Origin of the sequence: Enterobacter vonholyi, from assembly GCF_040834095.1 — a bacterium.
Taxonomy (GTDB): Bacteria; Pseudomonadota; Gammaproteobacteria; order Enterobacterales; family Enterobacteriaceae; genus Enterobacter; species Enterobacter vonholyi.
The window spans coordinates 4,341,957-4,457,299 of record NZ_CP162152.1; the positions used below are offsets into that span (position 1 = coordinate 4,341,957).

Consider the following 115,343-nt stretch of genomic DNA (forward strand, 5'->3'; position numbering starts at 1 on the left):
CATCTCGTTCGCCGCTTCCAGACGCTGAACCATCTGCTCGTTAAGCTCTTCACCATTTTCAAAGAAATGGTCCACAGAACCTTCTTCACAGCCGGCAGGCACCAGTGATTCGACGCGTACGGAATCCGGTTCGATGTCGTAACCAGCTTCACGCGCCAGGATTACCAGCTTACGCATCACGTCTTTACCGGAAAGGTCAACGCGCGGATCGGGTTCCGTTAAGCCCTGCTGCCACGCCTGATCCACCAGGTCGGTGAACGGTACGGTGCCGTCAAACTGCAGGAACAGCCAGGAGAGCGTGCCGGAGAAGATACCGCTCAGCGCCAGAATGCTGTCGCCGCTTTCAATCAGGTCACGCACGGTGTGGTTAACCGGCAGGCCCGCGCCCACGGTGGCGTTATACAGCCAGTGACGGCCAGTTTTTTCAAACGCGTCGTGGATCTGACGGTATTTATCGGTGCTGCTCGCCCCCGCCAGCTTGTTGGCGCTGATGACGTGGAAACCGTGGCTGGCGAAATCAAGGTACTGATCGGCAAGCTGTTCGCTGGCGGTAACGTCCAGCACCACCAGATCGTCATACGGGTGCGCGCGCATCCACAGGAACAGCGACTCTTCATCCTGCTCAACCGCTTCATCGTTAAAGAAGGCAAGCGCGCGGCTGGCGTCCAGCCCTTCGTAGTTCAGCAGGCTGCGGCGACTGTCTACCACGCCCGCAAGAATAAATTCAAACCCGGTACGCGCCGAGAGCGTCACCTGTTCGCGGGCAAACAGCTCAAGCCAGCGGGAACCGATATTACCTTTCCCGAACAGCACCAGGCCGATGCGTTTTTCCGCGCGGAACAGGGAGGTATGCAGACCCTGAATCAGGCTTTCGGTTGGCCCTTTGCGCAGAACGGCAACCAGGCTGATGCCCTCTTCCGACTGCCAGGTGAACTCCACCGGCTGCCCTTTCAGCTGCTGCCAGAAGCGGTGGCAGTGCAGCGGGTTACGGGTGACGCCCGCGCCCACCATCGCCACCAGCGCCAGCCCCTGACGCAGGCGAAGTTCGCCCGGCAGGCCTGCTTCATCCAGAATTTTCAGCGCGCTGTCCGCCACTTCTGCGGTATAGCAGAACTGCAGCAGCTGGCGGTCATTGTGAACACCCACGGCCAGCGGACGCACCTGAGCACGTTTCAGGATCGTGTCGATCTCTTTATGCGCCAGCTTGAAGTCCTGCCCCGCAGGCACCTGGAACTCAATCAGGCAGATGTCGTCATGGCTGGTGACAATACGAGCCCCGGTACCGGACGCCAGCACGCGCTCAATGCGCGTGGAGCCTTGATCCGGGGTGTAACTGCAGCGCAGCTGGAGGTCGATATCGCTGCCGGAAACCGGCTGCAGCGTGCGCGCGTGCAGTACCGGCGCAGCCAGACGCGCCAGTTCACTGGCTTCATCCAGGCGCAGCAGCGGCAGCAGGCAGGCATCCTTAACTTTACGCGGGTCCGCGCTGTAAACACCGGCCACGTCGCTCCAGATGGTGACGCGGGACACGCCCGCCAGGGCACCAATCTGCGTTGCCGAGTAGTCCGATCCGTTACGGCCCAGCAGCACGGTTTCGCCCGCGTTGCTGCGGCTGATAAAGCCGGTGACGACAATACGTTTGCCCGGGTGCTGCACCAGCAGCTGTTGCAGCAGCGGGTAGGACAACCCTTCATCCACCTGCGGCTGCGCGGCGCGTTCGGCGCGCAGGAAATCACGCGCGTCGAGCCAGGCCGCTTCCACGCCCAGGTGTTGCAGCACGGCGGCCATGAGGCGTGCGGACCACACTTCACCGTGGCCCACCACTTCGGCATACACCGCATCGGTAATACCGCTGTCCAGCATGGCAGCCAGACGCTCAAGGTCATGGGTGAAGGCGCCGATCAGCCCGTCCGCCACGTCCGCAGGCAGCAGGCCGGCAATCAGCTCGCTCTGGTAACGACGTAAGGACTGTTGCACCTGATGCGCAGAAAGGCGATCGGTCTGGCTCAGTTTCAGCCAGCTAATCAACTGGTTGGTGGTGCTGCCCGCTGCCGAGACAACCATCATGTCACCCGGCTGTGAATATTCCGTCATGATCCCTGCAACGCGCAGGTAACATTTCACATCAGCAAGACTACTACCACCAAACTTGTGCAGCTGACGACCCTTCGCCCCTGCCTGCGCTATCACACTCATGATTACCCCTTGGCTGCGATCCGGAAGCCATTTTCCAGATCGGCAATTAAATCTTCAGAATCTTCAATGCCGGTTGAGATACGCAGCAGCGTCTCAGAAATCCCGGCGGCGGCACGTGCTTCCGGTGCCATACCTGCGTGCGTCATGGTTGCGGCGTGGGAGATCAAGCTTTCAACCCCACCTAAGGATTCCGCCAGCGTAAACAATGACAGCCCGCTCAGGAAGCGACGCAGCGTTTGCTCGTCACCATCCAGTTCAAAACTTAACATCGCGCCAAACCCTTTCTGCTGGCGCGCGGCAATCTCATGCCCCTGATTTTCCGGCAGCGACGGGTGATAAAGCTTTTTCACCAGCGGCTGGGTTTTCAGGAAATCGACAATCGCCTGGGCATTGCGCTGCGCCACGTCCATGCGCGGCGAAAGCGTGCGGATGCCGCGCAACAGCAGATAGCTGTCGAAGGCGCCCGCGGTGACGCCAATGTTATTGGCCCACCATGCCAGTTCGGTGACAACATCCGGATCTTTGGCAATTACCACGCCTGCCACTACGTCAGAATGGCCGTTCAGATATTTAGTGCATGAATGCAATACCAGATCGGCACCCAGTGCGAGTGGGTTCTGAAGGGCCGGACTGAGGAACGTATTATCCACTACACTTATCGCTCCCGCATCCCTTGCGAGCTGACAAATTTTCGCAATATCGACAACGCGCAACAATGGATTGCTTGGACTTTCCACCAGAACCAGCTTTGGTTTCTCTGCCAGAGCCTGTTTCAGCGCCTGTTCGTCGTTTTGATCGACAAACAGCACGCGATAGCAGCCGCGTTTTGCCAGGCTATCAAACAGGCGATAGCTGCCGCCGTAGCAATCGTGTGGGGCAACCAGCAGATCGCCCGGTTTCAGGAACACGGTGGTCACCAGGTGAATGGCGGACATCCCGGTATTGGTTAATACTGCCCCTGCGCCCCCTTCCAGTTCCGCAAGCGCGCGCTGGGTCACGTCACGCGTAGGGTTGCCACGACGCGAGTAGTCATGCGCGCGGGGTTCATTAAATCCGGTGAAGTTGTAGGTACTGGAAAGATGAATCGGCGGGACAACGCAGCCGTACTGCTCGTCATCATTTAATCCGCTACGCACTGCAATAGTGGCCTGTTTACGCGTCATGGTGAGGGCTTCCTGGCGAATGAGGTGAAAAGTCAGGCACCAGAGTAAACATTGAAAGTATGGACGTCAATACATCTGGACATCTAAACTTCTTTGCGTATAGATTGAGCAATGCGCAAATAGCCGTTAAAATTATATGCTTTAGTGCACGCTGCAGCGGCAATATCCGTGCCACGGTATCGTCTCTACGGTAAACTAGACAAGATTGCGGTTCAAAACGGGTGGTTACAGGTTTTGCACCTTTAGATAAATGACTGAGAGGATTAAAGGTATCTCATGGCTGAATGGAGCGGCGAATATATCAGCCCATACGCTGAGCACGGTAAGAAGAGTGAGCAAGTAAAGAAAATTACGGTTTCCATTCCTCTGAAGGTGTTGAAGATCCTCACCGATGAACGTACGCGTCGTCAGGTGAACAACCTGCGCCACGCGACCAACAGCGAACTGCTGTGCGAAGCGTTTCTGCATGCGTTTACCGGTCAACCGTTGCCGAACGATGAAGATCTGCGCAAAGAGCGTAGTGATGAAATCCCGGAAGAGGCGAAGGTGATCATGCGTGAACTGGGTATTGACCCGGAGACGTGGGAATACTGAGAAGCGGATACAAAAAAGGCACCTTGCGGTGCCTTTTTTTCGGGAAACTTATTTAGCGCCCGGGATGCTGAAACGCTTGTTGAAGCGGTCAACACGGCCACCGGTTGCAACGTCACGCTGCTTACCAGTGTAGAACGGGTGGCATTTGCCGCACACGTCCAGGTTCAGATCGTGACCCACGGTAGAGCGGATCTGGATAGAGTTACCGCAAGAACAGTTTGCAGTAATCATTTCGTATTTCGGGTGAATATCTTTTTTCATGGGAGAACCTCAGTTAAGGCCGCGTCGCTCTTCCAGCCCTAACGCCAGACACCACGCGATGTTGATTGTAAGTTCTTTGGCGTAAAGTACACCAAAGGCGGCGAATCATACAGAATTTGACCAACGTATGCAAACTGATCCGCACGCCGCTTTTACTAATGTGTATACTAACGCGCCACTTTTCAAGTCAGGAAGATTCGATGCCCGTCGCTCACGTTGCCCTGCCCGTTCCGCTTCCCCGCACCTTTGACTATCTGCTGCCCGACAGCATGAGCGCCAAAGCGGGCTGCCGCGTGACCGTGCCGTTTGGCAAACAGCAGCGCGTGGGGATCGTCGTCTGCGTCAGCGATAAAAGCGAGCTACCGCTTAATGAGCTGAAATCAGTCGTTGAGGTGCTGGACAGCGAGCCGGTTTACTCCACCAGCATATGGCGACTGCTGCTGTGGGCAGCGGATTATTATCATCACCCGATCGGCGACGTCCTGTTCCACGCTCTGCCAATTATGCTGCGTCAGGGCAAGAGCGCCAGCCATGCGCCAATGTGGTACTGGTTTGCCACGGAGGAAGGCCAGGCCGTCGACATCAACAATCTGAAGCGCTCGCAGAAGCAGCAGCAGGCGCTGGCGGCGCTGCGTCAGGGGAAAATCTGGCGGCATCAGGTCGACGAGCTTGAGGTCAGCGAAACGGCGCTACAGGCATTAAGAAAGAAAGGGCTAAGCGAACTGGCCAGCGAAGCGCCTGCTCTGAACGACTGGCGGGAGAGTTTCTCCGTTTCAGGGGATCGCCTGCGTCTGAATACCGAACAGGCCACCGCTGTAGGCGCGATTCATAGCGCCTCCGATCGTTTCTCTGCCTGGCTGCTGGCGGGGGTCACCGGTTCCGGCAAGACCGAAGTCTACCTGAGCGTGCTGGAAAACGTGCTCGCTCAGGGGAAACAGGCGCTGGTGATGGTGCCGGAAATTGGCCTGACGCCGCAAACCATCGCCCGATTTCGCGAACGCTTTAACGCGCCGGTTGAGGTGCTGCACTCCGGCCTGAACGACAGCGAACGCCTCAGCGCCTGGCTGAAAGCGAAAAACGGCGAAGCGGCGATTGTGATCGGCACCCGTTCATCGCTGTTTACGCCGTTTAAAAATCTTGGCGTTATCGTGATCGACGAAGAGCACGACAGCTCCTATAAACAGCAGGAAGGCTGGCGCTACCATGCCCGCGATCTGGCGGTCTATCGCGCGCACAGCGAGCAAATTCCCATTATTCTCGGTTCCGCCACGCCGGCGCTCGAAACGCTGCACAACGTGCGCCAGCGTAAATACCACATGCTTCGCCTGACGCGTCGGGCGGGGAATGCCCGTCCGGCCATTCAGCACGTGCTGGATCTGAAAGGTCAGCAGGTTCAGGCGGGGCTAGCGCCCGCGCTGATTACCCGCATGCGCCAGCATTTGCAGGCGGGGAATCAGGTCATTTTGTTTCTGAACCGCCGCGGATTCGCCCCTGCCCTGCTGTGCCACGACTGCGGCTGGATTGCCGAATGCCCGCGCTGCGACCACTACTATACCTTCCATCAGGCCCAGCGGCATTTGCGCTGCCACCACTGCGACAGCCAGCGTCCGGTGCCGCGCCAGTGTCCGTCATGTGGTTCAACGCATATTGTGCCGGTCGGTCTGGGAACGGAACAGCTTGAACAGGCGCTTGGTCCCTTCTTCCCGGCCGTGCCGATTTCGCGTATCGACCGGGACACCACCAGCCGCAAAGGCGCGCTCGAACAGCAGCTGGCGGAAGTGCATCGCGGTGGCGCGCGCATCCTGATTGGTACCCAGATGCTGGCTAAAGGTCACCATTTTCCGGACGTGACGCTGGTCGCCCTGCTGGACGTGGACGGCGCGCTGTTCTCGGCAGATTTTCGTTCAGCCGAGCGCTTCGCCCAGCTTTATACCCAGGTAGCCGGACGTGCAGGACGCGCCGGTAAACAGGGCGAAGTGGTGTTGCAAACGCACCACCCGGAGCACCCGCTGCTGCAAACCTTGCTGCACAAAGGCTATGACGCCTTTGCCGAGCAAGCGCTGGCCGAGCGCCAGACTATGCAGCTACCGCCGTGGACCAGTCACGTCATCATCCGCGCGGAAGATCATAACAACCAGCAGGCGCCACTTTTCCTGCAGCAGCTGAGAAACCTTCTGCAGGCCAGCCCGCTGGTGGATAATCAGCTGTGGATTTTGGGCCCGGTGCCCGCCCTCGCGCCAAAACGCGGTGGCCGTTTCCGATGGCAGATTTTGCTCCAGCACCCTTCGCGTATTCGTCTTCAGCATATCGTCAGCGGCGCGCTGGTGCTGATTAACACCCTGCCCGAAGCGCGAAAAGTGAAGTGGGTGCTGGACGTCGACCCCATCGAAGGCTGAAGATGGATCGAAAAATTTAACTCTCCTCACATTTTTTATGAAAATTCTGTAACCGATTCCATTAACAATCTGTAAAAATGGTGATGTCAGAAGTTCGGTGTTCAGGCGAGGAGAAGACGTTGAAGTCCAGGAAAGAGGTTGCACCGGCGACCATGAAAGACGTTGCCCAGAAAGCACAAGTCTCTACGGCAACGGTATCCCGCGCATTAATGAACCCGGATAAAGTCTCCCAGGCGACCCGTAACCGGGTGGAGCAGGCTGCGCTGGAAGTGGGCTATTTCCCACAGGCGATGGGGCGTAACGTTAAACGCAACGAGTCGCGCACCATTCTGGTGATTGTGCCGGACATCTGTGACCCCTTTTTCAGCGAGATTATCCGCGGTATTGAAGTCACCGCGGCGGAACAAGGTTACCTGGTGCTGATTGGTGACTGTGCTCATCAGAATCAGCAGGAAAAAACCTTCATCGACCTCATTATCACCAAGCAGATCGACGGCATGCTTTTGCTTGGCTCTCGTCTGCCGTTTGATGCCAGCATTGAAGAGCAGCGTAATTTACCGCCGATGGTCATGGCCAACGAGTTTGCGCCAGAGCTGGAGCTGCCGACGGTCCATATCGATAACCTCACCGCCGCGTTCAACGCCGTAAATTATCTCCAGGAGCTGGGGCATAAGCGTATTGGCTGCATCGCCGGACCGGAAGAGATGCCGCTGTGTCACTACCGTCTGCAGGGCTATGTTCAGGCGCTGCGCCGTACCGGCGTTACCGTCGATCCGCACTACATTGCGCGCGGCGATTTTACCTTCGCTGCAGGTGGACAGGCGCTGGAGAAACTTCTGGACCTGCCTGAGCCGCCAACCGCCGTATTTTGTCACAGCGACGTGATGGCGCTGGGCGCATTATCGTATGCCAAACGCCGCGGTCTTCGCATACCGAAAGATTTATCGATCATCGGTTTCGATAATATTTCGCTTTCGGAATTTTGCGATCCGCCGCTCTCAACGGTCGCTCAGCCGCGCTACCAAATCGGCCGCGAAGCGATGCTTCTTCTGCTGGATCAGCTTCACGGTCAAACAGTTAGCAGCGGCTCGCGGTTGCTGGACTGTGAACTGATCGTCCGCGGCACTACCCAGGCATTGACTTAAAGTAAACGTCTTTCGGATACCCTTATCTGGTCAAAGCCCCGCCGCTTAAGTAACATGGCGGACTGACGAACGAATAAATACAGCGAAACGATAGTGGCACAACGAGATTATGTACGTCGCGGCCAGCCGGCACCTTCGCGACGCAAAAAGAGTAGCTCAAGGAAAAAGCAACGTAACCTGCCTGCTGTCTCGCCAGCAATGGTCGCTATTGCTGCGGCTGTAGTCGTCGCCTTTATTGGTGGCCTGTACTTTATCACGCACCATAAAAAAGAAGAGTCTGAGGCGCTTCAGGCAAGCAAAGTGGCCGGAAATGGCCTTCCTCCGAAGCCTGAAGAGCGCTGGCGCTATATCAAAGAGCTGGAAAGCCGTCAGCCTGGGGTACGTGCGCCAACTGAACCTTCTGCGGGTGGTGAAGTGCAGAATGCGAATCAGCTAACGGATGAACAGCGTCAGCTGCTGGCACAAATGCAGGCCGATATGCGCCAGCAACCTACGCAGCTGAACGAAGTGCCGTGGAATGAGCAGACCCCGGCACAGCGCCAGCAAACGCTGCAGCGACGTCAGGCGCAACAGCAGATCCAGCAGCAGCAACAGCAGCAGCAGTGGGCACAAACCCAGCCGGTGCAGCAGCCTAAGGCACAGCCGCGGGTAACGGAACAGCCGTATCAGCAGCCGACGCGTACGGTGCAGTCTCAGCCTGTCCAGCAGCAGCCGAAAACTCAGCCGCAGAAACAGGCGGCTCAGCCTTATCAGGATCTGCTTCAGACGCCAGCGCATACCACCGCGCAGCAGCCGAAAACTCAGCAGGCTGCGCCGGTGACCAAAGAGACCGAAGCGCCGAAGCAGACGGCTGAGAAAAAAGACGAACGCCGCTGGATGGTGCAGTGCGGTTCGTTCAAAGGCGCGGAGCAGGCGGAAACGGTGCGTGCGCAGCTGGCCTTCGAAGGGTTTGATTCGCGTATTACCACCAATAACGGCTGGAATCGCGTGGTGATTGGGCCGGTGAAAGGCAAAGAAAATGCCGATGGCACCATTTCGCGTTTGAAAATCGCCGGTCACACAAACTGCATTCGACTCGCCTCCGGGGGTTGAAACCCCCAAAATCCCCCCCATCTATCATTTAATTCAGCCCTGAGCACAGGCTCAGGGCTTCTGTTTCCCGATTCTGTAACCAGGGGGTCTGCTCGTGACAACAATAGTAAGTGTACGCCGTAACGGCCATGTGGTAATCGCCGGTGATGGCCAGGCCACGCTGGGTAATACCGTCATGAAAGGCAACGTGAAGAAAGTACGCCGTCTCTACAACGACAAAGTGATCGCCGGTTTTGCAGGCGGCACGGCGGATGCCTTCACGCTGTTTGAACTGTTTGAACGCAAACTGGAAATGCACCAGGGTCATCTGGTGAAAGCTGCCGTTGAGCTGGCAAAAGACTGGCGTACCGACCGCATGCTGCGCAAGCTCGAAGCGCTGCTGGCCGTGGCCGATGAAACCGCTTCGCTTATCATCACCGGTAACGGTGACGTGATTCAGCCGGAAAATGACCTGATTGCCATCGGCTCTGGCGGCCCGTATGCCCAGGCTGCAGCCCGCGCGCTGTTGGAAAATACCGACATGAACGCGCGTGATATCGCGGTGAAGGCGTTGGATATTGCAGGTGATATCTGCATCTATACCAACCACAATCACACCATCGAAGAATTGACCTCCAAAGCGTAAGGATCTCCCATGTCTGAAATGACCCCACGCGAAATTGTCAGCGAACTGAACAAACACATTATCGGCCAGGATAACGCCAAGCGCTCCGTGGCTATCGCTCTGCGTAACCGCTGGCGTCGTATGCAGCTTGACGAAGAGCTGCGCCACGAAGTCACACCGAAAAATATTCTGATGATCGGCCCGACCGGGGTCGGTAAAACCGAAATCGCCCGTCGACTGGCGAAGCTGGCCAACGCGCCGTTCATCAAAGTTGAAGCCACCAAGTTCACCGAAGTGGGCTACGTGGGTAAAGAAGTGGACTCCATCATCCGCGATCTGACCGACTCGGCGATCAAGATGGTGCGCGTCCAGGCGATCGAGAAAAACCGCTATCGCGCGGAAGAGATGGCCGAAGAGCGCATTCTCGACGTGCTGATCCCACCGGCAAAAAACAACTGGGGCCAGGCAGAACAGCAGGCAGAACCGTCTGCTGCACGTCAGGCGTTCCGCAAAAAACTGCGCGAAGGCCAGCTGGATGACAAAGAGATTGAGATCGATCTCGCTGCCGCGCCAATGGGTGTGGAAATCATGGCACCTCCGGGCATGGAAGAGATGACCAGTCAGCTCCAGTCCATGTTCCAGAACCTGGGCGGACAGAAGCAGAAAGCGCGTAAGCTGAAAATTAAAGACGCGATGAAGCTGCTGATTGAAGAAGAAGCGGCGAAGCTGGTGAACCCGGAAGAGCTGAAGCAGGACGCTATCGACGCGGTTGAGCAGCACGGTATCGTGTTTATCGACGAAATCGACAAAATTTGTAAGCGCGGTGGCAACAGCTCCGGCCCGGACGTGTCCCGCGAAGGCGTTCAGCGCGATCTGCTGCCGCTGGTTGAAGGCTGCACCGTCTCCACCAAGCACGGCATGGTGAAAACGGACCACATCCTGTTTATCGCATCAGGTGCCTTCCAGGTTGCCAGCCCGTCGGATCTGATCCCGGAGCTGCAGGGCCGTCTGCCTATCCGCGTTGAGCTGCAGGCGCTGACCACCGAAGATTTCGAACGTATCCTGACCGAGCCAAACGCCTCTGCTACCGTACAGTACAAAGCGCTGATGGCGACCGAAGGCGTGAACCTCGAATTCACCGAAGACGGTATCAAACGTATTGCCCAGGCTGCATGGCAGGTGAACGAAACCACCGAAAACATCGGTGCGCGTCGCCTGCATACCGTGCTGGAACGCCTGGTTGAAGATATCTCTTACGACGCGAGCGACCTTAACGGCCAAACCGTTACCATTGACTCAGAATATGTGAGTAAACATCTGGATGCGTTAGTGGCAGATGAAGATCTGAGCCGTTTTATCCTATAATCGCGGTTACTGGATTCTCATCACGTTTAATGGGGGCTAATGCCCCCATTTTTATTGGCTAAATACTTATGACTGACATCAGCCGTACGCAGGCGTGGCTCGAAAGTCTGCGCCCAAAAACACTTCCTCTGGCCTTTGCCGCGATTATCGTCGGCACCGCCCTTGCCTGGTGGCAGGGTTATTTTGATCCGCTGGTCGCCGCGCTGGCACTGATTACCGCCGGCCTGCTGCAAATTCTCTCCAATCTCGCCAACGACTACGGCGACGCGGTAAAAGGCAGCGACAAGCCGGACCGCATAGGGCCACTGCGCGGAATGCAGAAAGGGGTGATTACCCAGGCGCAGATGAAACGCGCGCTGATTATCACCGTGGTGCTGATCTGCGTATCCGGCCTGGCGCTGGTGACGGTGGCGTCTAAGACCACCAGCGATTTTATTGGCTTCCTGGTGCTGGGTTTACTGGCCATTATCGCGGCCATCACCTACACCGTCGGCACGCGTCCTTACGGTTATATTGGACTCGGGGATATCTCCGTACTGGTGTTCTTCGGCTGGCTGAGCGTGATGGGAAGCTGGTACCTGCAGGCGCATACGGTGATCCCTGCCCTGTTCCTGCCTGCGACCGCTTGCGGTCTGCTGGCGACAGCTGTGCTCAACATCAACAACCTGCGCGACATCGACAGCGATCGCGAGAACGGCAAAAATACCCTGGCAGTTCGTCTGGGGCCGGTTAATGCCCGCCGCTATCATGCCTGCCTGCTCATTGGCGCGCTGGTTTGCCTGGCGCTGTTTAACCTGATTTCCTTGCAAAGCCTGTGGGGCTGGCTGTTTGTGCTTGCCGCGCCGCTGCTAATTAAGCAGGCCCGCTTTGTGATGCGTGAACTCAGCCCGTCCGCCATGCCGCCGATGCTGGAGCGCACGGTAAAAGGTGCGCTGCTGACTAACCTGTTGTTCGTCATCGGGATTGTGTTAAGCCAGACGCTGCGTTAGCTGACAAATATCAATTAACAATTGATGATTTTGCCAACAACGCATTTCGCACGATATACTGAACACATTCGCAGCAACTGAGCGTTAAACCTATGAAATACGATACCTCCGAGCTTTGTGACATCTACCAGGAAGATGTCAACGTCGTTGAACCGCTGTTCTCCAACTTTGGTGGGCGGTCATCATTTGGCGGTCAAATCGTCACGGTGAAATGTTTCGAGGACAACGGGTTGCTGTACGATCTGCTCGAACAGAACGGCCGCGGCCGCGTTCTTGTGGTCGACGGCGGCGGTTCCGTGCGCCGGGCATTAATTGATGCTGAACTGGCCGGCATTGCCGTCCAGAACGAGTGGGAAGGCCTTGTGGTATACGGTTCCGTGCGCCAGGTGGACGATCTGGAAGACCTGGATATCGGGATTCAGGCCATCGCGGCCATACCGGTAGGGGCGGCGGGTGACGGCATCGGCGAAAGCGACGTGCGCGTCAATTTCGGGGGCGTGACCTTCTTCTCCGGGGATCATCTCTACGCCGATAATACCGGCATTATCCTTTCCGAAGATCCGCTGGATATCGAGTAATAAAACCGTAAGCGTGGACCATAAAAAAACCGCCAACAGCAATGTGGCGGTTTTTTTGTCCCTCGGGATTCGCGGTCCGTTGGGGAGTTTTGCAACCTTTAACCAGGATTTTTATCTTACCCTGGTTCAAATCTCAGGTAACCCCATCGACCCTTTATAAATTCCTAATTTCCTTTGAAAACCTTAACTACGCTACTGTTGCTCATTATGATGCATCGTCCCTTTCCGCCATCTCGCACATGGGCATCGGTCCAGGGAAAGGTGAATTAGCAACCGTAAAGCAACCTTTAACCGGGCTTGTGTCCACCGACTTATCACCGGTGGTGAACGGTGGAGCGGTTAGCTGCAGGGACCGCACAATGAAACGCTATTTATGTATCGCGTTCATTGTCGCCAGCGTACTCGTTGTAAAGAGTGATGAACCGAATGTGTTCGTTACTTTTGCTATGACAGCGCAGGACAAGTAGCGTTAAGGCCGCCTCTGGCGGCCTTTTTTATGGTTGGATGTCAGTTAGCGAGAACCATAAAAAAGCCGGGTAGCGGCTTCGCCTTACCCGGCCTGTGCAGTTCATCCCAGTGGGAATCAGACTTCTTCCATACGTCCCAGCAGCGCCTGCAGGCGATCCTGCCAGCCGTTCTGCTGTTCGCGCAGCTGGTTGTTTTCGCGCTCCAGTTCTTCGCGGCCGTGCTGCGCGTTCTGAACTTCCTGCGCCAGGCTGTTGTTTTTCTCTTTCAGCTCTTCAATTTCCATCTGCAGCAGGGTGATGGTGTCAATCGCCTGCTGTACTTTCGATTCCAGTTTCTCAAACACTTCTAAAGACATGATGCTACCTCTCCTGAATTGCAAGGCGACGCTTTAACATAAACGCGCACGACATATACCGTCGATTGTATGGAGCGCGGCGCTCTGTGTCCAGCGACACACCGCGCAGATCGCGGTTTGCAACACTTTTAGGTCTGGTCCTGGTGTGTTCGCGTCATATACCCCTAAATTGTTAACTGATTCGTTAATGAAATGATTCAGCTCACATTCCTGCACTGATCCTGTACTGCTGCAAAAATGTGCTTTATGGCGCGAAAACGCTCATTTTATTGACGCAGACCACACATTTTGATTTCGATATTTCTCGTTTTTGCTCGTTAACGATAAATTAACACTATGTCTACAGGGCATCGTGGCTGTCACGGGCGGCCATGCTAACAATAAACATCAATTTCTTCAGGATTCCGATTATGAGTCAGACATCAACCTTAAAAGGCCAGTGCATTGCCGAGTTCCTTGGTACCGGGTTGTTGATATTCTTCGGAGTGGGCTGTGTCGCTGCACTGAAAGTGGCGGGTGCCAGTTTTGGTCAGTGGGAAATCAGTATCATCTGGGGTCTGGGCGTGGCGATGGCCATCTACCTGACTGCAGGGGTTTCTGGTGCACATCTTAACCCGGCGGTGACAATCGCACTGTGGCTGTTCGCGTGCTTTGACGGACGCAAAGTTGTTCCTTTCATTCTTTCTCAATTTGCCGGCGCATTTTGCGCAGCGGCGTTAGTTTACGGGCTTTATTACAATCTTTTCATCGACTTCGAACAGACGCATCATATGGTACGCGGCAGCGTCGAAAGTCTGGATCTGGCAGGCATCTTCTCAACCTACCCTAACCCGCACATCAATTTTGTGCAGGCGTTCGCAGTTGAAATGGTGATTACCGCTATTCTGATGGGCGTTATTCTGGCGCTGACCGACGACGGAAACGGCATTCCGCGCGGCCCGCTGGCACCCCTGCTGATTGGTTTGCTGATTGCGGTAATTGGCGCATCCATGGGCCCGCTGACCGGCTTCGCGATGAACCCGGCACGTGATATCGGACCAAAAGCGTTCGCCTTTATCGCAGGCTGGGGCGACGTAGCCTTCACAGGTGGCAAAGACATTCCTTACTTCCTGGTACCGCTGTTTGCGCCGGTTGTCGGGGCTGCGCTGGGTGCGTTTAGCTACCGCAAATTAATTGGTCGCCACTTACCGTGCGACACCTGTGTGGAAGAGGAGAAGGAAACGACTTCTACCGCACAACAAAAAGCTTCGCTGTAATCTGACTACGGGACACATACCATGACCGAAAAAAAATATATCGTTGCGCTCGACCAGGGCACTACCAGCTCCCGCGCTGTCGTAATGGATCATGACGCGAACATCGTCAGCGTGTCACAGCGCGAATTTGAGCAAATTTATCCTCGCCCAGGCTGGGTAGAACACGACCCGATGGAGATTTGGGCGTCACAAAGCTCCACGCTGGTCGAAGTGCTGGCGAAAGCCGATATCAGTTCCGACGAGATTGCCGCGATTGGTATCACCAACCAGCGTGAAACAACGATCGTCTGGGAACGCGAAACCGGTAAGCCGATTTACAACGCCATCGTCTGGCAGTGCCGCCGTACCTCTGAAATCTGCGAACAGCTGAAGCGCGACGGTATGGAAGAGTACGTGCGCAGCGCCACCGGCCTGGTGGTTGACCCGTACTTCTCCGGCACCAAAGTGAAATGGATCCTCGACCACGTGGAAGGTTCACGCGAGCGTGCTAAACGCGGCGAGCTGCTGTTCGGTACCGTTGACACCTGGCTTATCTGGAAGATGACCCAGGGACGCGTCCACGTCACCGATTACACCAACGCCTCGCGTACCATGCTGTTCAACATCAACACCCTGGAGTGGGATGACAAGATGCTGGACGCGCTGGATATCCCACGCGCGATGCTGCCTGAAGTGCGCAAGTCTTCTGAGGTTTACGGCCAGACCAACATCGGCGGTAAAGGTGGCACCCGTATTCCTATCGCCGGTATCGCCGGTGACCAGCAGGCGGCGCTGTTCGGCCAGCTGTGCGTCAAGGAAGGGATGGCGAAGAATACCTACGGCACCGGCTGCTTTATGCTGATGAACACCGGTGAGAAAGCGGTGAAATCAGAAAACGGTCTGCTGACCACCATCGCCTGCGGCCCGCGCGGCGAAGTGAACTATGCCCTGGAAGGTGCTGTGTTCATGGCCGGTGCGTCTATCCAGTGGCTGCGTGACGAGATGAAGCTGATCAGCGATGCATTCGACTCCGAGTACTTCGCCACCAAAGTGAAAGACACCAACGGCGTGTACGTGGTGCCTGCATTCACCGGTCTGGGCGCACCCTACTGGGATCCGTATGCACGCGGCGCGATTTTCGGACTGACGCGTGGCGTGAACTCTAACCACATTATTCGCGCCACTCTGGAATCCATCGCCTACCAGACCCGCGACGTGCTGGAAGCGATGCAGGCGGACTCCGGCATTCGTCTGCACGCCCTGCGCGTGGACGGCGGTGCGGTAGCGAATAACTTCCTGATGCAGTTCCAGTCCGACATTCTGGGCACCCGCGTTGAGCGCCCTGAAGTGCGTGAAGTGACGGCGCTGGGTGCGGCGTACCTTGCCGGTCTGGCGGTAGGCTTCTGGCAGAACCTGGACGAGCTGCAGGAAAAAGCGGTTATCGAACGCGAGTTCCGCCCGGGCATCGAAACCACCGAGCGTAACTTCCGCTACAGCGGCTGGAAGAAAGCGGTGAAACGCGCCCTGGCGTGGGAAGAACACGAGGAGTAAGACAAACTTACCCCTCACCCTAACCCTCTCCCCAAAGGGGAGAGGGGACTTAAAACTCCCCTCCCCACTCTGTGATAAACTTCGTGCAATTCCTTTTGATTGCACGAGTACCTCATGAAACGTGAACTTGCTATCGAGTTTTCCCGCGTCACCGAAGCGGCCGCCCTTGCAGGCTATAAGTGGCTGGGTCGTGGCGATAAAAATACCGCAGACGGTGCAGCCGTCCATGCCATGCGCATTGTACTTAACCAGGTCAACATCGACGGCACCATCGTGATCGGCGAAGGCGAGATCGACGAAGCGCCAATGCTCTATATTGGTGAAAAAGTCGGTACCGGCAAAGGCGATGCCGTGGATATTGCCGTCGACCCGATCGAAGGTACCCGCATGACCGCAATGGGTCAGGCCAACGCCCTGGCGGTGCTGGCCGTGGGCGATAAGGGATGCTTCCTTAACGCGCCGGATATGTACATGGAAAAGCTGATTGTCGGCCCTGGCGCGAAAGGCGCAATCGACCTTAGCCTGCCGCTGGAAGAGAACCTGCACAACGTCGCCAAAGCCCTGGGCAAACCTCTTAGCGAACTCACCGTGACGATTCTGGCGAAACCGCGCCACGACGCCACCATCGCGCAGATGCAAAAGCTCGGCGTGCGCGTGTTTGCCATTCCGGACGGTGACGTTGCCGCCTCGATCCTGACCTGCATGCCGGACAGCGAAGTAGACGTGCTGTACGGCATCGGCGGCGCGCCGGAAGGTGTGGTCTCTGCGGCAGTGATCCGCGCGCTCGATGGCGATATGCAGGCCCGTCTGCTGCCCCGCCACGAGGTGAAAGGCGACAGCGAAGAGAACCGCCGTATCGGAGAAAACGAGCTGGCGCGCTGCGAAGCGATGGGCATCGAGGCCAATAAAGTGCTTGAGCTGGACGAGATGGCCCGTAGCGATAACGTGGTCTTCTCGGCGACCGGCATCACCAAAGGCGATCTGCTGGACGGCATCACCCGCAAGGGCAATATGGCGACCACCGAAACGCTGCTGATCCGCGGTAAATCACGCACCATTCGTCGTATCCAGTCTATCCACTATCTCGACCGCAAAGACCCGGACGTACAGACGCACATTCTGTAAAACCGTTTGATCGATAGAGCTTTCCGGCCCTGACGGGCTGGAAATTGTCACCACAAGTACGGAAGATAGAACAGAGAAACAGCACAGGAGAAGATCATGGCGGACTGGGTAACAGGTAAAGTCACAAAGGTACAGTTCTGGACCGATGCGCTATTTAGTCTCACCGTACATGCTCCCGTTCACCCGTTTAAAGCCGGGCAATTTGCAAAGCTGGGACTGGATGTCGACGGCGAGCGCGTGCAGCGCGCCTACTCTTACGTTAACGCGCCTGATAACCCGGATCTCGAATTCTATCTGGTCACCGTTCCTGACGGTAAGCTCAGCCCGCGCCTTGCCGCCCTTAAGCCCGGCGACGACGTGCAAATTGTGAGTGAAGCGGCAGGCTTCTTTGTACTCGAAGAGATCCCGAATTGTGACACGCTCTGGATGCTGGCAACCGGTACGGCCATCGGCCCTTATCTCTCTATTTTGCAGTACGGCAAAGATCTGGAGCGCTTTAAAAACATCGTGCTGGTGCACGCTGCGCGCTACGCCGCGGACCTGAGCTACCTGCCACAGATGCAGGCGCTGGAGCAGCGGTACGGCGGAAAGTTAAAGATTCAGACGGTGGTCAGCCGCGAAACCGTAGCAGGAACGCTTACCGGTCGCGTGCCGGCGTTAATTGAGAGTGGAGCCCTGGAAGAGGCGGTGGGTTTGCCGCTGAACGCTGAAACCAGCCACGTCATGCTGTGTGGCAACCCGCAGATGGTACGGGACACGCAGCAGCTTCTGAAGGATACCCGGCAGATGACGAAACATCTTCGCCGCCGGCCGGGCCATATGACCGCTGAACACTACTGGTGATCAGCGGTATTTCACCTCAACGGTATCTTTACCGTATTTGTTTTCGCTCTGGGTGCCGATAAACGCACCCAGATCGACAATCATCATCACGAAGATGACCGAAGGCAGCAGCCTGCCCACAACCCACGGCAGGATGGACGGAAGCATCGCCCAGTTCCCCGCCACCAGCATCCACGCCAGAATAATCAGAAATGCCCACGCGCCGGAACGACCGCGATCGTGCAGGCGTTTAACAACAACAGCCGCCGTTGGCCATAGCAGGCAGACCAGCGCGAAGGCCGCCGTTTGCGTGCTCAGCCATGCGTTGTAAGCAACGAAAAACAGAAGCAGCATGGCGACAACCCACGTCACCATCCAGATCCAGAAATCACGGCGTCCAATACGCCCTTTGAATGAAAACAACCACTGCTGTATGGTCATGTAAGGTTCCTTATTATCGTATAGCGCGCATTTTACCCTGGAGTTGTGACCTTTTGACAAGCCGACCAGATATCGTTTTAATCATGAGCACTTACGGCCAGGGACAATGTTGATGAAAAGTTCGGCACATTCTCTTTTCCTGTGTTTAGCGGTGCTCAGCGCGGGTTTTCCCCTGCACGCCGCCGAAACCACTGCCCCGAGCACAGCGCCGTATCTGCTGGCGGGCGCCCCGTCGTTCGATCAGTCCATCAGCCAGTTTCGTGAAGCCTTCAATCAGGCCAACCCCACGCTGCCGCTGGATGAGTTTCGCGCCATTGATGGCTCCCGCGATACCCCCACACTGACCCGTGCGGCAAGCAAGATTAATGAGAATTTGTATGCCTCGACGGCGCTGGAGCGCGGAACGTTAAAAATCAAAAGCATGCAAATCACCTGGCTGCCGATACAGGGGCCAGAGCAGAAAGCCGCTAAGGCGAAGGCGCTGGAGTATATGAGCGCGGTCCTGCAGGCGTTTACCCCGGCACTGACGAAAAAGCAAAGCCAGCAAAAGCTGCAAAAACTCCTCGCTGCCGGTAAAAACAAGCGTTACTACGCCAATACCGAAGGCGCGATCCGCTATGTTGTGGCGGACAACGGCGAAAAAGGACTGACCTTCGCTGTTGAACCGATTAAGCTGGCACTATCTGACACTCTCGGCGGGGCGAATTAATGACAAAAAGCAAAGCCTTTCGAGGGAAAATCTCTATACTGATTCACAGACCATGCTGCCCGACAGGGTGGCCATATTCCTTAATTCGCTTATTTAGCGTGGAGAATTGAAATGCGACATCCTTTAGTGATGGGTAACTGGAAGCTGAACGGCAGCCGCCACATGGTAAACGAACTGGTTGCGAACCTGCGTAAAGAGCTGACTGGCGTGACCGGCTGCGCGGTTGCGATCGCTCCGCCGGATATGTATCTGGATCTGGCTAAACACGCCGCTGATGGCAGCCACATCATTCTGGGCGCGCAGAACGTTGACGTTAACCTGTCTGGCGCGTTCACCGGTGAAACCTCCGCTGAAATGCTGAAAGATATCGGCGCGAAATACATCATCATCGGCCACTCCGAGCGTCGCACCTATCACAAAGAATCCGATGAGTTCATCGCGAAGAAATTCGCCGTGCTGAAAGAGCAGGGCCTGATTCCGGTTCTGTGCATCGGTGAAACCGAAGCGGAAAACGAAGCGGGCAAAACCGAAGAAGTGTGCGCACGTCAGATCGACGCAGTGCTGAAAACCCAGGGCGCGGCAGCGTTCGAAGGCGCGGTTATCGCTTACGAGCCAGTCTGGGCGATCGGTACCGGCAAATCAGCAACCCCTGCACAGGCTCAGGCTGTTCACAAATTCATTCGTGACCACATTGCGAAAGCTGACGCCAAAGTCGCTGAGCAAGTGATTATCCAGTACGGCGGTTCCGTTAACGCTTCCAACGCTGCTGAGCTGTTCACCCAGCCAGACATCGATGGCGCGCTGGTTGGCGGTGCATCCCTGAAAGCGGACGCTTTCGCGGTGATCGTTAAAGCGGCAGAAGCGGCTAAACAGGCGTAATTGCCTTTGTGGCGGGTGGCGCTTCGCTAACCCGCCCTGCGGTTCTGTAGGCCCGGTAAGCGTCAGCGCCACCGGGCTTTTTTACAGCCGTCCCAGCAGGCTAAACCACAGATAATCCAGCGGCAGCAGCACCAGATACGTTGCAATAGCCAGCGCCAGACAAAGCACCATCCCCGCCCTGGCAGGCACCTTTCCTAACCCCATCGCCACCACAATCGGAGACGCCTGATAGGGCAGCAGCGGCGTGGAATAGCCCAGCACCTGAATCATAATCACCGACAGCAGCGGGAAACCGGTCGCGTCCGAAAAACTCTGCGCCAGAGTGGTATACAGCGCCGGAACGCCGTTGGCGGTCATAATGAAGTTGAGTGCGGTGGTAATACCGGTCAGCGCCAGGAAACTGGTGAACGGTCGGCCTGCATCCAGCGGCATAATGCGGAGCAACGCCTCGCCCACCGCCGTTCCGATACCGGTTTGCGTCACGACGATCGCCAGCCCCAGAATACCGGCAACGTAGATACAGGTGCGCATATTCACCCCCGCAGAAAACTCTTCCCCGGTAATGAAACCAATGCGCGGCAGCATAACGATGATCGACGCCGCCAGCCCCGTCCACGCGGGCCCCACGCCGTGCCAGCTCTCCGTAACCCACATCCCCAGCACCACCGCCAGCAGCCAGGCAAGACGCTTTTCGTCCCGCCCCATAGGCTCAGACGGCGCCTGTTCTTTCGGCGATTTTGGGCTGCCGGGAAATAGCCAGCAGATGAGGCCAATCAGAATCAGGCCTTTGAGAATGCCCAGCACCGGCGTGTGCAGCAGCAGATAAGGAACATAGTTCAGATGGATGCCGTACGAGCCTTCCGCCGCACCGCTCATCACCAGGTTAGGGACGTTAGCAGGCAGAATCGTCGCCGAAAGCTGGAAAGTCCCAAACCCTACCGCCAGCGCCAGACCAAACCACGCTCGGGAGCCGTCTGCGATACCGGCGCGTTTCGCCATCGCGGCGACAATCGGCATCAGTAGCGCAATACGTCCCATATTCGACGGCATCACAAACGCCAGCGCGTAGCTCAGCAGCACCACGCTCGCCACCATCAACACCCAGGAGTCGGTGAGCCTTGCCGACAGCGCCCTGGCGGCCCTGTCTGCCAGTCCGGTTTTACGGATCGCCACGCCGAGCACGAATCCGCTGAAGACCAGCCAGAAAGCAGACGAGGCAAAACCGCCAAAGATGACCTCCGGCGGGGCGATCTTCGCAGTCATTGCCGCCGTGAAGAACAGCAGCGCGGTGATGAATTCCGGCAATAGCGACGTCGCCCACAGCACGATGGTGACGCCAACGATCAGTGAGGGCAGCAGCAGAGGATACGTTGACCAGAGCGACATACCTGTCTCCTGTAGTATTTTTGAGCAAGTCTACGGTGACAGGCATCCGGAGTAAACGCGATTTATGGTGGGGTTACTTCAGGATAGCGCATTGATGATCCTGCAGTTCCTCCGCAGACGCGCGGTTAAGCGTGAGCAGGTTACGCTCGGTCGCCAGCAACACAAACGAACCATCAAACTGCTGCGCCATCGCCAGTGCGAAACGCCCCATATGGTCGCGCGCTTCCGGCAGCTCTTCTGCCAGCATCATAAACGGGCTGCGCTGGACCAGTTCATTCTCCGTCACCCGACGAGCAAGATACTCATGTCCTTCCAGTCCCCCGGGAAGAGGCAGCCACTGGGTGCTGATTTCTCCCTGTGCCGCGTTGAGCTTCTCGCGCACGTCCGGGCGAAGGCAGGAGATATGAATATGAAAGTGGTTCTGCGTGCGCCCTGTCGGGGAGTTAATCGTCAGCGAAATGGCGCTGTCAGGCACCTCGGCTCCACGCTTCAGGCTCATAAAGCTGCGCGACTGCCACGCCAGCCAGAAAAAGTTCGGCGTATGCGCTTCGGTCAACAGCGGGCTCTCGGTGCCGTTGATGCGATATGTCGGCATCAGCAGGTATTGCAGCGGCCCGTTGCGGTCTTTAAATATCACATAGCCTGCATCCGTTTTCACCTGCGCACAGGGTGCCGGGTTACGATTCTGGATCTGATTCGGCACACACTGGTCGAGAACGATATGTCTTAACGCATTCGGATTACCCGCCTTCATCCAGTACACGCCGCCAGCGGCAAGGGCGATGACAATGAGGATCAATAAGATAATTTTTTTCACAACGCGTTCCCTGTTTTCGATTGAGGCAAAAGAGTAACGCAAAATGATGACCAAATAAAAAACCCGGCGGATTTCTCACGCCGGGTCACCGTGTCACAGGCTACTGGTTAGCGCTGGCTGATTTGGTCGAAGGTACCGCCATTAGAGAAGTGCTCTTTCTGCGCTTTCGTCCAGCCGCCGAACTCGTCATCGATGGTGAAGAGTTTCAGTTTAGGGAATATGCTTTCGTATTTCTTCGCAACAGCGGGATCGCGTGGACGATAGAAGTTTTTCGCCGCAATTTCCTGGCCTTCTGGCGAATAGAGATACTTCAGGTAAGCTTCCGCCACCGCTTTGGTATCTTTCTTCTCAACCACTTTATCGACCACAGAAACGGTCGGCTCAGCCAGAATCGATTCGCTCGGGGTCACGATCTCGAATTTGTCTTTACCCAGTTCGTTGGTCGCCAGCAGTGCTTCGTTTTCCCATGCAATCAGCACGTCGCCAATCCCGCGCTCGACGAAGGTGTTGGTGGCACCACGCGCGCCGGAGTCCAGCACCTCAACGTTTTTATACAGCGCCTTCACGAACTCCTGCGCTTTGGCCTGGTCGCCGTTGTTGTGATGCAGCGCGTAACCCCATGCGCCCAGGTAGTTCCAGCGAGCGCCGCCGGAGCTTTTCGGGTTCGGGGTAATCACAGAAACGCCCGGTTTGATCAGGTCGTTCCAGTCTTTAATTTGTTTCGGGTTTCCTTTGCGCACCAGGAAGACGATGGTCGAGGTGTAGGGTGCGGAGTTATCCGGCAGGCGTTTGATCCAGTTTTTGTCAATGCGGCCACGCTCGGCGATCGCGTCGACATCGTAGGCCAGCGCCAGGGTCACCACGTCGGCTTCAATACCGTTTATCACGGACGTCGCCTGCTTGCCGGAGCCGCCATGCGACTGACGAACCACCACGTTGTCGCCGGTTTCCTGTTTCCAGTGTGCCGCAAACGCTTTGTTGTATTGCTCGTACAGTTCACGCGTCGGGTCATATGACACGTTCAGTAACTGGATATCCTTAGCCAGAACGCTGGTCGATGCCAGCAATAATGTTAAACCCACGCCCCATTTATTCATCGCCCAGCTCTCTTGTGTAGTGTTTTGATGAATGCAGCGTGCCAGAAAGCGAATCGAGGATTAAAGAATAAAAAAAGATTGGCTATAACGTAGTGGAATAATGGCCCTCTTCGCGAAAGAAGAGGGCCAAGAGAATCAGTACAGCTTTTTCGCGCAGTCCAGCCAGTCACCTTTGAACGGACGCTTCATGTTTTCAATGGCGTCGATGATGTCGTGGTGAACCAGTTTTTCGTTCTGAATACCGACGCAGCGGCCGCCGTGGCCCTGCAGCAGCAGATCGATCGCGTACGCGCCCATACGGGACGCCAGAATACGGTCGTAAGGACCTGGGGAACCGCCACGCTGGATGTGGCCCAGTACGGTCGCGCGGGTTTCGCGTTTGGTTTCGGCTTCGATGTACTTCGCCAGCTCGTCAACGTCGCAGATGTGCTCGGTGATAGCCACGATCGCGTGTTTTTTACCCTTCGCGATGCCCGCTTTGATTTCAGCCACCAGATCTTCACGACTAAATTCGACTTCTGGCACGACGATAAATTCGCAACCGCCCGCAATGGCAGCCGCCAGCGTCAGGTCGCCACAGTAACGGCCCATCACTTCAACGATAGAGATACGCTGGTGAGAAGACGAGGTGTCACGCAGGCGGTCAATCGCTTCAACAACGGTACCGAGTGCAGTAAAGAAGCCGATAGTGTAGTCAGTGCCTTTGATGTCGTTGTCGATGGTGCCAGGTAGACCGATGCACGGGAAACCCATTTCGGTCAGACGTTTTGCACCCATGTAGGAACCGTCACCACCGATAACCACCAGGGCGTCCAGACCACGTTTCTTCATGTTTTCGATAGCCACTTCACGAACGTGTTCGTCGCGGAATTCCGGGAAGCGCGCAGAACCGAGGAAAGTACCGCCACGGTTGATCATGTCAGACACGCTGTAGCGGTCGAGCTGAACCATACGATCTTCATACAGGCCCAGATAACCGTCATAAACGCCAAAAACTTCCAGGCCTTCCGTCAGCGCTGCACGGACAACACCACGAATTGCCGCGTTCATGCCCGGCGCATCACCGCCGCTTGTCAACACACCGATTTTCTTAATCATGACTACCTCTGAACTTAGGAATGCAAAATTGAAATCTGTTGCCGGAAGAAACTTATCGACCAACGAATACTGCAAATAGTATATCAATCCCTTCCAGCTGAATTGATTCAGGTCAGACCAAACGGCGGTAATTTATACACAAAATGCTGGCCTGGCTCACTTTTTTACAACGAATTACGAAAGCCCAACATGACCGGGTACAACCGAGCAGGGATCCTGGTGAATGATGACGTCTGAACCAGGAAAACGCTGCAAAATCGCCTGCTCGACCTGCTCAGCAATAACGTGAGCCTGTACCAGTGGCAGGTTGTCTTCCATTTCAATATGAATCTGTATAAAGCGGGTCGGCCCTGACTGCCGCGTTCGAAGATCGTGTGCACCGCTGACGCCGGGCCAGGAGGTCACGATAGAAAAAATTTCATTACGTTCTGAGTCCGGGAGGGCGCGGTCAAGCAGTGATTGCACCGCTTCATACCCCATCCGCAGAGCGCTATATAAAATATAGATACCAATCCCTAACGCAAACAACGCATCGGCGCGATGCCAGCCATACCAGGCCAGACCGAGCGCAATAAGAATAGCCCCATTCATCATAACATCAGATTGATAATGAAGCATATCCGCCCGTACAGCCTGACTTTGCGTTTTGCGAACTACCCAGCGCTGGAACGTTACCAGAACGAGTGTGCATATAAGCGCGACTATCGTCACAACGACGCCCACGCCGGGATCGTTCATCGGTGTTGGCGAGACGAGATGCTGAATGCCGGTTAAAAACAGGAACAGCGCAGAGCCGGAAATGAACATACTTTGCGCCAGCGCGGCCAGCGACTCCGCTTTGCCGTGCCCAAACGTGTGCTCTTCGTCCGCTGGCTGCAGCGAGTAACGCACCACCAGCAGGTTGGTCAACGAGGCGGCAATATCCATCAGCGAGTCCACCAGCGCCGCCAGAATACTGACCGAGCCGGTATACCACCACGCAAAGATTTTAATCAGTAACAGGCTGGAGGCCATGACGGTCGCCGCAATGGCGGCCCGGCTGACCAGTCTTCCATAGGATTGATTCATAAACGCTCCTGTCATGTTATGCCGCTAGTATAACGGAAGCATTGGGAGTCAAAGGATGAATAAACGGTTAACAAAAGAAATGACGAGCAAAAGACCTGTCGCAGATGAAGAGAAATAGATTATGCAGGATTACAATCATACTATTGATATAAATGGTTTTTATAACGAGATATTCGACCGTGACGTTCATCAATAAGAAAGCCCCGTTTAAAAGGGGCTTTCCTGATTTGAAACCTGAAAATGCTAAGTCAGCACTTAACCATATTTTCTGGCAAAGTCGTCTTCAGAGGTGCACAGATAGATAATAAACTCAATGAAGGCAATGACTGACGGTATGAAGGTCCAGCAAAAGATGAGGTAAAGGAATCCCTGGCCAATCTTACCTAAGTAAAATTTATGTGCGCCCAGGCCTCCTAAGAAGAAAGCGAGCAATGCTGCGGTAAGCTTATTTTTACTTCCTGCTGCAACCTGGCTTGCGCCACAATGCGGACAGGCCTTAGCGGTACTGTGCAACTCCTTGCCACATCCTCGGCAAAAAACCATTCCTGACATGATATCCCCTTTTGTTTCTTATCAGTAGCTTGCATATTTTACAAACAATTCAGAAAAATACTATTTTAAAAAAGAATATATCGTCGGATTGAAAATAATGAGCCCTTGATTTAGGGGGGGTAGAAGAAGGAATAAAAAAAACCCCCACATCATGTGGGGGAAGACAGGGATGGTGTCTATGGCAAGGAAAACAGGGTTTACTGGTTACTACGGGTACTGCTATTGCTACTGAAAAACGTCGTTTCTGAGCTTCGCTGCATCCGTGCAACCTCTCGCAGCTGGTCCATTCTCTGCTGATGTTTGGTGTTCAAAACCGCTTGCTGCTCGGGCGTTAGCAGATGGAACATCTGGTTGCGGACCTTCGCCATCTCTACCTGGCGGGCAACCTGTTCCTGTGCCATTTTTTCGGCCTGAGCGCGTACAGCGCTTTCGTCAAAATTTTCTGCGGTGACAAGGCGATGCATTGTCTCCATTTCGCTAACATTAACAGGGGGCTGGTCGTGTCTTGCCCTCTGCATCAGATCTCGCATCTGTTGACGCTGATGTTCGGTTAAACTTATGCCGTCAAACATATGGCTTTGGCTGCTGTTCTGCGTTGCGCCCTCTTGTAAGGGACTGTTATCGCTGATGATAGCTTCAGCAGCCTGGCTAAACGCACTGAACGCCAGCGTTGAGGCCATGACGGCAGCGGTAACTTTGCGCATCACTTGCTCCCAAAAATCTTTCGTGTCGCGATTCAACGAGAGACAGTCTACGATTCAGGCTGCAAACATGCGTCAGGGGGTGTAAAACAACGTAAAGTCATGGATTAGACAGCCTTGATGTCGTAATTTCTGCCTCGGAGGTATTTAAACAATGAATAAAATCCTGTTAGTTGATGATGACCGAGAGCTCACATCCCTTTTAAAGGAGTTGCTCGACATGGAAGGTTTCAACGTCTTGGTTGCCCATGATGGCGAGCAGGCGCTGAGTCTCCTTGACGACAGCATCGATTTACTTTTGCTCGACGTGATGATGCCGAAGAAAAACGGTATTGATACGTTGAAAGAACTTCGCCAGACACACCAGACTCCCGTAATCATGCTGACCGCACGCGGCAGCGAACTTGATCGCGTACTCGGCCTTGAGCTGGGCGCGGATGACTATTTACCAAAGCCGTTTAACGACCGTGAACTGGTTGCCCGTATTCGCGCTATCCTGCGTCGTTCCCACTGGAGCGAACAGCAGCAAAATACCGACAACAGCTCACCTACACTAGAAGTCGACTCCCTGAGCCTCAACCCGGGCCGTCAGGAAGCGAGCTTTGATGGCCAGACGCTGGAACTGACCGGCACGGAGTTCACCCTGCTATATCTGCTGGCGCAGCACCTCGGCCAGGTGGTTTCGCGTGAACATCTAAGCCAGGAGGTGCTGGGCAAACGCCTCACCCCGTTTGACCGCGCCATCGACATGCACATCTCTAACCTGCGCCGTAAGCTGCCGGAGCGTAAAGACGGTCACCCATGGTTTAAAACCCTGCGTGGTCGCGGTTATCTGATGGTTTCCGCTTCATGATAGGAAGCTTAACCGCCCGCATCTTCGCCATCTTCTGGCTGACGCTGGCACTGGTTTTAATGCTCGTACTGATGTTGCCAAAACTTGACTCACGCCAGATGACGGAGCTTCTCGACAGCGAGCAACGTCAGGGCGTGATGATCGAGCAGCACGTGGAAGCCGAGCTGGCAAACGATCCGCCAAACGATTTAATGTGGTGGCGCAGGCTGTTTCGCGCTATCGACAAGTGGGCGCCGCCCGGACAACGCCTGCTGCTGGTGACCAGCGAAGGCCGCGTGATTGGGGCCGATCGCAATGAAATGCAGATTATCCGCAACTTCATTGGCCAGGCGGATAACGCCGATCATCCCCAGAAGAAGAAATATGGGCGCGTAGAGATGGTGGGGCCTTTCTCCGTTAGGGACGGAGAGGATAATTATCAGCTCTACCTGATTCGCCCCGCGAGCAGCTCCCAGTCCGACTTCATCAACCTGCTGTTTGACCGCCCTCTCCTGCTGCTGATTGTTACTATGCTGGTCAGCTCGCCGCTGCTGTTATGGCTGGCGTGGAGCCTGGCAAAACCGGCGCGTAAGCTGAAGAATGCCGCCGATGAGGTGGCACAGGGTAACCTGCGACAACACCCTGAACTGGAAGCCGGACCGCAGGAGTTCCTTGCCGCCGGGACCAGTTTTAACCAGATGGTGAGCGCTCTCGATCGCATGATGACCGCACAGCAGCGCCTGCTGTCGGATATCTCGCACGAGCTGCGTACCCCGCTTACGCGCTTACAGCTTGGCACCGCGCTGCTGCGCCGCCGCAGCGGTGAGAGCAAAGAGCTGGAGCGTATCGAAACCGAAGCTCACCGCCTGGACAGCATGATCAACGATCTGCTGGTCATGTCCCGCAATCAGCAGAAAAACGCGCTGGTTAGCGAAACGGTGAAAGCGAATCACCTCTGGCACGAGGTGCTGGACAACGCGGCATTCGAAGCAGAGCAGATGGGCAAATCCTTCACCGTCAACTTCCCGCCGGGCCCGTGGCCGCTCTACGGTAACCCCAACGCGCTGGAAAGCGCGCTGGAGAATATCGTGCGTAACGCCCTGCGCTACTCGCATACTAAGATTGAGGTGGCGTTCTCGGTGGATAAAGACGGGATCACCGTCATTGTCGACGACGACGGTCCTGGCGTCAGCCCGGAAGATCGCGAGCAAATTTTCCGTCCGTTCTATCGTACCGATGAGGCGCGCGACCGGGAATCCGGCGGCACGGGGCTGGGTCTGGCTATTGTGGAAACCGCCATGCAACAGCACCGCGGCTGGGTGAAAGCCGATGACAGTCCGCTGGGTGGACTACGATTAACGCTGTGGCTACCGTTGTATAAGCGTTCTTAGTTTTCCCCTCATCGTACCCCTCTCCCCATAGGGGAGAGGTGACTGCTTAGTGAGGTTTTTTCACCCTCGCCCCTTTGGGGAGAGGGCCGGGGTGAGGGGCAGTTATTTCCCCCACAATCTCCGCGAATTATCTTCGATCTTGCTGCTTAAACGCCGCTTCTGCATCGTTCTCGTCCAGCTGGTCGATAGCCCCGCCGCCGACAGCAGGCGGTGATACTGTTCGTCGTCAAACGGCATATGCCAGGCAATGGCGCAGGCGTCATAAACAGACACATCGCTCAGGCGCGACGCCAGTTCAAGCGGGGCGTCCGCTGAAATCTGCCCAGCCAGCACCACGCGATACAGCCAGCCGGTTTTACCCGCTTTTTGCAGCTGGGCCGACATATTCTGAATACCGAAATGGTAGTTGAGCTTGAAGCACGGCGAGCGTGGCTGCGTCACCTGAATCAGGGCATCGCCCCAGCGGTAGATATCACCGATAAACACGTTCTTTTCGGTGAGCCCTTCGGTGGAGAGATTCTCGCCAAACGCGGGAGCAACGAAGAGATCCGCCTGCTCCGGGAACTCTGCCTTCCAGTGCTGATAGTGCTCGCGCGGGTAGTGGCACAGCGCGCGCTCCGGCCCGCCGTGGATCTTCTTTTCGGCCTGCTCGTCGCCCGCAAGCCCGAGGTCGGTCAACGTGAGCTCACCGTCGACCTGAATTTTGGCGATGGCACTCGGGCGGCTGTCGTCGTACTCCCTTACCTTGCCTGTAAATACATTCACCGGATAATGCATCGCTGCTCCTTTTATGCCCTAAATAATTCGAGTTGCAGGAAGGCGGCAAGAGAGTGAATCCCCAGGAGCTTACTCAGGTAAGTGACTGGGGTGAGCGAACGCAGCCAACGCACCTGCAACTTGAAGTATGACGGGTATACAGATACAAAAAAAAGCGAGTCATAAGACTCGCTTCTCACAGGCGTCAATGCAACCTTATTTTTTAGCGGCGAAACGCGCTGCTGCTTCGTCCCAGTTCACCACGTCCCAGAACGCTTTGATGTAGTCCGGGCGACGGTTCTGGAATTTCAGGTAGTAAGCGTGTTCCCACACGTCCAGGCCCAGGATTGGGAAGCCGGATGCGCCAGAGATTGCTTCACCCATCAGCGGGGAGTCCTGGTTAGCAGTAGACACTACCGCCAGCTTGTCGCCTTTTAGAACCAGCCACGCCCAGCCAGAGCCGAAACGGGTTGCAGCGGCTTTTTCGAATTCCGCTTTGAAGTTGTCAACGGAACCGAAGTCGCGCTCGATAGCCGCTTTCAGGTCGCCCTGCAGGGTGGTACCGGTCTTCAGGCCTTTCCAGAACAGGCTGTGGTTAGCGTGGCCGCCAGCGTTGTTACGCAGAACGGTTTTCTTGTCCGCTGGCAGCTGGTCCAGCTTGGTGATCAGCTCTTCAGCAGACAGGTTAGCGAACTCTGGCAGGCTTTCCAGCGCGGCGTTCGCGTTGTTCACATAGGTCTGGTGGTGTTTAGTGTGATGGATTTCCATCGTCTGCTTGTCGAAATGCGGTTCCAGTGCGTCGTAGGCATACGGCAGGGATGGCAGTGTATAACTCATAATCCTCTCCATTATTGTCGGGCGGCACAGCTGTTAATGCCGCGTAAGCAGTTGGTTCATTATAGTTAATTAAATGATATTGAAAATGATTATCAATGCCGTAGTTTTTATAAGGTTATTCGTTTTTTGACCAACGCCGGAATAGTGCGTGGGTTCAGAGCGTTAATGGACTTCCAGCGCCTTATTGCCTGCCGCAATCTCCTCCCTGCTGCTGAGCGTAAACGCCGACACCACCGTAATCGCCAGCACGAAACAGCCCAGCATCAGGTATGTCTCCTGGAAACCGATCCGGTCATACATATTTCCGGCAAACGCGGAAAGGAAGATCGCTGCCGACTGTTTGGCAAACTGGAAGCCAATCAGATAGATAGTGGCCGAGAGTCGCGTATCAAACACCCCGGTGATGTACTTGAATGCCCCCACCAGCAGGAACGGGACCTCCAGCGCGTGCAGCATCTTCAGGGCAATTACTTCTACGGCGGTGGTGGCAAACGACGAGCCGATAATGCGCGTCGCCATAATCACCCCGGCGATGAGCAGCGTGTTTTTCGCGCCGATGCGGTTAATGATCCACGGTGAACAAAACATGATGATCGCGTTGCAGATTTCCCCGGCAGTGGTCGCAAAACCAAAGGCGCGAGTGCCCTCCTGCGGCGTGGCGAAGAACGTTTTGAAGAAGGTAGCAAACTGCTGGTCAAAGACGTCATAGACGCAGGCCACGCCAATCACGTACAGAATAAACATCCACATCCTACGCTGACGGAACAGGCTAAAGACCGTTTTCGCGGTGATCTGCGGCTGGTTGGCACCCAGCGCATTCATCACCTGCGCCGTCTGGTTGGGTTTTGGCTTCGCGACCACCAGCAGCAGCATCAACAGCAGCGCCGCCGCCGAACCCATCCAGAATACATACGACGGATCGATGCCGAACAGGATCCCGCCCGTGGAGGCGCATAGCCCCCAGCCGAGGCAGCCAAACATGCGCGCCTTACCGTACTCAAAGAAACTGTTACGGCTCACGCGTTCAATGTAGGCCTCAATGGCTCCTGAGCCCGCCGAAAAGACAAAGCCGATATAAATGCCGCCGCTCAGCGCGCCCAGCCAGATGTTGGCTTTGAGTAACGGCGCAAAGACGTAGAGGAAGAAAGGGGCAAACAGGAACAGCAGCACGGAGATGATCCACAGCAGGTGTTTTTTTAGCCCCAGTTTATCCGAGATCACCCCAAGCACCGGCTGGAAGGCAATGGCCGAGAGTGAGATGCAGGAAAAGACGATGCCGGTATGGGTTTTGTTCAGGCCGATGATATCCGACAGCCAGATCGGCAGGAACGGAAAGCAGGTGGCCATGATGAAGAAGTAGAGAAAGAAGAACAGCCCGAAAATCCAGAAGTTAGGGTTGTCTTTGTGGGTACAGGGTGTTGTGTTCATTATTTTTATCCTCAACGGAGGGCCGGCAGCCCGGCCCGTCACCTTTACACGCGTTCAACGCCAATCAGAACGGCGGTTTCCGGATCCAGAATCGGCAGCGCAATGCCCGCCTGCATCAGCCACTCGCCGCTCGCCGTTTGCGGTGTTTCCATCCATGCCGGCAGCTTGCGCATGGTATGTCCCCCCTCACCGGTGATGTGAATATCAGGGTGATCGAGCAGCGAAATACGATACTGCGCGCAGGGCTCAAGCCCCGGCATGCGCAGCGGCATCATCAACGTGTAGTCCGGCATGGCGAGCTGGCTGACGATAAACAGCCCCTGCGTTTTATCTTCGCTCACAATACCCTGTGCCAGCGTACTGGCATCCGGCATATCCACGCGCCATTGTGTGCCCTGATGAATAACCTCGCGCCACTGCCTGTACAGCGCGGCGTAACGGCGATAGCCTTCGCGCTCCTTCTCATCGACGGTGAGGGGATCAAGTTCCAGCCCCATATGGCCAAACAGCGCCGTTAGACCGCGAAATTCAATGCTGTGCTGGCGGAAGGTGGCGTGACATTTATGATGACCGATATGCGCCCCCATCACCTCCGGCGGAAAGAAATAGCTCATGCCGCGCTGGATGGTGTTGCGCTCCAGCGCATCGTTGTTGTCCGAGGCCCAGAAGCGGTGGCAGCGCGTCAGCACCTCATAGTCAATGCGCCCCCCGCCGGATGAGCAGGATTCAAATTCGATGTGCGGAAAACGTTCACCCAGCACGTCCAGCAGGCGATAAAACTGGCGGGTTTGCGCGTCAGCGGCGGCCTTCCCGTCGTGACCCGGCTGTACCAGCTCACGGTTCATGTCCCACTTCACGTAGTCGACTTCATGTTCACCCAGAAGCCAGCTCATGCGTTCCACAAGATAATCAAATGCTTCCGGAATACTCAGATTGAGCACCAGCTGGTGCCGCCCGGTATGTTGTTTGTAGCCCGGCAGCGCCAGCACCCAGTCGGGATGTGCGCGGTACAGATCGGAATCCGGGTTGATCATCTCCGGCTCAACCCAGATGCCAAACTCCATGCCGAGCCGTTTGACGTGGTCGATCACCGGCGTCAGGCCGTTCGGGTATTTTTTCTCATCCAGGTACCAGTCGCCCAGCGCGGCATGGTCGTCGTTACGACCTTTGAACCAGCCGTCGTCAATGATGAAGCGCTCCACACCCAACGTCGCCGCCTCGTCGGTCATGCGCATGATGTAGTCCGGATCGTGGTTGAAGTAGATCCCTTCCCAGGTATTGAGGTGCACCGGGCGCGGTTTGTTTTCCGGGAAGCGGATAACGTTGTTGCGCAGGTAGCGATGAAACGGCTGGCTCATGCCGTTCAGGCCATGCGTGGAATAGCTGGCATACAGGCGCGGCGTCCAGAGCGTATCGCCCTCCTCAACCGCCATTTCGCCCGGCAGGTAGAGCGCTTCGGCCTGCAGATAGCGGCGACCATCGGTTTTCGCTTCCGCGCGCAGGCGGTGGTTGCCGCTCCAGCCCAGATGCACGCCCCAGACGTCACCCTGCATTTCGCTAAACGACGGCGTACCGGCAATCAGCGCCGGGAAGTGCTCGTGGGAGGTTTTACCCCGACGGTTTTCAATCACGAAGCTGTCGTGTTCAAGCTTTACGCGGTGCGGCTGAAATTCCCTGATCCAGCGTCCGTGGAAGGCCATCACCTCCTGCGCGCGTTCGGCCACCGGCAGCGTGACGGCGAAACGGTCCACCTGCCAGGGGATCGCTTTCAGGTTCGTTAAACCGTGACGAACCACCAGCACACCGCTGGCATCCAGCGCCAGTTCACTGGTCAGACGCAGGCCCGCATGTTCATCTTCCGCCGTCACCGTCAGGGTTTGTCCTGACTGCTGTACGTCTGTGGTGGTGAACATGGGTGAACCGTCCAGCCCCTGCCGATGCCCCTCAATGCCGGGAGCACCAAACAGACCGTGCCCCAGCTCGGCCATCAGCGTGACCGGGGAGTCGACGTCAAGCCTGCCGTTAGCAACAGGGCGCGCGAGCATAGCAACATCCTGTGGCGAAAAGTGCTGAAGGTGCGGCCCCCAGTAGAGAATTTCGGCGAACGGGTACGTTTTGATCACCACGTCTACCGTGTTGCTTTCAAGTCGTAAAACGGAATCTTGCATCAGACATCTCCTGTCATCGGGATGATCTGAGTGTTGACCCGAAACGTTTCGGATACAAACCAAAACGTTTCGGTTTTGTGATCGGCTTTAGAAAATGGAGAGATTCAGGCCGTCTGGCCGGGAGAGAATTCGGGCTGCCAAAGCACCTGAAGCCGTTCAATATCGTCGCCGTTAATCAGCTGACGCACCATATCGGCAATCTGTTTCCCGACGCCCTGGCGGGTGGACTGGATCACTGCCGCCACGTCGGCATCGACGATACTGTCCTGCGGGAGCCCGTCATAAACAACCAGCGCAACGGCGCTCTCGCCGGTCAGACGGCCCAGCTCTGCCAGCGCCATCGCCGCGCCGTCACCGTGAGTGTTGCAGTCGGTAATGATGGCCGTGGGCGGCTGCGACAGCGAGAGAAGCTCTTTCGTGGTGACATAACCCACGCGGCGCGAAGGGGGCATGGCGCGCAGCCATTCGCTGGAAAGCCCGGCTTCCCGCAACGCGTCCAGATAGCCCTGACGACGCTGGGTGATGAATGCCTGATTGTTGCTTTCGCCCAGTAGGGCAATGCGCTGATGGCCTTTTCCGATTAGCCAGCGTGTAGCATTGTACGTACCGGCATAGTTGTCGAAGTCGAACCACGCGTACGGCTGCGGTAGCTGGCTGCGACCAAGCGCCAGAAAGGGAAATCCGGCGGCCTGCAGCTGCTCAAGTCGCGGATCGCGATCCAACGTGTGGGCCACAATCAGCGCATCCACGCGGCGGCTTTGCACCATGCGCATATAGCTGTGCTTATCCGCCAGATCGTCGTCGGCGATAAGCAATAAGTCGATCTCATGTCGCGCCAGTTCGTGGCTAATTTCGCCGACCATGTCCATAAATACGCTGTTATTGAGCGGAACAGGATGGACCGGGAACACCAGCCCAACGGCATCAATTTTGCCCATCTTCAGGCGGCGGGCGAAGGTATTAGGCCGATAGCCGCGTCGCTGGGCTTCCGCTTCTACGCGAGCGCGCGTCTCGGCGGAGACGTCGTCATATCCGTTGAGGGCGCGGCTGACGGTGGTGACTGACAGCCCCAGTTCTTTGGCAATGGCTTTAAGCGACATGAGTTTCCGTATCTCTGTTAGTTTTGTTCCGCCACCAGCAGCGCGTAAGTGTCTGGCTCCAGGGCCTTGAAGATGTGCGGCTGGTCGGCGGGATAACAAATGTAATCCCCTGCGCCGAGCTCTTCCGCCGCGTCGAGCAGGCCGACCAGCGCCCGGCCCTGCGTCACAATAATATGTTCAACAGAGCCCGGCGGATGCGGCTGAGAAATACGATCTGCGCCCGGTTGGGTCATCAGAAGATAGACATCGCGGCGCGCGCCGGGAGGGCATGCCGCCAGTAAAATGGCTTCATAATTAGCCTGTCCGGCGACCACTTTCGTACCTTCACCACGGCGGATCACCTGCGTGGTCGGCAACTGCGGCTCAAGCAGACGGGCGAAAGGAATATCCAGCGCCACGCAGAGCGACCACAGCGTTTCCAGGCTAGGGTTACCGTTGCCGGACTCCAGCTGGGAAAGCGTGGATTTAGCGATCCCGGCACGGCGGGCAATTTCCGCCAGCGAAAGTCCGGTGCGCAGACGTTCCCGCACCAGACTTTTAGCGATCAGGCTGATTGGCTGCGTCATATAACGGCCTCTTGTTCTATAAAACGAACGAATCGTTCGCCTTGAAAATCAGTTTCGTTGCGTTCATTATAATGGATACACGTTCGATATGGCTAAAAATGTATGAAGCAACATCTCTCTTGTCTGAAAGGCGACACCATAAAAGCAATCATCCTGGTCTGCCTCGCGGTGGGCGTGGTGGGAATGTCCTACGGCTCGCTGGCGATGGCCTACGGTTTCCCGGTCTGGGTGCCGTTTGTGCTCTCCATCACCGTACTCGCGGGCGCGTCAGAGTTTATGTTTATCGGCATTGTAGCAAGCGGCGGTAACCCGCTGGCGGCTGCAGCCGCGGGTTTGCTGGTCAACGCGCGCCACGTGCCGTTTGGCGTGACGGTGCGAGAACTGGTCGGTAAGCGCGGTCTGAGCCTGTTGGGCTGCCACATCATGAACGACGAAAGCGTGGTGTTTGGCCTGTCGCAAAAAACCGCCGAGCAGCGTAAAGCCGCCTACTGGCTGTGCGGTTTAGGCGTCGCCATCGTCTGGCCGCTTGGCGCGCTGCTGGGTGCCATGGTCGGCAAACTGCTGCCGGACCCGGAAACCATAGGCCTGGATGCGGTATTCCCGGCGATACTGCTGGCATTAGTGGTTCCCGCATTTAAAAACCGTACCACGCTGATACGCGCCTGCAGCGGTGCCGTTCTGTCGCTGGCCGCCGTGCCGTTTGCCCCGGTAGGTCTGCCGGTACTGCTCTCTTTACTCGGTCTTGCCGCGAGGAAAAAATAATGGAAAACATGACGTTCTTTATTCTCGGCATCGCCATTTTGTCTGCGGGAACTTATCTGATGCGCCTCGGCGGGGCAAAACTGGGCAGCAGGCTGGCATTGTCAGAGCGTTCACAGGCGCTGCTGTCAGATGCGGCAACGGTATTGCTGTTTTCCGTGGCGCTGGCGACCACGTTTTATGAAGGTGACCACTTTGCCGGCATGGCGCGCGTGCTGGGCGTGGCGTTTGCAGTGTTTTTGGCCTGGCGGAAGATGCCGTTAATTGTGGTGATCGTAGCGGCGGCAGTGGTAACCGCGCTGCTGCGCGTGGCGGGCATAAACTAAAAAAGCGCCCCTGGGGCGCTCTTTCGACGGTGTGACAGCTTATTTAGTCAGTTCAGCGGTCATGTGTACGCGGTTACCTGAGAACGCCTGGGTAATTTTGTACGATGACGCGCCGGCTTCCTGAGCCTGAGCCGCGATTTTAGCTTCTGCGCCATCAATGGTAGAGGCGGTTGCGGTTACGGTCTGTGCAGCGAAAGAACCGAAAGAAGTAGCCAGAGCGATTACAGCGACAAAAGTTTTGATGCTTTTCATGATATACACCCTTTCATTAAGTTGTTTTGGTAAGGCACCGTGCCTTGATGAGATAAATACTAGACCTCATCATGAACAACTAAAAGCGGAAGGATTTGCTATTATCATTCAAAATTACTGATCAACTATCAATCGTTGTGGATGGGTATAAATCGTCGCCCTTCCCGGCTTGCAGAAGCCCACCAGCGTCAGGTTGCAGCGCTCCGCCACCTCCACCGCCAGCGTTGTTGCGGCTGAGACCGCAAACAGAATTTCCACACCGCACATGGCGGACTTTTGCACCATCTCGTAGCTGGCCCGGCTGGAAACGAGCGCTGCCCCCAGCTTCCAGACCTCACTTTCACGTGCCCGGCGACCGAGCAGCTTGTCCAGCGCCACGTGGCGGCCAACGTCCTCATGTCCCCCGGCAATATCCCCCGACGGCAGCACCCACGCCGCCGCGTGCGTACAGCCGCTCAGCTGGCCGATGGGCTGTACATCGTTGAGATGCTCAAGCGCATGGTCGAGGTGCGCCAGATTAAAGGTCTGAGTAAACGGCAATGGAGCAACGGGTTTACCAATATCATTGAGCTGCTCAACACCACACACGCCACAGCCGGTACGCCCGGCCAGCGCGCGACGGCGCTCCTTGAGTCCCATAAAGCGGCGGCTGGAGAGTTCGATCTGCACTTCAAGACCGTTGCAGGCCTGCACCACGTCCATACCGTAGATCTCCTGCGGATGCTCGATGATGCCTTCCGAGAGGGAAAAACCGATGGCGAACAGCTCAAGATCTTTCGGAGACGCCATCATCACCACATGCGAGATGCCGTTGTAAACGAGCGCAACGGGTACTTCTTCCGCCAGAAAATCGGGTATGGCATCGGTTATGTGGGGCGGTCGGTGTACCGACAGTTCCACAATGCCGGCAGGCAGGGGTGACGAGTGGAGAACACGGTTTTGTTTAGACACAGCGGTATTCCTGAACAACCACGGAGGTGAGCGTGCTATTGCAGCATAAACCACAGGCTGTACGCATAGTATGGATCAACTTTTCGACATCCATTCTCCTACTCATTTAGCAGGGGTGCAACCTGCCACCGGCTACACCGCATTAACATGCCGAGCCGTTAATGTGATCAATGTCACACTTTATAATCAACATGGTGATAATACGTTCACTTTGTATTAACGCCATTAGAACAGCGGTACCGACAATGTGGTATTCTGATGATATCCCTCGTGGAATTGAGGGATTAACGCAAATTTTTCTCCTTTGCGGTCAATTCTCAACCGCGAAGTCAAAACTACATATGTAAGCAATGTCGAAACAAGGAGTGACCCATGCAGGTCAGCAGAAGGCAGTTCTTTAAGATCTGCGCTGGCGGTATGGCAGGCACCACGGCAGCGGCACTGGGCTTTGCGCCCGGCGTAGCGCTGGCGGAAACGCGGCAGTATAAACTGCTGCGCACCCGTGAAACCCGTAATACCTGTACGTACTGCTCTGTCGGTTGCGGGCTGTTAATGTATAGCCTCGGCGACGGTGCTAAAAACGCCAAAGCGTCTATTTTCCATATCGAAGGCGACCCGGATCATCCGGTTAACCGCGGCGCATTGTGCCCGAAAGGGGCCGGTCTGGTGGACTTTATCCACTCCGAAAGCCGTCTCAAATTCCCTGAATATCGTGCGCCTGGATCCGACAAATGGCAGCAAATCAGCTGGGAAGAGGCGTTTGACCGCATCGCAAAACACATTAAAGAAGACCGCGATGCCAACTTTGTTGAGAAGAATGCGGACGGCGTCACGGTCAACCGCTGGCTCTCCACCGGGATGCTGTGTGCCTCCGCTTCAAGCAACGAAACCGGTTATTTAACCCAGAAATTTACGCGCGCACTCGGTATGCTCGCGGTCGACAACCAGGCGCGTGTCTGACACGGACCAACGGTAGCAAGTCTTGCTCCAACATTTGGTCGCGGTGCGATGACCAACCACTGGGTCGACATCAAGAACGCCAACCTCATTGTGGTGATGGGCGGTAACGCCGCTGAAGCGCACCCTGTCGGGTTCCGCTGGGCGATGGAAGCCAAAATCCACAACGGTGCGAAACTGATTGTGATCGATCCCCGCTTTACGCGTACTGCGTCAGTGGCGGATTTCTACACCCCTATTCGTTCAGGTACTGACATCACTTTCCTGTCAGGCGTATTGCTGTACCTGATGACCAACGAAAAATATAACCGCGAATACACCGAAGCCTATACCAACGCCAGCCTGATCGTGCGTGAGGATTACCACTTCGAAGATGGCCTGTTCAGCGGTTACGACGCCGAAAAACGCAAATACGACAAAACCAGCTGGAACTACGAGCTGGATGAAAAAGGCTTTGCGAAGCGCGACACCACCCTGCAGCACCCGCGCTGCGTGTGGAACCTGCTGAAAGAGCACGTTTCCCGCTACACGCCTGAGGTTGTCGAAAACATCTGCGGTACGCCGAAGGCGGACTTCCTGAAGGTGTGCGAGCTTATCGCCGAAACCAGCGCGAAGGACAAAACCGCGTCGTTCCTGTACGCCCTCGGCTGGACGCAACACTCCATCGGTGCGCAGAACATCCGTACCATGGCGATGGTTCAGCTCCTGCTCGGCAACATGGGTATGGCTGGCGGCGGCGTGAACGCCCTGCGCGGTCACTCCAACATTCAGGGTCTGACTGACCTCGGCCTGCTGTCTCAAAGCCTGCCGGGTTACATGAACCTGCCAAGCGAGAAACAGACCGACCTGCAAACCTACCTGACGGCCAGCACGCCTAAACCGCTGCTTGAAGGCCAGGTGAACTACTGGGGCAACTATCCGAAGTTCTTCGTCTCGATGATGAAAGCGTTCTTCGGTGATAAAGCGACGGCTGAAAACAGCTGGGGCTTTGACTGGCTGCCGAAGTGGGACAAAGGTTATGACGTTCTGCAGTATTTCGAGATGATGCACCAGGGCAAAGTGAACGGCTATTTGTGCCAGGGCTTTAACCCGGTGGCCTCGTTCCCTAACAAGAACAAGGTTGTTGAGTCGCTGTCGAAACTGAAGTTCCTGGTGACGATTGACCCGCTCAATACCGAGACCTCGACCTTCTGGCAGAATCACGGCGAATCGAACGACGTCGATCCGTCGAAGATTCAGACCGAAGTGTTCCGTCTGCCGTCAACCTGCTTCGCGGAAGAGAACGGGTCGATCGTTAACTCCGGACGCTGGCTGCAGTGGCACTGGAAAGGTGCGGACGCCCCGGGCATCGCCATGAACGACGGCGAGATCCTGGCCGGCATCTTCTTACGCCTGCGTAAGATGTATGCGGAAGAAGGCGGCGCGAACCCGGAACCCGTGCTGAACATGACCTGGAACTACTCGACGCCGGAAAATCCTGCGCCAGAAGAAGTGGCGATGGAGAGCAACGGTAAGGCGCTGGCGGACGTTATTGACACGGCCACCGGCACCGTACTGGCGAAGAAAGGCGATCAGCTCAGCACCTTCGCGCACCTGCGCGATGACGGTACCACCTCCAGCGGCTGCTGGATCTTTGCCGGTAGCTGGACGCCGAAAGGCAACCAGATGGCAAACCGCGATAACGCCGACCCGTCGGGCCTTGGCAATACGCTGGGCTGGGCATGGGCGTGGCCGCTCAACCGCCGCATCCTCTATAACCGCGCATCCGCTGACCCGCAGGGTAACCCGTGGGATCCGAAGCGTCAGCTTCTGAAGTGGGACGGTGCGAAATGGGGCGGCGTGGATATTCCGGACTACAGCACTGCCGCACCAGGCAGCGACGTCGGGCCGTTTATCATGCAGCCTGAAGGGATGGGGCGTCTGTTTGCTATCGATAAGATGGCGGAAGGTCCGTTCCCGGAACACTACGAGCCGTTTGAGACGCCGCTGGGCACCAACCCGCTGCACCCGAACGTGGTCTCAAACCCGGCAGCCCGTATCTTCAAAGGCGACTTTGAAGCGCTGGGTAAAAAGGACAAGTTCCCGTACGTGGGCACCACCTACCGTCTGACCGAGCACTTCCACTACTGGACCAAGCACGCGCTGCTTAACGCGATCGCACAGCCGGAACAGTTTGTGGAGATCGGCGAGAAGCTGGCGAACAAGCTCGGCATTGCCCATGGCGATACCGTGAAGGTCTCCTCTAACCGTGGCTACATTAAAGCCAAGGCGGTGGTGACTAAGCGTATTCGCACGCTGAACGTTCACGGTCAGCAGGTGGATACCATCGGTATTCCGATTCACTGGGGCTATGAGGGCGTGGCGAAGAAAGGGTTTATTGCGAACACCCTGACGCCGTTCGTCGGTGATGCGAACACGCAGACGCCGGAGTTTAAGGCCTTCCTCGTGAACGTGGAAAAGGTGTAACGGAGACGACTTATGGCTTATCAATCTCAAGACATTATCCGTCGTTCCGCGACTAATGGTTTCACGCCCGCGCCTCAGGCGCGGGACCACCAGCAGGAAGTGGCGAAGCTTATCGACGTGACCACCTGTATCGGCTGTAAAGCCTGTCAGGTGGCCTGCTCTGAGTGGAACGATCTGCGTGACGAAGTGGGTCACAACGTCGGGGTGTACGACAACCCGGCGGACCTGACCGCCAAGTCCTGGACGGTGATGCGTTTCTCGGAAGTTGAGCAGAACGACAAACTGGAATGGCTTATTCGCAAAGACGGCTGTATGCACTGTGCGGATCCGGGCTGCCTGAAGGCATGTCCGTCAGAAGGGGCTATCATTCAGTATGCCAACGGCATCGTCGACTTCCAGTCCGAACAGTGCATCGGCTGCGGCTACTGCATCGCGGGCTGTCCGTTCGACGTACCGCGCCTGAACCCGGAAGACAACCGCGTCTACAAATGCACCCTGTGCGTTGACCGCGTAACCGTCGGCCAGGAGCCTGCGTGCGTGAAGACCTGCCCAACCGGCGCTATCCACTTTGGCTCCAAAGAGGATATGAAAACGCTGGCGGCAGAGCGCGTGGGAGAGCTGAAAACCCGTGGTTACGACAACGCGGGCCTGTACGATCCGGCCGGGGTTGGCGGTACGCACGTGATGTACGTGCTGCACCACGCCGACAAGCCGAATCTGTATCACGGTCTGCCGGAGAACCCGGAAATCAGCGCCACCGTGAAGTTCTGGAAAGGCATCTGGAAACCGCTGGCAGCGGTCGGTTTTGCTGCCACCTTCGCAGCGAGCATCTTCCACTACGTCGGCGTCGGTCCGAACCGCGCGGAAGAGGAAGACGACAACCTGCATGAAGAGAAAGACGAGGTGCGCAAATGAGAAAACGTGACACCATCGTGCGCTACACCGCGCCGGAACGCATCAACCACTGGGTCACCGCCTTCTGCTTCATGCTGGCGGCGATAAGCGGGCTGGGGTTCTTCTTCCCGTCCTTCAACTGGCTGATGCAGATCATGGGGACTCCACAGCTGGCGCGCATCCTGCACCCGTTTGTGGGCGTCATTATGTTCGCGTCGTTCATCATCATGTTTTTCCGCTACTGGCACCATAACCTAATCAATCGGGATGATATCTTTTGGGCGAAGAATATTCGTAAGATCGTCGTCAACGAGGAAGTGGGTGACACCGGGCGTTATAACTTCGGCCAGAAATGCGTATTCTGGGCGGCGATTATCTTCCTGGTCCTGTTGCTGGTGAGCGGCGTGATCATCTGGCGTCCGTACTTTGCGCCTGCTTTCTCAATCCCGGTGATCCGATTCGCGCTGATGCTGCATTCATTTGCCGCAGTGGCGTTAATTGTGGTTATCATGGTGCATATCTACGCCGCCCTTTGGGTGAAAGGCACCATTACCGCGATGGTGGAAGGCTGGGTAACCAGTACGTGGGCGAAGAAACATCACCCGCGCTGGTACCGTGAAGTCCGCCAGAAACAGGAAAAGTCATCTGAATGAGTATTCGCATAATCCCGCAAGATGAGCTGGGGTCGAGCGAGAAACGCACGGCGGATTATATTCCGCCGTTGTTATTCCCCAGACTCAAGAACCTCTACAACCGCCGCGCAGAGCGTCTGCGCGAGCTGGCAGAGAACAACCCGCTGGGCGATTTTCTGCGTTTTGCCGCGCTGGTCGCCCATGCGCAGGAAGTGGTGCTGTACGACCACCCGCTGCAAATGGATCTGACCGCGCGTATCAAAGAAGCCAACGCGCAGGGCAAGCCGCCGCTGGACATTCACGTCCTGCCGCGCGACAAGCACTGGCAAAAGCTGCTGCATTCGCTGATTGCCGAGCTGAAGCCGGAGATGAGCGGTACCGCGCTGGCGGTCATTGAGAATCTGGAAAAAGCCTCTGACCTGGAGCTGGAAGAGATGGCGAGCGCGCTGTTTGCCTCCGACTTCGCTCTGGTGAGCAGCGATAAAGCGCCGTTTATCTGGGCTGCGCTGTCGCTTTACTGGGCGCAAATGGCGAGCCTGATCCCCGGCAAAGCTCGCGCCGAATACGGCGAGGCGCGCCAGTTCTGCCCGGTCTGCGGCTCTATGCCGGTATCGAGCATGGTGCAAATCGGCACCACTCAGGGGCTGCGCTACCTGCACTGCAACCTGTGTGAAACCGAGTGGCACGTGGTTCGCATCAAGTGCAGCAACTGCGAGCAGACCCGCGATCTGAACTACTGGTCGCTGGAAAATGAAGAAGCGGCAGTGAAAGCCGAAAGCTGCGGCGACTGTGGCACTTACCTGAAGATTCTGTATCAGGAAAAAGACCCGAAAGTCGAAGCGGTGGCCGACGATCTTGCCTCGCTGATTCTGGACGCGAAGATGGAGCAGGAGGGATTCGCCCGCAGCTCGATCAACCCGTTCCTGTTCCCGGGTGAAGGGGAATAACTCCCTGTTACAGTGCCGGGCGGCGCGTGCTTGCCCGGCCTGCAGTTCGACAGCATTACCCGCCGTCTTTCATGTCAGATGCTCTCCATTCTCGTTGAGAGACGCGTTATCGCCTTTGCGAGCCGCTTTCCAGGTTGTTGCCCTCAACACTATTCTTGTTTTCTTTTGAATCAAACCAGGCTATAAAACTGTTCATCCATACAGTAAAAGGGATTATTCATGGCGCTGGAAAAGGGTATTGCACAGCTGGTTCAGGGATTTATCGCTGCAGGGCGGCCCTCGTTACGTCGCCAGAGCATTGAGGTGCGACGAGCAGGCTATATTGCCAGCACAGGGCTTGCCGGGGAGACCGAAACGCGCGTTCAGGTAGAGACGTTTGTTCTTGAGGGTCTTACCATTCGGGTATTTTCACCTCTCAATGCGCCTGAAATATTGCCTGCTGCCATTTACTATCATGGTGGATGTTTCATCAGCGGCGGCTTTGATACCCATGACAACCAACTCCGCCAGTTAGCCTGCTACGGCAATTGCCGGGTGATCGCGATTCAGTACAGGCTGGCCCCGGAGCATATTTTCCCCGCAGCACATGACGATGCGGAAAAAGGTGCAGATCTGGTCTGGCAATATGCGGACAAACTGGGCGTGGATAAAAACCGGATCACTCTTTGCGGAGACAGCGCAGGAGGCCATCTTGCGCTGGTAACGTCATTGCGGCTCAACGCGAAAGGACGATGGAAACCCGCACAGCTCATTCTTATCTATCCCATGCTCGACGCCACCGCCAGTTTTGAAAGCTATGCCCTCAATGGCACGGATTACATTATCACCCGCGATACCCTGCTCAGCGGGTATGAAATGTACCTCGCCGACATCGACCGCCAGCATCCCGAAGCGAGCCCGCTGTGGCGCGATGATTTTTACGGACTTCCGCCAGTGCACATCATTACCGCAGAGTACGATCCGCTATGCGATGAGGGAGAAATGTTATATCAGCATTTGACTGAGCAGGGTGTGAAGTGTACCGCTCAGCGCTGGCTGGGCGTCATCCATGGCTTCTTTCAGCTTGGCGGCGTTAGCCAGTCTGCGCGAGACGTTATGCGGGATATCGCCGGGCGGATTCAGCACGCCCGGATAACGTGAACAGAAGATTACTCCTCCTCGTTCCCACCCTCTTCATACGCGCCAAAAGGCTTCGCCGGAAGAACAATGTAGGTGCCTTCAAACACCGCGCCCGGTGTTTTATCGCCAAATAGTTCAACCTGCATTTGTACGCGAGCCTTGCGGCCGCGTGCCAGGCGATCCAGATCGCCGCCCAGCGATCCCAGATCGGCCACCGCGCTCGGTTTACCGCTGATCGGTGCGCTATAGCGAATATGAGCATCAGCAAGAATGATGGTGCCACCCAGATGGCGCTCGCGCAGCATCAGCCAGATAAGTCCCCAGCCGGTGAGCGTGGCCAGTGAGAACAGACTTCCGGCAAAGAGGGTGTGGTGGGGGTTCTGATTGCCAGTTTCCGGCATGGTGGTAATAAATTTTTGTCCGGTGTACTGCTGAATGCGCACGCCCATTTTTTCGCTGAGCGGAATGTGCTGATACCAGGCCTGCTGCAGCTGTCCGCACCAGTCGGCGCGATGCAGAATATCGTCCAGCGTAGCAATCGGTTTGATCATCAAAAAATGACGAATCGGCGTGGTTTGCGGGGTCGTGATCTCCCCCTGATTCACAAAACCGAGTTTAGCGAAGAATTCCACGGCATCTTCGCGGGCGCTACAGGTAACGCGCTTAACGCCTTCCTGACGGGCGACGGATTCCAGGGTCATCGCCATTAGCGTCCCCAGACCTTTGTCCTGCACGGAGGGATGAACGGCCATAAAGCGAATAGACGCTTCGTTGTCGGCGTTGATATACAGACGCCCCACGGCGACGAGATTACCCTCTTCATCAACCACCATCTGGTGATGCGCCATAGCGTCCCAGGCGTCGCGTTCAGATCCTTTCGGCTGATGCAGTGGCTTGCGTAGCATTTCCCAGCGGAACTGGTAATAAGCTTCTAACTCTTCTTCCGTTTGCGGTACTCGAAGGTGATACATAGCTGTACTCTCTCTTGTTACCCGCGGCCACGCCGCCAGTTGGCTCATACCTGGAGCCAGAATGTGACGGGGCCATCGTTCACCAGCGAAACCTGCATATCTGCAGCGAATCGTCCGGTTTGCGTATTCATTTCCTGCTGGCGACAACGCTCAACAAAGTACTCGTAAAGTGCTTCTGCACGATCCGGCGCGGCGCCTTTAGAGAAACTCGGGCGCATGCCGCGCTCGGTATCCGCTGCCAGCGTAAACTGGGAAACCACCAGCACGCTGCCGCCCGCCTGCTGGACGTTCAGGTTCATTTTACCTTCGGCATCGCTGAAAATACGGTAGCCCAGCACGCGCTCACACAAGCGGTTGGCTTTTTGTTCGTCGTCATCCTTTTCGACACCTAACAACACCAAAAGTCCTGGGCCAATTTCACCCGTCACCTCTCCCTCCACGGTGACGCTGGCACGGGTTACGCGTTGTATCAATGCAATCATGGTTGGTCTGCTTCTTGTTGTTTTTCAGCTGCTGCTGCTTTTTTAAGTTCGCGGTATACACCGAGAGTGACAGTTATTTCAGCCCCAAGCAAGACGATACACCAGGTCCAGTAGACCCAGACAAACAAAATGGGGATCACCGCCAGCACGCCGTAAATCAGCTGATAGGACGGGAACATGGTGATGTAGAGGGCAAACCCTTTTTTGCCCAGCTCAAAGAGCAACGCCGCCACCAGCGCCCCCACGACCGCATCGCGGTTAGGCACGCGCGTGGTTGGTACGACGCTATAGAGCAGCCAGAACGAGAGCCACGACAGGATCAATGGAAAAATGCGAAGCCCATTATCAATAACGCCGTTTAAATCACTCGCCCAGCGCAGGGAAAGAAGGTAAGAACTGATTGCCAGGCTCGCCCCGGCCAGCAACGGCCCCAGCGTGAGAATCATCCAGTACACGGCAAAGGAATAGACCTTTGGTCGTGCCTTTTTACTCCGCCAGATGGTGTTCAGCGCGTTATCAATGGCGTACATCAACAACAGCGCAGTGACGATAAGACCGCATGCCCCCACAGCCGTCATCTTGCTGGAGTTGGCGACAAACTGCTCAATGTAGTTCTGGATAACATCCCCGGTTGCCGGAATGAAATTCGCGAAGACAAAATGACGAAGCTGCACGCTGACGTCCGCAAACATCGGAAAGGCGGAAAACAGGGCAAAGATAACCGCCACCAGCGGCACTAACGAGAGCAATGACACGTAGGCGAGGTTACCCGCCAGCGTGGTCATATTGTCCTCATCAATCCGGTGCCAGAGCAGTTTCAGCCAGGCCCGCAGCGGGCGAGTATGGTGCGTGGCTTTTTGATGAACGGTTTTTAGCATAGCTGCTTCGCAAAGTAGTCAGGTATCGTCTCTTTTCCGGTCACCAGAATTGACGTAATACCCAACTGGTTAGCTCCCTCTATATTATCGGCGTTGTCGTCGAAAAAGACCGCATCGGCCGCGGTGAATCCTTCTGACTGCAGAACAGCCTGATAAATTCGCGCTTCAGGCTTACGCATGCCCATCTCCTGCGAGAGATAGATTTTATCAGCCGCCGCCTTAACTTCAGGGTATTCTTCAGGCCAGAACGTGGTATGCAGGCGGTTGGTATTTGATAGCACAACGACACGATGCCCCTGCTCGCGCAGTTTGTGCATGATGTCGATCACTTCAGGCCGGATGGCGACAAATACCGCCTGCCAACCGTGGGAAAACTGTTCATAGCTTAACGAAAGCCCCATCTCCTGACAGAAACGATCAGCGAATGCTTCATCGCTAATCTCACCGCGCTCATGCTGGTGGAAGGTCTCGCCCATCGCGAAATTCTGCTTTAAGGTCGCCAGCGGCACGCGGCTAAAATCGCTCCATGCGCCCAACACGCGATTAAAATCGATATCGACGATGACGTTTCCTAAATCAAAGATATAAAGCATGTTTATCTCCTGCTCGCCGTGGAGAGGTAACTGTAGCGGGAAAGATAAAGTTTGGCTATGCATGAGATTCAGCTTAGAGGGAGCAGTATGAAGAACAAAAATTTAGCCAGGAAGATGATATTGGCTTACGGGCGATAGGCAGGGATGAGTTTTATTTAAGTTCGATTTTGCGAAGATATACGTTTTAGTTCATTCTGCAAAAAATTATAGAAAAACGCTTCCGTAATATTTTTTCTCATCACCATATTCCCCCATTTTTGCCATGGCAATCCCATTTCGCGCGGCTTTGCTCGAAATCGCAACAAGTTCACCTTACTTAAATTTACATTTAGATACAAATACTCTATTTATCTTCTTTTTTATAATGATAAGTTTACATTACTTTACACATGGAGCTACACTTTCGTGAAGATTAAAAAGGGATACGTCCTCAGTGCCGTTTTAATAGCTTTACTCTGCGCTTTCGCTATTTATTCATACAATGCCTACCGATTTAAAAAAGCCAGCAGAGATATTTTATATCAACTCTCTAGCCAACTGATTGTGAAGCAAGGGCTTGAACCAAAACTTTCACCCCACCTCGTTTTTGATACGTTATATATCGACGGAAACATATCCAAAGATGATGACAAAATCATTGTGGGGCTTATCAGAAAAAACCTTATCCCTGTCAGAACGATATCCATAAACAGTGGTGGCGGCGATGTCGAAACTGCAATAAAAATAGCACAAGTTATTCATGATAAAGAAATTAACATTGAGGTCAGGCGATTATGCCTTTCTTCCTGTGCTAACTATCTTTTCCCAGCGGCAAAAAACAAAATCATCAACTATGGTTCCATTATTGGTTTCCATGGGTCGCCTAATTCTGATGACAATAAGTTAACAACTACGGTTAACGGAGAAATCAATACAGACACAACGATAACAGATCGCATTTTCTCAGAAATAAGAAAAACGGATAAAGCATTCTACAAAGATATAAATGTGTCATGGATGATGCCACTTTGCGGGCAAAAAGAAAATATTGGTGATCCAGACACAGGTCTGTCGACGTACAGCGAAAAGGATTTTACGCGTTTTGGCGTAAAAAACATTTCATTCACGGATGGTGAAATGGTATGGAAAAAGTCTATGGATATTATGGGTATACCTTTTGCTCACTATTGCAAGGAAAATTAATAATGCGTGAACTCAATGAAAGTGAATTATGTAACGTCAGCGGTGCAGGAATGTGGGGTTCTATCGGTAGTGCGATTGGTGGGATGTTCGGTGGTGGTAGCGCTGGTTGTAATGGCAGCTATTCTCACACCAGCACCACTAACAAAGATGGTTCTCACTCTGAAAGCACATCCTTTAGCGGTGGTTGCTCGGTTAACGTTGGTGGTAAAAGCGGTGGTTCATCAAAAGGTAATGGTGGTTCGAAAAGTGGCGGTGGCCGCCAGGGTAATGATCACGGTAGACATTAATTCCTGAACCATTATAACTCATAGCCGCTGATATTTGGCGGCTATTTCCACCCCGCAAGAGGCCAGAAATGTTTCGCAAGGAAGCTATTGAATATCAGAGTACACGGTGGGAAGGGAAAGCTGTTCTTCTGCCGGGCATCCCTTTTGCTCTTATCATATTGCTCAGCATTTTTTTTATTGCTTCCATTTCTATTTTTATTACCAAAGGTTCCTACACCCGTCGCGTCATCGTTCACGGTGAAATAACCACTTTCCCTGGCGCAGTGAATATCTCTGCATCAATGCAGGGTACAGTCGTGCAGAGTTTTGTTAATGAAGGCGATCGCGTAAAAAAAGGTGATGCTCTCTTTCTCATTCATTCGGGTGTATCGACGCAATCAGGCCTGGTTGATGAGAATAAAAAAAAGGAGATCGCGCTACAGATAAAGAGTATCAGCGTAATGATGGCAAATTTGAACTCTTCGAAAAACCGTACGCTCAACGCGCTGACGACTCAAAAAGATCATTATCAGTCCAGTTTTAATACCTCATCTGGGCTACTGGTGCAGGCTGAGCGGGAACTGCATCAGATTGAGAAGAACGTTAACGATTACCGTGGTTATCAGGAAAAAGGTCTGGTCACCAAAGACCAGATGAGTAGCCAAAACGCACTACTCTACCAACAGCAGAGCAATGTTTCTGACCTGGTCGCCAGAAAATCACAGGACCAGGTTCAGATTGATGCGCTCAATCAGCAAATCCAGTCCCAGAGCGCTGATTATGACCAACAGATTTACCAGCTTGAGCAACAAATATACGAACTGCAAAAAGAAAAGTTAAATACAGAAGCGGAAGGTAATTATGTCATCGTGGCAACAGCCGATGGCTTAATCGACTCCATCAATACGGCGCAAGGTAAGATGATCGGCGCAGGCGATGTACTGGCGCGAGTTCAGCAGAATATCCATTCACCATGCTATCTCGAAACCTGGGTTCCGGATGAAGTTCTTCCTTATCTGGCGATTGGCCAGCGCGTTAATGTTAGTTACGACGCCTTTCCTTATGAAAAATTTGGTCAGTTCAGGGCATCAATATCAGCAATATCCAGGCTTCCGGCATCGAAGCCAGAACTCCTGTCAAAGCAGACCATCGCACATGAATTCTATGACGATAAAAAGTCCTGGTACAAAATCATGATCAAACCTGACCTACAGTCTGTGCAAGTTCATGGAAAACAACTCTCACTGAGCCAGGGAGCCAAAGCGCAGATTTCTCTTTTCCTTGAAAAGAGACATATCTATGAGTGGTTATTATCGCCATTTTACGAAATGAAAATGAGCGTAACGGACGCAGGTAATGAATAATCTTTATACACTTGAGACGCTGCTGCGCAAGTTGGATCTGAAAATATTTAAACGCATCCCAGTTGTCTTTCAAACCGAAGCGTCCGAATGTGGCCTGGCCTGTCTTTCAATGATATGCAGTTTTTATGGCAAGCAGGTGGATCTACTGCAACTCCGGCAACAATTCAATTTGTCATCACGTGGGGTCAACCTCAATGCGATAAAAGCAATTGCCAGTGAACTGGAGATGTCGTCACGCGCATTGTCCGTGGACCTTCAGGAATTACATGACGTGCGTAAGCCCTGCATATTGCATTGGGATTTTAACCATTTTGTCGTACTGATTAAGGTCGATAAGAACAGCGCGGTGATCCACGACCCTGCGTTTGGACGACGGGTGATTAGCATGCCCGAATTATCCCAACATTTTACTGGTGTTGTGCTTGAGGTATGGCCGGGAACCACTTTCTCAGTTCAAAAGAAGCAAAACAGGTTAAAAGCGACCACGTTATTAAAGAATATCAATGGACTGATAACTTCACTGACGAAGGTATTTTTCTTATCGCTGGTGATTGAGTTGATCAGCCTGCTAATGCCAGTGGGGACACAATTAGTCACGGATAATGTGATTGCATCCGGAGATTACGGTTTACTTAATATCATCTGTCTTGGGTTGTTTATTCTGATTCTGTTACGTTTGACGGTCAGTGTCATACGCTCCTGGACCACGCTGATACTGGGAACACTCATCGACGTCCAGTGGAGTTTTAGCCTCTTTTCTCACCTTATTAAGCTACCGACCACCTATTTTGAAAGACGCAAACTGGGGGACATTCAGTCTCGTTTCCACTCGCTTGATGTTATACGGGCCACTTTTACCACAGGTTTGACTGGTAGCATTATTGATACGCTAATGCTCATGGGTTTGCTGGTAATGATGTTTTTATACAACCTGCAGCTCAGCATGATAGTGGTCTCTTTTACCGCAATATACACCTTCATTAGGTTTGCTACCTATCGATACTATCGCCAGCTATCCGAAGAAGAGTTAATCAAGGAAGCACGCCTTAATTCTTATTTTATGGAAACCCTGTACGGTATCGCGACGATTAAAGTTCAGGGGATGACTGACCTGAGAATCAATAACTGGTTTAATCTTTTTTCAGATAAGGTCAATACAGGCATTCGTTTGACGCGAATGGATCTCTTCTTTGGTGGCGTCGTCTCTTTTATCGCCGCCTGCGACCAAATTGTTATCCTGTGGGTTAGCGGCAGGCTGATGATGGATAGTCATTTAACCATCGGTATGTTTATTGCATTTAACACCTTCAGGAGTCAGTTCTATGACCGAATAAATGCCCTGATCAACTTTATCATTCAGCTGAAGATCATCAATTTACACAATGAACGCGTTGCCGATATTGCGCTGCACGAAGCATCTTCTATAACGGCCACCAGCCCGCTGCGTTTACCACACGGAGCCTTAACGCTCGAAACTCAGGATCTGACTTACCGTTATGATAACCATGCGGACCCTATCTTCAGCAAACTGAATCTGACCATTCATGCCGGGGAGAGTATTGCTATTACGGGCGTATCGGGTTCAGGTAAAAGCACCTTGATGAAAGTGTTGTGCGGTTTATTCGAACCGTCGAACGGCTGCGTCCGAATTAATGGCATTGATATTAAGCAACTTGGTTTCGAGCATTATGCTGAACGCATTGCCTGTATCATGCAGGAAGATAAGCTGTTTTCAGGCTCAATCAAAGAGAATATCGCCGGTTTTCGGCCTGACATTGACGAGCAGTGGATGGTGCAATGCGCTATCGCAAGCCATATTCATAATGACATTTTAAAGCTACCAATGGGTTACGAGACACTGATTGGTGAACTTGGGGAAGGGTTGTCGGGCGGTCAAAAACAGCGGATTTATATTGCCCGGGCATTATACCGTAAACCGGGTATTTTATTCATGGACGAGGCGACCAGCCACCTTGATAAAACCAGTGAAAGTCAGGTCAATCAGTCTATACAGGCGATGAACATTACGAGGATTATTATCGCGCATCGCGAAACCACGATTTCATCGGCAGATCGGGTGTTCGTGATAAATGGAGCAGAGTTACCCTAATCCGTGAATTTCGCAGGAAAAAGATAGCGTTGGGACATAACGTCCCCGGGTAATGAAGAATTCTGGCGATCATCGAATAAAAAAGCCGCTGAGGGATCAGCGGCTTTTTACCTGCCGGGTGGCGCGTGCGCTTACCCGGCCTATAGATTGACCGTATTACTCTTCTTTCGCACCGCGCATAGCACGTTTACGATCGTTCTCGGTCAGGTGACGTTTACGGATACGGATAGACAGCGGAGTCACTTCTACCAGTTCGTCGTCATCGATGAATTCCAGAGCCTGCTCCAGGGTCATCTTGATCGGTGGAACCAGAACCGTTGCTTCGTCAGTACCGGACGCACGCATGTTGGTCAGTTTCTTACCGGTCAGGCAGTTTACGGTCAGGTCGTTAGAACGGCTGTGAATACCGATGATCTGGCCTTCGTAAACTTCAGCACCGTGACCCAGGAACAGCTTACCGCGATCCTGCAGACCGAACAGCGCAAACGCAACCGCTTTACCCTGACCGTTGGAGATCAGTACGCCGTTGTTACGCTGGCCCACTTCGCCCGGACGCACGTCGTCGTAGTGGCTGAAGGTGGAGTACAGCAGACCGGTACCGGAGGTCATGGTCATGAACTCAGAACGGAAGCCGATCAGGCCACGGCTTGGGATCACGTAGTCGAGACGTACGCGGCCTTTGCCATCTGGATTCATGTTTTTCAGGTCGCCTTTACGCTCACCCAGCGCCTGCATCACAGAACCCTGGTGCTGCTCTTCAACGTCCAGCGTCACGTTTTCGAACGGCTCTTGTTTACGGCCGTCGATTTCGCGGAAGATAACTTTCGGACGGGAAACCGCCATTTCGAAACCTTCACGACGCATGTTTTCGATCAGAACAGACAGGTGCAGCTCACCACGACCAGAAACGCGGAATGCATCAGCGTCTTCGGTTTCTTCAACACGCAGCGCAACGTTGTGCACCAGCTCTTTGTTCAGGCGGTCAAGGATCTGACGAGAGGTAACGAACTTACCTTCTTTTCCACAGAACGGAGAGGTGTTGACGTTGAAGAACATGGTAACGGTTGGTTCATCAACAGACAGGGCTGGCAGCGCTTCCACGTTCTGCGGATCGCAGATGGTGTCAGAGATGTTCAGCTCGCCCAGACCGGTGATAGCGATGATGTCGCCCGCTTCAGCCAGATCGCTGTCGATACGCTCCAGACCCAGGTGAGTCAGCACTTTGCCAACTTTACCGTTACGGGTTTTGCCTTCGCTATCGATGATAGTAACCTGCTGGTTTGGCTTCACTTTACCGCGTTTGATACGGCCGATACCGATGACGCCAACGTAGTTGTTGTAGTCGAGCTGGGAGATCTGCATCTGCAGTGGACCATCCAGATCAACATCCGGTGCCGGTACGTGATCGACAATCGCCTGATACAGCGGGGTCATGTCTTCCGCCATATCTTCGTGATCCAGACCCGCGATACCATTCAGCGCCGAAGCGTAAATGATAGGGAAGTCCAGCTGTTCGTCGGTCGCATCGAGGTTAACGAACAGGTCGAATACCTGATCAACAACCCAGTCAGGACGTGCGCCAGGACGGTCAACCTTGTTGATAACAACAATTGGTTTCAGGCCATGGGCAAATGCTTTTTTGGTCACGAAGCGCGTTTGCGGCATTGGGCCGTCAAATGCGTCAACCACCAGCAGCACGGAATCCACCATGGACATCACGCGCTCAACTTCACCACCGAAGTCGGCGTGCCCTGGGGTATCAACGATGTTGATACGGTAGTCATTCCATTTAATCGCGGTGTTTTTCGCGAGGATGGTAATCCCACGCTCTTTCTCCAAATCGTTGGAGTCCATCACACGCTCTTGAGTTTCGGCACGCGCATCAAACGTACCGGATTGCTGCAGCAGCTTATCAACCAGGGTAGTTTTACCATGGTCAACGTGCGCGATGATGGCGATGTTACGCAAATTTTCGATCACAACTTTGCCTCAGGCATTAGAAATAGCGCGTTATTGTACACGGATTAATCGCACTACAAAACAGGATCACAAACATCCTCCGCAAACAAGTATTGCAGAGATGCTTTGTGATCGCTTTCACGGAGCGAAAAAGGGCACTTTAACGTAAATTGCACCAATATGGTGCTCAATGTTCACATTGAAGCACTATACTGGTGCAACAAATCCATCGTGGTGCAGCCCTTTTGCACTATGGTGCGCATGATAACGCCTTTTTGGGGTGATTTAAAAGTTGGCACAGATTTCGCTTTATAAAAATTACATGGCAACAGCCAGTACAAACAGAAACTGAAGACCTCGTTACCACGACGACAATGACCAATCTGGAGAGTTAAGTATGTCCGCTGAACACGTTTTGACGATGCTGAACGAACATGAAGTGAAGTTTGTTGATCTCCGCTTCACCGACACCAAAGGTAAAGAACAGCACGTCACAATCCCTGCTCATCAGGTGAACGCCGAATTCTTTGAAGAAGGCAAAATGTTTGACGGCTCCTCCATTGGTGGCTGGAAAGGCATTAACGAATCCGACATGGTTCTGATGCCAGATGCAACCACTGCGGTCATTGATCCGTTCTTCGAAGAACCAACCCTGATCATCCGTTGCGACATCCTCGAGCCAGGCACGCTGCAGGGCTACGACCGCGACCCACGTTCTATCGCGAAACGCGCTGAAGAGTACCTGCGTTCTACCGGCATCGCAGACACCGTTCTGTTCGGGCCAGAGCCAGAATTCTTCCTGTTCGATGACATCCGTTTCGGTGCTTCTATTTCTGGCTCCCACGTTGCTATCGACGACATCGAAGGTGCATGGAACTCCTCCACCAAATATGAAGGTGGTAACAAAGGTCACCGTCCTGGCGTTAAAGGTGGTTACTTCCCGGTTCCTCCGGTCGATTCTGCACAGGACATTCGTTCCACCATGTGTCTGGTGATGGAAGAGATGGGCCTGGTTGTTGAAGCTCACCACCACGAAGTGGCGACTGCGGGTCAGAACGAAGTGGCAACCCGCTTCAACACCATGACCAAAAAAGCGGACGAAATTCAGATCTACAAATACGTTGTGCACAACGTTGCGCACCGTTTCGGTAAAACCGCGACCTTCATGCCAAAACCAATGTTTGGCGACAACGGTTCCGGTATGCACTGCCACATGTCTCTGTCCAAAAACGGTACCAACCTGTTCTCTGGCGACAAATATGCTGGCCTGTCCGAGCAGGCGCTGTACTACATCGGCGGCGTAATCAAACACGCTAAAGCGATCAACGCCCTGGCGAACCCAACCACCAACTCCTACAAGCGTCTGGTCCCGGGCTACGAAGCGCCAGTGATGCTGGCCTACTCTGCACGTAACCGTTCTGCTTCTATCCGTATCCCGGTAGTAGCGTCTCCTAAAGCGCGTCGTATCGAAGTACGCTTCCCGGATCCAGCGGCTAACCCATACCTGTGCTTCGCAGCACTGCTGATGGCCGGTCTGGACGGTATCAAGAACAAGATCCACCCGGGCGAAGCGATGGACAAAAACCTGTACGACCTGCCGCCAGAAGAAGCGAAAGAGATCCCACAGGTTGCTGGCTCTCTGGAAGAAGCCCTGCAGGCGCTGGACGCAGACCGTGAGTTCCTGACTGCAGGTGGCGTATTCACTGACGACGCTATCGATGCTTACATCGCACTGCGCACTGAAGAGAACGACCGCGTGCGCATGACTCCGCATCCGGTTGAGTTCGAACTGTACTACAGCGTTTAATTAAGTTGTTTTACCCGGCGTGACAAGCGCCGGGAGTAGTTGCCGTGGAAACTTTTAGCCCATCTCAGGATGGGCTTTTTTCTCCACCAACAATCTGATCTCACGCGCTTTTTACGCCGAAAACGCTATACTGCACTAAATTAGTGCAAACGACTCCAGGAGACTGCTGAATGGCAACTGGCACGCTGCCCGATGCTGGGCAGATCCTCAATTCTTTGATTAACAGCATCTTGCTGGTCGATGACGAGCTGGCCGTTCATTACGCCAACCCGGCGGCACAGCAGCTGCTTGCCCAAAGCGCACGTAAACTATTCGGTACCCCGCTTCCGGAACTCCTGAGCTACTTTTCGCTGAATATTGGCCTGATGCAGGAAAGCTTACAGGCAGGCCAGGGTTTCACCGATAACGAAGTGACGCTGGTGATCGACGGGCGCTCGCACATTCTGTCGCTAACCGCGCAACGTCTTCCCGAAGGCCTGATCCTGCTGGAAATGGCGCCGATGGATAATCAGCGTCGACTGAGCCAGGAGCAGCTTCAGCATGCGCAGCAGATTGCAGCCCGTGACCTCGTGCGCGGTCTGGCGCATGAAATTAAAAACCCGCTGGGTGGGTTACGCGGCGCGGCGCAGCTTCTGACCAAGGCGCTGCCTGACCCTGCGCTGGCGGAATATACCAACGTCATCATTGAGCAGGCGGACCGTCTGCGGAATCTGGTAGACCGTCTTCTCGGTCCGCAGCAGCCGGGAATGCACGTCACTGAAAGCATCCATAAAGTGGCTGAGCGGGTGGTGAAGCTCGTCTCAATGGAGCTGCCGGAGAACGTCACGCTGGTACGTGATTACGACCCAAGCCTGCCGGAACTGGCCCATGACCCGGATCAGATTGAGCAGGTCCTGTTGAATATTGTGCGTAATGCTCTGCAGGCGCTGGGACCTGAAGGCGGCGAGATTATTTTACGCACCCGCACCGCCTTCCAGCTCACGTTACACGGCGTGCGCTACCGGCTGGCCGCCCGAATCGACGTTGAGGATAACGGGCCCGGCATTCCATCGCATCTGCAGGACACCCTGTTCTACCCGATGGTCAGCGGCCGTGAAGGCGGAACCGGCCTGGGCTTATCCATTGCCCGCAGTTTGATCGACCAACACTCTGGAAAAATTGAATTTACCAGTTGGCCGGGACATACCGAGTTTTCGGTTTTCCTGCCGATTAAAAAATAAAGGTGACGTTTATGCAACGAGGGATAGTCTGGGTAGTCGATGACGATAGCTCCATCCGTTGGGTGCTTGAACGCGCGCTCACAGGGGCGGGATTAAGCTGCACGACGTTTGAGAGCGGCAGCGAAGTGCTCGACGCACTCACCACTAAAACGCCCGATGTTCTGCTGTCGGATATCCGTATGCCGGGCATGGACGGGCTGGCGCTGTTAAAGCAGATCAAACAACGCCACCCTATGCTACCGGTCATCATAATGACCGCGCACTCCGATCTGGATGCCGCAGTAAGCGCCTATCAGCAAGGGGCGTTCGATTACCTGCCCAAACCGTTTGATATCGACGAAGCGGTGGCGCTGGTTGAGCGCGCGATTAGCCATTATCAGGAGCAGCAACAGCCGCGCCACGCGCCCGATTTTGGGCCAACCACCGACATCATCGGCGAAGCGCCGGCGATGCAGGACGTGTTTCGCATTATTGGCCGTCTGTCCCGCTCGTCCATCAGCGTCTTGATTAACGGCGAATCGGGCACCGGTAAAGAGCTTGTGGCGCATGCACTGCATCGCCATAGCCCGCGGGCAAAAGCCCCGTTCATCGCCCTGAATATGGCGGCGATCCCGAAGGATTTAATTGAGTCCGAACTGTTCGGCCATGAAAAAGGGGCATTTACCGGCGCAAATACCATTCGCCAGGGGCGCTTCGAACAGGCTGACGGCGGCACGCTGTTCCTGGATGAAATCGGTGATATGCCGCTGGACGTTCAGACCCGCCTGCTGCGCGTGCTGGCCGACGGGCAGTTTTATCGCGTGGGCGGCTATGCGCCGGTGAAAGTGGACGTGCGTATTATCGCCGCGACCCACCAGAACCTGGAGCAACGCGTGCAGGAAGGCAAATTCCGTGAGGATTTATTCCACCGTCTTAACGTCATCCGCGTTCATCTGCCGCCGCTGCGTGAACGTCGGGAAGATATTCCCCGCCTGGCGCGTCATTTTCTGCAGGTGGCTGCCCGCGAGCTGGGCGTGGAAGCCAAGCAGCTTCACCCGGAAACCGATGCCGCTCTAACGCGTCTGGCGTGGCCGGGCAACGTGCGTCAGCTGGAAAACACCTGCCGCTGGTTAACCGTGATGGCTGCCGGTCAGGAAGTGCTGATTCAGGATTTACCGGCCGAACTGTTTGAGGCGACCGCGCCGGAAAGCAGTAGCGGACACGCGCTGCCGGACAGCTGGGCGACGCTGCTGGCGCAGTGGGCCGACCGCGCGCTGCGTTCCGGTCATCAAAACCTGCTGTCTGAGGCTCAGCCTGAGATGGAGCGTACGCTGTTGACCACCGCGCTTCGTCATACGCAGGGTCACAAGCAGGAAGCCGCTCGCCTGTTGGGATGGGGTCGCAATACCCTGACGCGCAAGCTGAAAGAGCTGGGAATGGAGTAATATCCGCGCTTGTGTAAAGGTTATTAATTGAACGCAAATCGTCGTTATTTTGCGCTTTACTGTTCCGATGAGTTTTGTATGATCGTGCCCGGAAATTGGGGGTGAACATCATGCTGGAAACATTCGTGAATATGCTCTCTAGCGGAGCCGCTGAAAGCCACACGCCACAAACAGCCGTTGCGGCTATGTTGTGCGCGGCGCTGGTTGGGCTGTTTAGCTAGCGAGTTGGCGATGAAAAGCCGGGTGACGCTTCGCTTACCCGGCCGACATTTCGCACTTTTGTAGGCCGGGTAAGGCGAAGCCGCCACCCGGCATTACAGTTTAAATAACTCGCGAGAACTGCTGCATTCGCGCTTTCTGACGCAGATACGCGTCAAAGCACATGCAGATATTACGGATCAACAGACGCCCTTTCGGGGTGACCTCTATGGCTCTCTCCGACACATCCACCAGCCCGTCTTTCGCCAGCGGCGCCAGAAGCTTCAGATCTTCCGCGAAATAATCGCTGAAGTTCAGTTCCCACTGCGCTTCCACATCGCTGAAATCGAGACGGAAGTTGCAGATAAGCGCCTTAATCACATCGCGACGGATACAGTCATCACGCGTTAACGCAATGCCGCGCCACAGCGCGTTGCCAGTCTCATCAACCTGCTGGTAATACAGCTTCAGCTCTTTCTGGTTCTGCGCGTAGCAGTCGCCAATCATGCTAATGGCGGAGACACCCATTCCCAGTAAATCGGTATCGCCCTGGGTCGTATATCCCTGGAAGTTACGGTGCAGGACCCCTTCGCGCTGAGCAACGGCCAGCTCGTCATCCGGGCGGGCAAAGTGATCCATGCCGATAAACTGATAGCCGGTGTCGGTCAGCGAGGTGATGGTTTCCTGCAGGATATCTAGCTTCTGCTGGGCAGAAGGAAGATCGGCATCTTTGATTTTGCGCTGGGCGGCAAAGAGCGTTGGCAGATGCGCATAGTTAAAGACGCTCAGGCGGTCCGGGTTAAGTTCAGCCACGCGCTTCAGCGTGAAGGCGAAGCTTTCCGGCGTTTGCTTTGGCAGGCCGTAAATCAGGTCAATATTGGTCGAGGTGAAACCAATCTCACGCGCGTGATTGAGTAAGGCAAAGATAAATTCTTCGTCCTGCTCGCGGTTCACCAGACGCTGAACCTCTTTATTGAAATCCTGTACGCCCATACTCAGTCGGTTGAATCCTTCTGCGCGTAAATGATCCAGGACATCCAGCTGAATTTCACGCGGATCGACTTCGATCGAGATCTCAGCGTCAGCATTAAAACTGAAATTGCCGCGCAGAAGCGCCATCAGGCGGCTTATTTGCGCTTTGTTCAGATAGGTTGGCGTACCGCCGCCCCAGTGAAGCTGGCTCACGTGACGGCCTTTAAACAGCGGCGCGCGATGAACAATTTCCTGTTCGAGCGCATCAAGATACTGGTCGGCTTTATGCTGCTGGCGGGTCACGATTTTATTGCAGCCGCAGAAGTAGCAAAGCTTGTGGCAGAACGGAATATGGACGTAGAGCGACAGCGGACGCTCAGGATAGCGCGCGACAGCCTGCTGGAAATCACGCTCTCCGAAGGCATCGGAGAACTCCAGCGCGGTGGGGTAAGACGTATAACGCGGCCCGGAATAGTTATATTTCTGGATTAGGGCCAAATCCCAGTCGATAGTTGATGCTGACATGCTCACTCCTTCCGTTGGTGTCGCGTTCGTATACGGCGGCCCGTTCTGACCCCATTGCGGGCCATCATTCGGGTGCGCAGCCACTTCTGTCGCCGCGACAACCGCCGTAGTTTAACGAATAACCACACCAGATAACATATAACCGGAAGGGTTATAAGCAGGACTATCGTGCCTGCCGGGTGCAAATGTTAGTTTCCACCCTTCAGAAGACGCATCATATCTTCCTGCTTCTCGTCTTCTTCTTCATCTTCGTCATCGTCGTATGACAGGCCCAGCTTCTGCATCAGTTCATCAATACGATCCAGTTTGGCATCCACCCATGACTGCTCTTCAGCGGTCAGGGTTTCACCCTCTTCAAGACGTTCCAGCAGCGCGTCCAGGCGCTCATCGTTCTCCAGCAAATCCAGCTCAGCCTGCGGTGAAAGCATAGGTTTCTCGCTCTTTGGTTTGTGCTGCTTAGTGACCGGGGTGTCTGTCACGCCCAGTGGAATGGGAGTTTTACTGCCGATACGAGGATCTTTCTGCTGCCTGCCTTTTGCAGAAGAGCCCGCTGCACCACCACCGTTGGCACGGCTACCCGCAGCATGACCGCGATGTTTTTTGTCGCGTTTGCGGTCGCGCGCTTCCTGGTTCAGTTCTTCGCGCGTTTTGCGGCGTGCTTTTGCAGGGCGTTTCGCGCCCGCAGCGGAGGTTGGTTTTTTCATGATGTTTTATCTTTAAGTCGTTTTCTTCAGTATAGAATTGCGGCGAAATCTAGCAGAAAGCAAGCAAAGAAAAAAGGCGACAGAGCAATCTGTCGCCTTTTTTCCTGACTCACAACCCTTAGCGGGTCAGACATTCCATGTTTGCCAACAACAAACCCTGTTTATCCCTTGGCTAATACCGTCCGTGATACGGTTCCATTTCCTTTTAAAACGCCTCCAGGCGCTGGTCGTCCTGACAATCCTGCGTCTTCGCCTCCTGGCGCTCCTGACCCTAATCCTTAAGTCGATTTCCTGTTGGCTTCCTCGCCCTGACGCACACTTTACCTTGTTCCGTTAAACTAACAAGCAACGAAACGGCATAAAAAGAGATTTTCAGACAATTAACCGAAAATAAGCTTATGATTTAAAACAGTTTGCATTTTTTAACGCCTGCGAATTCTCTGAAATCTCCCATAGCATCACTGGCCGATCTCTCACACCGATGGGGGCATTCGCCTACACGGCATAGTAATCAGAAAAGCCTTTTGCCTGCATTCGGGTATAATCCCCTTCAGATTACGATTTTGGAGACGACCACGTGACTACCTGGAACTACCAACAGACGCATTTTGTCACCAGTGCGCCCGATATTCGCCACCTGCCTTCTGATACCGGTATTGAAGTGGCCTTTGCTGGCCGCTCCAATGCGGGGAAATCCAGCGCCCTGAATACGCTGACCAATCAGAAGAGCCTGGCGCGTACCTCAAAAACACCTGGCCGTACCCAGCTGATCAACCTGTTTGAAGTCGCAGAGGGCAAACGCCTGGTCGACTTACCGGGCTACGGTTACGCGCAGGTACCGGAAGAGATGAAAATCAAGTGGCAGCGTGCGCTGGGTGAATACCTGGAAAAACGTCTGTGCCTGAAAGGTCTGGTGGTGCTGATGGATATTCGTCACCCGCTAAAAGATCTCGATCAGCAGATGATCGACTGGGCTGTAGCAAGCGATATCGCCGTACTGGTGCTGCTGACGAAAGCCGATAAGCTGGCGAGCGGCGCGCGTAAAGCGCAGGTGAATATGGTTCGCGAAGCGGTGCTGGCGTTCAACGGTGATGTGCAGGTTGAGCCGTTCTCCTCGCTGAAAAAGCAGGGCGTGGACAAGTTGCGTCAGAAACTCGATACCTGGTTTAGCGAGATGGAACCCGCGAAGGAAGCGGAAGAAGAGTAATACCGGGCGCGGCAATGGCCGCGCTTTTTTTGCCTGAACATTTCTTTGCCGCAATAAAAAACGCCCCAGTCATTACTGACTGGGGCGGCTAAAATATTCAGCCAAATCCGATTACGTGAAGTAAAAGGTCTGAAAGATAGAACATCTTACCTCTGTACCCTACGCCGATAACTCTACCCCTTTTTGTGCTGCAGAAAAAGCACTTTTTGTAGTTTTTTTTCATTCTTTACATAGGGAATTCTAATGATCGTCACAAAACGCGCGTTCTAATGTTGCAAACTTACATAAATAGCGCGTTATGCGAAGAATCGTTAGTGAGCCTGATCCCAGTTTTCACCACTTCCCACTTCCACCAGCAACGGCACATCAAGCGTCATGCTGCTTTCCATCAGTTCGTGGATCTTCTTCGACACGGCGTCGAGGTCGTCCTTGTGCACTTCAAATACCAGTTCATCGTGTACCTGCATGATCATTTTCACGCGAGGTTTCTCTTCTTGCAGCCAGGCATCAACAGCGATCATTGCACGCTTAATAATGTCCGCCGCGGTACCCTGCATCGGGGCGTTGATCGCCGCACGCTCTGCGCCAGCGCGGCGCGCCGCGTTGCTGGATTTGATGTCCGGTAGGTAGAGACGGCGGCCATCCAGGGTTTCGACGTACCCTTTTTCCTTCGCCTGCGCGCGTGTGCGTTCCATATATTCCAGCACGCCCGGATAACGCTCGAAGTAGAGATCCATATACTTCTGCGACTCTTTACGCGGAATGTTGAGCTGGCGTGAAAGGCCGAACGCGCTCATGCCGTAGATCAGACCGAAGTTGATCGCCTTAGCGCTGCGGCGCTGTTCGTTGGTCACGCTGTCCAGCGGCAAGCCGAAGACTTCCGCCGCGGTTGCCCGGTGGATATCCTTCCCTTCGGCAAACGCGGTAAGCAGGCCTTTGTCACGGGACAGATGCGCCATAATGCGCAGTTCGATTTGCGAGTAGTCAGCAGAGACAATCAGATAATCCTCTGGTGCGATGAAAGCCTGGCGAATACGACGGCCCTCTTCGTTACGTACCGGGATGTTCTGCAGGTTGGGATCGGTTGACGAGAGACGACCGGTCGCCGCAACAGCCTGATGATACGACGTGTGCACGCGACCCGTTTTCGGGTTGATCATAAGCGGAAGCTTGTCGGTGTAGGTCGACTTCAGCTTCGCGAGACCACGGTACTGCAGAATCACTTTTGGCAGCGGGTAATCCAGTGCCAGCTCTTCCAGCACCTCTTCAGAGGTTGACGGTGCGCCGCCAGGGGTTTTCTTCAGCGGCTTGATACCCTGCTTTTCAAACAGAATGGTTTGCAACTGCTTCGGTGAAGAGAGGTTAAACGGCTCGCCTGCAAGCTCATGCGCTTTTTGCTCAAGCTCGGTCAGGCGCTGCGCCAGCTCCCCGGAGTGGTTATGCAGCACCGTTGGGTCGATTTTCACGCCGTTGCGTTCAATGCGGGATAGCACGGGCACCAGCGGCATCTCGATATGCTGGAACACGTTCAGCGGACCTTCGTGCTTCTGCAGTTTTGGCCACATCTTCAGATGCAGCTGCAGCGTGACGTCAGCATCTTCCGCCGCGTAGCGACCCGCCTCTTCAAGAGCAATCTGGTTAAAGGTGAGCTGATTTTTCCCTTTACCGGCAATCTCTTCGAAGGTGATCGTTTTGTGCTTAAGCCAGCGGTCAGATAAGGAATCCATATCATGGCGGCCCGCGACGCTGTCCAGAATGTAGGATTCAAGCATGGTGTCGAAGGCGATCCCACGCAGTTCAATGCCGTAGTTTTGCAGAATGCCGCGGTCGTACTTGAGGTTTTGCCCAACCTTGAGCGCCTTTTCGTCTTCCAGGATCGGCTTCAGCAGCTCAAGCACGCGTTCACGGGAGAGCTGCTCCGGCGCATCCAGGTAATCGTGCGCCACAGGAACGTAGGCTGCAATACCCGGCTCTGTCGCAAATGACAGGCCAACCATATTGGCTGAGATGTTATCGAGACTGTCAGTTTCGGTATCAAAGGCAAAGACCGGCGCCTTTTTCAGCTTCTCGATCCAGGCGATCAGCTGTGACTCTTCAAGAATGGTTTCGTAGTTGTCGAATGAAAGCGCCACGGCTTCTTCTTCAGCCTGATCTTCTGCTTCAACAACAATCGTCTCCTTCGGCTTTGCAGCAGGTTTGGCCCCTTTTGCCTGTAGCCATTTACCGGCTTCCACGTCGGTGATCCAGCGCTTGAATTCGTATTTCTTAAACAGGCTCAGCAGATCGTCAGCAGAAGGCTGTTGCACCTCAAGCTGCTCACAGCCCAGCTCCAGTTCGACATCGGTTTTGATTGTAGCCAGCTTATAGGAGAGATAAGCCACCTCTTTGTTCTCTTCCAGTTTTCCGGCCATGGTTTTTGCGCCACGGAAGGAGAGCCCGGCGATTTTGTCTGATTCCGCGTAGAGCGTATCCAGCCCGCCCAGCCCCTGAAGCAGCGCCTGCGCGGTTTTCTCACCAACGCCAGGGACACCCGGGATGTTATCCGAGGAGTCGCCCATCAACGCAAGGAAGTCGATAATCAGCTCAGGCGGCACGCCATACTTAGTGACAACCTCTTCAGGCCCCAGAATGGTGTTGGTCATGGTATTAATCAGGGTGATACCTGGCGTCACCAGCTGCGCCATATCTTTATCACCGGTGCTGATCAGTACAGGACGACCCATCTTTTCTGCTTCACGCGCCAGCGTACCGATGACGTCATCGGCTTCAACGCCAGAGACGGCCAGCAGCGGCAGCCCCATCGCTCTTACCATGGTGTGCAGCGGTTCAATCTGCGCACGCAGATCGTCAGGCATTGGCGGACGGTGAGATTTGTAATGCTCAAACAGCTCATCGCGGAACGTTTTGCCTTTCGCATCAAAGACCACAGCCGCATGGGTTGGCTGGTACTGAAGGATCAGGCTGCGCAGCATGTTCAGCACGCCGTACATTGCGCCGGTGGGTTCCCCTGCGCTATTGGTCAGAGGAGGAAACGCATGGTATGCCCGATACAGGTAAGAAGAGCCATCGACGAGAATAAGAGGGTTTTCTGGGATCTGAACCATAATGTCCGTGCCTTTAATCAATTTATGGGTAAAGGATGCCACAGAAGGATGAAAACATCAGTTATTAGCGCCTGATACAGGAAAAGATTTTGCGATCGTGAGGATCGCTCGCAAAATTCAAACTGTGGATAAGTTTGTGCATATTTTCACTTCATATGAATAACAGACACAAAATACACATATGAGTTATTTTTTAGATCTTAATTATCATGCTGTTATGGCATTAGATCTTATCTATATGGCCAACTGATGGCAATTTAGTCTATGTGGATATAAGCCTTGATAAGCGCGGAATCACAGTGAAATCGTCTACGACAGGGTAAAAGCGGCCAAATCATCACATGAAAGCGCCATTAATTTGTCCGTTTTCTGGTAAAATCAGCGCCCAGCGTCGAATAGCCGGCCGCTAACTTACAGCTAACTACCTGAAAAAGCTCATCATGTCGAGATTGCTCGCTGCAATAACATTACTGTTAAGCATCATTTTAACTATTCTGGTAACTGTCGCATGTTCTGTGCCGATCATCGTAGCCGGGATCATTAAACTGCTGCTGCCTGTCCCCATGGTGTGGCGAGCCGTGTCCGCATTTTGTAATTTCATGATGTACTGCTGGTGCGAAGGGCTGGCGATCCTGCTGTGCCTGAACCCACATCTGAAGTGGGATATCAAAGGACTGGAGAGTCTTAACAAGAAGAACTGGTACCTGCTGATCTGCAATCACCACAGCTGGGCGGACATCGTGGTGTTATGCGTGCTTTTTCGCAAACACATCCCGATGAACAAATACTTTCTGAAACAGCAGCTCGCCTGGGTACCTTTTATTGGGCTGGCCTGCTGGGCGCTAGATATGCCCTTTATGAAACGCTATTCGCGCAGCTATTTGATTCGTCATCCCGAGCGTCGCGGCAAAGATGTGGAGACCACGCGCCGTTCCTGCGAAAAGTTTCGCGCGCATCCAACGACTATCGTGAACTTTGTTGAAGGTTCCCGGTTTACGGAAGAGAAGCGCCAGCAAACTCGCTCTCCTTATCAGCATCTGTTGCCGCCAAAGGCTGCGGGGATTGCGATGGCGCTTAACGTGCTGGGAGCACAGTTCGATAAACTTCTTAACGTCACGCTCTGCTATCCGGAAAACGACAGGACGCCATTCTTCGATATGCTCAGCGGCAAACTGACGCGCATTGTCGTGCATGTCGACCTGGTTCCGATTGACGCTGAACTGCACGGTGATTACGTAAACGATAAGAACTTCAAACGTCGTTTCCAACAGTGGCTTAATACGCTTTGGAAAGAGAAAGACGAACAGATAGGCAAGATTAAATCTTCATACAAAAACGCCGGTCAGTGACCGGCGTTTTTACATCAGTGAAATTACTTCTTCTCAACCAGGTATTTCACGGTATCAGCATACTGCTGTACGAAGATATCCATGCTGCTGGTGTCCATGCCCTGCATGTTCAGCTGATATTTGCCGTTAACAAACATCGCCGGAACGCCCTGAAGCTGGAGGTCAGCAGCCGCTTTTTCCTGCTGGGCAACCAGTGATTTCACCACGAAGCTGTTCCACGCGGCATCATACTCTTCACCTTTCACGCCGGCATCAACGAACACTTTACGGATATCCGCAGTGGTCTGAACGGTCTGTGTTTTCTGTACGGCTTCAAACATTGGCGAAGTGATCTTATCTTCCACGCCCAGTGCCATCGCCACCGCCCATGCCTGAGTCAGGTCTTTACCCAATGGGCCCAGGAACTCGACGTGGTACTTGGTCATTTTTGTGCCTTCCGGCAGCTTTTTCTTCACGTTGTCAGAAACATGCAGCACCTGCTCGAACTGATAGCAGTGTGGGCAATAGAACGAGAAGAACTCCAGAACCTGTGGCTCGCCAGCGACCGGCTTGTCCAGCGTGATGTACTGTTTGCCGTCGGTAAACTGCGCAGCAGAAGCGCTAAATGCCAGAATCATACCTGCCAGCGCCAGCCAAATTTTTTTCATGATTAACTCTCTCCTGGGTGTGTCCATTAATACATCGGCGTTAATTGCAGAGGGGGCTCCTGAAGAACCTTAACCTGCTCAGTAAATGTAGATATCTGGCTACGCCAGTAATCCTCTCCGGTAAGCCACGGGAAATTGCGAGGAAATGCCGGATCGTCCCAACGCCTGATTAACCATGCGAGATAATAAACAAAACGCATCGCACGTAAAGGCTCAATCAGGGCAATTTCGTCTGAATTAAACGGGCTAAATTCTTCATAAGCTTCAATAATGGTTTCAAGCTGCATGCGCTGCTCGGCTTTATCGCCATTGAGCAGCATCCACAGGTCCTGAACCGCTGCCCCCATGCGCGCATCGTCGAGATCGACAAAGAGCGGGCCGTCACGCCAGAGAATATTCCCGGCGTGACAATCGCCATGCAGGCGCAGGACGGAAATATCATCGCGCCAGCAGGTTTTCACTGCAGCAATAAGCTTATCGGTGGCGTTGAGGAAATCATCCTTTAGCGCTGCGGGGATCATTGCAGAAGTTTCGAATACTTGGCGCGGTTCAAGAAGGTATTCCTGAATCCCGATAGTCGGGCGGGCAATAAAGGCTTTTTTGCGTCCCGTCTGGTGTATACGCCCAAGATAGCGGGCAACCCACTCCATCTGATCGATATTATCCGCTTCAAACTGGCGCCCCCCCAGGCTCGGGAATACAGCGTAGTAAAACCCTTCGTGCGTGAGGAGCGTTTGGTTATTGAATTTCAGCGGTGCGGCAACGGGAACATCGTCATCCAGCAGATCGTGAGCAAACTGATGCTCTTCCTGAATTTGTTCTGCGGACCAGCGTTCAGGACGATAGAATTTTACGACGTAGCGCTGACGATCCTCGTCCTGAAATTGATAGACGCGGTTTTCGTAGCTGTTTAAAGGTGTTAGCCCGGAATCCACCCGAATACCCTGTTCAAACAGGGCATCCATAATGGTGTCCGGGTGTAATGTCTGGAAAGTAAAAGCCTGGTCGTTCATCCGATCATCCGGAAATTATACGAATGATTCAGGATATCATCTTGTGGCGATTTCGGTGCCGCCGCTTACAAGCTTTTACTCTTTAATTACGCCTCGTGCGCGCAATAATGCGGTCTTAAAATCTTCCTCATAATCTTTCTGAATACCAGGAATAACAGCATCTTTGGCAGAGTCGCGCATTTTAAGGTGGTAGATCAGGATGTCGTCAGAAAGGTCAGCCAGATCGCCGTCAAAACCTGACTCTTTCGCCAGTTTCTGTAAAAATTGCATCAGATTTAGCTCTGGCTCTTTTTGCCAGGCGGGCTGTAGGAGTTCAATAACTTCATTCAGACGTTTACATTTCATGGTGGTGCTCCTTTCATTTAGAGTGACACGTTAGCAGGGTCAATCCCACAATAAAAGAGGCGATATTCGTGAATCTTAGCCAGGAAATCATCGGGGTCGTTCTGGCAGGCGGCAGAGCAACGCGAATGGGCGGAAAAGATAAGGGGCTTCAGCTTCTTAATGGAAAACCCTTATGGCAGCATGTCGCCGATACGCTCTCAGGCCAGGTGTCGACAATGGCCATCAGCGCTAACCGGCATATCGACACTTACCGAAGCAGCGGGTACGCCGTCTACCAGGATATCGTTGAGGATTACCCAGGACCGCTGGCCGGTATGCTTTCGGTTATACAACAGTCTCAAGGAGAGTGGTTTATCTTCTGCCCCTGCGATACCCCGTTTATTCCGTCCTGTCTTGCCGAGCGTTTATTACAGCTTCGCGGTACAGCTCCTGTGGTTTGGGTACATGACGGCGAGCGTGACCATCCTGCTATCGCATTAATGCACCGATCGCTAGCGCCTGCTCTGCAGAGCTATCTGGCTGGGGGAGAGCGCAGGGTAATGGTCTTCATGCGTGAGTCTGGCGGCCATTCCGTTGATTTTAGCGATGTGAAATCAGCGTTTGTGAATGTGAATACGCATGAAGATTTGCAGATGATGCAGGAGAAAAAATGATACCGGTTGTAGCCATATCCGCCTGGAGTGGAACCGGGAAAACCACGCTGCTGAAAAAGCTCATTCCTGCGCTGTGTACCAGAGGTATCCGTCCAGGATTGATTAAGCATACCCACCATAATATGGATGTCGATAAACCGGGAAAAGACAGCTTTGAGCTGCGTAAAGCGGGTGCAGCGCAAACGATGGTGGCAAGTTCTCAACGCTGGGCGTTAATGACAGAAACGCCGGACGAGGCGCCGCTGGATCTCGCTTATCTTGTCAGTCGGATGGATCGCTCCACCCTGGATCTGGTGCTGATTGAGGGATTTAAGCATGAGGCCGTGCCTAAGATCCTGCTATTCAGAAGCGATGCCGGGCATGATTTTAGTGAGTTAACGCTGGATGAGCATGTGATTGCGGTGGCAAGTGATGTTGTATTGCCACTTGAAGTTCCGGTACTGGATTTAAATGATGTGGATGGGATTGCGGAGTTTATTATGGAGTGGAGTGCGATCTGACGACTTGCCGGATAGCGGCTTCGCCTTATCCGGCCTACCGTTTTTGGACCCATAAACGCAAAAAGGCCATCCTTCCGGATGGCCTCTTCACTTGTTTGATGCCTGGCAGTTCCCTACTCTCACATGGGGAGACCCCACACTACCATCGGCGCTACGGCGTTTCACTTCTGAGTTCGGCATGGGGTCAGGTGGGACCACCGCGCTAAAGCCGCCAGGCAAATTCTGTTAAATCTGTATCAGGCTGAAATTGATTGTTCTGTCTCTTCGCCAAAACACCTTCGGCGTTGTAAGGTTAAGCCTCACGGTTCATTAGTATCGGTTAGCTCAACGCATCGCTGCGCTTACACACCCGACCTATCAACGTCGTCGTCTTCAACGTTCCTTCAGGAGACTTAAAGTCTCAGGGAGAACTCATCTCGGGGCAAGTTTCGTGCTTAGATGCTTTCAGCACTTATCTTTTCCGCATTTAGCTACCGGGCAGTGCCATTGGCATGACAACCCGAACACCAGTGATGCGTCCACTCCGGTCCTCTCGTACTAGGAGCAGCCCCCCTCAATTCTCCAGCGCCCACGGCAGATAGGGACCGAACTGTCTCACGACGTTCTAAACCCAGCTCGCGTACCACTTTAAATGGCGAACAGCCATACCCTTGGGACCTACTTCAGCCCCAGGATGTGATGAGCCGACATCGAGGTGCCAAACACCGCCGTCGATATGAACTCTTGGGCGGTATCAGCCTGTTATCCCCGGAGTACCTTTTATCCGTTGAGCGATGGCCCTTCCATTCAGAACCACCGGATCACTATGACCTGCTTTCGCACCTGCTCGAGCCGTCACTCTCGCAGTCAAGCTAGCTTATGCCATTGCACTAACCTCCTGATGTCCGACCAGGATTAGCTAACCTTCGTGCTCCTCCGTTACTCTTTGGGAGGAGACCGCCCCAGTCAAACTACCCACCAGACACTGTCCGCAACCCGGATCACGGGTCTACGTTAGAACACCAGCCATTAAAGGGTGGTATTTCAAGGACGGCTCCACGCAGACTGGCGTCCACGCTTCAAAGCCTCCCACCTATCCTACACATCAAGGACCAGTGTTCAGTGTCAAGCTATAGTAAAGGTTCACGGGGTCTTTCCGTCTTGCCGCGGGTACACTGCATCTTCACAGCGAGTTCAATTTCACTGAGTCTCGGGTGGAGACAGCCTGGCCATCATTACGCCATTCGTGCAGGTCGGAACTTACCCGACAAGGAATTTCGCTACCTTAGGACCGTTATAGTTACGGCCGCCGTTTACCGGGGCTTCGATCAAGAGCTTCGCGTTGCCGCTAACCCCATCAATTAACCTTCCGGCACCGGGCAGGCGTCACACCGTATACGTCCACTTTCGTGTTTGCACAGTGCTGTGTTTTTAATAAACAGTTGCAGCCAGCTGGTATCTTCGACTGATTTCAGCTCCACCCGCAGGGGCTTCACCTACATATCAGCGTGCCTTCTCCCGAAGTTACGGCACCATTTTGCCTAGTTCCTTCACCCGAGTTCTCTCAAGCGCCTTGGTATTCTCTACCTGACCACCTGTGTCGGTTTGGGGTACGATTTCGTGTTACCTGATGCTTAGAGGCTTTTCCTGGAAGCAGGGCATTTGTTACTTCAGCACCGTAGTGCCTCGTCATCACACCTCAGCGTTAATAAGGTACCGGATTTACCTGGAACCTCCGCCTACATGCTTAAACCGGGACAACCGTCGCCCGGCTAACATAGCCTTCTCCGTCCCCCCTTCGCAGTAACACCAAGTACAGGAATATTAACCTGTTTCCCATCGACTACGCCTTTCGGCCTCGCCTTAGGGGTCGACTCACCCTGCCCCGATTAACGTTGGACAGGAACCCTTGGTCTTCCGGCGAGCGGGCTTTTCACCCGCTTTATCGTTACTTATGTCAGCATTCGCACTTCTGATACCTCCAGCATGCCTCACAGCACACCTTCAACGGCTTACAGAACGCTCCCCTACCCAACAACACATAGTGTCGCTGCCGCAGCTTCGGTGCATGGTTTAGCCCCGTTACATCTTCCGCGCAGGCCGACTCGACCAGTGAGCTATTACGCTTTCTTTAAATGATGGCTGCTTCTAAGCCAACATCCTGGCTGTCTGTGCCTTCCCACATCGTTTCCCACTTAACCATGACTTTGGGACCTTAGCTGGCGGTCTGGGTTGTTTCCCTCTTCACGACGGACGTTAGCACCCGCCGTGTGTCTCCCGTGATAACATTCTTCGGTATTCGTAGTTTGCATCGGGTTGGTAAGCCGGGATGGCCCCCTAGCCGAAACAGTGCTCTACCCCCGAAGATGAGTTCACGAGGCGCTACCTAAATAGCTTTCGGGGAGAACCAGCTATCTCCCGGTTTGATTGGCCTTTCACCCCCAGCCACAAGTCATCCGCTAATTTTTCAACATTAGTCGGTTCGGTCCTCCAGTTAGTGTTACCCAACCTTCAACCTGCCCATGGCTAGATCACCGGGTTTCGGGTCTATACCCTGCAACTTAACGCCCAGTTAAGACTCGGTTTCCCTTCGGCTCCCCTATACGGTTAACCTTGCTACAGAATATAAGTCGCTGACCCATTATACAAAAGGTACGCAGTCACACCACGAAGGTGCTCCCACTGCTTGTACGTACACGGTTTCAGGTTCTTTTTCACTCCCCTCGCCGGGGTTCTTTTCGCCTTTCCCTCACGGTACTGGTTCACTATCGGTCAGTCAGGAGTATTTAGCCTTGGAGGATGGTCCCCCCATATTCAGACAGGATACCACGTGTCCCGCCCTACTCTTCGAGTTCACAGCCTGTGTGCTTTCGTGTACGGGACTGTCACCCTGTACCGTGCGACTTTCCAGACGCTTCCACTAACACACAAGCTGATTCAGACTCTGGGCTGCTCCCCGTTCGCTCGCCGCTACTGGGGGAATCTCGGTTGATTTCTTTTCCTCGGGGTACTTAGATGTTTCAGTTCCCCCGGTTCGCCTCGTTAACCTATGTATTCAGTTAACGATAGTGCAACGAATTGCACTGGGTTTCCCCATTCGGACATCGCCGGGTCAAAGGTTCATATCACCTCGCCGGCGCTTTTCGCAGATTAGCACGTCCTTCATCGCCTCTGACTGCCAGGGCATCCACCGTGTACGCTTAGTCGCTTAACCTCACAACCCGAAGATGTTTCACTTCTGATTGCGAAAATTTGAGAGACTCAAACACACCATTAAAGATGTGTCGTTTCAATTTTCAGCTTGATCCAGATTTTTAAAGAGCAAATATCTCAAACGTGACTCGTAAGTCAGTTTTGAGATATGACGGCAGGTGACTTTCACTCACGAACCAGCAAGTGGCGTCCCCTAGGGGATTCGAACCCCTGTTACCGCCGTGAAAGGGCGGTGTCCTGGGCCTCTAGACGAAGGGGACACTGAAGTCTCAATCGCAAGACGCCTTGCTATTTACTTTTCATCAGACAATCTGTGTGAGCACTACAAAGGCAGGTTCTTTAAGGTAAGGAGGTGATCCAACCGCAGGTTCCCCTACGGTTACCTTGTTACGACTTCACCCCAGTCATGAATCACAAAGTGGTAAGCGCCCTCCCGAAGGTTAAGCTACCTACTTCTTTTGCAACCCACTCCCATGGTGTGACGGGCGGTGTGTACAAGGCCCGGGAACGTATTCACCGTAGCATTCTGATCTACGATTACTAGCGATTCCGACTTCATGGAGTCGAGTTGCAGACTCCAATCCGGACTACGACGCACTTTATGAGGTCCGCTTGCTCTCGCGAGGTCGCTTCTCTTTGTATGCGCCATTGTAGCACGTGTGTAGCCCTACTCGTAAGGGCCATGATGACTTGACGTCATCCCCACCTTCCTCCAGTTTATCACTGGCAGTCTCCTTTGAGTTCCCGGCCGGACCGCTGGCAACAAAGGATAAGGGTTGCGCTCGTTGCGGGACTTAACCCAACATTTCACAACACGAGCTGACGACAGCCATGCAGCACCTGTCTCAGAGTTCCCGAAGGCACCAATCCATCTCTGGAAAGTTCTCTGGATGTCAAGAGTAGGTAAGGTTCTTCGCGTTGCATCGAATTAAACCACATGCTCCACCGCTTGTGCGGGCCCCCGTCAATTCATTTGAGTTTTAACCTTGCGGCCGTACTCCCCAGGCGGTCGACTTAACGCGTTAGCTCCGGAAGCCACGCCTCAAGGGCACAACCTCCAAGTCGACATCGTTTACGGCGTGGACTACCAGGGTATCTAATCCTGTTTGCTCCCCACGCTTTCGCACCTGAGCGTCAGTCTTTGTCCAGGGGGCCGCCTTCGCCACCGGTATTCCTCCAGATCTCTACGCATTTCACCGCTACACCTGGAATTCTACCCCCCTCTACAAGACTCTAGCCTGCCAGTTTCGAATGCAGTTCCCAGGTTGAGCCCGGGGATTTCACATCCGACTTGACAGACCGCCTGCGTGCGCTTTACGCCCAGTAATTCCGATTAACGCTTGCACCCTCCGTATTACCGCGGCTGCTGGCACGGAGTTAGCCGGTGCTTCTTCTGCGGGTAACGTCAATCGCTGAGGTTATTAACCTCAACGCCTTCCTCCCCGCTGAAAGTACTTTACAACCCGAAGGCCTTCTTCATACACGCGGCATGGCTGCATCAGGCTTGCGCCCATTGTGCAATATTCCCCACTGCTGCCTCCCGTAGGAGTCTGGACCGTGTCTCAGTTCCAGTGTGGCTGGTCATCCTCTCAGACCAGCTAGGGATCGTCGCCTAGGTGAGCCGTTACCCCACCTACTAGCTAATCCCATCTGGGCACATCTGATGGCAAGAGGCCCGAAGGTCCCCCTCTTTGGTCTTGCGACGTTATGCGGTATTAGCTACCGTTTCCAGTAGTTATCCCCCTCCATCAGGCAGTTTCCCAGACATTACTCACCCGTCCGCCGCTCGCCGGCAAAGTAGCAAGCTACTTTCCGCTGCCGCTCGACTTGCATGTGTTAGGCCTGCCGCCAGCGTTCAATCTGAGCCATGATCAAACTCTTCAATTTAAGTTTGATGCTCGTGAATTAAACTTCGTAATGAATTACGCATGTTCACTCAGAGACTTGGTATTCATTTTTCGTCCGAGGACGTTAAGAATCCATGTCACTTTGAGTGCCCACACAGATTGTCTGATAAATTGTTAAAGAGCAGTGCCGCTTCGCTTTTCGCAGCGGCGCGGGGTGTGCATATTACGCTTTCCCGCTTCAGAGTCAAGCGTTTATTTACGCTATTCTCTGCTGACCCGGCGGCGTGTGTGCCGTTGTTCCGTGTCAGTGGAGGCGCATTATAGGGAGTTATTCCGACGTGACAAGAGGAAATTTAAAAAAAGTTTTCATCCGCGTTTTTTTTCACCACCCGAGGTGAAATCAAGCTACAAATTGTTCTATTTGATGTATCTGCAACCACAATCACATTCGAGGTGGCATAATTATCAGCATGTATCTTTAAGGAATAAAAGCGATGCCATTAAGCGCACAACAGCTGGCCGCCCAAAAAAACCTGTCGTACGTGCTGGCAGAAAAGCTGGCGCAGCGGATTTTAGCGGGTAAATATGCCCCCGGTAGCATCCTGCCGGGTGAAATGGAGCTGGGTGAGCAGTTTGGGGTGAGTCGTACCGCGGTTCGCGAGGCGGTAAAAACCCTGACGGCAAAAGGTATGGTGCTTCCACGTCCTCGCATTGGCACACGCGTAATGCCACAGAGTAACTGGAATTTTCTCGATCAGGAGCTGCTCTCCTGGTGGATGACGGAAGATAACTTTCATCAGGTCGTCGATCACTTTCTGGTGATGCGCAGCAGCCTTGAACCTCAGGCATGTCTGCTTGCCGCTACGCTGGGAACAGCAGAGCAGAAAGCGCAGCTTAACGCGTTGATGGAAGAGATGGTGTTCCTGAAAAAACACTTCAACCGCGAACGCTGGGTTGAGGTCGATATGGCCTGGCATGAACACATCTATATGATGAGCGCCAATCCGTTCCTTACCTCTTTTGCCTCTTTATTTCATTCGGTGTATCACACCTACTTTACCTCTATTACACAAAACGAAGTGGTAAAACTGGATTTGCATCAGGCGATAGTGGATGCCATCCAGGAAAGCGACGGGCAACGAGCCCTGAGTGCGTGCCAGGCATTGCTGGCCGCGCCAACCCACCAGCAGGTAAATAAATGACAAAGAAAAAAGCGCGCAGCATGGCCGGATTGCCGTGGATTGCAGCCATGGCGTTTTTTATGCAGGCACTGGATGCCACCATCCTCAACACCGCGCTTCCCGCTATTGCGCAAAGCCTCAACCGTTCCCCACTGGCGATGCAGTCAGCCATCATCAGCTACACCCTGACGGTGGCAATGTTAATACCGGTCAGCGGCTGGCTGGCCGACCGCTTTGGCACCCGCAGAGTTTTCATGCTGGCCGTAACGCTCTTTACGCTCGGTTCGCTGGCCTGTGCGCTCTCCTCATCATTAACAGAGCTGGTTATCTTCCGCGTATTGCAGGGCATCGGCGGCGCGATGATGATGCCCGTGGCGCGCCTTGCCCTACTGCGAGCCTACCCGCGCAGCGAATTACTTCCCGTGCTCAACTTCGTTACCATGCCAGGCCTTGTTGGCCCGATACTTGGACCGGTACTCGGTGGCGTGTTTGTCACCTGGGCAAGCTGGCACTGGATCTTCCTGATTAATATCCCAATTGGCGTTGCGGGGCTGCTGTATGCCCGCAAATATATGCCGAACTTCACCACGCCAAGGCGCAGCTTCGACATGGGCGGCTTTTTCCTGTTCGGCCTGAGCCTGGTATTATTCTCCAGCGGGATGGAGCTGTTTGGCGAGAAGATCGTCGCAACGTGGATAGCGCTCTCCGTTATCCTGGGCGGTATTCTGTTATTTCTTGTTTATATACGTCACGCGCGCCGCCACCCGACACCGTTAATCTCCCTGGGGCTCTTTAATACCCGAACCTTTTCCGTAGGGATTGCAGGCAACATTGCGTCTCGTCTGGGGACGGGTTGTGTGCCGTTCCTGATGCCATTGATGCTGCAGGTGGGTTTCGGCTACCCGGCCCTGATTGCTGGCTGTATGATGGCGCCCACGGCAATGGGCTCGATTCTGGCAAAATCAACCGTTACGCAGGTGCTGCGCTGGTTTGGCTATCGTAAGACGCTGGTTGGCGTGACGGTCTTTATCGGTTTGATGATTGCGCAGTTTTCGCTGCAGTCCGCCGCGTTACCCGTCTGGATGCTGATCCTGCCGCTGTTTGTGTTGGGCATGGCGATGTCGACGCAGTTCACATCGATGAACACCATCACCCTCGCCGACCTGACTGACGAGAACGCCAGTAGCGGCAACAGCGTGCTGGCGGTAACGCAACAGCTGTCGATCAGTTTAGGGGTTGCCGTGAGTGCAGCGGTGCTGAGGTTTTATGAGGGTTTTGACAACGCAAATACCGTTGAGCAGTTCCACTATACCTTTATTACCATGGGCGCACTTACCGTGGTATCGGCGCTGGTCTTTATGCTGTTAAAACCGAAAGACGGCAGAAACCTGATTAAAGAGCGTCATAAAGAGAAAGCTAAACCGAACCGCGTTCCATCAGAACAGGAGTAAGCTGCAGGCGTTGTTGCTGCAGCGTGGGCTGCGCCATACGGTGGATCAACACATCTATGGCCAGCTCGCCCAGTTCATCCTTCGGCTGATGAATAGTAGTCAGCGGCGGCGTCATGTAGCGGGCAAGTTCAATATCATCGTAGCCAATCACCGCCATATCGTCCGGCACGCTTAGCCCCGCCTGATACAACGCCTGATAGGCACCAAACGCCATCGCATCATTACCAATAAAGACCGCCTGCGGGCGCTGCGCTTGCGTCAGCAGTTTCTGCATTGCCTCGAAGCCACCGTTAAATTCGAAATCACCAGTGATCCGGTAGCCATCAGGAATGGCGAGCCCTGCTCGATCCATGGCGGAGAGATACCCTTCCAGACGCAAACGCGCCGGGGTTTTATCCAGCGGACCGGTAATACAGGCGATGCGGGTATAGCCTTTATCAATCAGATACTGAGTCGCCATATCACCACCCAGCAGGGAGTTATCCTGAATGAGATCGCTGGTTCCGTCGAATGGGGCCCAGTCCATCATCACGGTGGGAATAGAAGGATAGCGCTGGATGATCTCTTTCGAGGGCTGGTGCGTTTCGGTGCAGAGCAACAGTAGCCCGTCGACGCGTTTTTGCATCAGCGTCTCCAGGTTACGATTCATGCGCTGCTCGTCACCTTCGGTGTTACACAGCACCAGGCTGTAGCCGCGCTCGAAGCAGCTGCGCTCCACGCCGCGAACCAGTTCTGAATAAAAGGGGTTGGTACTGGCAGTGATCAGCATACCGATAGTACGCGTCTGATTGAGCTTAAGGCTGCGCGCCAGCGCAGACGGCGCATAGTTGAGTTCTTTTACCGCAGCTTCGACTTTTTCCCGAATCGCCTCGCTGACGAAGCGATCTTTATTAATGACGTGGGAGACCGTCGAGGTAGAAACGCCCGCCATACGGGCGACATCTTTCATTGTAGCCAAGCGTTACCCCTGCTGACTTAAGAATTCATCGATCTCTTTACGCCACGGAACGGAAGGCTGGGCGCCCTTGCGCGTCACCGCAATCGCGGCAGCGGCGTGAGCGAAGCGAATAGCATCATCCATTATCTTGCCTTCCAGCAGCGCGGTCACCAGTGCACCATTGAAGGTGTCTCCCGCTGCAATGGTATCAATCGCCTTCACCTTAAAGCCCGGCACACGACGACCTTCGCCATTGACGCTTGCCCACACCCCACGGCTGCCAAGGGTGATAATCACGGTGCCTATGCCCTTATCATGCAGTGCACGCGCGGCTCGTGCGGCATCGTCATCATTTTCTACGCGGATGCCCGTCAGCTTTTCGGCTTCGGTTTCGTTCGGCGTAATGATGTCCACCAGCGCCAGCAGCTCGTCTGATAATACACGTGCTGGGGCCGGGTTCAGTACAACAGTGGTATGATTTTCATGTGCAATTTTTGCGGCGGCCAGCACGCTTTCAACCGGTGATTCCAGCTGCATGAGCAGGGCTTCCGCTCCGGCGATGCTTGCATGTTGCGCTTCTACGCGCTCCGTCGTCAGCGCAGCGTTAGCCCCAGCATGAATACCGATGACATTCTCACCTTCAGCATTGACGAAAATCAGCGCCACGCCGGTAGATTCCCCTGCAACAACGCTGACCGGTGCGATATCAATGTTGTCGCTCGCGAGCTGCTTGCGTACACGCTCCCCGGTATCGTCATCACCCGTGCAGGCGATAAACGCAATATTCGCCCCACTGCGACCCGCGGCCACGGCCTGGTTGGCACCTTTACCGCCAAATGCCACCTGATAATGATTACCCGTGACGGTTTCGCCCGGTGCAGGGAACGATTCAAGGTTAAGAATGTGATCGGCATTGATACTGCCAAGGACGACGAGGTTGCCTGCGGTTTTCATGGTTGGGTTGTCCATCTGAGAGCGCCACCGGTGTTACCCGGTGGCGTATGCCACACTTTTCTTTTATTGGTGTCCCTCAGGCAGCCAGCGACTGCCTGATTCGCCTTTTACTGCTTGATGACCAGCTTCAGGTCAACCGGGTATTTAGCCTGAACTTTTTCGCCCTTCAGCACTTTGTCGGCAGTTTCAACGCCAGTGGCGCCAATCTGCTCAGGCAGCTGAGCGATGGTCGCAGCCAGTTTGCCATCGTTTACTGCTTTTTCACCATCCGGCGTGCCGTCAAATCCGACAACCATCACATCAGATTTACCTGCAGTCTGCAGAGCACGCAGCGCACCGAGCGCCATTTCGTCGTTCTGCGCGAAGACCGCCTGCACGTCAGGATGTGCGGTCAGCAGGTTCTGCATGACGTTCAGACCTTTGGTACGATCGAAGTCTGCTGGCTGGCTCGCCAGCACGTTGAATTTGTGTGCAGCCACAGCCTGCTGGAAGCCTTCGCCACGCTCGCGGGCGGCGGACGTACCGGCAATCCCCTGCAGTTCGATAACTTTCGCGCCTTCGCCAGCTTTCTTCGCGATGTAATCACCCGCGATTTTGCCGCCCAGCACGTTATCAGACGCAATGTGGCTCACCACGTCGCCTTTGGTTGCCTGACGGTCCAGGGTGATCACCGGAATTTTCGCCTGGTTTGCCATTTTAACGGCGTTACCTACGGCGTCAGAGTCGGTTGGGTTGATCAGCAGAATCTTGGTGCCACGAACGGTTAAGTCCTGAACGTTAGCCAGCTCTTTCGCCGGGTTGTTCTGTGAATCCAGCACCACCAGGTTGTAGCCCAGCTTGTCCGCTTCTTTCTGCGCACCGTCCTTCAGGGAGACAAAGAACGGGTTGTTCAGGGTTGAGACAACCAGCGCGATGGTATCTTTCGCCATGGCGTTAGCACTTACGGTTGCGCTCAGCGCGACAGCGGAAACCAGGGTAGCCAGTTTTTTCATGTTCATATCTAAGATGTCCTGTAGTGTCGTCAGTTACTGTTTTTTGTTGTCTACCAGTACCGCCAGCAAAATCACCACTGCCTTAACGATCATCTGGTAATAGGAGGAAACACCTAACAAATTCAAACCATTATTCAGGAAACCGAGAATCAGTGCGCCGATCAATGTCCCAACAATGCGACCTTTACCGCCCGCAAGACTCGTACCGCCCAGAACCACTGCCGCGATAGCATCCAGCTCATACCCCGTACCCGCCGTCGGCTGCGCGGAAGAGAGGCGCGCCACTTCGATAATGCCCGCCAGTGACGCCAGCAGACCGCACAGGGAGTAGACGATAACTTTGACTTTATTAACGCTGATACCGGACAGGCGCGTTGCCGCTTCGTTACCGCCCAGCGCATAAATATAACGGCCCAGACGGGTATGGTGCAGCATGTACCACGCCGCCAGGAAGACGATAGCCATGATCCAGACCGGTGTCGGAACACCCAGCGGGCGACCGATACCGAACCAGCCAAACAGATCGGCGTTATCGGTGAAGCCGGTATTGACCGGGCTGCCGTTGGTATAAACCATGGTCACCCCGCGCAGCAGCAGCATCATCACCAGCGTGGCGATGAATGCCTGAACGCGACCTTTTGCCACAATCACGCCGGTGACGGCGCCAATCGCGGCCCCTGCCGCCAGGGCCGCGGCCACGGCCACCAGCGCGTTGACTTCAATCCCGACAAGCGAAGCGGCGATCGCGCCGGTAAGGGCCAGCAGGGAACCGACGGACAGATCGATACCTGAGGTCAAAATTACCAGCGTCATGCCGACCGCCATAATGGCATTCACCGACGTCTGCTGCAGAATGTTGAACAGGTTATTAACGGTGAAAAAGTTCGGACTCATGGTCGATACAATCGCGATCAGCACCAGCAGGGCAATCAGCGATTTTTGCTCCATGAGCCACGCCTTTGTGAAATAGCGGCGACCAGAAACAGCCTGGGTAGTCATCTTCTTACTCCTGATTCACGCGATTAAGCTTGCCCACAGCGGCAGCCATCAGAACTTCCTGGGTGGCCTGCTCGCGAGTGAATTCACCGCCGAGATGCCCTTCATGCATAACGATAATGCGATCGCTCATGCCTAATACTTCTGGCATCTCGGAAGAGACCAGAATGATGCTCAGACCGTCGGCCTTAAACTGGTTAATCAGCTGATAGATCTCTTTCTTCGCGCCCACGTCCACGCCGCGGGTTGGCTCGTCGAGGATCAGCACTTTCGGGCGCGTCATCAACCCGCGCGCAATCGCCACTTTCTGCTGATTCCCGCCGGATAACAGGCCAATCGCCTGCTCCATCGACGGGGTTTTGACGTTAAAGAGGCGGATAAAATCGCTGACCGCCTGCTGTTCGTCTTTATGCTTCAGGCTTCCACCGCTATGGCTGAAATAGCGCAGCGCGGTCAGGGACATGTTCTCTTTTACCGACATGCCCAGCACCAGGCCATCGCGTTTGCGGTCTTCGGAGATATAGACGATGCCGTTCGCCAGACCATCCTGCGGAGAGCGGGTGACCACTTCATGGCCGTCAAGGGTGACATAACCGCTGGTGCGCGGCAGTGCGCCGTACAACACTTTCATCAGCTCGGTACGTCCCGCTCCCATCAGGCCCGCCACGCCCAGGATCTCGCCCTGGCGCAGGGTAAAGGTCACGTCGTTCACACCCGGACCGCAGAGGTTGTCCACCTTCAGGCGGATCTCTCCCGGCGCTTTATCCAGATGCGGATATTGATCTTCAAGCTTACGTCCCACCATCATTTCAATGAGCGTATCTTCGGTCAGCGTGGCCACTTCGCGCTCGGCAATAAACTGCCCGTCGCGGAAAACGGTGACGTCGTCGCAGATCTCGAAGATCTCTTTCATGCGGTGAGAGATATAGACAATCCCGCGCCCCTGCGACTTCAGCTCGCGGATAACGCGGAACAGGGATTCGGTTTCAGTATCGGTCAGGGCGTCGGTCGGTTCATCCATAATGATGACCTTCGACTCAAAGCTCAGCACCTTCGCGATTTCCACCATCTGCTGATCGCCAATCGACAAATCGCCTACCAGACGGTCGCTCTTAAAGCGCAGGTTCAGCTTCGCCAGCAGCTTGTCCGCTTCAGCATACATAGTTTTCCAGTCGATTTTGCCGAACCGGTTAACAAACTCGCGGCCGAGGAAGATGTTTTCCGCAATGGTGAGCTGCGGGATCAGGTTCAGCTCCTGGTGAATAATGCCGATACCTGCTTCCTGAGAAGATTTCGGGCCAGTGAAGGTGGTTTCTTTACCCAGCCAGAGGAGTGAACCGGCATCGCGTTGATAGATACCGGTTAGCACTTTCATCATGGTGGATTTGCCGGCGCCGTTTTCCCCCACCAGCGCCATTACGCGCCCGGGGTAGACGTTCAGCGCCGCGCCGGAGAGGGCTTTTACGCCCGGGAACGACTTATCGATCCCTTTGAGTTGCAGTAATGCGTCCATGATGGCCTCAGAAGGTGACGCCAGCACAGAGAATGATATTCGCATACGGGGAACACTCCCCGCTGCGAATTACCGCCTGACTGTCTGCGGTTTGTTGTTTGAACTGCTCGTGCGTTGTGTAACGAATTTCTATGGTGTTTCCCTGGTGTTGTTGCAGTTGCTCAATATGGCTGAGCAACGTTTCGTGGAGTTGCGGATTATGTTGTTTGATTTCCGCCGCGAGAATGGCTGCCTCAACCTGCATCTCCGCCGTCACGACTTCCAGTACCTGCATAAACGAAGGAACACCCTGCGTTAACGCCATATCAATACGGGTTGTGCTGCGCGGAACCGGTAAGCCTGCATCGCAAACCACCAGCGTATCGGTATGCCCAAGGCGGGAAATAACCGATGAGATTTCTGAGTTGAGTACCGTGCCTTTCTTCATTTTCTTGCTCCACTAGCGAAACGTTTCGCTAAAAGTAGTGTAGCGCCAGAAATGTTCAGAAAACCATCATGACGTAACAGATTTGTGATCGACGTCGAAACGTTTCGCTAAGTGAAATATTGATGGGAGAAATAGCCCGACGGCGCTTCGCTTGCAAGGGCCTACGGGTTTGGTAGGCCGGGTAAGCGCAGCGCCACCCGGCATTTTCGAAAGGACTTAAATCTCGACCTGCGTACCCAGCTCTATCACGCGGTTAGGCGGGATCTCAAACTGGTCAGGCGCGCGCAGGGCGTTACGCTGCAGGATCAGGTACAGTTTGCCGCGCAGGCGCAAATACCAAGGGCGCTTGCCGATGATAAGCGATTCGTGAGACATAAAGAACGACGTCTCCATCATCCGGCAGCTCAGCCCTTCAAGACCGCAGCGGTGGAACACCTCTTCCACATTTGGCGTTTCACGCCAGCCGTAGCTCGCCACCACGCGCCAGAATGTCGGGGAGAGCTGCTCGATTTGCACGCGACGCACGTTGTGAACGTAAGGCGCATCTTCAGTGCGCAGCGTCAGCAGGATCACGCGCTCGTGCAGCACTTTGTTGTGCTTGAGGTTATGCATCAGCGCGAAGGGAATGACGTTCAGGGCGCGAGACATGTACACCGCGGTGCCCGGCACGCGGACCGGCGGGGATTTCTCCAGAGAAGCGATCATCGCCTCAAGAGAGTTCCCGTGCTCGTGCATGCGGCGCAGCAGACGGAAACGCTCGCTTTTCCAGGTGGTCATGACGATGAACATCACCAGACCCAGCGTCAGCGGCAGCCAGCCGCCGGAGACAATCTTGTCGAGGTTTGCGGAGAACAGCGGCACGTCAATGCACAGGAAGCCCACCAGAATCATCGCCACGAGGAATTTATTCCAGTGCCAGTTTCGGTACGCCACCGTGGTGGAGAGAAGCGATGTCAGCACCATCGTACCGGTTACCGCAATACCGTACGCCGCCGCCAGGTTGCTGGAGTGCTCGAAGCTGACGATAACAATCACAACAGCGAAGTAGAGCAGCCAGTTAACGAACGGGATGTAGATCTGGCCCGACTCCATCTCAGAGGTATGGATGATGCGCATCGGAGAGAGATACCCCAGACGCACGGCCTGGCGCGTCAGAGAAAACACGCCGGAAATCACCGCCTGAGAGGCAATGACGGTCGCCAGCGTCGCCAGAATCAGCATCGGCACCAGCGCCCAGTCAGGCGCCAGCAGGAAGAACGGGTTCTTGATCGCTTCCGGATTTTTAAGTAACAGCGCGCCCTGGCCAAAGTAGTTCAGCACCAGCGACGGCAGCACCACAATAAACCATGCCACGCGGATAGGCAGTTTCCCGAAGTGCCCCATGTCAGCATATAGCGCTTCAACGCCGGTAATGGAGAGCACGACGGCACCCAGCGCCACGAAGGAAACCACTTTGTATTCAAGGAAGAAATGCACGGCCCAGTAAGGGTTCAGCGCATGCAGCACTTCCGGATTCGCGATAATGCTGCGCAAACCAAGCGCGGCCAGGATCAGGAACCAGGCCAGCATAATCGGCGCAAACAGTTTGCCCACCAGCCCGGTACCGTGCTTCTGGATCATAAACAGCAGCGTCAGGACAATAATGGCCAGAGGAACAACCCATGAATCGAGCTGCGGGGCAATAATTTCCAGCCCCTCTATCGCCGAGAGCACCGAAATAGCCGGCGTTATCACCACTTCCCCATAGAAGAAGCTGCCGCCAATCAGGCCGATAATGACCAGCACGGACGTCATCCTGGCTGACGTATTGCGCCCAGCCAGGGACATCAGGGTCAGGATCCCACCTTCACCTGCGTTATCAGCACGCATAACGAAGGAGAGATATTTAACGGAAACCACCAGGATCAGCAGCCAGAAGATGAGGGACAGGAAGCCAAATACGGCATCGCGCTCAACACCAAAGCCAAACTGGCCGGACAGACATTCACGAAGCGTATAAAGCGGGCTGGTGCCAATATCACCGTAGACAACCCCGATCGCCGCAAGCGTTATTGCGGGTAATGATTGCTTATTATCAGTGCTCATAGACTAGTCTTTTCGTTTAAATAACAAATGTGTTCCTGGTCCCTTGGCCCACAAAAAGCGCACAGTATGCACGATTCATTGCAAAATCGTACCCCTAAATGCAACCGCATTAATGTAGCGCAAAGAAAATTGCGCCGCACTTCAGTCTATTACCAGCCCTGACTGAAACGTCTATACTCGCTTCAATTGGCCGCCACGACGGCGAAAGGATGCAAAACTATTATGGCTCACTCACATTTATTAGCAGAAAGAATTTCCCGCCTTAGCAGCGCGCTGGAGAAAGGCCTTTTCGAGCGTAGCCACGCCATTCGCCTCTGTTTACTGGCGGCGTTGAGCGGCGAGAGCGTGTTTTTGCTGGGTCCGCCGGGCATTGCCAAAAGCCTGATTGCCCGCAGGCTAAAATTTGCTTTTCAGAACGCCCGCGCCTTCGAATATCTCATGACCCGGTTTTCCACCCCAGAAGAAGTTTTTGGCCCGCTTTCCATTCAGGCACTGAAAGATGAGGGGCGCTATCAGCGTCTGACAGAAGGGTATCTTCCGGAGGCTGAAATTGTCTTTCTTGATGAGATCTGGAAAGCGGGACCGGCCATTCTGAACACCCTGCTCACGGCGATAAACGAACGTCGGTTCCGCAACGGCGCCAGTGAAGAAAAAATCCCAATGCGCCTGCTGGTGGCCGCCTCAAACGAACTGCCTGAAGCCGACAGCAGCCTGGAAGCGCTGTATGACCGTATGCTGATCCGCCTGTGGCTGGACAAAGTACAGGATAAATCCAACTTCCGCTCCATGCTGGTCAGCCAGCAGGACGAGAGCGAAAATCCGGTACCCGCTTCGCTGCAGGTGACGGATGAGGAGTACCACCAGTGGCAGCAGGATATTGGCAAAATCAAATTGCCGGACGCGGTATTCGAGCTGATCTATCTGCTTCGTCAGCAGCTTGATCACCTTCCCTCGGCGCCCTATGTCTCCGATCGCCGCTGGAAAAAAGCGATCCGTCTGCTGCAGGCCAGCGCCCTGTTCAGCGGCCGCGATGCCGTGGCGCCCATCGATCTGATCCTGCTGAAAGACTGCCTCTGGCACGACGCGGAAGGCATGAACCTGATGCAGCAGCAGCTTGACGTTTTGATGACCGGACACGCCTGGGGACAGCAGGCGATGCTCAATCAGTTGGGGGCGATTGCCCAGCGGCGCATCCAGCTTCAGCAGCAGCAAAGTGATAAAACCGCGCTGAAAGTGAATCGCCTGGGGGGGATGTTCGCACGCAAACCGCACTATGAATTACCCACCGAACTCACCAGCCCGACGCTGACCCTGCTGCTCCAACAGCCGCTTAAGCTGCATGATATGCAGGTGGTGCATGTGACGATTGAGCGCGAGGCGCTGGCACAGTGGCTGGATAAGGGCGGAGAGATCCGTGGAAAGCTCAACGGCATCGGTTTCGCGCAGCCGCTGAATATGGAAGTGGACAGCAGCCAGCACCTGGTGATCCGCGACGTCAGCCTGCAGGGCTCGCGTCTCGCGCTGCCGGGAACCGCCTCTGACAGCGTCCCCGAGGAGATTAAGCAGCAGCTGGAAGCGCTGGATACGGAATGGCACCAGCAGCACACCCGCTTTAGCGAGCAGCAAAAGTGCCTCTTTATTCATAGCGACTGGTTAGGTCGCATCGAAGCCAGCCTGCAGGACGTCAGCGCGCAGATTAAACAGGCGCGTCAATGCTAACCCTGGATACGCTTAACGTCATGCTGGCCGTCAGCGAGGAAGGGTTGATCGAAGAAGTGGTCATAACCCTTCTGGCTTCGCCGCAGCTGGCAGCCTTCTTTGAAAAATTTCCGAAGCTCAAAAAGGCGATGACGGACGATCTTCCGCGCTGGCGGGAAAATTTGCGTCAGCGGTTCAGGGAGACCGAAGTTCCGCCTGAGCTAACGGAAGAGGTGGCCTGTTATCAGCAGTGCCAGCGGCTCTCCACATCGCAGTTTATCGTTCAGCTTCCGCAAACCCTGACGCTGCTCGACAAGGTCCACTCTCCGTTTGCCAGCCAGGCCCGGGCGCTGGTCACGGATAACGCCACGTTCACTCCCGCACTGCACACCCTCTTCTTACAGCGCTGGCGCCTCAGCCTGGTGGTGCAGGCCACGACGCTAAACCAGCAGCTGCTGGACGAAGAGCGCGAACAGCTGCTCAGTGAAGTTCAGGAGCGCATGACCTTAAGCGGCCAGCTTGAGCAGGTGCTGGTGGAGAATGAAAACGCCGCAGGGCGTCTCTGGGATATGAGCGCCGGTCAGCTCCGGCGCGGGGACTATCAGCTGATCGTCAAATACGGCGATTTTCTGGCGCAGCAGCCCGAGCTGATGAAGCTTGCAGAACAGCTGGGTCGCTCAAGGGAGGCAAAGTCGGTCCCAAAGAAAGATGCCCCCATGGAGACCTTCCGCACCCTGGTGCGCGAACCGGCTACCGTGCCGGAGCAGGTCGACGGGCTCCAGCAGAGTGATGACATTTTACGCCTGCTGCCCACGGAACTGAGCACGCTCGGGATGACCGAGCTGGAGTATGAGTTTTACCGTCGGCTGGTGGAAAAACAGCTCCTCACCTACCGGCTGCACGGCGAAGCCTGGCGCGAGAAGGTAAGCCAGCGCCCTGTGGTTCATCAGGATTTTGATGAACAGCCGCGCGGGCCATTCATCGTTTGCGTGGATACGTCCGGATCGATGGGTGGGTTTAACGAGCAGTGTGCGAAGGCGTTCTGTCTGGCACTGATGCGCGTGGCGCTCGCCGATCGCCGTCGCTGCTTCATCATGCTGTTCTCCAGCGAAGTCGTGGGCTATGAGCTGACGAACCAGCAGGGGATCGAGCAGGCAATCCGCTTCCTGAGCCAGCGTTTTCGCGGTGGAACCGATCTGGCAAGCTGTTTTCGCAGCATTGTGGAGCGTATGCAGGGCGGCGACTGGTACGACGCTGACGCAGTGGTGATTTCCGATTTTATTGCCCAGCGGCTGCCGGATGATGTGGTCAATAAGGTGAAGGAATTACAGCGGGTGCATCAACACCGTTTTCATGCGGTGGCGATGTCCGCCCATGGAAAACCCGGCATCATGCGCATCTTCGATCATATCTGGCGCTTTGATACCGGGCTGCGTAGCCGCCTGCTCAGACGCTGGCAGCGTTAATTACAGAAGAGAGCCAACGCTTTCACGTACCTGCTGCGGCCAGACGCCACACTGAACCTGACCGATATGAGGTAATTGCAGCAGCAGCATGGTCAGACGGGACTGGCCGATACCGCCGCCAATCGTCTGCGGCATTTCGCCGCGCAGCAGCGCCTGGTGCCACTCGAGTTTGAGACGGTCTACATCACCGGTGACCGCCAGCTGGCGCTTCAGCGCGTCAGCATCCACGCGGATCCCCATAGAAGAGAGCTCGAATGCGTCTTCCAGTATCGGGTTCCAGACAAGAATATCGCCGTTCAGCCCGGCAAATTCGCCCTCACCCGCAGTACTCCAGTCATCATAATCAGGCGCACGAACGTCGTGGCGTTTGCCATCAGACAATTTGCCGCCGATACCGATCAGGAACACAGCACCTAATTCTTTGGCGATCGCACGCTCACGGCCTTTGGCATCCAGATCCGGGAAACGGGTCAGCAGTTCCTGGCTGTGGACAAAGTGGATCGTATCCGGCAGGAACGTTGCCAGACCAAACTCTTTGCTCACTGCCGCTTCGGTTGCTTTGATCCCGGCGTAGATCGCCTCAACGGTGGATTTCAGCGTGCCGATATGACGTTCACCATCACCCATTACGCGCTCCCAGTCCCACTGGTCAACGTAAACGGAATGAATCGGTGAAAGGCGATCTTCATCAGGGCGAAGGGCTTTCATGTGCGTGTAGAGCCCTTCGCCCGCGCTGAAGTCGTGTTGTCCCAGGGTCTGACGCTTCCACTTCGCCAGTGAATGAACCACTTCGAACTGGGCGTCTGGCAGTGTTTTCACTTTCACCTGTACCGCTTTTTCGCATCCAGAGAGGTTATCCTGCGTCCCGTCACCCACGCGGCTGAGGATCGGTGCCTGGACTTCAATCAGCCCAAGCTTCTCTTCCAGCTGGCGGGAAAAATGGGATTTTACGAAACTGATCTGGCGTTGTTTTGCGATGTAAGCGGTTTTCATTATTTATACTCCTGCGTCCTGTTGATATTGATTAAGCAACAGAAACGGCGCCTTATTCAATAACCCATCAACAAAAAGCCACCTTCATTTTTGATTCGATAAAATATAGCGCTAGAATAAAGTGATTCATTAATCGTCATAAGAAAAAGCTATGGAAAATTATCAGATCGACAATCTCGACCGCGGCATTCTGGAGGCCTTAATGGCTAATGCCCGCACCGCCTATGCCGAACTGGCAAAACAGTTTGGCGTCAGCCCGGGAACCATTCACGTTCGCGTAGAAAAGATGAAGCAGGCAGGGATCATTACCGGTGCGCGCATTGACGTCAGCCCAAAGCAGCTGGGTTACGACGTCTGCTGCTTCATCGGCATCATTCTTAAAAGCGCCAAAGACTACCCTTCTGCCCTGGCGAAACTGAACGCGCTGGATGAAGTCACCGAGGCGTACTACACCACCGGGCACTACAGCATCTTTATTAAAGTTATGTGCCGATCCATCGACGCGCTCCAGCAGGTACTTATCAACAAGATCCAAACAATAGATGAAATTCAGTCCACCGAGACCCTGATCTCCTTGCAAAACCCGATCATGCGTACCATCCGCCCGTGATCGGGCAAATTCATTCCCACATTTTCCACAGGTAGATCCCAGCTCGTTCACAGCGTACAATGGCCGTCTCTTTATCTGGGCGAGCGATCAATGGCGGACATTACCCTTATCAGCGGCAGCACCCTTGGTGGTGCGGAATACGTAGCGGAACATCTGGCTGAAAAGCTGGAAGAGGCGGGCTTTTCCACGGAAACCCTGCACGGCCCGTTGCTTGAAGATCTCCCGACTGACGGGGTCTGGCTGCTGATCACCTCCACGCACGGCGCGGGGGATCTGCCGGATAATCTGCAACCTTTATATGACGAACTGCTGGAACAGCAGCCCGACCTGTCAAACGTCCGTTTTGGCGCAGTGGGGATCGGCAGTCGTGAATATGACACCTTTTGCGGGGCAATAGAGAAAGTCGAAGCCGCTGTGACCTCCTGCGGAGCAAAACAGCTGGGTGAAACGCTCAAGATCAACATCCTCGATCATGACATTCCGGAGGATCCAGCCGAGATCTGGCTCGCGGAATGGAAAAATTTACTCAAAAACGATTAAAGATCGCGCGAACAGATGTGGATAACTCTGGTTAAAAGCTCGTATTAACCCGTAGTTATCCAAATAACAACCGTAGCGCAGTTTTTGGCCTGTGTATAAAGTCGCGATCTGATCCCAGCTTATACGGTCCAGGATCACCGATCATTCACAGCAAACGATCCTTTCTAACTGCATGATCTTCTTTATGAGATCGGACTTATCCACACAGGTTCGCGATCCTAATAAGAGATCACAATAGAACAGATCTCTAAATAAAAAGATCTTCTTTTTAATAGCCCAGGATCCCAATGCTTTCTCGAAAGACTAAAGTTGAGTAGAATCCACGGCCCGGGCTTCAATCCATTTTCATACCGCTTTACGCGAGGCAGACCACCATGTTTTATCAGGATCCTTTTGACGTCATCATCATTGGCGGGGGTCACGCAGGCACTGAGGCCGCAATGGCCGCAGCGCGAATGGGTCAGCAGACCCTGCTTTTGACACACAATATCGACACGCTGGGACAAATGTCCTGTAATCCGGCGATTGGCGGCATTGGGAAAGGACACCTGGTAAAAGAAGTGGATGCACTTGGCGGCCTGATGGCGAAAGCGATCGATCGGGCCGGCATCCAGTTTAGGATACTAAACGCGAGTAAAGGTCCCGCTGTGCGTGCGACCCGTGCCCAGGCAGACCGCGTGCTTTACCGTCAGGCGGTGCGTACCGCCCTGGAGAATCAGCCGAACCTGATGATCTTCCAGCAGGCGGTTGAAGATCTAATCGTTGAGAACGATCGCGTCGTGGGTGCCGTGACCCAGATGGGCCTCAAATTCCGCGCCAAAGCCGTGGTGCTGACCGTGGGTACATTCCTTGACGGTAAAATTCATATTGGTCTGGATAACTACAGCGGCGGCCGTGCTGGCGATCCGCCGTCTATTCCATTGTCTCGCCGTCTGCGCGAACTGCCGCTGCGCGTCAGCCGCCTGAAAACCGGTACGCCGCCGCGTATTGATGCGCGCACCATTGATTTCAGCGTGCTGGCGCAACAGCACGGTGATAACCCGATGCCGGTCTTCTCGTTCATGGGCAATGCGGCACAGCATCCGCAGCAGGTGCCGTGCTATATCACGCATACCAACGAGAAAACCCACGATGTGATCCGCAATAACCTCGATCGCAGCCCGATGTACGCCGGCGTGATCGAAGGGATCGGTCCGCGCTACTGCCCGTCGATCGAGGACAAAGTGATGCGCTTCGCCGATCGTAACCAGCACCAGATCTTCCTGGAGCCGGAAGGGCTGACCTCGAACGAAATTTACCCGAACGGCATCTCCACCAGCCTGCCGTTTGACGTGCAGATGCAAATTGTTCGCTCAATGCAGGGCATGGAGAACGCAAAAATCGTTCGCCCTGGCTACGCTATTGAGTACGATTTCTTCGATCCGCGTGACCTGAAGCCAACCCTGGAGAGCAAATTCATCCACGGTCTGTTCTTTGCGGGTCAGATTAACGGCACCACCGGCTACGAAGAAGCGGCTGCGCAGGGCCTGCTTGCCGGTCTGAACGCCGCGCGCTTCTCTGCTGAGAAAGAGGGCTGGGCACCCGGCCGTTCTCAGGCGTATCTGGGCGTGCTGGTTGACGATCTCTGCACGCTGGGTACCAAAGAACCGTACCGTATGTTTACCTCTCGCGCGGAATATCGCCTGATGCTGCGTGAAGATAACGCCGACCTGCGTTTGACCGAAATCGGCCGCGAGCTGGGTCTGGTCGATGACGAACGCTGGGCGCGCTTTAACGAGAAGCTGGAGCGCATTGAACAGGAACGTCAGCGCCTGAAAACCACCTGGGTGAACCCGCAGGCGGAAACCGCTGCCGAAGTAAACGCTCACTTAACCGCGCCGCTGTCGCGCGAGGCCAGCGGTGAAGATTTGTTGCGCCGTCCTGAAGTCACCTACGAGAACCTGGTCAAACTGACCGCGTTCGCGCCGGGCCTGGAAGATGCTGAAGCGGCAGAGCAGGTTGAGATCCAGGTTAAGTACGAAGGTTACATCGCGCGTCAGCAGGATGAGATCGAAAAACAGCAGCGTAACGAAAACACGCTGCTGCCGGAAATGCTGGACTACCGCAAGGTGACTGGCCTTTCCAACGAAGTGATCGCCAAGCTGAACGATCACAAACCGGTCTCGATCGGCCAGGCCTCACGTATCTCCGGCGTCACGCCTGCAGCGATTTCCATTCTGCTGGTGTGGCTGAAAAAGCAGGGCATGCTGCGCCGTAGCGCGTAAGGCCCGGAATATTGCCCGGTGGCGCAGCGCTTACCGGGCCTACTGAACCCGTAGGGCGGGTAAGCCAAGCGCCACCCGCCACCTAAGTTTTCCAACAGGTATTCACCGTGCTCAACAAACTCTCTCGTCTGCTGGATCAGGCAGGTATTTCGCTCACCGATCACCAGAAAAATCAGCTGGTGGCCTATGTCGATATGCTGAATAAATGGAATAAAGCGTACAACCTGACGTCTGTTCGCGACCCCAACGAGATGCTCGTTCGCCACATTCTCGACAGCATCGTGGTTGCCCCTTATCTGAAAGGTGAGCGTTTTATCGACGTAGGGACGGGCCCTGGTCTGCCGGGTATTCCGCTGTCGATTGTTCGCCCTGAGAGCCATTTCACGCTTCTGGACAGTCTTGGCAAGCGTGTGCGCTTTTTACGTCAGGTACAGCATGAGCTGAAGCTTGAAAATATTACGCCCGTACAGAGCAGGGTAGAGGCGTTCCCGGCAGAGCCGCCGTTTGACGGGGTTATCAGCCGCGCATTTGCGTCGCTCAATGATATGGTGAGCTGGTGCAAGCACTTACCTGCTGAGAATGGCCGCTTTTATGCGCTAAAAGGGCAGTTGCCAGGCGATGAGATTGAACAGCTTCCGGACGGTTTTGCTGTTGAATCCATCGAGAAATTAAACATTCCTCAGCTCGATGGCGAACGTCATCTGGTGATAATTAAGCCAAACAATTTTTAAAAAATTAATAAAAAATGTGGAATTTGTGCTGTTCTTCGCATGTTAAAAAACAGCACAACTACCGGGGATTTACTGGTGAGCTTTTAACCTCGTTTTTACTAAGGTTTTTCTTCTGGTTAACCTGGCGACTATTCTTCCTCTTGAAGATAGTCATCTGTGAAAATATAAGTCTGCTAAAAGTGGAAAGCAGTAACCAGAACGCAATGTTAATTATTTATTAAGAATGTCAATAAAAGGTTTTTATTGTGTACCGGGCTGTTTTGAAAATAGTTGCGATATTTTGTGTTTAATTTCATTAAGATAAATTTATGCGATTTGCGTCTTTGATAAATACAACCTTATCGCAAATGTGTGTTTTGTGATCTCGTGCACGCTTTATCGACAACGTTTTCGCGCTGTTTGCAGTTTTGGTCGAAGGTTGGTGCTTTGCTCGAAAGTTAAAAAATAGCGGTGGGGAAAAATATTTAAACATTTATTCACCTTTTCGCTACTTAATGTTTGAAATCACGGGTGCGCACCGTATAATTTGACCGCTTTTTGATGCTTGACTCTGAGCCTTAAAGGACGTTTTATACGACACGCGACATACCTCGAAGGGAGCAGGAGTAAAAACGTGATGTCTGTGTCGCTCTTGAGTAGAAACGTTGCTCGTAAGCTTCTGTTCATTCAGTTTCTGGCTGTGATAGCAAGTGGACTGCTGTTTAGCCTCAAAGACCCCTTCTGGGGCATCTCCGCCGTGTGCGGGGGTTTGGCGGTTGTGCTGCCAAACGTGTTGTTTATGATTTTTGCCTGGCGTCATCAGGCGCATACACCCGCCAAAGGCCGCGTGGCCTGGTCCTTCGCTCTCGGCGAAGTGTGTAAGGTGTTGCTGACCTTTGCTCTACTGGTGATGGCGCTGGCGGTTTTGAAAGTGGTCTTCATGCCGCTGATAGCAACGTGGGTTTTGGTGCTGGTGGTACAAGTTCTGGCTCCAGCTGTAATCAATAACAAAGGGTAAAAGGCATCATGGCTTCAGAAAATATGACGCCGCAGGATTACATAGGTCACCATCTGAATAACCTTCAGTTGGACCTGCGTACATTCTCGCTGGTGGATCCACATAACCCCCCGGCCACCTTCTGGACGATCAACATCGACTCCATGTTCTTCTCGGTGGTTTTGGGTCTTCTGTTCCTGGCCATGTTCCGCGGTGTTGCTAAACGAGCGACCAGCGGTGTACCAGGGAAATTCCAGACCTTCATCGAAATGATCATCGGCTTCGTCCATGGCAGCGTCAAAGACATGTACCATGGCAAGAGCAAGCTGATTGCTCCGCTGGCCCTGACCGTGTTCGTGTGGGTCTTCCTGATGAACCTGATGGACCTGCTGCCAATCGATCTGCTGCCGTTTATCGGTGAGCACATCTTCGGCCTGCCAGCGCTGCGTGTTGTACCGTCTGCGGACGTGAACATCACCCTGTCGATGGCGCTGGGCGTATTTATCCTGATTCTTTTCTACAGCATCAAAATGAAAGGCGTAAGCGGCTTTGTGAAAGAGCTTACCTTGCAGCCGTTCAACCACTGGGCGTTTATTCCGGTCAACCTGATCCTGGAAGGCGTTAGCCTGCTGTCCAAACCTGTCTCACTGGGTCTGCGACTGTTCGGCAACATGTATGCGGGTGAGCTGATTTTCATTCTGATCGCGGGTCTTCTGCCGTGGTGGTCACAGTGGGTTCTGAATGTGCCGTGGGCCATTTTCCACATCCTGATCATTACGCTGCAAGCCTTTATCTTCATGGTTCTGACGATCGTCTATCTGTCGATGGCGTCTGAAGAGCACTGATTTTTTACCAACACTACTACGTTTTAATTGAAACAAACTGGAGACTGTCATGGAAAACCTGAATATGGATCTGCTGTACATGGCTGCCGCTGTGATGATGGGTCTGGCGGCTATCGGTGCTGCGATCGGTATCGGCATCCTCGGGGGCAAATTCCTGGAAGGCGCAGCGCGTCAACCTGATCTGATTCCTCTGCTGCGTACTCAGTTCTTTATCGTTATGGGTCTGGTGGATGCTATCCCAATGATCGCTGTAGGTCTGGGTCTGTACGTGATGTTTGCTGTCGCGTAGTAGTAGTTTTAAAACCCTAAGCCACAGATATTAAAGAGGTATTGTGCTGTGAACATGAACGCAACAATCCTCGGCCAGGCCATCGCGTTTATTCTCTTTGTCTGGTTCTGCATGAAGTATGTATGGCCGCCTTTAATGGCTGCCATCGAAAAACGTCAGAAAGAAATTGCTGACGGTCTGGCTTCTGCAGAACGCGCTAAGAAAGATTTGGACCTTGCACAGGCCAACGCGACAGACCAGCTGAAAAAAGCGAAAGCGGAAGCTCAGGTTATCATCGAACAGGCTAACAAACGCCGTTCGCAGATCCTGGACGAAGCCAAAGCTGAAGCAGAACAGGAACGTACTAAGATCGTGACACAGGCTCAGGCAGAAATTGATGCTGAGCGTAAACGTGCTCGTGAAGAACTGCGTAAGCAGGTTGCGATTCTGGCTGTTGCTGGCGCCGAGAAGATCATCGAACGTTCCGTGGATGAAGCTGCTAACAGCGACATCGTGGACAAACTTGTCGCTGAACTGTAAGGAGGGAGGGGCTGATGTCTGAATTTGTTACGGTAGCTCGCCCCTACGCCAAAGCAGCTTTTGACTTTGCTGTCGAACACCAAAATGTCGATCGCTGGCAGGATATGCTGGCGTTTGCCGCTGAGGTGACGAAAAACGAACAAATGGCTGAGTTGCTTTCCGGTGCGTTAGCACCTGAAACTCTCGCCGCGTCGTTTATCGCCGTGTGCGGAGAGCAACTGGATGCCAACGGCCAGAACCTGATTAAGGTGATGGCAGAAAATGGTCGTCTCCGTGTGCTCCCGGATGTTCTCGAGCAGTTTGAGCACTTACGTGCCCTTAGTGAAGCAACCGCTGAAGTCGAAGTGACTTCTGCGACTGAACTGAGTAATGAACAGCTTGCGAAAATCACCGCCGCGATGGAAAAACGTCTGTCACGCAAAGTTAAGCTGAATTGCAAAATCGATAAGTCTGTAATGGCAGGCGTAATCATCCGTTCGGGTGATATGGTCATTGATGGCAGCGTACGCGGCCGTCTTGAACGCCTTGCAGACGTCTTGCAGTCTTAAGGGGACTGGAGCATGCAACTGAATTCCACCGAAATCAGCGAACTGATCAAGCAGCGCATTGCTCAGTTCAGTGTTGTGAGTGAAGCTCACAACGAAGGTACTATTGTTTCTGTAAGTGACGGTGTTATCCGTATCCACGGCCTGGCCGATTGTATGCAGGGTGAGATGATTTCCCTGCCGGGTAACCGTTACGCTATCGCACTGAACCTGGAGCGCGACTCCGTAGGTGCAGTTGTGATGGGTCCATACGCTGACCTCGCCGAAGGCATGAAGGTTAAGTGTACTGGCCGTATTCTGGAAGTACCGGTTGGCCGTGGCCTGCTGGGTCGCGTTGTTAACACCCTGGGTGCGCCAATCGACGGTAAAGGTCCGGTTGAGCACGATGGCTTCTCTCCAATCGAAGTTATCGCACCAGGCGTTATCGACCGTCAGTCCGTAGATCAGCCTGTTCAGACAGGTTATAAGTCCGTTGATGCCATGATCCCAATCGGTCGTGGTCAGCGTGAACTGATCATCGGTGACCGTCAGACCGGTAAAACCGCGATGGCTATCGACGCCATCATCAACCAGCGTGACTCCGGCATCAAATGCGTGTACGTGGCCATCGGCCAGAAAGCGTCCACCATTTCTAACGTGGTTCGTAAACTGGAAGAGCACGGCGCACTGTCTAACACCATCGTTGTGGTAGCGACCGCGTCTGAATCTGCTGCACTGCAATACCTGGCGCCATACGCCGGTTGCGCAATGGGCGAATACTTCCGTGACCGCGGTGAAGATGCGCTGATCGTATACGATGACCTGTCTAAACAGGCTGTTGCTTATCGTCAGGTTTCCCTGCTGCTCCGTCGTCCACCTGGACGTGAAGCGTTCCCTGGCGACGTATTCTACCTCCACTCTCGTCTGCTGGAGCGTGCTTCCCGCGTTAACGCGGAATACGTCGAGAACTTCACCAAAGGTGAAGTGAAGGGTAAAACGGGCTCTCTGACCGCTCTGCCGATCATTGAAACCCAGGCGGGTGACGTTTCTGCGTTCGTTCCGACCAACGTAATCTCTATTACCGATGGTCAGATCTTCCTGGAAACCAACCTGTTTAACTCCGGTATTCGTCCGGCAGTTAACCCGGGTATCTCCGTATCCCGTGTTGGTGGTGCTGCTCAGACCAAGATCATCAAGAAACTGTCCGGTGGTATCCGTACCGCGCTGGCACAGTATCGTGAACTGGCTGCGTTCTCTCAGTTCGCATCCGATCTGGACGAAGCAACCCGTAAACAGCTGAGCCACGGTCAGAAAGTGACCGAGCTGCTGAAGCAAAAACAGTACGCACCAATGTCTGTTGCTCAGCAGGGCCTGGTACTGTTCGCGGCTGAACGCGGTTACCTCGAAGATGTGGAACTGGCGAAAATCGGTAGCTTCGAAGCCGCTCTGCTGGCTTACGTCGACCGTGATCACGCTCCGCTGATGCAAGAGATCAACCAGACCGGTGGCTATAACGACGAAATCGAAGGCAAGCTGAAAGCTATCCTCGATTCCTTCAAAGCAACCCAATCCTGGTAATCGTCCGGCGGCTTGTCTCAGGACAAGCCGCCTGGCATTGAGGAGAAGCTCATGGCCGGCGCAAAAGAGATACGTAGTAAGATCGCAAGCGTCCAGAACACGCAAAAGATCACTAAAGCGATGGAGATGGTCGCCGCTTCCAAAATGCGTAAATCGCAGGATCGCATGGCGGCCAGCCGTCCTTATGCAGAAACCATGCGCAAAGTGATTGGTCACCTTGCAAACGGTAATCTGGAATATAAGCACCCTTACCTGGAAGAACGCGAAGTTAAGCGCGTGGGCTACCTGGTGGTGTCGACCGACCGTGGTCTGTGTGGCGGCTTGAACATTAACCTGTTCAAAAAACTGCTGGCGGATATGAAAGCATGGTCTGAAAAAGGCGTTCAGTGCGATATCGCAATGATCGGCTCTAAAGGCGTCTCTTTCTTTAACTCCGTTGGTGGCAACATTGTCGCTCAGGTGACAGGTATGGGTGATAACCCGTCCCTGTCCGAACTGATCGGCCCGGTTAAAGTGATGTTGCAGGCTTATGATGAAGGCCGTCTGGACAGACTGTACGTTGTCAGCAACAAATTCATTAACACCATGTCTCAGGTTCCAACGCTCACTCAGATGCTGCCGTTACCGGCATCAGAAGATGGCGAGCTGAAGCAAAAAACCTGGGATTACCTGTATGAACCCGATCCGAAACCGCTGCTGGATACCCTGCTGCGTCGTTACGTTGAATCTCAGGTTTATCAGGGCGTTGTAGAAAACCTGGCCAGCGAGCAGGCCGCACGAATGGTGGCGATGAAAGCCGCGACCGATAATGGCGGCAGCCTGATTAAAGAGCTGCAGTTGGTTTACAACAAAGCTCGTCAGGCCAGCATTACTCAGGAACTCACCGAGATCGTCTCGGGGGCCGCCGCGGTTTAACCAGGTTTACGAATTACGTAGAGGATTCAAGATGGCTACTGGAAAGATTGTCCAGGTAATCGGCGCCGTGGTGGACGTCGAGTTCCCTCAGGACGCCGTACCACGCGTGTACGACGCGCTTGAGGTACAGAATGGTAACGAGAGCCTGGTGCTGGAAGTTCAGCAGCAGCTCGGCGGCGGTATCGTGCGTACCATCGCGATGGGTTCTTCCGACGGTCTGCGTCGTGGTCTGGAAGTAAAAGACCTTGAGCACCCGATCGAAGTCCCGGTAGGTAAAGCAACACTGGGTCGTATCATGAACGTATTGGGTCAGCCAATCGACATGAAAGGCGACATCGGTGAAGAAGAGCGTTGGGCTATCCACCGCGCGGCACCTTCCTACGAAGAGCTGTCCAGCTCTCAGGAACTGCTGGAAACCGGTATCAAAGTTATCGACCTGATGTGTCCATTTGCGAAGGGCGGTAAAGTTGGTCTGTTCGGTGGTGCGGGTGTAGGTAAAACCGTAAACATGATGGAGCTGATCCGTAACATCGCGATCGAGCACTCCGGTTACTCTGTGTTTGCGGGTGTAGGTGAACGTACTCGTGAGGGTAACGACTTCTACCACGAAATGACCGACTCCAACGTTCTGGACAAAGTATCCCTGGTTTACGGCCAGATGAACGAGCCACCTGGAAACCGTCTGCGCGTTGCGCTGACCGGCCTGACGATGGCTGAGAAGTTCCGTGACGAAGGCCGTGACGTTCTGTTGTTCGTTGATAACATCTATCGTTACACCCTGGCCGGTACGGAAGTATCTGCACTGCTGGGTCGTATGCCTTCAGCGGTAGGCTACCAGCCTACGCTGGCGGAAGAGATGGGTGTTCTTCAGGAACGTATCACCTCTACCAAAACCGGTTCTATCACCTCCGTTCAGGCGGTATACGTACCTGCGGATGACTTGACTGACCCATCTCCAGCAACCACCTTTGCGCACTTAGATGCAACCGTGGTACTGAGCCGTCAGATCGCGTCTCTGGGTATCTACCCGGCCGTTGACCCGCTGGACTCCACCAGCCGTCAGCTGGATCCACTGGTTGTTGGTCAGGAACACTACGACACCGCGCGTGGCGTACAGTCCCTGCTGCAGCGTTACCAGGAACTGAAAGACATCATCGCCATCCTGGGTATGGATGAACTGTCTGAAGAAGACAAACTGGTGGTAGCACGTGCGCGTAAGATCCAGCGCTTCCTGTCCCAGCCGTTCTTCGTTGCGGAAGTATTCACCGGTTCTCCAGGTAAATACGTTTCCCTGAAAGACACCATCCGTGGCTTTAAAGGCATCATGGAAGGCGAATACGATCACCTGCCAGAGCAGGCGTTCTACATGGTTGGTTCCATCGAAGAAGCTGTGGAAAAAGCCAAAAAACTTTAACGCCTTAATCGGAGGGTGATATGGCAATGACTTACCACCTGGACGTCGTCAGCGCAGAGCAACAAATGTTCTCTGGTCTGGTCGAGAAAATCCAGGTAACGGGTAGTGAAGGTGAACTGGGTATTTTCCCGGGTCACGCACCGCTGCTCACCGCCATTAAGCCTGGTATGATCCGCATCGTTAAACAGTACGGTCACGAAGAGTTTATCTATCTGTCCGGCGGCATTCTTGAAGTGCAGCCTGGCAGTGTGACCGTTCTGGCCGATACCGCTATTCGTGGCCAGGATCTCGACGAAGCGCGAGCCCTGGAGTCGAAGCGTAAGGCTGAAGAGCACATTAACAGCTCTCATGGTGACGTGGATTACGCTCAGGCGTCTGCGGAGCTGGCCAAAGCGATCGCGAAACTGCGCGTTATCGAGTTGACCAAAAAAGCGATGTAACACCGGCTTGAAAAGCACAAAAGCCAGTCTGGATACCAGGCTGGCTTTTTTTTTCGGCCTTAATTCATGATGAAAAAGATGTAGAATTTTAAGCATCAAACGTTTTTACTTCACACTCAAACTACCGTCAGGATGCGTATGTCAAACAGTGCGATGAGCGTGGTGATCCTTGCCGCAGGCAAAGGGACCCGCATGTATTCCGATCTGCCTAAAGTGCTTCACACGCTTGCTGGAAAGCCAATGGTGCAGCATGTCATTGATGCAGCGAATGAACTGGGTGCCAATCAGGTCCACCTGGTCTACGGCCACGGCGGCGATCTTCTTAAAAAGACGCTGAGCGACGACAAGCTCAACTGGGTGCTTCAGGCTGAACAGCTGGGCACAGGTCATGCGATGCAGCAGGCAGCACCGTTCTTTGCGGATGACGAAGACATTTTGATGCTCTACGGCGATGTCCCGCTGATCTCCGTTGAAACCCTGACTCGCCTGCGTGAAGCCAAACCGCAGGGCGGCATCGGTTTATTAACCGTCGTGCTGGACGATCCAACCGGTTATGGCCGTATCACCCGTGAAAACGGCAACGTCACGGGTATTGTTGAGCACAAAGATGCCAGCGATGAACAGCGCCAGATTCAGGAGATCAACACCGGTATCCTGATTGCCAATGGCGCGGATATGAAGCGCTGGCTGTCCAGACTCGACAACAACAACGCGCAGGGTGAATTCTACATCACCGACATCATTGCGATGGCGTATCAGGAAGGACGTGAGATTGCGGCGGTTCATCCGGCGCGTATTAGCGAAACCGAAGGGGTGAATAACCGCCTTCAGCTTTCCCGTCTGGAGCGTGTTTATCAGTCCGAGCAGGCTGAAAAACTGCTTCTGGCAGGTGTGATGCTGCGCGATCCGGCGCGTTTCGATCTGCGTGGTTCGTTATCTCACGGTCGTGACGTTGAAATTGATACTAACGTTATCCTCGAGGGTAACGTGACGCTGGGCAACCGCGTCAAAATCGGTGCCGGCTGCGTGATTAAAAACAGCATTATTGGTGACGACTGCGAAATCAGCCCGTACAGCGTGGTGGAAGATGCCCGTCTGGACGTGGCCTGTACCATCGGCCCGTTTGCGCGTCTGCGCCCGGGCGCAGAGCTGCTGGAAGGCGCTCACGTGGGTAACTTCGTGGAAATGAAAAAAGCGCGTCTGGGTAAAGGCTCGAAAGCCGGTCATCTGACCTATCTGGGCGACGCGGAAATTGGCAATAACGTGAATATTGGTGCAGGGACCATAACCTGTAACTATGACGGCGCGAATAAGTTTAAAACCATCATTGGTGATGATGTGTTCGTGGGCTCCGATACGCAGCTGGTGGCGCCTGTTACCGTGGGTAACGGGGTGACCATTGCAGCCGGAACAACCGTAACGCGCGATGTGGCCGAGAACGAGCTGGTGTTAAGCCGCGTTCCGCAGGTCAGCAAACAGGGCTGGAAACGTCCGGTGAAGAAAAAGTAACGGATTTACCCCTCTCCCCAAAGGAGAGAAGGGATCGTTCGGTGCGGTGTTTTTCTCCCTCGCCCCTTTGGGAAGAGGGCCGGGGTGAGGGGATAATATAATCCTCCCCCCACAAGCAGTACCCATAAAAATAACCCCACTCTCTACAAGGCTCGGGGCGCCCGGAAAGGGCAAATACAGGTCAGCGACAACGCAGGCATAATGCCTAAATTCGGAATCTAAAATTATGTGTGGAATTGTTGGCGCAGTTGCGCAGCGTGATATTGCTGAAATCCTTCTCGAAGGTTTACGTCGTCTGGAATACCGTGGTTACGACTCTGCCGGTCTGGCTGTCGTCGATGCAGAAGGTCATATGACCCGTCTGCGTCGTCTCGGTAAAGTGCAGATGCTGGCCCAGGCCGCGGAAGAACATCCGCTGCACGGGGGAACCGGTATTGCGCACACCCGCTGGGCGACGCACGGCGAACCGTCTGAAGGTAACGCGCACCCGCATGTGTCTGAACACATCGTGGTGGTGCACAACGGCATTATCGAAAACCACGAACCGCTGCGCGAAGAACTGAAAGCGCGCGGCTACACCTTCGTCTCTGAAACTGACACCGAAGTGATTGCTCACCTGGTGCACTGGGAGCTGGAGCAGGGCGGTACACTGCGTGATGCGGTACTCCGTGCTATCCCTCAGCTGCGCGGTGCGTACGGTACGGTGATCATGGATTCCCGCGATCCGTCAACGCTTCTGGCCGCGCGTTCCGGTAGCCCGATGGTTATCGGTCTGGGCATGGGTGAAAACTTTATCGCCTCTGACCAGCTGGCGCTCCTGCCGGTTACCCGTCGCTTTATCTTCCTCGAAGAGGGTGATATCGCGGAAGTGACCCGTCGCAGCGTGACCGTCTTCGATACTAAAGGCGAGCAGGTGAAGCGTCAGGAGATCGAATCGAATCTGCAGTACGACGCGGGCGACAAAGGCGCTTACCGTCACTATATGCAGAAAGAGATTTACGAGCAGCCAAACGCCATCAAAAACACCCTGACCGGGCGCATTAGCCACGGTGAAGTGGATCTGAGCGAGCTGGGCGCAAACGCGAACGAACTGCTCGCCAAGGTCGAGCATATTCAGATCGTGGCCTGCGGCACCTCCTACAACTCCGGTATGGTTTCTCGCTACTGGTTTGAATCCCTGGCGGGCGTGCCGTGCGATGTGGAAATCGCGTCTGAATTCCGCTATCGCAAATCCGCGGTGCGTCGTAACAGCCTGATGATCACCCTTTCCCAGTCCGGCGAAACGGCGGATACGCTCGCAGCGCTGCGTCTGTCTAAAGAGCTGGGGTACCTGGGCTCTCTGGCCATCTGTAACGTCCCGGGCTCCTCGCTGGTGCGTGAATCCGATCTGGCGCTGATGACTAAAGCGGGCACCGAAATCGGCGTGGCTTCAACCAAAGCGTTTACCACGCAGCTGACCGTTCTGCTGATGCTGGTGGCGAAGCTTGCGCGTCTGAAAGGTGAAGATGCGTCCGTTGAGCATGACATCGTTCATGGTCTGCAGGCGCTGCCAAGCCGTATTGAGCAAATGCTGTCTCAGGACAAACGCATCGAAGCGCTGGCGGAAGATTTCTCTGACAAACATCACGCCCTGTTCCTGGGTCGTGGCGATCAGTATCCGATTGCGCTGGAAGGCGCGCTGAAGCTGAAAGAGATCTCCTACATCCACGCGGAAGCCTATGCGGCAGGCGAGCTGAAGCACGGCCCGCTGGCGCTGATTGACGCGGATATGCCGGTCATAGTTGTGGCACCAAACAACGAACTGCTGGAAAAACTGAAGTCTAATATCGAAGAAGTGCGCGCCCGCGGTGGTGTTCTGTACGTCTTCGCCGACAAAGATGCCGGTTTTGTCAGCAACGACAACATGCACATCATCGAGATGCCGCATGTGGAAGAGGTGATTGCACCGATCTTCTATACCGTTCCGCTGCAGCTGCTGGCTTATCATGTGGCGCTGATCAAAGGCACCGACGTTGACCAGCCGCGTAACCTGGCGAAATCAGTTACCGTAGAATAATCCCTTCAGGCTCCACCCTCGGGTGGAGCTTTTTCATCCCGCCCGGTTTGTTTTTAATCAATCCTGTCTCGTTTTTAATAATGACAATTTGTCATCTTCAGCTACTTTTTTCAGTGTCACATAAAGAAAATATTTCTGAAAACGTATTGTCATAAAAGTGGCTAACACGATGAAAATTAAGCTTTATTGTGCGGTATTTTAAGTTAAATTTTCATTGTCATAAAACTGTCATAATTCGTACATTTATCTGTCACCTGTTTGTCCTATTTTGCTCATCGTAGCCACTAAACAACGATTTATGAAAATCTTGCAGGAGACATTATGAAAGTTATGCGTACCACTGTCGCAACTGTTGTCGCCGCGACCTTATCTCTGAGCGCGTTCTCTGTATTTGCAGAAGCAAGCCTGACTGGCGCTGGTGCAACCTTCCCTGCGCCGGTGTATGCCAAATGGGCGGATACCTACCAGAAAGAAACCGGTAACAAGGTTAACTATCAGGGTATCGGCTCCTCCGGTGGCGTGAAACAAATTACCGCGAACACGGTTGATTTCGGCGCATCTGACGCTCCGCTGTCTGATGATAAGCTGGCTCAGGAAGGCCTGTTCCAGTTCCCTACCGTGATCGGTGGCGTGGTCCTGGCGATCAACCTGCCGGGCGTGAAGTCGGGCGAGCTGGTGCTGGACGGCAAAACGCTGGGTGACATCTACCTGGGCAAAATCAAAAAATGGGATGACGAAGCGATCGCTAAGCTCAACCCAGGCCTGAAGCTGCCTTCTCAGAACATCGCCGTGGTTCGCCGCGCGGATGGTTCCGGTACGTCTTTCGTGTTCACCAGCTACCTGGCGAAAGTGAACGAAGAGTGGAAATCTAAAGTCGGCTCCGGCTCAACCGTTAACTGGCCTACCGGTCTGGGCGGTAAAGGTAACGACGGTATCGCCGCGTTCGTACAGCGTCTGCCTGGCTCCATCGGCTACGTAGAGTATGCGTACGCGAAGCAGAATAACCTGTCCTACACCAAACTGGTGTCTGCAGACGGCAAACCGGTTAGCCCGACCGAAGAGAACTTTGCTAACGCTGCCAAAGGCGCTGACTGGAGCAAATCCTTCGCGCAGGATCTGACTAACCAGAAGGGCGAAGGTGCATGGCCAATCACCTCTACCACCTTCATCCTGGTGCACAAAGAGCAGAAGAAACCTGAGCAGGGCGCTGAAGTGCTGAAGTTCTTCGACTGGGCATACAAAAACGGCGGCAAACAGGCTAACGCTCTGGATTACGCCACCCTGCCGGACAACGTGGTTGAGCAGGTTCGTGCTGCATGGAAAACCAACGTGAAAGACAGCAGCGGTAAAGCGCTGTACTAACAGGATATATTTAACGAAGATGGCGGGTGGCGCTGCGCTTACCCGCCCTACGGTTTAAGCTGTAGGCCCGGTAAGCGTCAGCGCCACCGGGCATATTCGTAAAAACGTCTCAAACAGAAGAGTAATTTATGGCTGCAACCAAGCCTGCATTTAACCCTCCGGGTAAAAAAGGTGACATGATTTTCAGCGCGCTGGTCAAACTGGCTGCGCTGATTGTGCTATTGCTGCTGGGCGGCATTATCGTGTCTCTGATTTTCTCCTCATGGCCGAGCATCCAGAAATTCGGTTTCTCCTTCCTGTGGACCAAAGAGTGGGACGCGCCGAACGACATCTACGGTGCTCTGGTGCCTATTTACGGCACGCTGGTAACCTCGTTCATCGCCCTGCTGATTGCGGTTCCGGTAAGCTTTGGTATTGCCCTGTTCCTGACGGAGCTGGCGCCAGGCTGGCTGCGTCGTCCGCTGGGGATTGCCATCGAACTGCTGGCAGCTATTCCGAGTATCGTCTACGGCATGTGGGGCCTGTTCATCTTTGCCCCGCTGTTCGCTACATATTTCCAGGAACCGGTGGGTAATGTCCTTTCTGCCATTCCGTTTGTGGGGGCCCTGTTCTCTGGCCCGGCTTTCGGTATCGGCATTCTGGCGGCAGGTGTGATCCTCGCCATCATGATAATTCCGTACATTGCGGCGGTCATGCGTGATGTGTTCGAACAAACGCCGGTGATGATGAAAGAGTCGGCCTACGGCATCGGCTGCACCACCTGGGAAGTAATCTGGCGCATTGTCCTTCCGTTCACGAAAAATGGGGTGATCGGGGGCGTGATGCTGGGCTTAGGTCGTGCGCTGGGTGAAACCATGGCGGTCACCTTTATCATCGGTAACACCTACCAGCTCGACAGCGCGTCGCTCTACATGCCGGGTAACAGTATTACCTCGGCGCTGGCGAATGAATTTGCGGAAGCGGAATCCGGGCTGCACGTGGCGGCGCTGATGGAGCTGGGTCTGATTCTGTTCGTTATTACCTTCATTGTTCTGGCGATTTCCAAGCTGATGATTATGCGTCTCGCTAAAAATGAGGGAGCACGCTAATGGCCACTCTCGAAATGCAAGCAACTGCTGAACTGGCGGAATCCCGCCGCAAAATGCAGGCCAGACGCCGCATGAAAAACCGCATTGCCCTAACGCTCTCAATGGCGACGATGGCATTCGGCCTGTTCTGGCTGGTCTGGATCCTCTTCTCGACAATCGTTCGTGGGATTGACGGAATGTCACTCTCGCTGTTCACCGAAATGACGCCGCCGCCGAACACGGCGGGCGGTGGCCTGGCGAATGCGCTGGCCGGCAGCGGGTTGCTGATCCTCTGGGCGACGGTCTTCGGCACGCCGCTGGGCATCATGGCGGGCATTTACCTGGCAGAATACGGTCGTAAATCCTGGCTGGCGGAAGTGATTCGCTTCATTAACGATATTTTGCTGTCAGCCCCGTCTATCGTGGTGGGTCTGTTCGTTTACACCGTTGTTGTAGCGCAGATGGAACACTTCTCCGGCTGGGCGGGTGTGATTGCCCTGGCGCTGCTGCAGGTGCCGATTGTGATTCGAACCACCGAGAACATGCTGAAACTGGTGCCGGACAGCCTGCGTGAAGCGGCTTATGCACTGGGTACGCCGAAATGGAAGATGATCTCTGCGATTACGCTGAAGGCGTCCGTATCCGGGATCATGACCGGTATCCTGCTGGCGGTTGCGCGTATCGCGGGTGAAACGGCGCCGCTGCTGTTTACGTCCCTCTCCAACCAGTTCTGGAGCACGGACATGATGCAGCCGATCGCCAACCTGCCGGTGACGATCTTTAAATTTGCGATGAGCCCATTCGCGGAATGGCAGCAGCTGGCCTGGGCCGGGGTGCTGATCATTACCCTTTGCGTACTGTTGCTGAACATTCTGGCGCGCGTCATTTTCGCGAAGAAGAAACACGGTTAATTTTTTACGGCGCGGCAGCTCGCGGCGCCGAATGAGGAAATGAGTCAATGAGTATGGTTGATACTGCCCCGGGTAAGATTCAGGTTCGTGATTTGAACTTCTACTACGGCAAATTCCATGCCCTGAAGAACATCAACCTGGATATCGCTAAGAACCAGGTCACGGCATTTATCGGTCCATCCGGCTGTGGGAAATCCACGCTGCTGCGTACCTTTAACAAAATGTATTCGCTCTATCCGGAGCAGCGCGCTGAAGGGGAAATCATCCTCGATGGCGAAAATATTCTGACCCAGGCTCAGGATATCGCCCTGCTGCGCGCCAAAGTGGGGATGGTGTTCCAGAAACCCACGCCGTTCCCGATGTCCATTTATGACAACATCGCCTTTGGCGTTCGCCTGTTTGAAAAGCTCTCCCGCGCCGATATGGACGAGCGCGTGCAGTGGGCTTTGACCAAGGCCGCATTATGGAACGAAACCAAAGATAAGTTGCACCAGAGCGGTTACTCTCTCTCCGGTGGTCAGCAGCAGCGTCTGTGCATTGCGCGCGGTATTGCGATTCGCCCGGAAGTGTTGCTGCTGGATGAGCCGTGTTCAGCGCTGGACCCGATCTCAACCGGTCGTATTGAAGAACTGATCACCGAGCTGAAGCAGGATTACACCGTGGTTATCGTGACCCATAACATGCAGCAGGCTGCACGTTGCTCCGATCACACGGCGTTTATGTACCTGGGTGAATTGATTGAGTTCAGCAACACGGACGATCTCTTCACTAAGCCCGCGAAGAAACAAACCGAAGATTATATTACTGGCCGCTACGGTTGATTTGCCTTAGTGCATGTGGAGAAACCATGGACAACCTCAATCTTAATAAACACATTTCCGGCCAGTTCAACGCAGAGCTGGAAAGCATTCGCACCCAGGTGATGACCATGGGCGGTATGGTCGAGCAGCAGCTTTCTGATGCGATTACGGCGATGCACAACCAGGACAGCGAGCTGGCGAAACGCGTCATTGAAGGCGACAAAAACGTCAACATGATGGAAGTCGCTATCGACGAGGCCTGCGTGCGCATTATCGCGAAACGTCAGCCGACGGCGAGCGACCTGCGTCTGGTGATGGCCATTATCAAAACCATCGCCGAGCTGGAACGTATTGGTGACGTTGCGGATAAAATCTGCCGCACCGCGCTGGAGAAGTTCTCTCAGCAGCACCAGCCGCTGCTGGTCAGCCTGGAGTCGCTGGGCCGCCACACCGTGCAGATGCTTCATGACGTGCTGGATGCCTTTGCGCGAATGGATCTTGACGAAGCGGTGCGTATCTACCGTGAAGATAAAAAGGTCGATCAGGAGTATGAAGGCATCGTGCGTCAGCTGATGACTTACATGATGGAAGATTCCCGTACGATCCCAAGCGTACTGACCGCCCTGTTCTGCGCGCGCTCCATCGAGCGTATCGGCGACCGCTGCCAGAACATTTGCGAATACATTTTCTACTTCGTGAAAGGTCAGGACTTCCGTCACGTGGGCGGCGACGAGCTGGATAAGCTGCTGGCGGGTAAAGATCCGAAAGAGTAATCCTGTCATCTGATAACAACGCCGGTACTCACCGGCGTTGTTATTTCTAGTGTAATCACAATTTTCCCCTTCATCCGTTGCCTGACGTTCGAAACGCGCTAACGTGAGACGAAAAAAACAGCAAAGGATGGGATATGAAAAATTCATTAGCGTGCCTGGCGATGGCCATCAGCATCGGGATCGGTACTGGAACAGACGTTATTGCCGCACCGTTGCCGGTCACACCTGACCAGACTACCCCGGTCAGCCACTATGTGACCCAGGTTAATGCGGATAAAAGCATTACGTTTCGCCTGTTTGCACCCGGTGCAACGCGAGTCTCCGTGGTGACGGGGTCAATGCCTGAAAGCCAGGTTTCCCATGATATGACGAAAGAGAAAAATGGCGTCTGGTCATGGAAAAGCGAGCCGATGGCCCCGAATCTCTACGAATATTATTTCGACATCGATGGTTTCCGTTCAGTCGACACGGGAAGCCGCTATCAAAAACCTCAGCGGCAGGTGAACACCAGCCTGATTCTGGTTCCGGGCAGTATTCTCGACGATCGCGCCGTACCGCATGGCGATCTCACCACCCTGACCTGGCACTCGCCGTCGCTCAGGTCAGAGCGCCGCGTCTATGTATGGACTCCCCCTGGCTACAACGGCACAGGGGAACCCTTACCGGTGCTCTACTTCTACCATGGTTTTGGGGATACCGGGCTCTCGGCCATCGACCAGGGCCGTCTGCCGCAAATCATGGATAACCTGATGGCCGAGGGGAAAATCAAACCGATGCTGGTGGTGGTACCCGACACCGAGACGGAGAGCGCTGAGGCCATCCCCGAGAACTTCCCTCCGGCAGAACGACGGAAGTCTTTCTATCCGCTTAATGCGAAAGCCGCAGACCGTGAACTGATGAGCGAGATTATTCCGCTGGTGGATACACGCTTCAACGTGCGTAAAGATGCGGCCGGCCGGGCGCTGGCGGGATTGTCACAGGGCGGTTATCAGGCGCTGGTCTCCGGTATGAACCATATGGACAGCTTCGGCTGGCTGGGAACGTTCAGCGGCGTTACCACAACAACCGTACCTGACGAAGGCGTGGCCGCACGCTTTAAGCAGCCTGAGGCCATTAATCGGCAGCTGCATAACTTCACCGTCGTTGTGGGAGAGCGCGATTCGGTGACCGGCAAAGATATCGCCGGTCTGAAAGCGGAGCTGGAAAAACAGGGCATCAAATTCGACTATAAAATGTACCCTGGTCTGAATCACGAAATGGACGTCTGGCGTCCGGCCTATGAAGAGTTTGTTCAAAAGCTCTTCAGATAAACCTGTCGCCCTCCCTGAAGGGAGGGGCGGCTTAGCGCGTAATATCCCACCCGCGAGCCTTCCACAGCGCGGGTAGCTGCGCCAGATCGGTAAAGGTCGTGACTTTTGGATGATCGATCGGCTTGTTGTGCGGGTCGGCGCAGAAGTAAAACACCTCCATTCCCGCATCAATCCCCGACTGCGCACCCGCAGACGAGTCATCCACCAGAATGCAGTTCTCTACGTTAACGTTCATCGCTTTTGCCGCATGGAACATCAGCGCCGGGTCCGGCTTCCAGCGCTGGATATCGTAGCCGCTGAACAGTTTTTCCGGGAAGTGGTGCAGCATCTCAAGCTTGCCCAGCGAGTGCTGCATTTTGCTGACCGGACCGTTGGAGACCACGCAGATCGGCACCGTCATGGCATCCAGCAGCGCGTTTGCGCCCGGAATCACCTCCAGCTCCGAATCGAACAGGCGTGCAACCTCGGCGCGGTACACCGGTTCCAGTGCCGCCTTCTCAAGAACGACGCCGTGTTCTTCGTTAATGATGTCGATGATCTCGTAGAGCTTCACGCCCTTAAAGCGTTTAAACACCTCTTCGAGTTCCAGAGTAATGCCAAACTCCTGGAACATGGTGACATACGCGCGGGAACAAATGACCTCACTGTCGACCAGCGTACCGTCGCAGTCGAAAAATACCGCTTCAATTCCGGACATGCCTTTCCCTTTTAACAAGTTTAACGTTTACGCACGGCGGTTCACCGGGACGCAATCGTTGCCGTATAAGCAAAATCAATGAAAAAAGTATCACGTAACCGCCACTATTGTCGCATTTTGGTATAGGATAGCGACGAATTTTCCCTCCTTGTTCGGAAATTGATGATGAGTCAACAACACACTACCCAGACATCTGGTCAGGGTCTGCTTGAGCGCGTTTTTAAACTGCGCGAGCACGGCACAACGGCACGCACCGAAGTGATCGCTGGTTTCACCACCTTCCTGACGATGGTCTATATCGTTTTTGTGAACCCACAAATTCTGGGCGTTGCTGGCATGGATACCAGCGCCGTCTTTGTAACCACCTGCCTGATCGCCGCCCTTGGCAGCATTCTGATGGGTGTATTCGCTAACCTGCCAGTTGCATTGGCACCGGCGATGGGCCTGAATGCGTTCTTCGCGTTCGTGGTTGTTCAGGCGATGGGGCTACCTTGGCAGGTGGGCATGGGCGCTATCTTCTGGGGCGCGGTTGGCCTGCTGCTGCTGACCATTTTCCGCGTACGTTACTGGATGATTGCAAACATTCCCGTGAGCCTGCGCGTGGGCATTACCAGCGGTATCGGTCTGTTCATCGGTATGATGGGGCTGAAAAACGCCGGCGTTATCGTGGCGAACCCGGATACGCTGGTGAGCATCGGTCACCTGACCTCGCATAACGTGCTGCTTGGCGTGCTGGGCTTCTTTATCATCGCGATCCTCGCTTCCCGCAATATTCACGCGGCAGTGCTGGTGTCCATCGTGGTGACCACGCTGCTGGGCTGGATGCTGGGCGACGTTCACTATAACGGCATCGTTTCCGCTCCACCGAGCGTTTCTACCGTTGTTGGTCATGTTGATCTGGCGGGTTCCCTGAACCTGGGCCTGGCGGGCGTGATTTTCTCCTTCATGCTGGTGAACCTGTTCGACTCCTCCGGTACGCTGATCGGTGTGACCGACAAAGCGGGTCTGGCAGATGAGAAAGGCAAATTCCCGCGCATGAAGCAGGCGCTGTTTGTGGACAGTATCTCCTCCGTGACCGGCTCATTTATCGGGACCTCGTCTGTTACCGCTTACATTGAATCCTCTTCCGGCGTGTCCGTGGGCGGCCGTACCGGCCTGACGGCGGTTGTGGTGGGTATTCTGTTCCTGCTGGTGATCTTCCTCTCGCCACTGGCGGGCATGGTGCCTCCGTACGCGGCGGCCGGCGCGCTGATCTATGTGGGGGTGCTGATGACCTCCAGCCTGTCTCGCGTGAAGTGGGATGATTTAACCGAAGCGGTGCCGGCGTTTATTACCGCCGTGATGATGCCGTTCAGCTTCTCGATTACCGAAGGTATCGCGCTGGGCTTTATCTCTTACTGCGTAATGAAGATCGGTACCGGCCGCTTCCGCGACCTCAGCCCTTGCGTCATCATTGTGGCGCTGCTGTTTGTGCTGAAGATTGTGTTTATAGACGCGCACTAAGGTGCGGTTTGTGGTGTCAGGTGGCGCTTCGCTTACCTGACCTACTGACGAGTGTAGGCCCGGTAAGCGCTAGCGCCACCGGGCTTTTTTATCAGGCTTTTACCCGCTTAATATAATCCCCGAACGCCGTCAGCTGGCCAGAGAGATGGTCGCGCGTGCTCTGATCTACCACTTCACCCGTTTGCGGGTCGACTTTGTTCTGAATCACACCACCCATAAATTCCGGCTTGTTCATCACCATCGCATCCAGGAAGACCAGGATCTGACGCAGATGATACTGGCAGCGAGCGCCGCCAATCGCGCCCATTGAGCTGGTTTGGATCAGCACCGGTTTGCCTGACAGAGGCTGTTCAGGTAAACGGGACAGCCAGTCGATGGCATTCTTCAGGCCACCCGGAACCGAGTAGTTATATTCCGGCGTGACGATGACCACGCCGTCAGCCTGGCGGATCTGCTCTGCCAGCGCCTCGACGCTCTCCGGGAACCCTTCTTCCTGCTGGACGTCCGCATCATACAGCGGAATATCGCCAATAGACGGCAGGGCTCTAATTTCCATACCTGCCGGTGCCAGCTGTGGCAGCGTGCGGGCAACCATCCCGTTAAATGAACCTTTGCGCAGGCTTCCCAGTAACGTAACTATTTTCAACGTATCAGACATGATTACTCCTGTTTCATCATGATGACCCTGATTGGATCAGCTAAGGGTGAATACTTTTTCTGCCGGTAAACTGGTTAAACGCATCAGGCGTGCGGCGGGCTCGTTGGCGCGCTCGGGCACATCAGGAAGGCTACGCCATCCCTGTTGACTGTCAAATTCCCAGATTTTCATGCGTTCAATGGCAGGGGTAACCGCAATGGACCAAATGAGCACATCCTCTGCGTCACTGAGTGCCTCCACCAGCGTGGCCTGGGCGGCACGCAGACGTCCGGAGCCAGGCAACAGCTGCAGCAGGCTGGCGTCGTCTGAGGCGCATCCGCAGAGCTTACGAATGCTCTGGCGCAGGGTAATGAGCTGGGCTCGGGCTTCGACAGGATCGTTCTGGTTGCGTACCCACAGCTTCTCATTGCTGGAGAGCGGATAGTCTTCATGTGCGTTACCGCCATGGAAGCTGCGCGTTGCGCGCTGAAGTTCCATATCGAGCCCACAATCCCCTTCGGTGGTCAGCGCGACGCCAATGATATTGCCCGCGTAGGCAATCGAAAAACGAGGGAGATCCGGGTCGACAAAGACCGGGCGGCCTTCGGGTTGGGTAATGATGTCCGGCAGCTCGCTGGTGCCGTACAGCATAAACAGCAGTTCTGCGAGAAGTGCTCTGGACGCTAAAAACCGCGTCCTCCGGTGTTCCGGGAGATCGAGTGCTTCACGGTGACAGGCTGAAGAAATTCTTGCCGATACGAGACGTCCTTCCGTAAGTATCCCTCTTGCAAAGTGCGTAG

At 54.4% G+C, this 115,343-nt stretch carries 103 protein-coding genes, 1 tRNA gene and 3 rRNA genes (2 of these 107 cut by a window edge); 61 read left to right on the forward strand and 46 right to left on the reverse strand.

The features are described 5' to 3' along the window. Positions 1–2,196, reverse strand: partial view of a bifunctional aspartate kinase/homoserine dehydrogenase II gene (locus tag AB3N39_RS20410; RefSeq protein ID WP_133295346.1) — the 5' portion only. The gene continues 237 nt to the left of window position 1, outside the view; 2,196 of the gene's 2,433 nt are visible here — the first part of the coding sequence; it begins with the start codon at positions 2,194–2,196; the stop codon falls past the left edge of the window. Positions 2,197–2,198: 2 nt separating this feature from the next. After that, positions 2,199–3,359: a cystathionine gamma-synthase gene (gene metB / locus AB3N39_RS20415; RefSeq protein WP_045909121.1), complete on the reverse strand. Its 1,161-nt coding sequence runs from the start codon at positions 3,357–3,359 to the stop codon at positions 2,199–2,201. A 276-nt stretch (positions 3,360–3,635) separates the two neighbouring features. Between metB and metJ the strand changes: the two genes are divergently transcribed. Beyond that, positions 3,636–3,953 (forward strand): met regulon transcriptional regulator MetJ, encoded by a 318-nt coding sequence (gene metJ, locus AB3N39_RS20420; protein WP_015966498.1) that lies wholly within the window; start codon positions 3,636–3,638, stop codon positions 3,951–3,953. 48 nt (positions 3,954–4,001) lie between these two features. Here metJ and rpmE read toward each other — a convergent pair whose 3' ends face one another. After that, on the reverse strand, positions 4,002–4,214 hold the full coding sequence (gene rpmE / locus AB3N39_RS20425) for a 50S ribosomal protein L31 (RefSeq protein ID WP_003862040.1): 213 nt from the start codon (positions 4,212–4,214) through the stop codon (positions 4,002–4,004). Positions 4,215–4,414: 200 nt separating this feature from the next. Here rpmE and priA point away from each other — a divergent pair, with 200 nt between their 5' ends. From priA to rraA, 7 genes are all read left to right on the forward strand, one after another. Next, on the forward strand, positions 4,415–6,610 hold the full coding sequence (priA, locus tag AB3N39_RS20430) for a primosomal protein N' (protein ID WP_367896976.1): 2,196 nt from the start codon (positions 4,415–4,417) through the stop codon (positions 6,608–6,610). A 119-nt stretch (positions 6,611–6,729) separates the two neighbouring features. Then, on the forward strand, positions 6,730–7,755 hold the full coding sequence (gene cytR / locus AB3N39_RS20435; protein ID WP_023309683.1) for a DNA-binding transcriptional regulator CytR: 1,026 nt from the start codon (positions 6,730–6,732) through the stop codon (positions 7,753–7,755). Between the two features lie 93 nt (positions 7,756–7,848). Continuing rightward, positions 7,849–8,847, forward strand: coding sequence for a cell division protein FtsN (gene ftsN / locus AB3N39_RS20440; RefSeq protein WP_302238110.1), 999 nt, complete (start codon positions 7,849–7,851; stop codon positions 8,845–8,847). 94 nt (positions 8,848–8,941) lie between these two features. Further along, positions 8,942–9,472 carry an ATP-dependent protease subunit HslV gene (hslV, locus tag AB3N39_RS20445; RefSeq protein ID WP_008501802.1) on the forward strand — a complete coding sequence of 177 codons (531 nt, stop codon included), beginning with the start codon at positions 8,942–8,944 and terminating at the stop codon, positions 9,470–9,472. A gap of 9 nt (positions 9,473–9,481) precedes the next feature. Beyond that, positions 9,482–10,816 carry an HslU--HslV peptidase ATPase subunit gene (gene hslU, locus AB3N39_RS20450; RefSeq protein ID WP_143345666.1) on the forward strand — a complete coding sequence of 445 codons (1,335 nt, stop codon included), beginning with the start codon at positions 9,482–9,484 and terminating at the stop codon, positions 10,814–10,816. Positions 10,817–10,884: 68 nt separating this feature from the next. Further along, complete coding sequence (gene menA / locus AB3N39_RS20455; RefSeq protein WP_033146936.1) at positions 10,885–11,805, forward strand: 1,4-dihydroxy-2-naphthoate polyprenyltransferase; 921 nt, start codon at positions 10,885–10,887, stop codon at positions 11,803–11,805. Positions 11,806–11,897: 92 nt separating this feature from the next. After that, the gene (gene rraA / locus AB3N39_RS20460; protein ID WP_023309687.1) at positions 11,898–12,383 is read left to right on the forward strand and encodes a ribonuclease E activity regulator RraA; all 486 of its coding nucleotides are present in this window, start codon (positions 11,898–11,900) and stop codon (positions 12,381–12,383) included. A 583-nt stretch (positions 12,384–12,966) separates the two neighbouring features. Here rraA and zapB read toward each other — a convergent pair. Further along, positions 12,967–13,206, reverse strand: a complete 240-nt coding sequence (zapB, locus tag AB3N39_RS20465) for a septal ring assembly protein ZapB (RefSeq protein ID WP_010436935.1) — start codon at positions 13,204–13,206, stop codon at positions 12,967–12,969. 410 nt (positions 13,207–13,616) lie between these two features. Here zapB and AB3N39_RS20470 point away from each other — a divergent pair, with 410 nt between their 5' ends. The 4 genes from AB3N39_RS20470 (at position 13,617) to fpr (ending at position 17,960) form a co-directional block, all read left to right on the forward strand. Further along, positions 13,617–14,462 carry an MIP/aquaporin family protein gene (locus tag AB3N39_RS20470; protein ID WP_014885705.1) on the forward strand — a complete coding sequence of 282 codons (846 nt, stop codon included), beginning with the start codon at positions 13,617–13,619 and terminating at the stop codon, positions 14,460–14,462. Between the two features lie 21 nt (positions 14,463–14,483). After that, positions 14,484–15,992, forward strand: a complete 1,509-nt coding sequence (gene glpK / locus AB3N39_RS20475; RefSeq protein ID WP_023309688.1) for a glycerol kinase GlpK — start codon at positions 14,484–14,486, stop codon at positions 15,990–15,992. Between the two features lie 114 nt (positions 15,993–16,106). Further along, a complete protein-coding gene (glpX, locus tag AB3N39_RS20480; protein WP_045404242.1) occupies positions 16,107–17,117 on the forward strand; it encodes a class II fructose-bisphosphatase in 1,011 nt (336 codons plus the stop codon). A 96-nt stretch (positions 17,118–17,213) separates the two neighbouring features. After that, complete coding sequence (gene fpr, locus AB3N39_RS20485; protein WP_136196037.1) at positions 17,214–17,960, forward strand: ferredoxin--NADP(+) reductase; 747 nt, start codon at positions 17,214–17,216, stop codon at positions 17,958–17,960. Here fpr and AB3N39_RS20490 read toward each other — a convergent pair whose 3' ends face one another. Then, positions 17,961–18,380: a DUF805 domain-containing protein gene (locus AB3N39_RS20490; protein ID WP_023293600.1), complete on the reverse strand. Its 420-nt coding sequence runs from the start codon at positions 18,378–18,380 to the stop codon at positions 17,961–17,963. 112 nt (positions 18,381–18,492) lie between these two features. Between AB3N39_RS20490 and AB3N39_RS20495 the strand changes: the two genes are divergently transcribed. Beyond that, positions 18,493–19,089, forward strand: a complete 597-nt coding sequence (locus tag AB3N39_RS20495) for a DUF1454 family protein (protein WP_136196038.1) — start codon at positions 18,493–18,495, stop codon at positions 19,087–19,089. A gap of 111 nt (positions 19,090–19,200) precedes the next feature. Next, positions 19,201–19,968: a triose-phosphate isomerase gene (gene tpiA, locus AB3N39_RS20500; RefSeq protein WP_367896977.1), complete on the forward strand. Its 768-nt coding sequence runs from the start codon at positions 19,201–19,203 to the stop codon at positions 19,966–19,968. Positions 19,969–20,049: 81 nt separating this feature from the next. Here tpiA and AB3N39_RS20505 read toward each other — a convergent pair whose 3' ends face one another. From AB3N39_RS20505 to cpxP, 7 genes are all read right to left on the reverse strand, one after another. Continuing rightward, the gene (locus tag AB3N39_RS20505) at positions 20,050–21,354 is read right to left on the reverse strand and encodes an SLC13 family permease (protein WP_133295354.1); all 1,305 of its coding nucleotides are present in this window, start codon (positions 21,352–21,354) and stop codon (positions 20,050–20,052) included. Positions 21,355–21,427: 73 nt separating this feature from the next. Then, complete coding sequence (locus AB3N39_RS20510) at positions 21,428–22,171, reverse strand: CDP-diacylglycerol diphosphatase (protein WP_136196039.1); 744 nt, start codon at positions 22,169–22,171, stop codon at positions 21,428–21,430. A gap of 107 nt (positions 22,172–22,278) precedes the next feature. Then, the gene (locus AB3N39_RS20515) at positions 22,279–23,268 is read right to left on the reverse strand and encodes a sulfate ABC transporter substrate-binding protein (RefSeq protein ID WP_136196040.1); all 990 of its coding nucleotides are present in this window, start codon (positions 23,266–23,268) and stop codon (positions 22,279–22,281) included. Positions 23,269–23,403: 135 nt separating this feature from the next. Further along, positions 23,404–24,366: a 6-phosphofructokinase gene (gene pfkA, locus AB3N39_RS20520; RefSeq protein ID WP_023309696.1), complete on the reverse strand. Its 963-nt coding sequence runs from the start codon at positions 24,364–24,366 to the stop codon at positions 23,404–23,406. 174 nt (positions 24,367–24,540) lie between these two features. Next, positions 24,541–25,434, reverse strand: coding sequence for a CDF family cation-efflux transporter FieF (fieF, locus tag AB3N39_RS20525; RefSeq protein ID WP_023309697.1), 894 nt, complete (start codon positions 25,432–25,434; stop codon positions 24,541–24,543). Between the two features lie 255 nt (positions 25,435–25,689). After that, a complete protein-coding gene (locus tag AB3N39_RS20530; protein WP_115876978.1) occupies positions 25,690–25,986 on the reverse strand; it encodes a TM2 domain-containing protein in 297 nt (98 codons plus the stop codon). 197 nt (positions 25,987–26,183) lie between these two features. Then, positions 26,184–26,690 carry a cell-envelope stress modulator CpxP gene (cpxP, locus tag AB3N39_RS20535; protein WP_111963954.1) on the reverse strand — a complete coding sequence of 169 codons (507 nt, stop codon included), beginning with the start codon at positions 26,688–26,690 and terminating at the stop codon, positions 26,184–26,186. 151 nt (positions 26,691–26,841) lie between these two features. Here cpxP and cpxR point away from each other — a divergent pair, with 151 nt between their 5' ends. Continuing rightward, on the forward strand, positions 26,842–27,540 hold the full coding sequence (gene cpxR / locus AB3N39_RS20540) for an envelope stress response regulator transcription factor CpxR (RefSeq protein ID WP_006179159.1): 699 nt from the start codon (positions 26,842–26,844) through the stop codon (positions 27,538–27,540). Further along, positions 27,537–28,910, forward strand: coding sequence for an envelope stress sensor histidine kinase CpxA (gene cpxA, locus AB3N39_RS20545; protein ID WP_045329509.1), 1,374 nt, complete (start codon positions 27,537–27,539; stop codon positions 28,908–28,910). The genes cpxR and cpxA overlap by 4 nt, the downstream gene beginning before the upstream one ends. 102 nt (positions 28,911–29,012) lie before the next feature. Here the strand turns inward: cpxA and yiiM are convergent, their stop codons facing one another. From yiiM to AB3N39_RS20575, 6 genes are all read right to left on the reverse strand, one after another. After that, the gene (gene yiiM, locus AB3N39_RS20550; protein WP_136196041.1) at positions 29,013–29,687 is read right to left on the reverse strand and encodes a 6-hydroxyaminopurine reductase; all 675 of its coding nucleotides are present in this window, start codon (positions 29,685–29,687) and stop codon (positions 29,013–29,015) included. Positions 29,688–29,882: 195 nt separating this feature from the next. Beyond that, positions 29,883–30,503 (reverse strand): superoxide dismutase [Mn], encoded by a 621-nt coding sequence (gene sodA / locus AB3N39_RS20555; protein WP_004203668.1) that lies wholly within the window; start codon positions 30,501–30,503, stop codon positions 29,883–29,885. Positions 30,504–30,665: 162 nt separating this feature from the next. Continuing rightward, complete coding sequence (locus AB3N39_RS20560) at positions 30,666–31,931, reverse strand: MFS transporter (RefSeq protein ID WP_136196042.1); 1,266 nt, start codon at positions 31,929–31,931, stop codon at positions 30,666–30,668. 44 nt (positions 31,932–31,975) lie between these two features. Next, a complete protein-coding gene (locus tag AB3N39_RS20565) occupies positions 31,976–34,099 on the reverse strand; it encodes an alpha-galactosidase (protein ID WP_136196043.1) in 2,124 nt (707 codons plus the stop codon). 104 nt (positions 34,100–34,203) lie between these two features. Next, positions 34,204–35,199: a LacI family DNA-binding transcriptional regulator gene (locus AB3N39_RS20570; RefSeq protein WP_367896978.1), complete on the reverse strand. Its 996-nt coding sequence runs from the start codon at positions 35,197–35,199 to the stop codon at positions 34,204–34,206. Positions 35,200–35,216: 17 nt separating this feature from the next. Further along, a complete protein-coding gene (locus AB3N39_RS20575) occupies positions 35,217–35,765 on the reverse strand; it encodes a helix-turn-helix domain-containing protein (RefSeq protein WP_023309744.1) in 549 nt (182 codons plus the stop codon). A gap of 102 nt (positions 35,766–35,867) precedes the next feature. On the opposite strand from AB3N39_RS20575, the gene AB3N39_RS20580 reads away from it, so the two are divergent. Next, a complete protein-coding gene (locus AB3N39_RS20580) occupies positions 35,868–36,527 on the forward strand; it encodes an AzlC family ABC transporter permease (RefSeq protein WP_136196044.1) in 660 nt (219 codons plus the stop codon). Further along, entirely contained in the window at positions 36,527–36,850 is a 324-nt protein-coding gene (locus AB3N39_RS20585) for an AzlD domain-containing protein (RefSeq protein WP_111963949.1), read from the forward strand. Before AB3N39_RS20580 ends, AB3N39_RS20585 begins: the two co-directional genes overlap by 1 nt. 39 nt (positions 36,851–36,889) lie before the next feature. On the opposite strand, the gene AB3N39_RS20590 is transcribed toward AB3N39_RS20585, so the two are convergent. Continuing rightward, positions 36,890–37,102: a DUF1471 domain-containing protein gene (locus AB3N39_RS20590; protein ID WP_023309747.1), complete on the reverse strand. Its 213-nt coding sequence runs from the start codon at positions 37,100–37,102 to the stop codon at positions 36,890–36,892. Between the two features lie 114 nt (positions 37,103–37,216). Beyond that, entirely contained in the window at positions 37,217–38,053 is an 837-nt protein-coding gene (fdhD, locus tag AB3N39_RS20595; protein ID WP_367896979.1) for a formate dehydrogenase accessory sulfurtransferase FdhD, read from the reverse strand. A 372-nt stretch (positions 38,054–38,425) separates the two neighbouring features. On the opposite strand from fdhD, the gene fdnG reads away from it, so the two are divergent. From fdnG to AB3N39_RS20620, 5 genes are all read left to right on the forward strand, one after another. After that, a complete protein-coding gene (fdnG, locus tag AB3N39_RS20600; RefSeq protein ID WP_252093680.1) occupies positions 38,426–41,476 on the forward strand; it encodes a formate dehydrogenase-N subunit alpha in 3,051 nt (1,016 codons plus the stop codon). 12 nt (positions 41,477–41,488) lie between these two features. Then, positions 41,489–42,391, forward strand: coding sequence for a formate dehydrogenase subunit beta (gene fdxH / locus AB3N39_RS20605; protein ID WP_008501831.1), 903 nt, complete (start codon positions 41,489–41,491; stop codon positions 42,389–42,391). Further along, positions 42,388–43,023, forward strand: a complete 636-nt coding sequence (fdoI, locus tag AB3N39_RS20610) for a formate dehydrogenase cytochrome b556 subunit (protein ID WP_008501832.1) — start codon at positions 42,388–42,390, stop codon at positions 43,021–43,023. Before fdxH ends, fdoI begins: the two co-directional genes overlap by 4 nt. Then, a complete protein-coding gene (gene fdhE / locus AB3N39_RS20615) occupies positions 43,020–43,949 on the forward strand; it encodes a formate dehydrogenase accessory protein FdhE (protein WP_023309751.1) in 930 nt (309 codons plus the stop codon). The genes fdoI and fdhE overlap by 4 nt, the downstream gene beginning before the upstream one ends. A gap of 219 nt (positions 43,950–44,168) precedes the next feature. Beyond that, the gene (locus AB3N39_RS20620; RefSeq protein ID WP_133295364.1) at positions 44,169–45,089 is read left to right on the forward strand and encodes an alpha/beta hydrolase; all 921 of its coding nucleotides are present in this window, start codon (positions 44,169–44,171) and stop codon (positions 45,087–45,089) included. An 8-nt stretch (positions 45,090–45,097) separates the two neighbouring features. Here AB3N39_RS20620 and fabY read toward each other — a convergent pair whose 3' ends face one another. Genes fabY through yihX form a run of 4 tightly spaced genes read right to left on the reverse strand, consistent with a single transcriptional unit; the run spans position 45,098 to position 47,992 of the window. Beyond that, on the reverse strand, positions 45,098–46,039 hold the full coding sequence (gene fabY, locus AB3N39_RS20625) for a fatty acid biosynthesis protein FabY (protein WP_367896980.1): 942 nt from the start codon (positions 46,037–46,039) through the stop codon (positions 45,098–45,100). A 44-nt stretch (positions 46,040–46,083) separates the two neighbouring features. Continuing rightward, positions 46,084–46,521, reverse strand: coding sequence for a D-aminoacyl-tRNA deacylase (gene dtd / locus AB3N39_RS20630; RefSeq protein WP_008501836.1), 438 nt, complete (start codon positions 46,519–46,521; stop codon positions 46,084–46,086). After that, complete coding sequence (locus AB3N39_RS20635) at positions 46,518–47,399, reverse strand: virulence factor BrkB family protein (RefSeq protein ID WP_367896981.1); 882 nt, start codon at positions 47,397–47,399, stop codon at positions 46,518–46,520. The genes dtd and AB3N39_RS20635 overlap by 4 nt, the downstream gene beginning before the upstream one ends. Beyond that, positions 47,393–47,992 (reverse strand): glucose-1-phosphatase, encoded by a 600-nt coding sequence (gene yihX, locus AB3N39_RS20640; protein ID WP_143345679.1) that lies wholly within the window; start codon positions 47,990–47,992, stop codon positions 47,393–47,395. The genes AB3N39_RS20635 and yihX overlap by 7 nt, the downstream gene beginning before the upstream one ends. A 405-nt stretch (positions 47,993–48,397) precedes the next feature. Between yihX and AB3N39_RS20645 the strand changes: the two genes are divergently transcribed. The 4 genes from AB3N39_RS20645 (at position 48,398) to AB3N39_RS20660 (ending at position 52,914) form a co-directional block, all read left to right on the forward strand. Continuing rightward, entirely contained in the window at positions 48,398–49,174 is a 777-nt protein-coding gene (locus tag AB3N39_RS20645; RefSeq protein WP_143345680.1) for a hypothetical protein, read from the forward strand. A gap of 2 nt (positions 49,175–49,176) precedes the next feature. Next, positions 49,177–49,461 carry a hypothetical protein gene (locus AB3N39_RS20650; RefSeq protein WP_143345681.1) on the forward strand — a complete coding sequence of 95 codons (285 nt, stop codon included), beginning with the start codon at positions 49,177–49,179 and terminating at the stop codon, positions 49,459–49,461. Between the two features lie 68 nt (positions 49,462–49,529). Next, positions 49,530–50,804, forward strand: coding sequence for an HlyD family secretion protein (locus AB3N39_RS20655; protein ID WP_143345682.1), 1,275 nt, complete (start codon positions 49,530–49,532; stop codon positions 50,802–50,804). Then, the gene (locus AB3N39_RS20660; RefSeq protein WP_133295369.1) at positions 50,797–52,914 is read left to right on the forward strand and encodes a peptidase domain-containing ABC transporter; all 2,118 of its coding nucleotides are present in this window, start codon (positions 50,797–50,799) and stop codon (positions 52,912–52,914) included. Before AB3N39_RS20655 ends, AB3N39_RS20660 begins: the two co-directional genes overlap by 8 nt. Before the next feature lie 156 nt (positions 52,915–53,070). Here the strand turns inward: AB3N39_RS20660 and typA are convergent, their stop codons facing one another. Then, complete coding sequence (typA, locus tag AB3N39_RS20665; RefSeq protein WP_008501854.1) at positions 53,071–54,894, reverse strand: ribosome-dependent GTPase TypA; 1,824 nt, start codon at positions 54,892–54,894, stop codon at positions 53,071–53,073. A gap of 376 nt (positions 54,895–55,270) precedes the next feature. Between typA and glnA the strand changes: the two genes are divergently transcribed. The 4 genes from glnA (at position 55,271) to AB3N39_RS20685 (ending at position 59,545) form a co-directional block, all read left to right on the forward strand. Further along, on the forward strand, positions 55,271–56,680 hold the full coding sequence (glnA, locus tag AB3N39_RS20670) for a glutamate--ammonia ligase (protein ID WP_008501856.1): 1,410 nt from the start codon (positions 55,271–55,273) through the stop codon (positions 56,678–56,680). A 170-nt stretch (positions 56,681–56,850) separates the two neighbouring features. Further along, positions 56,851–57,900: a nitrogen regulation protein NR(II) gene (gene glnL / locus AB3N39_RS20675; protein WP_008501857.1), complete on the forward strand. Its 1,050-nt coding sequence runs from the start codon at positions 56,851–56,853 to the stop codon at positions 57,898–57,900. Between the two features lie 11 nt (positions 57,901–57,911). Further along, the gene (glnG, locus tag AB3N39_RS20680; protein ID WP_008501858.1) at positions 57,912–59,324 is read left to right on the forward strand and encodes a nitrogen regulation protein NR(I); all 1,413 of its coding nucleotides are present in this window, start codon (positions 57,912–57,914) and stop codon (positions 59,322–59,324) included. Between the two features lie 110 nt (positions 59,325–59,434). Next, positions 59,435–59,545 carry a YshB family small membrane protein gene (locus AB3N39_RS20685; RefSeq protein WP_136196048.1) on the forward strand — a complete coding sequence of 37 codons (111 nt, stop codon included), beginning with the start codon at positions 59,435–59,437 and terminating at the stop codon, positions 59,543–59,545. A 100-nt stretch (positions 59,546–59,645) separates the two neighbouring features. On the opposite strand, the gene hemN is transcribed toward AB3N39_RS20685, so the two are convergent. Both hemN and yihI read right to left on the reverse strand, forming a co-directional pair. Beyond that, positions 59,646–61,019, reverse strand: coding sequence for an oxygen-independent coproporphyrinogen III oxidase (gene hemN / locus AB3N39_RS20690; RefSeq protein WP_115876966.1), 1,374 nt, complete (start codon positions 61,017–61,019; stop codon positions 59,646–59,648). Positions 61,020–61,207: 188 nt separating this feature from the next. Then, complete coding sequence (gene yihI, locus AB3N39_RS20695; protein WP_143345684.1) at positions 61,208–61,723, reverse strand: Der GTPase-activating protein YihI; 516 nt, start codon at positions 61,721–61,723, stop codon at positions 61,208–61,210. A 577-nt stretch (positions 61,724–62,300) separates the two neighbouring features. Between yihI and yihA the strand changes: the two genes are divergently transcribed. After that, entirely contained in the window at positions 62,301–62,930 is a 630-nt protein-coding gene (yihA, locus tag AB3N39_RS20700; RefSeq protein WP_136196050.1) for a ribosome biogenesis GTP-binding protein YihA/YsxC, read from the forward strand. A 311-nt stretch (positions 62,931–63,241) separates the two neighbouring features. Here the strand turns inward: yihA and polA are convergent, their stop codons facing one another. Then, complete coding sequence (gene polA / locus AB3N39_RS20705; RefSeq protein WP_136196051.1) at positions 63,242–66,034, reverse strand: DNA polymerase I; 2,793 nt, start codon at positions 66,032–66,034, stop codon at positions 63,242–63,244. A 440-nt stretch (positions 66,035–66,474) separates the two neighbouring features. Here polA and AB3N39_RS20710 point away from each other — a divergent pair, with 440 nt between their 5' ends. After that, on the forward strand, positions 66,475–67,383 hold the full coding sequence (locus AB3N39_RS20710) for an acyltransferase (protein ID WP_133295371.1): 909 nt from the start codon (positions 66,475–66,477) through the stop codon (positions 67,381–67,383). A 23-nt stretch (positions 67,384–67,406) separates the two neighbouring features. Here AB3N39_RS20710 and dsbA read toward each other — a convergent pair whose 3' ends face one another. From dsbA to AB3N39_RS20725, 3 genes are all read right to left on the reverse strand, one after another. Next, positions 67,407–68,030 carry a thiol:disulfide interchange protein DsbA gene (gene dsbA / locus AB3N39_RS20715; RefSeq protein WP_045285687.1) on the reverse strand — a complete coding sequence of 208 codons (624 nt, stop codon included), beginning with the start codon at positions 68,028–68,030 and terminating at the stop codon, positions 67,407–67,409. A gap of 26 nt (positions 68,031–68,056) precedes the next feature. After that, positions 68,057–69,043 (reverse strand): serine/threonine protein kinase, encoded by a 987-nt coding sequence (locus AB3N39_RS20720; RefSeq protein WP_115876964.1) that lies wholly within the window; start codon positions 69,041–69,043, stop codon positions 68,057–68,059. Positions 69,044–69,118: 75 nt separating this feature from the next. Further along, positions 69,119–69,388 carry a YihD family protein gene (locus AB3N39_RS20725; protein WP_008501866.1) on the reverse strand — a complete coding sequence of 90 codons (270 nt, stop codon included), beginning with the start codon at positions 69,386–69,388 and terminating at the stop codon, positions 69,119–69,121. 68 nt (positions 69,389–69,456) lie between these two features. Here AB3N39_RS20725 and mobA point away from each other — a divergent pair, with 68 nt between their 5' ends. Both mobA and mobB read left to right on the forward strand, forming a co-directional pair. Further along, positions 69,457–70,041: a molybdenum cofactor guanylyltransferase MobA gene (mobA, locus tag AB3N39_RS20730; protein ID WP_248175560.1), complete on the forward strand. Its 585-nt coding sequence runs from the start codon at positions 69,457–69,459 to the stop codon at positions 70,039–70,041. Continuing rightward, positions 70,038–70,541, forward strand: coding sequence for a molybdopterin-guanine dinucleotide biosynthesis protein MobB (mobB, locus tag AB3N39_RS20735; protein WP_248175559.1), 504 nt, complete (start codon positions 70,038–70,040; stop codon positions 70,539–70,541). The genes mobA and mobB overlap by 4 nt, the downstream gene beginning before the upstream one ends. 100 nt (positions 70,542–70,641) lie before the next feature. Here mobB and rrf read toward each other — a convergent pair. The 4 genes from rrf to AB3N39_RS20755 all read right to left on the reverse strand — a co-directional run bounded on the left by rrf (position 70,642) and on the right by AB3N39_RS20755 (position 75,620). Beyond that, positions 70,642–70,757: ribosomal RNA gene (gene rrf / locus AB3N39_RS20740) — 5S ribosomal RNA — on the reverse strand. Positions 70,758–70,829: 72 nt separating this feature from the next. After that, a 23S ribosomal RNA gene (locus AB3N39_RS20745) occupies positions 70,830–73,734 on the reverse strand. A 183-nt stretch (positions 73,735–73,917) separates the two neighbouring features. Next, positions 73,918–73,993 (reverse strand) — tRNA-Glu (locus tag AB3N39_RS20750). An 85-nt stretch (positions 73,994–74,078) separates the two neighbouring features. Further along, positions 74,079–75,620 (reverse strand): 16S ribosomal RNA (locus AB3N39_RS20755). Together the 16S, 23S and 5S rRNA genes with 1 tRNA gene alongside form the textbook arrangement of a ribosomal RNA operon. Positions 75,621–76,074: 454 nt before the next feature. On the opposite strand from AB3N39_RS20755, the gene AB3N39_RS20760 reads away from it, so the two are divergent. Then, positions 76,075–76,782, forward strand: a complete 708-nt coding sequence (locus AB3N39_RS20760; RefSeq protein WP_023309775.1) for a FadR/GntR family transcriptional regulator — start codon at positions 76,075–76,077, stop codon at positions 76,780–76,782. Next, positions 76,779–78,212, forward strand: coding sequence for a multidrug transporter subunit MdtD (gene mdtD / locus AB3N39_RS20765; protein ID WP_367896982.1), 1,434 nt, complete (start codon positions 76,779–76,781; stop codon positions 78,210–78,212). Before AB3N39_RS20760 ends, mdtD begins: the two co-directional genes overlap by 4 nt. On the opposite strand, the gene rbsR is transcribed toward mdtD, so the two are convergent. The 7 genes from rbsR to kup form a co-directional block, all read right to left on the reverse strand. Next, positions 78,178–79,170 carry a ribose operon transcriptional repressor RbsR gene (rbsR, locus tag AB3N39_RS20770; RefSeq protein ID WP_367896983.1) on the reverse strand — a complete coding sequence of 331 codons (993 nt, stop codon included), beginning with the start codon at positions 79,168–79,170 and terminating at the stop codon, positions 78,178–78,180. The two genes, mdtD and rbsR, sit on opposite strands and share 35 nt — an antisense overlap. 3 nt (positions 79,171–79,173) lie before the next feature. Beyond that, complete coding sequence (gene rbsK / locus AB3N39_RS20775; protein WP_136195920.1) at positions 79,174–80,103, reverse strand: ribokinase; 930 nt, start codon at positions 80,101–80,103, stop codon at positions 79,174–79,176. Positions 80,104–80,210: 107 nt separating this feature from the next. Further along, complete coding sequence (gene rbsB / locus AB3N39_RS20780; protein ID WP_008503498.1) at positions 80,211–81,101, reverse strand: ribose ABC transporter substrate-binding protein RbsB; 891 nt, start codon at positions 81,099–81,101, stop codon at positions 80,211–80,213. Positions 81,102–81,128: 27 nt separating this feature from the next. Continuing rightward, a complete protein-coding gene (gene rbsC / locus AB3N39_RS20785; RefSeq protein ID WP_021242657.1) occupies positions 81,129–82,094 on the reverse strand; it encodes a ribose ABC transporter permease in 966 nt (321 codons plus the stop codon). 4 nt (positions 82,095–82,098) lie between these two features. Beyond that, positions 82,099–83,604 (reverse strand): ribose ABC transporter ATP-binding protein RbsA, encoded by a 1,506-nt coding sequence (gene rbsA / locus AB3N39_RS20790; protein ID WP_021242658.1) that lies wholly within the window; start codon positions 83,602–83,604, stop codon positions 82,099–82,101. A 7-nt stretch (positions 83,605–83,611) separates the two neighbouring features. Further along, positions 83,612–84,031, reverse strand: a complete 420-nt coding sequence (gene rbsD, locus AB3N39_RS20795; RefSeq protein WP_003862392.1) for a D-ribose pyranase — start codon at positions 84,029–84,031, stop codon at positions 83,612–83,614. A 216-nt stretch (positions 84,032–84,247) separates the two neighbouring features. Then, positions 84,248–86,116 carry a low affinity potassium transporter Kup gene (kup, locus tag AB3N39_RS20800; protein WP_023309781.1) on the reverse strand — a complete coding sequence of 623 codons (1,869 nt, stop codon included), beginning with the start codon at positions 86,114–86,116 and terminating at the stop codon, positions 84,248–84,250. A gap of 222 nt (positions 86,117–86,338) precedes the next feature. Here kup and ravA point away from each other — a divergent pair, with 222 nt between their 5' ends. Continuing rightward, a complete protein-coding gene (gene ravA, locus AB3N39_RS20805) occupies positions 86,339–87,835 on the forward strand; it encodes an ATPase RavA (protein WP_115876782.1) in 1,497 nt (498 codons plus the stop codon). Continuing rightward, a complete protein-coding gene (gene viaA, locus AB3N39_RS20810) occupies positions 87,829–89,280 on the forward strand; it encodes an ATPase RavA stimulator ViaA (RefSeq protein ID WP_133295374.1) in 1,452 nt (483 codons plus the stop codon). The genes ravA and viaA overlap by 7 nt, the downstream gene beginning before the upstream one ends. Here viaA and asnA read toward each other — a convergent pair whose 3' ends face one another. Then, complete coding sequence (gene asnA, locus AB3N39_RS20815; RefSeq protein ID WP_115876780.1) at positions 89,281–90,273, reverse strand: aspartate--ammonia ligase; 993 nt, start codon at positions 90,271–90,273, stop codon at positions 89,281–89,283. A gap of 151 nt (positions 90,274–90,424) precedes the next feature. On the opposite strand from asnA, the gene asnC reads away from it, so the two are divergent. From asnC to AB3N39_RS20920, 21 genes are all read left to right on the forward strand, one after another. Beyond that, complete coding sequence (gene asnC / locus AB3N39_RS20820; protein ID WP_008500198.1) at positions 90,425–90,883, forward strand: transcriptional regulator AsnC; 459 nt, start codon at positions 90,425–90,427, stop codon at positions 90,881–90,883. 90 nt (positions 90,884–90,973) lie between these two features. Further along, positions 90,974–91,423, forward strand: a complete 450-nt coding sequence (gene mioC, locus AB3N39_RS20825; protein ID WP_008500197.1) for an FMN-binding protein MioC — start codon at positions 90,974–90,976, stop codon at positions 91,421–91,423. Positions 91,424–91,797: 374 nt separating this feature from the next. Then, entirely contained in the window at positions 91,798–93,687 is a 1,890-nt protein-coding gene (gene mnmG / locus AB3N39_RS20830; RefSeq protein WP_136195845.1) for a tRNA uridine-5-carboxymethylaminomethyl(34) synthesis enzyme MnmG, read from the forward strand. A gap of 107 nt (positions 93,688–93,794) precedes the next feature. Beyond that, a complete protein-coding gene (gene rsmG / locus AB3N39_RS20835; RefSeq protein ID WP_115876778.1) occupies positions 93,795–94,418 on the forward strand; it encodes a 16S rRNA (guanine(527)-N(7))-methyltransferase RsmG in 624 nt (207 codons plus the stop codon). Positions 94,419–95,034: 616 nt separating this feature from the next. Next, the gene (atpI, locus tag AB3N39_RS20840; RefSeq protein ID WP_008500194.1) at positions 95,035–95,415 is read left to right on the forward strand and encodes a F0F1 ATP synthase subunit I; all 381 of its coding nucleotides are present in this window, start codon (positions 95,035–95,037) and stop codon (positions 95,413–95,415) included. A gap of 8 nt (positions 95,416–95,423) precedes the next feature. Then, positions 95,424–96,239, forward strand: a complete 816-nt coding sequence (atpB, locus tag AB3N39_RS20845; protein ID WP_008500193.1) for a F0F1 ATP synthase subunit A — start codon at positions 95,424–95,426, stop codon at positions 96,237–96,239. A 49-nt stretch (positions 96,240–96,288) separates the two neighbouring features. Then, positions 96,289–96,528, forward strand: a complete 240-nt coding sequence (gene atpE / locus AB3N39_RS20850; RefSeq protein WP_000429386.1) for a F0F1 ATP synthase subunit C — start codon at positions 96,289–96,291, stop codon at positions 96,526–96,528. A gap of 48 nt (positions 96,529–96,576) precedes the next feature. Continuing rightward, the gene (atpF, locus tag AB3N39_RS20855; RefSeq protein ID WP_014072436.1) at positions 96,577–97,047 is read left to right on the forward strand and encodes a F0F1 ATP synthase subunit B; all 471 of its coding nucleotides are present in this window, start codon (positions 96,577–96,579) and stop codon (positions 97,045–97,047) included. 14 nt (positions 97,048–97,061) lie between these two features. Beyond that, entirely contained in the window at positions 97,062–97,595 is a 534-nt protein-coding gene (atpH, locus tag AB3N39_RS20860) for a F0F1 ATP synthase subunit delta (protein WP_023309790.1), read from the forward strand. A 12-nt stretch (positions 97,596–97,607) separates the two neighbouring features. Then, positions 97,608–99,149, forward strand: a complete 1,542-nt coding sequence (gene atpA / locus AB3N39_RS20865) for a F0F1 ATP synthase subunit alpha (RefSeq protein ID WP_006808751.1) — start codon at positions 97,608–97,610, stop codon at positions 99,147–99,149. A gap of 51 nt (positions 99,150–99,200) precedes the next feature. Continuing rightward, positions 99,201–100,064 carry a F0F1 ATP synthase subunit gamma gene (atpG, locus tag AB3N39_RS20870; RefSeq protein WP_133295377.1) on the forward strand — a complete coding sequence of 288 codons (864 nt, stop codon included), beginning with the start codon at positions 99,201–99,203 and terminating at the stop codon, positions 100,062–100,064. 31 nt (positions 100,065–100,095) lie between these two features. Beyond that, positions 100,096–101,478 (forward strand): F0F1 ATP synthase subunit beta, encoded by a 1,383-nt coding sequence (gene atpD, locus AB3N39_RS20875; RefSeq protein WP_003862362.1) that lies wholly within the window; start codon positions 100,096–100,098, stop codon positions 101,476–101,478. A gap of 20 nt (positions 101,479–101,498) precedes the next feature. Beyond that, positions 101,499–101,918: a F0F1 ATP synthase subunit epsilon gene (locus AB3N39_RS20880; protein WP_367896984.1), complete on the forward strand. Its 420-nt coding sequence runs from the start codon at positions 101,499–101,501 to the stop codon at positions 101,916–101,918. Between the two features lie 138 nt (positions 101,919–102,056). After that, a complete protein-coding gene (gene glmU, locus AB3N39_RS20885; protein WP_115876777.1) occupies positions 102,057–103,427 on the forward strand; it encodes a bifunctional UDP-N-acetylglucosamine diphosphorylase/glucosamine-1-phosphate N-acetyltransferase GlmU in 1,371 nt (456 codons plus the stop codon). Positions 103,428–103,653: 226 nt separating this feature from the next. Further along, positions 103,654–105,483 carry a glutamine--fructose-6-phosphate transaminase (isomerizing) gene (gene glmS / locus AB3N39_RS20890; protein ID WP_115876776.1) on the forward strand — a complete coding sequence of 610 codons (1,830 nt, stop codon included), beginning with the start codon at positions 103,654–103,656 and terminating at the stop codon, positions 105,481–105,483. A gap of 321 nt (positions 105,484–105,804) precedes the next feature. Then, positions 105,805–106,845, forward strand: a complete 1,041-nt coding sequence (gene pstS / locus AB3N39_RS20895) for a phosphate ABC transporter substrate-binding protein PstS (RefSeq protein ID WP_325814532.1) — start codon at positions 105,805–105,807, stop codon at positions 106,843–106,845. Between the two features lie 128 nt (positions 106,846–106,973). Continuing rightward, positions 106,974–107,933 (forward strand): phosphate ABC transporter permease PstC, encoded by a 960-nt coding sequence (gene pstC / locus AB3N39_RS20900; protein WP_023309793.1) that lies wholly within the window; start codon positions 106,974–106,976, stop codon positions 107,931–107,933. After that, positions 107,933–108,823: a phosphate ABC transporter permease PstA gene (gene pstA / locus AB3N39_RS20905; RefSeq protein WP_111964235.1), complete on the forward strand. Its 891-nt coding sequence runs from the start codon at positions 107,933–107,935 to the stop codon at positions 108,821–108,823. The genes pstC and pstA overlap by 1 nt, the downstream gene beginning before the upstream one ends. A 47-nt stretch (positions 108,824–108,870) precedes the next feature. Next, positions 108,871–109,644 carry a phosphate ABC transporter ATP-binding protein PstB gene (pstB, locus tag AB3N39_RS20910; protein ID WP_008500183.1) on the forward strand — a complete coding sequence of 258 codons (774 nt, stop codon included), beginning with the start codon at positions 108,871–108,873 and terminating at the stop codon, positions 109,642–109,644. A gap of 26 nt (positions 109,645–109,670) precedes the next feature. Continuing rightward, positions 109,671–110,396 (forward strand): phosphate signaling complex protein PhoU, encoded by a 726-nt coding sequence (phoU, locus tag AB3N39_RS20915; protein WP_008500182.1) that lies wholly within the window; start codon positions 109,671–109,673, stop codon positions 110,394–110,396. A gap of 161 nt (positions 110,397–110,557) precedes the next feature. Then, on the forward strand, positions 110,558–111,706 hold the full coding sequence (locus AB3N39_RS20920; protein WP_136195921.1) for an esterase: 1,149 nt from the start codon (positions 110,558–110,560) through the stop codon (positions 111,704–111,706). 31 nt (positions 111,707–111,737) lie between these two features. Here the strand turns inward: AB3N39_RS20920 and yieH are convergent, their stop codons facing one another. After that, the gene (gene yieH / locus AB3N39_RS20925) at positions 111,738–112,403 is read right to left on the reverse strand and encodes a 6-phosphogluconate phosphatase (protein ID WP_136195846.1); all 666 of its coding nucleotides are present in this window, start codon (positions 112,401–112,403) and stop codon (positions 111,738–111,740) included. Positions 112,404–112,568: 165 nt separating this feature from the next. On the opposite strand from yieH, the gene adeP reads away from it, so the two are divergent. After that, the gene (gene adeP, locus AB3N39_RS20930; RefSeq protein ID WP_145974506.1) at positions 112,569–113,906 is read left to right on the forward strand and encodes an adenine permease AdeP; all 1,338 of its coding nucleotides are present in this window, start codon (positions 112,569–112,571) and stop codon (positions 113,904–113,906) included. 91 nt (positions 113,907–113,997) lie between these two features. Here adeP and AB3N39_RS20935 read toward each other — a convergent pair whose 3' ends face one another. Beyond that, positions 113,998–114,564, reverse strand: a complete 567-nt coding sequence (locus tag AB3N39_RS20935) for an NADPH-dependent FMN reductase (RefSeq protein WP_136195847.1) — start codon at positions 114,562–114,564, stop codon at positions 113,998–114,000. Positions 114,565–114,600: 36 nt separating this feature from the next. After that, positions 114,601–115,343, reverse strand: partial view of a 4'-phosphopantetheinyl transferase superfamily protein gene (locus AB3N39_RS20940; protein ID WP_133295381.1) — the 3' portion only. It continues 4 nt past the right edge of the window; only the last 743 of its 747 coding nucleotides appear in the window; the start codon falls outside the window, past its right edge; it ends in the stop codon at positions 114,601–114,603.

Bases quoted from the DNA above. Each gene is read 5' to 3' on its own strand.
- glpK (WP_023309688.1), top strand. From the start codon at position 14,484: ATGACCGAAAAAAAATATATCGTTGCGCTCGACCAGGGCACTACCAGC.
- viaA (WP_133295374.1), top strand. From the start codon at position 87,829: ATGCTAACCCTGGATACGCTTAACGTCATGCTGGCCGTCAGCGAGGAA.
- fdxH (WP_008501831.1), top strand. From the start codon at position 41,489: ATGGCTTATCAATCTCAAGACATTATCCGTCGTTCCGCGACTAATGGT.
- glmS (WP_115876776.1), top strand. From the start codon at position 103,654: ATGTGTGGAATTGTTGGCGCAGTTGCGCAGCGTGATATTGCTGAAATC.
- yieH (WP_136195846.1), bottom strand. From the start codon at position 112,403: ATGTCCGGAATTGAAGCGGTATTTTTCGACTGCGACGGTACGCTGGTC.
- phoU (WP_008500182.1), top strand. From the start codon at position 109,671: ATGGACAACCTCAATCTTAATAAACACATTTCCGGCCAGTTCAACGCA.
- atpI (WP_008500194.1), top strand. From the start codon at position 95,035: ATGTCTGTGTCGCTCTTGAGTAGAAACGTTGCTCGTAAGCTTCTGTTC.
- kup (WP_023309781.1), bottom strand. From the start codon at position 86,116: ATGAGCACTGATAATAAGCAATCATTACCCGCAATAACGCTTGCGGCG.
- AB3N39_RS20660 (WP_133295369.1), top strand. From the start codon at position 50,797: ATGAATAATCTTTATACACTTGAGACGCTGCTGCGCAAGTTGGATCTG.
- sodA (WP_004203668.1), bottom strand. From the start codon at position 30,503: ATGAGTTATACACTGCCATCCCTGCCGTATGCCTACGACGCACTGGAA.
- yihI (WP_143345684.1), bottom strand. From the start codon at position 61,723: ATGAAAAAACCAACCTCCGCTGCGGGCGCGAAACGCCCTGCAAAAGCA.
- yihX (WP_143345679.1), bottom strand. From the start codon at position 47,992: ATGCTTTATATCTTTGATTTAGGAAACGTCATCGTCGATATCGATTTT.
- AB3N39_RS20490 (WP_023293600.1), bottom strand. From the start codon at position 18,380: ATGACCATACAGCAGTGGTTGTTTTCATTCAAAGGGCGTATTGGACGC.
- metB (WP_045909121.1), bottom strand. From the start codon at position 3,359: ATGACGCGTAAACAGGCCACTATTGCAGTGCGTAGCGGATTAAATGAT.
- glnL (WP_008501857.1), top strand. From the start codon at position 56,851: ATGGCAACTGGCACGCTGCCCGATGCTGGGCAGATCCTCAATTCTTTG.
- AB3N39_RS20880 (WP_367896984.1), top strand. From the start codon at position 101,499: ATGGCAATGACTTACCACCTGGACGTCGTCAGCGCAGAGCAACAAATG.
- AB3N39_RS20650 (WP_143345681.1), top strand. From the start codon at position 49,177: ATGCGTGAACTCAATGAAAGTGAATTATGTAACGTCAGCGGTGCAGGA.
- hslU (WP_143345666.1), top strand. From the start codon at position 9,482: ATGTCTGAAATGACCCCACGCGAAATTGTCAGCGAACTGAACAAACAC.
- rbsD (WP_003862392.1), bottom strand. From the start codon at position 84,031: ATGAAGAAAGGCACGGTACTCAACTCAGAAATCTCATCGGTTATTTCC.
- dtd (WP_008501836.1), bottom strand. From the start codon at position 46,521: ATGATTGCATTGATACAACGCGTAACCCGTGCCAGCGTCACCGTGGAG.
- cpxA (WP_045329509.1), top strand. From the start codon at position 27,537: ATGATAGGAAGCTTAACCGCCCGCATCTTCGCCATCTTCTGGCTGACG.
- AB3N39_RS20565 (WP_136196043.1), bottom strand. From the start codon at position 34,099: ATGCAAGATTCCGTTTTACGACTTGAAAGCAACACGGTAGACGTGGTG.
- AB3N39_RS20530 (WP_115876978.1), bottom strand. From the start codon at position 25,986: ATGTCAGGAATGGTTTTTTGCCGAGGATGTGGCAAGGAGTTGCACAGT.
- asnC (WP_008500198.1), top strand. From the start codon at position 90,425: ATGGAAAATTATCAGATCGACAATCTCGACCGCGGCATTCTGGAGGCC.
- AB3N39_RS20585 (WP_111963949.1), top strand. From the start codon at position 36,527: ATGGAAAACATGACGTTCTTTATTCTCGGCATCGCCATTTTGTCTGCG.
- glnG (WP_008501858.1), top strand. From the start codon at position 57,912: ATGCAACGAGGGATAGTCTGGGTAGTCGATGACGATAGCTCCATCCGT.
- atpG (WP_133295377.1), top strand. From the start codon at position 99,201: ATGGCCGGCGCAAAAGAGATACGTAGTAAGATCGCAAGCGTCCAGAAC.
- metJ (WP_015966498.1), top strand. From the start codon at position 3,636: ATGGCTGAATGGAGCGGCGAATATATCAGCCCATACGCTGAGCACGGT.
- AB3N39_RS20580 (WP_136196044.1), top strand. From the start codon at position 35,868: ATGAAGCAACATCTCTCTTGTCTGAAAGGCGACACCATAAAAGCAATC.
- mobB (WP_248175559.1), top strand. From the start codon at position 70,038: ATGATACCGGTTGTAGCCATATCCGCCTGGAGTGGAACCGGGAAAACC.
- rbsK (WP_136195920.1), bottom strand. From the start codon at position 80,103: ATGAAAACCGCAGGCAACCTCGTCGTCCTTGGCAGTATCAATGCCGAT.
- pstB (WP_008500183.1), top strand. From the start codon at position 108,871: ATGAGTATGGTTGATACTGCCCCGGGTAAGATTCAGGTTCGTGATTTG.
- atpB (WP_008500193.1), top strand. From the start codon at position 95,424: ATGGCTTCAGAAAATATGACGCCGCAGGATTACATAGGTCACCATCTG.
- pstA (WP_111964235.1), top strand. From the start codon at position 107,933: ATGGCCACTCTCGAAATGCAAGCAACTGCTGAACTGGCGGAATCCCGC.
- ravA (WP_115876782.1), top strand. From the start codon at position 86,339: ATGGCTCACTCACATTTATTAGCAGAAAGAATTTCCCGCCTTAGCAGC.
- AB3N39_RS20935 (WP_136195847.1), bottom strand. From the start codon at position 114,564: ATGTCTGATACGTTGAAAATAGTTACGTTACTGGGAAGCCTGCGCAAA.
- AB3N39_RS20725 (WP_008501866.1), bottom strand. From the start codon at position 69,388: ATGAAATGTAAACGTCTGAATGAAGTTATTGAACTCCTACAGCCCGCC.
- AB3N39_RS20575 (WP_023309744.1), bottom strand. From the start codon at position 35,765: ATGACGCAGCCAATCAGCCTGATCGCTAAAAGTCTGGTGCGGGAACGT.
- AB3N39_RS20760 (WP_023309775.1), top strand. From the start codon at position 76,075: ATGCCATTAAGCGCACAACAGCTGGCCGCCCAAAAAAACCTGTCGTAC.
- AB3N39_RS20515 (WP_136196040.1), bottom strand. From the start codon at position 23,268: ATGAATAAATGGGGCGTGGGTTTAACATTATTGCTGGCATCGACCAGC.
- AB3N39_RS20590 (WP_023309747.1), bottom strand. From the start codon at position 37,102: ATGAAAAGCATCAAAACTTTTGTCGCTGTAATCGCTCTGGCTACTTCT.
- asnA (WP_115876780.1), bottom strand. From the start codon at position 90,273: ATGAAAACCGCTTACATCGCAAAACAACGCCAGATCAGTTTCGTAAAA.
- cpxR (WP_006179159.1), top strand. From the start codon at position 26,842: ATGAATAAAATCCTGTTAGTTGATGATGACCGAGAGCTCACATCCCTT.
- pstC (WP_023309793.1), top strand. From the start codon at position 106,974: ATGGCTGCAACCAAGCCTGCATTTAACCCTCCGGGTAAAAAAGGTGAC.
- fdoI (WP_008501832.1), top strand. From the start codon at position 42,388: ATGAGAAAACGTGACACCATCGTGCGCTACACCGCGCCGGAACGCATC.
- rbsB (WP_008503498.1), bottom strand. From the start codon at position 81,101: ATGAACATGAAAAAACTGGCTACCCTGGTTTCCGCTGTCGCGCTGAGC.
- mnmG (WP_136195845.1), top strand. From the start codon at position 91,798: ATGTTTTATCAGGATCCTTTTGACGTCATCATCATTGGCGGGGGTCAC.
- rbsA (WP_021242658.1), bottom strand. From the start codon at position 83,604: ATGGACGCATTACTGCAACTCAAAGGGATCGATAAGTCGTTCCCGGGC.
- adeP (WP_145974506.1), top strand. From the start codon at position 112,569: ATGAGTCAACAACACACTACCCAGACATCTGGTCAGGGTCTGCTTGAG.
- hemN (WP_115876966.1), bottom strand. From the start codon at position 61,019: ATGTCAGCATCAACTATCGACTGGGATTTGGCCCTAATCCAGAAATAT.
- AB3N39_RS20710 (WP_133295371.1), top strand. From the start codon at position 66,475: ATGTCGAGATTGCTCGCTGCAATAACATTACTGTTAAGCATCATTTTA.
- AB3N39_RS20495 (WP_136196038.1), top strand. From the start codon at position 18,493: ATGAAAAGTTCGGCACATTCTCTTTTCCTGTGTTTAGCGGTGCTCAGC.
- rraA (WP_023309687.1), top strand. From the start codon at position 11,898: ATGAAATACGATACCTCCGAGCTTTGTGACATCTACCAGGAAGATGTC.
- AB3N39_RS20620 (WP_133295364.1), top strand. From the start codon at position 44,169: ATGGCGCTGGAAAAGGGTATTGCACAGCTGGTTCAGGGATTTATCGCT.
- priA (WP_367896976.1), top strand. From the start codon at position 4,415: ATGCCCGTCGCTCACGTTGCCCTGCCCGTTCCGCTTCCCCGCACCTTT.
- mioC (WP_008500197.1), top strand. From the start codon at position 90,974: ATGGCGGACATTACCCTTATCAGCGGCAGCACCCTTGGTGGTGCGGAA.
- cpxP (WP_111963954.1), bottom strand. From the start codon at position 26,690: ATGCGCAAAGTTACCGCTGCCGTCATGGCCTCAACGCTGGCGTTCAGT.
- AB3N39_RS20560 (WP_136196042.1), bottom strand. From the start codon at position 31,931: ATGAACACAACACCCTGTACCCACAAAGACAACCCTAACTTCTGGATT.
- atpE (WP_000429386.1), top strand. From the start codon at position 96,289: ATGGAAAACCTGAATATGGATCTGCTGTACATGGCTGCCGCTGTGATG.
- atpA (WP_006808751.1), top strand. From the start codon at position 97,608: ATGCAACTGAATTCCACCGAAATCAGCGAACTGATCAAGCAGCGCATT.
- atpH (WP_023309790.1), top strand. From the start codon at position 97,062: ATGTCTGAATTTGTTACGGTAGCTCGCCCCTACGCCAAAGCAGCTTTT.
- AB3N39_RS20635 (WP_367896981.1), bottom strand. From the start codon at position 47,399: ATGCTAAAAACCGTTCATCAAAAAGCCACGCACCATACTCGCCCGCTG.
- yiiM (WP_136196041.1), bottom strand. From the start codon at position 29,687: ATGCATTATCCGGTGAATGTATTTACAGGCAAGGTAAGGGAGTACGAC.
- fpr (WP_136196037.1), top strand. From the start codon at position 17,214: ATGGCGGACTGGGTAACAGGTAAAGTCACAAAGGTACAGTTCTGGACC.
- AB3N39_RS20570 (WP_367896978.1), bottom strand. From the start codon at position 35,199: ATGTCGCTTAAAGCCATTGCCAAAGAACTGGGGCTGTCAGTCACCACC.
- dsbA (WP_045285687.1), bottom strand. From the start codon at position 68,030: ATGAAAAAAATTTGGCTGGCGCTGGCAGGTATGATTCTGGCATTTAGC.
- fabY (WP_367896980.1), bottom strand. From the start codon at position 46,039: ATGTATCACCTTCGAGTACCGCAAACGGAAGAAGAGTTAGAAGCTTAT.
- menA (WP_033146936.1), top strand. From the start codon at position 10,885: ATGACTGACATCAGCCGTACGCAGGCGTGGCTCGAAAGTCTGCGCCCA.
- pstS (WP_325814532.1), top strand. From the start codon at position 105,805: ATGAAAGTTATGCGTACCACTGTCGCAACTGTTGTCGCCGCGACCTTA.
- tpiA (WP_367896977.1), top strand. From the start codon at position 19,201: ATGCGACATCCTTTAGTGATGGGTAACTGGAAGCTGAACGGCAGCCGC.
- fieF (WP_023309697.1), bottom strand. From the start codon at position 25,434: ATGAATCAATCCTATGGAAGACTGGTCAGCCGGGCCGCCATTGCGGCG.
- AB3N39_RS20685 (WP_136196048.1), top strand. From the start codon at position 59,435: ATGCTGGAAACATTCGTGAATATGCTCTCTAGCGGAGCCGCTGAAAGC.
- AB3N39_RS20655 (WP_143345682.1), top strand. From the start codon at position 49,530: ATGTTTCGCAAGGAAGCTATTGAATATCAGAGTACACGGTGGGAAGGG.
- rpmE (WP_003862040.1), bottom strand. From the start codon at position 4,214: ATGAAAAAAGATATTCACCCGAAATACGAAATGATTACTGCAAACTGT.
- AB3N39_RS20470 (WP_014885705.1), top strand. From the start codon at position 13,617: ATGAGTCAGACATCAACCTTAAAAGGCCAGTGCATTGCCGAGTTCCTT.
- glmU (WP_115876777.1), top strand. From the start codon at position 102,057: ATGTCAAACAGTGCGATGAGCGTGGTGATCCTTGCCGCAGGCAAAGGG.
- pfkA (WP_023309696.1), bottom strand. From the start codon at position 24,366: ATGATTAAGAAAATCGGTGTGTTGACAAGCGGCGGTGATGCGCCGGGC.
- rbsC (WP_021242657.1), bottom strand. From the start codon at position 82,094: ATGACTACCCAGGCTGTTTCTGGTCGCCGCTATTTCACAAAGGCGTGG.
- mdtD (WP_367896982.1), top strand. From the start codon at position 76,779: ATGACAAAGAAAAAAGCGCGCAGCATGGCCGGATTGCCGTGGATTGCA.
- AB3N39_RS20720 (WP_115876964.1), bottom strand. From the start codon at position 69,043: ATGAACGACCAGGCTTTTACTTTCCAGACATTACACCCGGACACCATT.
- zapB (WP_010436935.1), bottom strand. From the start codon at position 13,206: ATGTCTTTAGAAGTGTTTGAGAAACTGGAATCGAAAGTACAGCAGGCG.
- polA (WP_136196051.1), bottom strand. From the start codon at position 66,034: ATGGTTCAGATCCCAGAAAACCCTCTTATTCTCGTCGATGGCTCTTCT.
- AB3N39_RS20505 (WP_133295354.1), bottom strand. From the start codon at position 21,354: ATGTCGCTCTGGTCAACGTATCCTCTGCTGCTGCCCTCACTGATCGTT.
- atpD (WP_003862362.1), top strand. From the start codon at position 100,096: ATGGCTACTGGAAAGATTGTCCAGGTAATCGGCGCCGTGGTGGACGTC.
- glnA (WP_008501856.1), top strand. From the start codon at position 55,271: ATGTCCGCTGAACACGTTTTGACGATGCTGAACGAACATGAAGTGAAG.
- AB3N39_RS20920 (WP_136195921.1), top strand. From the start codon at position 110,558: ATGGCCATCAGCATCGGGATCGGTACTGGAACAGACGTTATTGCCGCA.
- fdhE (WP_023309751.1), top strand. From the start codon at position 43,020: ATGAGTATTCGCATAATCCCGCAAGATGAGCTGGGGTCGAGCGAGAAA.
- glpX (WP_045404242.1), top strand. From the start codon at position 16,107: ATGAAACGTGAACTTGCTATCGAGTTTTCCCGCGTCACCGAAGCGGCC.